Raw genomic sequence first — 115,343 nt, 5'->3', positions numbered from 1 at the left:
TCCAGCCAGACCTCTTCCATGGTGAAAACCAGAACCGGCGCCAGCCACGTGGTCAGGCGATGGAACAGGATATCCAACACCGTCCGCGCAGCACGACGGCGCGGCGTGTCGCCGTCACAATAAAGAGCATCCTTGCGGACGTCGAAGTAGAAGGACGACAGGTCAACCGTGGCAAAGGTGAAGACCGCGCTGAATACGCCCTGGAAATCGAAAGACGCATAGCCCTTGCGAACCTGCTCATCCAGATCGGCCAGCCGGCTGAGCACCCAGCGTTCCAGGCGCGGCATATCTTCGGGCGCAACACGATCGGCCTCGGTGAAATCCGTCAGCGAGCCCAGCATAAACCGCATGGTGTTGCGCAGACGGCGATAGCTGTCAGCAGTGCCTTTCAGGATCTCCGGCCCGATACGCTGATCGGCGGTATAGTCGGTCTGTGCCACCCACAGACGCAGGATATCGGCGCCGTATTGCTTGACGACCTCTTCCGGCACAATCGTGTTGCCCAGCGACTTGGACATCTTGTTGCCCTTGGCATCCAGCGTGAAACCGTGGGTGACGACGTTCCGATATGGCGCGCGGCCCTTGGTGCCGCAGGCTTGCAGCATCGACGAGTGGAACCACCCGCGGTGCTGGTCGGTGCCTTCCATATATACATCGGCGATACCGTCCTTGGTCCCGTCCTCGCGGTCGCGCAGAACAAAGGCGTGGGTCGAACCCGAGTCAAACCACACATCCAGAACGTCAAAGACCTGTTCGTAATCGTCCGGGTTGGCGATGCCGTCTAGGATCTTCTCTTTGAACCCGTCGGTGTACCAGATATCCGCGCCGTCTTTCTCAAACGCCGCCTTGATGCGTGCGTTGAGCTCGGCGTTGCGCAGCAGGTAATCCGCGTCGGTTGGCAAGGCACCTTTCTTGGTGAAACAGGTCAGCGGCACGCCCCAGGCACGCTGGCGCGAGAGAACCCAGTCCGGGCGCGCTTCAATCATCGAATAGAGGCGGTTGCGCCCCGTCTGCGGCGTCCACTTCACCAACTCGTCGATCGAGCGCAGCGCACGTTCGCGGATGGTATCACCCATTTCGCCCATGCCATCGTCCAGCTTACGGTCCACGGATGCGAACCACTGCGGCGTGTTGCGGTAGATGATCGGAGCCTTGGAGCGCCACGAATGCGGATAGCTGTGCTTGATCTTGCCGCGCGCCAGCAGCCCGCCAACCTCGGCCAGCTTGTCGATGACAGCTTTGTTCGCGTCACCCTCACCACCCTTGCGGGACAGGATGTATTTGCCACCAAAGAACGGCAGATCAGCGCGGAACGAACCATCGTCCATCACGTTGTAAGTGATGACCTGCTCCAACATGCCCAAATCGCGGTAGAGTTCGAATTCCTCCATACCATGTGACGGTGCACAGTGGACGAAACCGGTGCCTTCGGTATCGGTCACGAAGTCAGCCGCGCGGAAGTCGCGGATATCGTCCCATTCGCCATTGCCACCTTCGGCACCGGCCAGCGGGTGGGTCAGTTGAACACCTTCAAGCTCGTCGGTGGCGACATCACGTACGCGGGTCCATTGATCGTCGTTCAGACGCGCACGACCCAACACATCTGCGGCCAGATTGTCAGCCAGCAGGAACTTGTCGCCTACATTGGCCCAGCATTCCTCAGGCGCGCCGGTGACTTCGTAGAGACCATAAGAGATGTCTTTGCCATACACGACCGCCTTGTTCGACGGCATGGTCCAGGGAGTGGTGGTCCAGATTACGACGAACGCATCATCCAGATCACCCGCGTTCACGACCTTGAACTTCACCCAGATGGTAAAGCTTTCCTTGTCGTGATACTCGACCTCGGCCTCAGCCAGCGCAGTTTTTTCGATGGGTGACCACATCACGGGTTTCGAGCCCTGATAGAGCGTGCCGTTCATCAGGAACTTCATGAACTCGTCGGCGATCACGGCCTCGGCATGGAAGTCCATGGTGATGTAGGGATCAGGCCAGTTGCCGGTGATGCCCAGACGCTTGAACTCTTCGCGCTGGATGTCGATCCAGCCTTCGGCGAACTTGCGGCATTCCTGACGGAAGTCGACGATGTTCACCTCGTCCTTGTTCTTGCCCTTCTTGCGGTACTGTTCTTCGATCTTCCATTCGATCGGCAGGCCGTGGCAGTCCCAACCGGGCACGTAACGCGCGTCAAAGCCCATCATCTGATGAGAGCGCACGATCATGTCTTTGATCGTCTTGTTTAGTGCGTGGCCGATATGCAGGTGGCCGTTCGCATAGGGGGGGCCGTCGTGCAGAGTAAAGGGTTTGCGCCCCGTTTTCTCGCGCAGGCGGTCATAGACACCGATGGTCTCCCACCGCTCCAGCCATGCGGGTTCGCGTGCAGGCAGGCCCGCGCGCATTGGAAAATCGGTTTTGGGCAGGTTCAGCGTGTCTTTATAGTCAGGCGTTTGGGTCGTGTCGGCGCACATTTTGAGCGTCCTTTGGATGATCTGGTCGTACTAGGATCGAAGCGGTCGGTGCGAATTCTCAAACACCTTTGCCCGGCGTCTCAGAGGGTCAGAGCGCCGGGGATATAATTCGAATAATGATGGCCGTCCGGTCATACATGGCCGCGCTTATAAGACGCCTGCCTTCAATGGTCCAGAGGTTCCGGCCCATGCGGCGAATGGCGCAGCTTGGCCCAGCGATTCAACCATGCCAGACCGGCCAACCCAAGCCCCAGCGCCAGCAGTGAGAACACGCGGATCAGCCCGCCCAGACCGGCAATATCGATCAGAAAGACCTTGGCCACCGCCAGCCCTATCACCACCAACCCCGCCTTGCGCATCACATCCGAACCGCGTGCCAGAGATTGGTAGAACAGCACCGCCCCAACCAGCAGCAGAACAAGGGTATATGTATAAAGCTCGGGCTGCGTGACGCCGTTACCTTCAAACATGCCTGCTGCTCCCTGCCAGACATGGCGGATAGTCAGGCCAAACCACACAGCAATCAACGCACCCGCAATGGCGTAGCTTGCCAGCCTGATCTGCTTTGGCATGTCCTTGATCCGCCAGGCCGAGAATCCAATGGTCAGTGCGGGCACCAGATAGGCAAGGACAAGGGTGTTCAGAACCGGTGGGCCAAGCACCGGGTCGGCGTTGGGGTTCAGAAGCGGGTTTTGGTCGGTCAACGCCAGGGTCAGACGGAACACGCCATGACCGGCAAAGAACGCCGCCAACACGTACCGTGCATAATTCAGCTTGCCACCCAGCCCAAACCTCTGAACCTGAGCGAAGGCCAGCAGCAGCCAGATGACCGCCAGCAGGCCCAGACCCCAATGGCTGTTGTCGGCCCCGCCTTCACCGAAACCTTCAAGCCACCGCAATAGCAACAGGGACAGCAGAATGCCTCCTGTCGCCCAAGCCGCGCTTTCCAGCAACAGTGCTGCAACCGGCCGCTGCAAGGGACGCAACAGCCACCAGCCAGCCACGAAACCCAACGTGGCCGCGCCATAGACCATCGCCATTTCGGGAAGCGGGGCCGCGTTGGCCCAGTCCAGACCCGGATCAAGTACCAAGCGTACGGTGACGGTAAAGACACCGGCCCAGATAAACCAACTCATCTGCGGCAAGGTGAACCTGCGATCCAAGGCTGCTGCTGCGACGACACTGGCCACCAGCGCAATCGTCAGCGCGGCCGAGCTGAGCACAATCACGCAAGCAAAGACCAGACAGGACAGCGCCGACAACGTGGCCAGAGCCGCCCGCATCCGGTCATCGCCATCGGCGCGACCAAAACGTCCGGCCAGAACCACCATAAGAACTGCCAGGACAATCGCGTGCAGGGCCCAAGCGTACGCACCGATAACCGTGGCAGGATGCCAGCCCATTTCCAAAGCGATAGCCAGCGCGGGTGCAAATACTACAGCGCCCCCGGCCCAGATTGCACGATACTGGTTTGCCCTGAATGACCGCCATGCCATCAAAATCGACATGAGCGCGCCCAAAGCAACCAGCACGGTGGCCGCCCTCGGAAAGTCGGCCTCGGGCGTCTCGGCATAAGTGTCAGCGAAGCCGCGCAGAACTGCGCCGTATTCCAGGCCGTGAGAGGCCACAAAAAACACAAGGCCCGTCGCAGGTAGCACGGTCAGATCCTGTAACGCAGGCGCATCCTTGGCCCACAATAGCAGCGCCAGAAGCAGGGCGGACAGCAGGCAGACACCCAACCAGAATTCAGCCGCAGAGTCTGCCCAATGCCAGGACAGGATTGCTGTGCTGGCCGCAATCGCTCCGGCGGCGAGCCGAGTTGGAAACTCGGGCCATGGGCGGGTTCCGGGGGTGCGGATCACCTGAGACATCATGCACCCTGCATGATCGGGCCAAACGCGCCGTACCGGAATGGCCGTTGCCAGCAGTGCCAGCACTGTTGTCGCGACCAGATATCCCGGTTCCGTATTCGGAGCCCCACTTATCAAAAGCAGGTTTGCCGCATAAACCCCGACCAACGTCAGAACCGAAATCCACGCCCAACGCCGCACCGTGTCGATACCCAGCCCCAAAACGGCAACCAAAAGAAAATAGGCATAGAGCCACGAGGGATCGTCAGATGCGCCTCCAACCAGAAAGGGTGCAGCAAAAGCTCCGATCAGTCCAACCGCAGCCAGCAGCGGGCCGTGGAACCACCCCAGAACAAGACCCACAAGCGCGACAACGACCATCCCTGCCAATGCCGTCTCGGCCCCGATCAAGCCATAGAGCTGCCGCGCAGACAGGATTGCCCCAAACAAGGTGACGAGGCCGGCCCCGGAAAAGACCGATGGCAAATAGGCAGTGGCCACCGCTTCGTCATCCCCGAACCTGCGGCGCAGAACCTCGCCCCCGACAATCAAAGCCGAGCCGAAACCAAGCGCGGCGAAAACGCGGGCCGTCGGAGGTAACAATCCATTCTCAACGCCATATTGCACGAGGAAAATTCCGGCCAATGCCAGCGACAGGGCCGAGACCGCATAAAACCAGTTCTCACGCAGCCACGCGCCCAGCGCAGCAAACCTGTCATGGCGAAATACAATTGCAGGCGTAGCGGCGTCGGTGTCTACATCTTCGACGCTTTCGTCTTCCTGTCGCTTTGGCGCGGCCCACGGCCCCAGGCTGTGAACCTGTTCCTCTGCCACAGGTTGCAGCGCAGGTGCATCCTGTTCCGGTTGCAGCGATGCAAGCGCATCGCCAGACGCCAACGTATGAATCTGCGCTTCCAGTTGTTCGACCCGGCGACGCAATCGGGAATGTCCGACCAGAAGGGCAATCAAGGTCACCGGGATGGCCAGAACAACCAGGCCAATAAGAACAAGCAGCGTTTCCAACCGAGTCTCTCCGATCCGTAATTTCGGCCAAGCTATCTTGTGCTGTCGGTCAGCAACAGTCAGGAAAGCCGTGACAAAGTCTAAAGTACCGAAATCGCCGGACGGGCGATCATCAGCCAAAGGATGGTCAAAACCGCCAGAAATGCCGGAACCCCGCAAGCAAACCAGAACCGAAACAAGCGGTAATACTCCGGTGGCAGTTGCGTTTCACGCTCTGCCGCCGTTCGCGCGTAGTCGCGCAACCGGATTTGAACCCAAACCACCGGCAACCAGAACAAGCCCGTCAAAACATAAAGCACCAGAGACAACACGATCCATCCTTCACCCAAATGCCACCCGATCTGCCAGGCAAGCAGAGCTCCGGTCACTGGTTGCAGGATGACGGCGGTCGTGGTGAACAGAAGGTCGGCAAGCACCACGATACCCGCCGTATGGGCGATGACGCGCGGGTCGTTTGTCCGGTGCGCCATCAGCATGAAAAAGGCGATCCCTGCCCCGGTTCCCAGCAGCACACATGCACCGACGACATGCAGCCATCGCAAGATCAGTTCAGGGTCCATCATCGGCTCTCAAACAAGGGCAACGCCACAAGCGACAGAATCATCGCGGGCAGGATTTTCACCAGCGGCCCCAGCGGATCCATCCACAATTCCGGCATCGTGACCGAAGCGGCAATCAGGTAGAATATGGCCACAGTCAACTGCGCCACACAGGCCCGCGCCGCCCATCGGCGCCACAGGATGGCCAGACCAAGTGCTATGTCGATCAGGGACCAGAACACAACGCTGGTCACCGCCAAGGCGGATGACCACCCCGCTTCGACCAGCATACCAGAAGCCGTGGACAAACCCGCCAGCCCAAACAGGCCCGACAGCAACCAGAACAGACTGAGTGTAGCAACGATCAACGGCATCAACAGCGTCATCCGCGGGGTCACCCGACACTCGCGCGCGCAAGGCAGCATGGCGTAGACCTCAGGCATGGATGCAATTCCGTGCCCGGCCACTGCACGATAAGGGCCGGGATCGCCGATCACGCCATCCGCCATGACCGTCATCGCCGTGCTGCGCAGCGGAGACCGCCAACCCAACAAGGCCAAACAGTCCGCAATGGCCGCAACGGCTTTTGTCAGGACAGGCGGCAGGACCAGGTGGAAGCGCGCGGCAGGAAACCCAAGCCACTGTCGCGTGCAGCGCACCACGTCCGACAAACTATGCGGGGTATCCTCGACCAGATCGTAATTACCCTGCGGTAGGCAACCGGCAACGGCAGCAATCACCACGTCACACAGATCGGGCATCCCCATGCATTGAACAGGTGTATCGGGGTAAGCCAGCGGTTGAACAAAAGGAACAGACGCCAGCATTCGAAGCAACGCCGTTCCCCCATAATCCGTTTGCCCGATAACAAGCCCCGGCTTTAGAATCCAAAGTGTTACGCCCGATGCGCGCAAAGCGGCATCTCCGCGTGCCTTGCTGCGCAGGAAATGCGTGCTCGCGTCCGGCTCTGCCCCGATGGCCGAAATCTGAACAACGCTTATGCCACCTGCCGCGCAGGCCCCTGCAAGGGCTGCGACCGCCATATGGTGCACCGCTTCAAGGTTGTCCTGCGCGTTATCCTGCAAAGCCCCTGCGCAATTCACCACGACATCGACGTCGGCCAGCAGGTCCTGCCAATCGTCCTTGTGCAACAGATCGCGCATATCGCCCTGTTTCAGCATAACCCCCGGCAGGACCTTTGCCCCTTGGGCAAGATTGCGCCCCATGCCTTGAACCGTGGCACCTGCGGCCGACAATGCCCGCGTGACGGCGGTGCCGATGAACCCATAAGCACCCAGAACCAATACGTTCTTTCCAGAAAGCTCGTGATCTGCCATCGGCCTTTGCACCTGTTTTGCGCCACTCTACCTATCCGGGAAGTTTTGACCAGTCGCGACCACCGTGCTGCGACATTTATGGATGGAACAGAGACCCGACGAGATACGCGATCAGTGCCGCCAGACCACCGATCAACAGCGTTTCGATACCTGACCGCCACCAGGGCGCCAACGACCACCGGCTTTTGAACGCACCAATCGCAAAGAAGACCCCCATCGTCATCCAGACCGACATCTCAAAAGCGTTCTCCACCGACGCCAAAAACGGCAACAGCGGGATCATCCCGGCCACAAGGAACGCGAAAAACGTGGCCAACGCGGCTTTCATCGGATGTGGGTCGACACTGCCCAGCCCATATTCACCCTCGATCATCAGGTTGACCCAATGTTCGTGGCTCGACGTGATCGCGGCGGTGGCTTCGTTCAGAATTTCCCCTGACAACCCTTTTTGCGACAGAATTTCACGGACCTCCTCGCGCTCGCCGTCGGGGTAGAGTGCGATGTGGCGTTCCTCGATCGCCCGAATGCGCCGTATGTTGTCCAGTTCGGCCTTAGTCCCCGAGTAATTGCCTGCGGCCATTGAAAACCCGTCCGCCAGAACGTTTGCCAAACCAAGTGCCACGATAACAAACGGGGATAGGCCCGCGCCCGCGACACCGGCGACAATGGCAAACGTGGTGACGGAACCATCAATGCCGCCATACACAACGTCGCGCAACACACCGCGCCCGGGCGGAGCGTTGATCCGGTCGGCAATTTCCTGCGGACTGTGACCGTGATCCGTCATGGTTTGCTCCTATTGTTCACTGGCAGAGTGCAGAAGGGTGTGGTCTGACGCTTTGCTCTGGATCAACCCTTGGAGAACAGACCCTGCAAGGCGCGTTTAATGATGCCTCGCGTGGAAGGTTTGTGGCGTTTTGAGAATGGCAGCGGGCGGCAGACCTCCATCGCGGCCACGCCCACTCGGGCGCTGAGCGCACCGTTGACCAGACCTTCTCCGAACCGTCGGGACAATTTGCTGAGAACGGACCCGCCCAGAACAGGTTCCAGCAGATCGTCACCAACGGCCACCGCCCCAGTTGCGACCAGATGCACAAAGACGGCACGGGTCAGACGCCAGCTTCCCAGCGTGCCAGCCCGCCCCCCGTAGATTTCCGCGACGCGGCGGATCATCCGTAGGGACGCGGCCAGAGCCGTTACAACATCCGCCAGTGCCAGAGGGACCAAAGCGGTCACGGTGGCAACCTGCCGTGCTGCGGCCTCAACCTCACGGCTGGCAGCGGCGTCGAGCGGGGTCAACAATTCATCCTCGGCAAGGTTTAAAAGCGCCTCGGCATCGAACTGTTCCCCCATACGCTCGGACAACCGCTCGCGACCCCAGCGGGTATCCTCGCGCCCTTTGTAGAATGCAATGATGCGATGTGTGACCGCACGCGCCTGAGCCAGGTCTTCATCAGCCAATGCAATATCCGCTGCACGGCGCATCCCATCAACACGGGACAACCGCCCCAAAGCCGCGAGCTCGCGTAGCGCGATGATCACCACCACCAGAACCAATGCAGCCAACAATCCGGCAAGGATCCAACCCAGAACGGGCATCCGCGTCACCAGAGAGGTTGCAAAATCCCAGGCGGCCACCGATATGGCGGCCCCGACCACCGAAAGCGCAAGCCCCCAGAACCAGCGCGCAAGGACTGAGGGTTTGCTGGCCGCCAGTCGGGCCGCGCTTTGCATCGCCTGCCCCTGAGGTGGCACAGTATCCGGCACCGGTTTTGCCTGCGCGACATCAGCAGCGGGTTCATCATCGTCAAGATCGATCAAAACCGGACCTTTAGCCATTTGTCGTATCCCTGCTGTGCCAGACAAACCTTATGTCCGGCAGGTTTTCATCGTTTTCTGCCCCATCGCTGCGCGCCACCTCGGCAAAGCCGTTTCGCTCATAGAACCGACAGGCGCGGGAATTATCCTGAAACGAGTACAAGCCCAACCGCCGCTGGCTTGCTTTCGCGTGACCCAGCAATTGCTGACCAATCCCCTGCCCCCGAGCTTGTGCATCCAGATAAAGTGAATGGATTTCACCACCATTCAGCGCCAGAAACCCGACCACGCCCGTCTCTGCCTCGGCCACAGTGACCCAGCCCTGATCAATCATCCGGCCGCAAAAGGCGATGGTTTCAGCACAGCTGTGCAATTTGGGCATCCAGTCGTTTTCCAAAGCGAAATCGTGCAGGATCGTACCGATTGTACCGGCATCTGTGGTGCGTGCGGGGCGCAGTGTCGCGATCACAATCTGTCTCCGATCAGAAACTGCGCTGCACGATCCAGTCGAATATGCGGGGGGCCGTCACCAGGTTTCAGGGTTAGTTTTGCCGGCGCAAAGGCCATGAACCCATAATCTTCGTTCAACCAGCTCTCCGCCCCATTTCGCGCCGGACCCAACAGATGCGTTGGATCCTCGGGCAATTGTCCAGGATAAAAAGCAGCCTGTTTGCCGCTGTCCAACAAAGTGCCACGCACGCATGGCAGATCGGTTCCGCCATGGCTGCGTATCTCTTCGGTCGTTGCACGCAGCGAGGCCAGAGACAGGGCCGCAGTCCGGGCCCCGGCGAAATTCGCACGATCGCGTGCCTCGCGCGTCAAAGCTTCGATAATCGCGGTCAGGCGGGGATGCTGCGTGTGGTGCAGGTGGTCCGCTTTTGTCGCAGCAAACAGGATGCGTTCGACTTTTTTACCCAGCAAAAGCTGGCTCAGCCATGCGTTCCGGCCCGGACGAAAAGCCGACAGGATATCAGCCATCGCGCGGCGCATATCTTCAACGGCCTGAGGACCTTTGTGAATTGCGCCCAGCGCGTCAACCAGAACCACCTGCCGGTCAATCCGCGAGAAGTGATCCCGAAAAAACGGTTTCACGACCTGAGATTTATAAGCTTCGAACCGCCGTTCCATCTCGCGCTGAAGGGTCCTGCGCCGCGACGGGCCAGTGATTGCCAACGGTGCAAATGTCAGAACCGGAGATCCCGCCAGATCACCCGGCAACAGGAAACGTCCGGGGGTACAGTCGTAAAACCCGGCATCGCGCGCTGCGTTGAGGTAGGCGGTGAACGACGCGGCCAGAGCTTGTGCGGCAGGTTCGTCGTGCTCTACCGACGGGTCTGTATCTTGGACCAGCGCCAGATACGCGGCAGCCTCGGCGCGGGTCTTAATCCGTGCCAGTGTTTCCTGAGACCAGTCTGCGTAAGACTTGTCCAGCAAGGCCAGGTCCAGCAGCCATTCACCGGGGTAGTCGACAATATCCAGATGGACCGTGCGCGGCCCTTGCAACCCGGCAAGCAGCCCGGCGGGACGGGCTTTGAAGGACAAGCGCAATTCAGATACCGCGCGCGTGCTGTCTGGCCAGTGCGGTGTCGGTCCCGTCAGGGCGGACAGGTGCGATTCAAAATCAAACCGGGGCACAGTGTCATCCGGTTGGGGTTGCAGAAAGGCGGCATTGATTCGCCCCTCCTGCTGCGCAACCAGCCCGGTCATACGGCCCCGATCCAGCAGATTGGCAACCAACGAAGTGATGAATACTGTTTTACCGGACCGCGCCAGCCCGGTGACACCCAAACGGATGACCGGCTCGAAAAATGTCTCGGACACGCTGTCGCCGATACTTTCGACGCCACGTGCAAGACTGTCTGCCAGTGAAGAGATGACCAATCCGCCGCCCCGCAATTTTCCTTTTACCCAAGATAGGTAGCGGTCGCGACACATACCAGCGCTTTCGCCCCCTTGCCCGATCCTGCGCTGCGCTGTACCAGCGGCACATGCCCAGATATGCGTTGAAAGTTGAATACCAGGGGGAACCGTTTGCCGGATGGCAGCGGCAAAAGGATCAACCATCTGTACAAGGCGCCATCGAACAGGCCCTGTCCCGTATTCAGCCGGGCGACCACACAATTGCCGCAGCGGGGCGCACGGACGCCGGTGTTCACGCCCTGGGGCAGGTTGCCCACTGCGACATGGCAAAGGAATGGGACCCGTTCCGCCTGTCTGAGGCGCTGAACTATCACCTCAAGCCTCTCCCAGTGGCCATCGTAAAGGCCGCCCCCGTGACCGAGGATTGGCACGCGCGGTTTTCGGCGGTTGAACGGCAATATCTGTTCCGCATCCTGATGCGCCGGGCACCCGCAACCCACGACCGGGGACAGGTCTGGCAGATTAGCCACCAGCTGGATGCCGACGCCATGCAGGAAGGGGCAAACAAGCTGCTGGGCCGGCATGATTTCACCACGTTCAGGTCGTCGATCTGTCAGGCGGCCAGCCCGGTCAAAACCCTGGATGAACTGCGCGTTGAACGGGTCGCAGGCTTTTCCGGCCCCGAGGTTCATTTCCACGTGCGCGCCCGGTCGTTCCTGCACAATCAGGTGCGCAGCTTCGTTGGCACTCTGGAACGCGTCGGGGCCGGAGCATGGACCCCGGAAGATGTGCGTGAGGCTTTGGAGGCCGCCGACCGCGCTGCCTGCGGGCCGGTATGTCCGCCGCACGGACTGTATCTGGCGCGGGTCGGATACCCGGAACCGGTGTTCGACTGATCTAAACCGCGCGCAGAAGCAACCCGCCTGCAATCACCGAAATGACAAGTCCCGCCACCAGTTCGATGGAGGGTGCCAAAACCGACGCAAAGCGCGTGGCCGAAGCCGAAGCCAGCAGCCCGCCGCGCAGGCCAAAAGACGTCCATCCGACCAGCGTAGTCACAGTCGCCGTGCCAAGCGACATGGCGAAAGCACCCGCGATCCCCACCATGGCGATGCCCATTTGCCACGTCAGGATCAGTACGAACAAGGCACCGGTACAAGGCCGCGCAGCTATGCCTGCGATCAAGATCAGGGCTTCGCGCAACGTGCCCACATTTGCGACCTCGTCCGCGGTTGGACCATGACGATGACCGCACTCCGCGCAGGCTCCGTCATCATGATGGTGCTGATGGGCGTGATCGCAAGGGACATGCTTTTTTCGTTGTCGTGCGAAATTGCGCACAGCCCGAACAACCAACCATAGCCCAATCAACGCAATGGCTCCGTAGCTGATCGGAGCCATGACCTGTTCGGTCGCCCCAACAAGGCTTTCGCGGGACATCTGAAAGACCAGCACCCCCGCGTAGACCAGCACAACCGCCGTCACCGCCTGACCAAGACTGGACAATACGCTGATCGCGGACAACCGCCAGAAGGCGACGCGCCGACCCAGCCCGTAGCCGCCGATCAAAACCTTCCCGTGGCCCGGGCCCACAGCATGAAAGAATCCGTAGGCGAAACAGACAGTCAGAAGCGTGGCCACCGCCTGAGGCTGTTCCGCGCGCGCTGCACGCAAGGACCGTGCGATCTGGTTCTGAAAGTCCCGCTGCTCTCCGGCTGCCCAACCTGCCAGACTGTCAAACCCACCACTGCCCCAGAACCAAAGCAGCAAACCAAAGGCCAGAGCGACCGGAACAATCAGGAAACGGGACATGAAATGAGGACCTCAGTCGCAAAGCTCTCACCAACCAAGGGAATATCGTTTTCCTCCAGGTCGTAATCCGCGTCCAGTGTCAACAGAAACGCCTGCATCTGTGCAAGCTGCCCGTCTATGTCAGGGTCGTTACGATCCATCTGGCAAGAATCCGGGCCCGTCACGGTTACAGGGCGCGTTATCTCATAGGCCGTATAGAAGGACTCATCAAATGCCTTGGCGGAAAGCCCTGTGGCAAGTATCGCTTCGTCTTCGACCGCCCGCAAATGGGTGGTTACAATCCGCCCGTCTTCCGTTGTCGCGCTGGGCTGTATCGGGCGGGACAGAGCCACCGGTGTTCCGTCTTTAGTGAGCACGAGGTCGCCGTTATATCCCTCGACCCATTGCATATCGAACCCGCTCAGACGTTTTTCTTCGCTTTCGGTCAGAATACCGTCAGCATCCTGATCCAGATTCATGTCTTCCAGAACAAGCAGAGAGTAAAATTCGTCATATGCCCACGTCACCCGGATATGGGTCAGGTGACCGGCCTCATCCACGATGAACTCCAGCCCGGTGTCGATAAAGACATGCGGGTGGGATAGTGCCGGGATCGGCAGGCAACAGGTCATGACGGTGAAGAGCCAGCGCATATGCGCAAGATAGGTCTGACGGGACACGACGACAACGGCCTTTACACACGCCTGCGGAAACTGGCCGACTTTCAGACTGGCGGGAACAGAACCAGTGTTTGTAGGGCCGTCCCTACAGGACCCTGCGTATCAAAAAGCACCGACTGAGACATGCCGATGCCCGTAGGTTGCCAATGTGAAACCGAACTGGACGCCAGCCAATCTGACACCGGTTCGCGGTGGATATTCACGGTCAGATCGGTGTTCATGAACCCCATCTCCGACGTCGGAGCATTCCACGAGATACCATTGCCGCAATCCGCCAACGGGCACAGTGCCTGAATGGGCGACTGATCTTCGCCGCTCAACAGCTTTGGGGTGCGCATCCAGACCGTTTTGGGTCCGGCACCCTGTTTGCCGTCTATGGGATAAAGGATGTCACTGTAGTGGGCAAACCCCTTCAATTCGTGACGAATCTCGCCGATTGGAAAAGGACCTTCTACTGCGTCTTCCAACTGTGGCGCGCTGGTTTCGACGTTTGCCACCGCGCCCAGATCGCGTCGCGCCAGATGCATGGTGGTGGCCGTGGCGCAGAGTGTGTCATCCAGGTCGTGCACCGTAACCCGTGTGGTCGCCAACGTCTTAGTATGACGCGTGGATTCTGCGGCAACCCGCAACCCGGCCAAGGGCAGAGGGCGCAACAGGTCAACTGTCAGGCGGGTCAGCATCTTTTCGGGGCCAACCTCGGTTTCCGCCGCCCGCACTATCAACCCGCTTACCGGCCCTGCGTGGCAATGATCGGCAGACCATGGACCGCGTGCAGGATCATTTCCGACAAACGCCCCATCCTCGCGCTGACAGAAATAAGTCTGATCCGTGAAGTCGAGCCCTGCCATCAGTCCCCTCTGGTCATTCGTTGCGTGGTGTGCCTCGGCTCACTCATCCCGGTAACCGGTTGCGAAGTAACGTGGTTTCCCTTGCGCGAGGTGAGTGGTATCTTCACGAAACTGTCCTTTTCGGGTTTTGAAACCGGGCTGTACTTTTAGGCACGAGGATGGCTTAACAGACCTGATCCTGTCCACCGCTGTGACGGGACGTCACCACATCACATCCAAGTGGGGTCGCATATGGCGTTGTTGATTGAAACCGGGTTGTCGGACTGGATTGGGGATGAGGAAATCGCCGCCACATTACAGGCCTTGGCGCCCGGTGCAGACATCCGCACACCCGGAACGCTGGGCGACCCCAACGACATTACGATGCTTGCGGTGGTCAGCATGCAAAGCAATCACCCGGCGAAGTTGCCCAACCTGAAACTGGTTCAGAAGCTGGGGGCCGGGGTTGAGACCATAGTTGGCCATCCGGACCTGCCTCCGCATATCCGAGTGGCACGTTTGAAGCCAGACGCGCCTGCTCAGGGCATTGCCGAATGGTTTTTGGCCTATATTCTGCGCGCTCAGCGCCATATGGTTTTTCACGAGGCATCCCAGAGTCGCGCTGAATGGTTGCCGCGCGCGCCTATCTTCACACCTGATACGGTTGTGGGCGTTCTGGGTCTGGGCCATATAGGGGCCCGCACTGCCCGCATGTTACATGCCGTCGGGTTTCAGGTCATGGGCTGGAGCCGCTCACCAAAGTCCATCGATGGTGTCACCTGCCTGCATGGGCAAGACGCGCTGCCTCGGCTATTGGGGCAATGTGATCACGTCTGTGCCATCCTTCCTTCGACGCCGCAAACCGCGGGTTTGTTTGACGCACAGACGCTGGCCGCGATGAAGCCGGGCAGTCAGTTTCTGAACGCCGGACGCGGAAACCTGATTGACGAGGCGGCGCTGATCGCGGCGCTGGATAACGGCTCACCGGGCCATGCCGTGTTGGACGTCACGTCACAGGAACCGCTGCCAAAAGACAGCCCCTTGTGGCGGCACCCTTCTGTGACGATCACACCGCATGTCTCGGGCTGGTATCTGGGTGATGCACTGTCGGATGTGGCCGAGAACTACCACAGGCTCAGGTCCGGCGATCCCCTGTTGCACGAAGTCAGCCGGGATCTGGGGTACTGATAACCAAGTCAGATATCAGGGCGTCAGGATCCAGTTTCCGTTACCGTCATTGCACCGGCGAGTCCTGATCTCGCGGCTTTGATCGCTACCTTCCGGCTGGATGACATGCTGAAGGCCGACGCAGTTGCCCTGAACGTTTTGCACCCGGACCGTTCCTTTCGAGCCGGTCTCGTCGTTTTGCCAGGACCGTTCCTGCCCTACAGAAGGCGTGCCATTGTTCAAAAGCGCATTCGAGGTTTCACTGACCACTTCAAAGTCTGCCGGGGACAGCCCCATCTCAGCTATGATTCGGGAGAGTGACTTGGCGCCGGCGGAACCGGTCATCAATAGGGCGCCACACGCGGCAATGACGGGTAAAAACTGGGCTTTCATTGTGGCCTCACAGAACTGAAATCATTTACGACCAAGGATATACCTCTGTTTCAGCAGGGCCAAGCCCCAGGGTGCCGACCTTCAAAATATCCCGAACAAACCTATCGCGCGTCAGGACCTAATAGCGCCGCGCCTTTGTCCCCATAGTGCCATTCAAACGATCCCGAGGCACACAAATGACCCATCCGACCTACTTCGCCCCGACCGGCGGCCACCCCGGCCAGAACCAGTTGCTAACCGACCGCGCCATGTTCACAGACGCGTATGCGGTCATTCCCAAAGGTACGATGCGCGACATTGTCACCAGCTATCTGCCGTTCTGGGAAGGAACACGCCTGTGGGTTCTTTCACGCCCGCTCAGCGGATTTGCCGAAACGTTCTCGCAATACATCATGGAAGTGCAGCCCGGCGGCGGCAGCGATCAGCCAGAGACAGACGCGCAAGCTCAGGCAGTGCTTTTTGTCGTCGAAGGAACAGTCACTTTGACGCTGAACTCGGAAAACCATGTGTTAGAGACAGGCGGATACGCCTATATCCCCGCCGGCAGCGACTGGACATTGCGGAACACTGGCCAGACGGCAACCCGGTTCCACTGGGTCCGCAAAGCCTATGAGGCCGTTCCCGGGTTGTCCGCGCCAGACCCGATCATCACCAACGAACGCGATGTGACGCCTGTCGAAATGCCGGGCACCGAAGGCCGATGGTCCACCACGCGGTTCGCAGACCCGCAGGACCTGCGCCATGACATGCATGTGAACATCGTCAATTTCGAACCAGGCGGGGTCATTCCCTTCGCCGAAACCCATGTGATGGAACACGGGCTTTATGTTCTGGAAGGGAAAGCGGTTTATCGCCTCAATCAGGACTGGGTCGAAGTTGAGGCCGGAGATTACATGTGGCTGCGCGCCTTTTGCCCGCAAGCCTGTTACGCAGGGGGGCCGGGCCGGTTCAGGTATCTGCTTTACAAGGACGTCAACCGGCATATGCCCCTGTCCCTGTCGCGCCGCTAAACGCTGGGCTGGCTGGAAATCGCAGTGATCTTTTGCCCCGGGGCTTCACACAAGGGTCGGAATTTGCTGAAATCCAGGTAACATCTTGTTTTGAGCATTGGAGATTTGTCCATGAAACTGCGCCTTGCCCAGATAGCCGTTGCCGCACTCTCTACCTCTGCAATCCTGCACACAGCACCCGCCATTGCGGGGGAAGAGACCAAATCCGTCTTCGTCATGAGCCGCAACTGGGCTGTGACACAGGTCGCAGACGAACCGGTCATTTATCGCGCCACACGCGACAACAACAACCTGAACCCGTTCGGCCCGCCCCCACGCCTTCGCACGACGCAAGCTATTGCTGCCATTCAACAAGCGACGGGCTGCAAGGTGATCTTCAACAGCATGTACCAGAATATCTCGGGTCAGTTCTTTTCTCAGGTCAGGTGCAAGTAAGCTGTTGCTGATCAGGCATTGAGATCGACCCGACGCCCTGCCATAGCTTGCGCATGAAACTCGCGATAAACGGATTCGGCCGCATTGGCCGCACGATCCTGCGGCAGGTTCTGGCCCTGCCCGAAGGGTCGGATATCGAGCTGGTGCTGATCAATGACATCGCGCCGCTGGAGACCTGTGCTTACCTGTTCAAATACGACAGCACCTTCGGCCCCTATCCCGGCGATGTGTCACAGGGCGATGCTACGCTGATCGTGGATGGACGCTCTGTTCCTATGACCCACAGTGCCGATCTGACACGCGTTGACTTGTCTGGCGTAGACGTAATGCTGGATTGTACTGGGGTCGCGCGCACATCCGACGTGGCGCGTCGCGGGTTATCTGCGGGCGCCAGCAAGGTCCTGATCTCGGGCCCTTCGCCTGCGGCCGACTTAACCGTCGTTCTGGGGGCGAACGAAGATCAGTTGGGCAGCGCCCGGATCGTATCGAACGCCTCCTGCACAACAAATGGGCTGGCACCACTGGTCAAAGTGTTGGACCACATTGGCGGTGTTTTGTCAGGCCATATGACAACTATCCATTGCTATACCAACAGCCAGCCCATGGTTGACGCCCCGCGCGGCGACCTTGCCCGGTCGCGGGCCGGTGCGCTGTCCATGGTTCCGACAACGTCCAGCGCCACACACCTGATCGACGTGGTCCTTCCACATCTGGCCGGGCGCATCTCGGGCGCCGCAGTTCGCGTCCCGACAGCCAGCGTTTCGGCGGTCGACCTCGTGGTCACGTTGGAACGCGGCATGAGGGCCGAGGATTTTGATCACGCTTTGCGTCAGGCTGTTGTCGCGTCACCGGTTTTGGGTTGGACAGATATGCCGCTGGTCTCGTCCGATCTGCGGGCGCGCCCGGAATCGCTTGTCATCGCCGGGCCGGAAACCCGCATGGTCGGTGAAAATCAGGTGCGCGTTTTCGGCTGGTACGACAACGAATGGGGCTTTTCGGCCCGCATGCTGGACGTGGCCCGCCTGATGGCCGCGCCGTGACCGGACTTACCTTCGTACTCAGCGTCGGGTCGGTGTCTATGGTTTAGGCCCCGCGACAGGGTTTTCTGTAACACGGACCACCTTACTGATCCGTTCAATCATGAAATCCATGAACAGGCGTGCCTTTGGATCCTGATGGCGCCGATGCGTGTATAGGCAGGCCATCTGAACTGAAACAGGCGGAGTTTCCGTCGCAACCGGTACGAGGCGGCCTGATTTCAGATGCTCGGCCACCTCGAAAACCGGCTTCATTGCAATGCCTTGACCGGACAACGCCCAATCCGTCAGTACATCCCCATCATCACATTCAAACCGCCCGGACACGGCAAAACGTTTCGGACCATCGGGCGTTATCAGCATCCACTGAAACTCGGTCGCACCCGGAAAGCGCAGATTAAGGCATTCATGCTTGTCGGCAATCAGGTCAGCCCCGGTCTTAGGCATACCGCGCCGCGCCACATAGTCCGGCGCAGTACACAGCACACGCTGGCAGTCGGCAATCTTGCGAATACGCAACGTGCTATCCTCGGGCTGGCCGATAAAAAACGCCAGATCCAGACCTTCCGTGGTCAGGTCAACCGAGCGATCCGTCAGGCGCAAACGGACATCAATCTCGGGGTATTCCGCAAGAAACTCAGGCACATGCGGAGCAAGCAATCGTCGCCCCACCCCCAGTGGAGACGCCACGAACAACGACCCGCGCGGTGCCTCGGTCAGATGTGTGACCTGAGCCTCGGCCTCGTCCACAGCATCCAAGACCGCCACCGCACCGGGATAGAATGCCTTTCCCTGCTCTGTTGGGGACAGGTTGCGCGTGGTGCGCTGGAATAGGCGCACACCCAGATGGTCTTCAAGCTGCGATATTCGCGCTGATGTCACCGCTGGCGAAATCCTCAGATCTCGCCCGGCCGCAGACATGCTGCCCAGATCGTAAACCCTGACAAAGGTTCGGATGTTGTCGAGATAGGACATTTTTTCGGTTTTTTTGATACCAAATGACAATATATTGGGAATACCGAAGAACCACCCGTTTGCCTAGTGAATTACATAGGGCAGAGGCCAAGGACCGGCCCGGACATTGGTTGTATACTGTTGGCTTTGGCCCCGGACTGCGGCAATTCCGGTCTGCCAATCGAGGTGCGGCAAAGCGATTGTGTCAGCAAAAGCCGGGACAATTCGGCCAAAATGACCCGATCCCGCGTTTATCCCTTTTCCCAATGGCATTCAGATGTTCTAACCTGACACTATAAGACCGTGCATGACACGGTAGCTGAGATTTGGAACTGGGACAGTTGGGGCAATTCATGCAAGGGCGCACGCTGCGAGGCCGTTTGAAGTGCTGGCTGAGTGCCATTGTCTTGGCACTGATCCCGACCACTCTGATGGCGCTGGAAACTTCTCTGACGGCGCCGGGCGCATCCAAGGAACTGGTTGAACGCCTGAAAAAGACATCATCGGTGACAACAGCGGAAGAGCGGGGTCTGGATACGCCACTTGAGATTCTGTCTGCCGCTTTGTCGGATTACCGCACGCTTGTGCAGATCTTGTATGACGAAGGGTATTTCAGCCCGGTTGTCAGTATCAAGCTTGACGGGCAGGAAGCCGCTGAGTTGAGCTCTTTGACAGTGCCAGCACAGATCAACAGGGCCGCAATTACCGTTGAAACCGGACCAAGCTTCAAATTCGGCACGGCCATTGTTCAGCCGCTGGCGTCTGGCACCGTGCTGCCCGAAGGTTTCGCCCCCGGCAAGTTGGCAACGACCGGAGCCATTCAAAAAGCAGGCTCGGACGGTGTGCAGGGGTGGCGGAATGCGGGCCATGCAAAAGCGAAAATTGAGGATCAGACCATTATCGCCCGCCACGCGCAGGCCCGTCTGGATGCGCAGATTGATCTGGACCCGGGGCGCAGGTTGACGTTTGGCAGAATGTTCATCAAGGGCGACACGGATGTACGCCACCGGTCCATCGAAAAAATCGCCGGTTTCCCAAGCGGAGAAGTTTACTCACCAGAAAAAATCCAGAAGGTTGGAACACGTTTACGCCGCACCGGCACGTTCAACGTCGTGTCATTGCAGGAACATGAGACAGCAAACCCCGACGGTACGCTGGATTTCGACGCCACATTCGAAGACCTGCCAAAGCGTCAGCTGACCTTTGGGCTCGAGCTGGCCTCGCGCGACGGTGTCGATGTGACCGCGACCTGGATGCATCGCAACATGTTCAAACGCGCGGAACGCCTGCGGTTTGAAGCCGCTATACGAAATATCGGTGGTTCCGAAGATCTTGATGGGCGGATCGGATTGCGCCTGGATCAGCCCGATCGTCTGGGTCCGGACGACAATACTTTCTGGAACGCGTTGCTTGAGCGCCGCAACACCGAAAACTACAATGTTTCGGTTGCGTCTGTGGCATATGGTGCGCGCCGCACATTCTCTGACACGCTGTATGCCGAAGCCTCGGCTGGATTACAGTGGTCAGATGCTGACGACGCCTATGGAAATGGCCGAAAGTTTAGGTACTTTATCCTGCCCTTCCGCTCGGAATGGGATGAGCGCGACAGCAAAGTCAGCGCCACGCGCGGCTTTTATCTGGATACCGAAGTCATGCCTTTCGTTGGCTTTTCCGGCACCGATACGGGCATTCGCCTGTTTGTCGACGGGCGGGTCTATACCAGCCTTGGAACCGGCGGCAGGGTGGTGCTGGCCGGGCGGGCGCAGCTTGGATCGGTCATTGGCCCACCTGCGAGTGGCGTTACACCTGACTTTCTGTTCTTTTCCGGTGGCGCGGGAACCGTGCGCGGGCAACCCTATGAAAGCCTTGGCATCCCTGTCGGAACCGGTGTCGCAGGCGGCAAGTCCTTTCTTGGACTTTCCGGCGAGATCCGGGGCAAGGTGACAGATTCGCTGTCGTTGGTCGGGTTTTACGACTACGGTGTCGTCGATACCTCTTCCTTTATAGGAAGTGGCGCGGAAGATCATGCAGGTGCCGGTATCGGCGTAAGATATGATCTGGGCGGTTTCGGACCCCTGCGGTTTGACCTAGCCTTCCCGGTAAGCGGTCCCACCGGGGACGGGCTACAATTCTATATCGGGATAGGACAGGCGTTTTGAGACGGTACCTTTCATATCCTCTGCTGATCGCCGCGCTGGCAATCGTGCCTGTGGCCGGACATCCGCAGGAGGACGAAGGCGGCAGCATGATCGAGCGGCTCCTACAGGACACACTGTCGGGCGACGATCAGAACGTCACCGTCAAAGGCCTGCAAGGCGCGCTGAGTTCACGCGCCACCATTGCCGAGATCACGGTGGCCGATGATGAAGGAGTCTGGCTGACCATTCGGGGAGCGGAACTGGATTGGAACCGGTTGGCGCTGATCCGCGGGCGGTTTTCGGTCAACGCGCTGACCGCACAGGAAATCGACGTGGCCCGTGCGCCGGGCACCACGACCAAGGACACGCCGTCCCCTTCTGCCGAGACCCAGGCTTTTCAACTGCCTGAACTGCCTGTGGCCATCGAAATCGGCGAAATCCGTATTGGCGAGCTAGCATTGGGCAAACCTTTGATCGGTGTCGCGGCGGAACTGGCCGTCAATGGCAACCTGTCGCTGGCCGACGGCACGTTGGACACCAAACTGGACATCACCCGACTGGATCGGGCCGGTGATGAAATCTCTTTGGCTGCGGGTTTTAGGAACACTGACAGCCAGATCGATCTTGACCTTCAGGTCACCGAAGCCGCGGGGGGTCTGATCTCGACCGCGCTAAAAATGCCGGACAGCCCTCCGATCGGATTGACCGCGAAAGGGTCCGGGCCGGTGACGGATTTTACGGCCGATATCGGCCTGAGCAGTGATGGGCAGCCACGGGTGACCGGGCAGGTTCGGTTGCGTTCTGCCCCAACAGCCGCGGCTAGCGCGGAGGAGGGCATCGCCTTTACCGCAGATCTGGGCGGTGACCTGACGCCCTTTGTCGCTGAGAATATGGATACATTTTTCGGCCCCAAAACGCGGTTGATCGTGGATGGGCGAACCCTACCTGAAGGAGCGTTGGATATCAGTGATCTGGAACTCAGTTCTCAGGCACTGAACCTGAAAGGGGCGTTGCAACTGGCGCCGGGCGGTCGGCTGCAACTGGCGGCCCTGCAAGGACGCATTACGCCGCCAGAGGGGCAAAGCGTCGTCCTTCCGTTGTCAGGTGGCGACACATCGATCGAGGCTGCTCAGGTCTCAGCATTATTTGATGAGAAAAACGGCAACCTCTGGGATCTGAGCCTGACCGCAAACGCCATAAAATCCGATACCCTGAACCTGCAACGCGCGCAGATTACGGCGCAAGGGACCTTGGAACAGGGTGACGTTTTGCGGATCGACGGTGATTTGCAGGCTGCTTTGGACGGTATCGACCTGACTGGCGATGCCCTGAACACCGCCGTTGGCGACCGCATTACGCTGGACGGTATGTTCCAATATGGCAGGGATCAGACCCTGAACCTGTCAGGGGTCGAGATCGTCGGCTCGGACTATGAACTGGGCGTTGATGCCGAGATCAGCGGCTTGTCCAGTGGTTTGGCCGTCAATGGTGCTGCGACGTTGCAGGCGACCGATCTGTCGCGGTTTTCGGGTCTGGCGCAGCTGGAACTGGGCGGTCAGGCCTCTGCCCGGCTCTCGGGTCAGGGCTCTCCGCTTGAAGGCAGTTTCGATGGCAAGCTTGAGGTCGAAGGGCGCGATCTTTCCACAGGGCGCGACGACATTGACCCGGTGATAAGGGGCAACACAACAATCATGCTGGACGCCAAACGCGGAGCGGATGGCGTAACGATCCGGGATTTTACGCTGATCGGCGACGCTCTGCGCGCGCAGGCGGATGGCACGGTTACCACCCCTGACGGCAACGTGACGATTGATGGGCAAGCAACAGTCAACGCGCAGGACCTTTCCGTGTTCTCGGGCCTCGCCAAACGTGAACTCGGCGGTGCGGTACAGGCGAAACTGGACGGCAAAGGCACTGTTCAGACGCTCGAATTTGATGGCACCGCCAGCGTGATGAGCCGGGATATCAAAACGGGCCTACCTGAGATTGACCCGCTGCTAGTCGGCCGGACCGAGATCACGTTCGATGGCGCGCTGAGCCAGAAGCAGATTGAAATCCGCGACGCGGTGATCAAAGGTTCAGCCCTTGTGGCAAGCGCCGCAGCAACAATTGACGATCCGACGGATGCACTGGCTGTGGACGGGCAGGTCAGTCTGAACATCCCGGACCTGTCACCCTTTTCAACTCTTGCCGGGCGAGATCTTGCAGGTTCGATCATCGCGGACGTCGCAGGCAAAGGTACGGTTGGCAGCAAGGCATTTGACGTCAAAGGCAACTTGGCTGCTGATGACATCAAATCCGGCATCAATGCGGTTGACAACCTGATCCAGGGGCGAACGAACCTGACGGTGGATGCGGTGAATGACGAGGCCGGTCTGAATATTCGCACATTCCAGCTGATCGGCACCGCCCTTTCTGCGGATGCATCCGGCAAACTGGACCGCGATGCTGGCGGACTGACCTTTACCGCTGCGCTGGATGATTTGGGGCGGCTGTCGAAAACACTCTCCGGGCCTCTGAAACTGGACGGCAACGTCGCTCCGACACAATCCGGGCTGGAAGGGTCAGCTCATCTGCTGGGGCCAGAGAGTTCCTATGCCAAAGTGGCCGGTACGGTGGACACAAATGGATCCGCCGACCTGGACTTTGATGCCAAGTTCAACCGCATCGAAAGGTTTGTGCCAGAGTTTCCCGGCACCCTTACCGCTGCGGGGAATGCAAAGCGGGACAGTGGCGTTTGGACCATCGACGCCAAGGCGCAAGGTCCCGCAGACATCGTCAGCACGGTTGCAGGCACCTTTGATGAAACCAGCAGCAATGCAGATATTTCAGCGAAGGGTGGCGTAAACCTGGGGATAGCAAACGTCTTCATCACGCCTAACAAGATTGAAGGGTCCGCACGTTTTGATCTGGCCCTCAAGGGCCCGGCTGATCTGGCGTCCCTAAGCGGGTCGATTACCACTTCGGGAACATCCCTTGCACTTCCCGGTGCAGGCCAGACCATCACCGGGATCAACGGACAGGTGGATCTGGCGCAAAGCCGTGCAACCATCTCGCTGAACGGTGGTGTGCGGGCCGGTGGTGGCTTTACCGTCAATGGACCTGTCGATCTGACGCCCCCGTTCAACGCGCAGATCGCGACAACAATCAACAGCCTCGTCCTGACCGATCGGCTCTTATACGAGACGACTTTGAACGGTCAGATTGCGATGACCGGCGCCCTAGCCGGGAACAGTTCGCTGGCCGGGCAGATCACCTTTGGTGAGACCAATATCAACCTCGCTGCGGCTTCGGGGGCTGTAGGTGCCGCACCGATCCCTGAGATACAGCATGTCAACGAAAGCGGAGCCAGTTTCATCACGCGTGAGCGTGCAGGTCTGGTAGCCACCGAAGACAAGGGGCAACGCACGTCCAGAATAGCGCTAGACATCAACTTGCTGGCACCCAAAGCCGTGTTCGTAAGGGGGCGCGGTGTAAATGCCGAACTGGGCGGCCGGATCTCCATTGGTGGTACGACGACCTCGGTGGTCCCGTCAGGTCAGATTGAATTGATCCGCGGTAATTTCGATATTCTGGGCCGCAGGCTGGCCCTGACCAAGGGCATCGTGACCCTACAGGGTGACTTGACGCCTTATATCGAGTTTGAATCCTCTGCCAGCACCTCGGACGGCACCGCGACCATCGAAATCGCAGGGCCACTGGATTCACCCGAGGTTAACGTGTTTTCCGATCCCGAGCGTCCGGCTGAAGAGGCGCTGGCGATGCTGCTCTTTGGGAACAGGTTCTCGGAAATCTCACCGTTCCTGATTGCGCAGATGGCCGCATCGCTGGCGCAACTCAGCGGTGCTGGCGGGGACGCGACCAAGGGATTACGCGACTCTACCGGTGTTGATACGATTGATGTTGGTGCGTCAGAGGGTGGCGCGGGCCGACTGGGTGCCGGGGCCTATCTGGGTGAAAACCTCTACACCGACTTTACCGTCAATACCGAAGGCAATACCGAGGTGAACCTGAACCTTGATGTAACCGACAATTTCTCGGTCAAGGGCACGGTTGACGGTCGTGGCGAAACGGGCATCGGAGTGTTCTTTTCAAAGGACTATTAGGATCGCGTCCGACCCCAGCAAACTATTTCCGGCGAATTCCTATCGGTTGGCCGATCTGCGAAGCCGGTTCCAGAGACTTGTGATCCTCCACCATTTGCGCAAGACGCGCCGCTGCCCAATCCGGGTAGGGTGTGGATCGCCCGGTGCTGTGGCTGACATTCATGAAAAGCGCCTCTTGCGTCGCACAAATCTCGTCAGTTTCTGCCAAAAGCATCTGGGCGAAATAATGTCCTCTCTTGCTGTCAGCATCCAGCATACGGAACCTGAAATAAAACGATGAACTGTCTTTGACCTCCTGCACGAAATGCAGATGAGACTGCAGGATGTAAGGCCCCTGCCCCAACGCCTTGACCTGCACCTCGCCCAACCCGAGATGGTCAACCATCAGCTTTTCCAACGCCATGTCAAAGGCGACACCGTAAAACCCGACATTCATATGGCCGTTATAGTCGATCCATTCGGGCCGTACTTCAAAGCCGCGAATTTCCACCGGCGCGGCATACGGGCCATCATGCCCGCCAGGAGGTGTCGAAGTCGGCTGCATCTGGCCCCCTTTACTGTGCCTTTTCCTCGTCAAATATAGCCACGGCCCGGACAAATCCGGCAGAGGCCCCTTTTATCTTGAAGGGGAAACAGGAAATCTCGAACCCGGTGGGCGGCAAATCTTCCAGATTGGTCAGCTTTTCCAAGTGGCAATACCCGATATCCATCGACGCGCGGTGTCCTTCCCAGATAATAGATGGATCTCGGGTCTCAGCGTATTCCTGAGCGGTGAGCGGAAACGGGGCATCCCAGCTCCAGGCGTCGGTGCCGGTGACACGCACGCCACGTTCCGTCAGATAAAGCGTCGCCTCGCGCCCCATTCCACATCCTTTGACCAGATAGTCCGGCGCGCCATAACGTGTCCCTGCCGCAGTGTTGACTACGACGATATCCAGCGGGCAAAGCTCGTGGCCGATGCGCTTCAATTCGGCTTCGACATCTGCGGCGGTAACAACATACCCATCCTCGAAGTGTCGAAAGTCCAGCTTGACGCCAGGGTTCATGCACCATTCCAACGGCACTTCGTCGATGGTTATCGCCCGTTCACCTTTGTTCATCGTGGAATGATGGTGATACGGCGCATCCAGATGCGTGCCGTTGTGGGTCGCGATCTGCAACCGTTCGATGGCCCACCCTTCACCGTTCGGCAGGTCTTGCCGTTCCAGACCCGGAAAGAAAGATATGACCTGTTCTGCCGTCTGATCATGGGTCAGATATTCGATTTGCGGCAACATGATTGGCGGGTCAGACACGATCCCGGTTTCCAACGGAACGGACAGATCGACGAAACGACGGGCCATTAGCAACTCCTCCACCATATTCCCGGACAGGGTTGGTTGAGCGCAAGCGCCTGTCAAGAATAGAAAAAGGCGACCCGTCTGGCCGCCTTCTTTGCTTGATATGTATTGGGTTTACTCAGCCGCAACTGCGCCTTCGATCTTCTCGACGCGAATGGCCGAGAATTTGAACTCGGGGATTTTGCCATAAGGGTCGATGGCTGAGTTTGTCAGGATGTTCGCCGCCGCCTCAACATAGGCAAACGGGATGAACACCATATCCTCGGCAATCGCCCGGTCCGCGCGGACCATGATCTCAATCGAACCACGGCGTGTGGTCAGGCGGATCATGTCGCCCGGCTCGATGCCCATCAGCTTGAGCGTACGTGGATTCATCGAACAGTTCGCCTCGGGCTCCACCGCGTCAAGAACGTTGGACCGGCGGGTCATTGAGCCGGTGTGCCAATGTTCCAGCTGACGGCCAGTGGTGGCGATCATCGGGTATTCCTCGTCCGGGGCCTCATCCGGCGGAATGACGCTGGCGGGGGTGAACTTCGCCTTACCGCCCGAGCGGGGGAAACCATCCCCGAACACGATGGCCTGACCCGGGTCGGTTTCGCTGAGCGACGGGTAGGTAATCGTCTCGGTCTCCAGACGCTCCCACGTGATGTTGTCAAGCGATGCCATGGTCAGTTTCATCTCGGCAAAGACCTGAGAGACATCGGTGTAATCCCAGTTCAGCCCGATGCGCTGTGCCAGCTCGACCGTGATCTTCCAATCTTCGCGCGCTTCTCCCGGGGGGGTAACGGCAGGCCGTACACGCTGTACCTGACGGTTGGTGTTCGACACCGTACCGTTCTTTTCATAGAGCGCCGAGGCAGGCAGGATGATATCGGCATAGTTCGCCGTCTCGGTCAGGAAGATGTCCTGCACGATCATCAGATCCAGTTTGGCCAGCGCCGCGCGGGCGTGGTTCACATCCGGGTCGGACATGGCCGGGTTTTCACCCTGAATATACATGCCCTTGATGTTTCCCGCATAGGCCTGATCGATGATTTCGGTCACCGTCAGACCCTTCTCGTTCGAGAAGTCATCCGAATGCCAGACATCATTGAACCTGGCGCGAACGCCGTCGTCAGTCACCGATTGATAGTCCGGCAGGAACATCGGGATCAGGCCCGCATCCGATGCACCTTGCACGTTGTTTTGCCCCCGCAGCGGGTGCAGCCCAGCGCCGGGTTTACCGACATTGCCCGTCATCAGGGCCAGCGAAATCAGGCAGCGCGAGTTGTCGGTGCCGTGGATGTGCTGGCTGACGCCCATGCCCCAGAAGATCAGGCCAGCTTTGGCCTGCGCAAAGGTACGCGCGACACGGCGCAGCTGATCCGGTTCAATACCACAGATCGGTGCCATCGCTTCGGGCGTGAAGGCGCGCAGGTGCTCTTTCTCGGCCTCCCAGTTCTCGGTCCAGCGGTGGATGTACTGGCTGTCATACAACTCTTCCTCGACGATCACGTTCATGATCGCGTTGAGCATCGAGACATCGGCCCCCGGACGGAACTGCAGCATTTCATCCGCGAACTTGCGCATACCAACGCCGCGGGGGTCCATTACGATCAGCTTGCCGCCACGCTTGGCGAACTGCTTGAAATAGGTCGCCGCGACAGGGTGGTTCTCGATCGGGTTCGAACCGATGATGATCGCCACATCGGCGTTTTCGATCTCGTTAAAGGTCGCCGTCACCGCGCCCGAACCCACATTCTCGATCAGCGCCGCAACGGACGAAGCGTGGCACAGACGGGTGCAGTGATCGACGTTGTTGTGCTTGAAGCCCTGACGGATGAACTTCTGGAACAGATACGCCTCTTCGTTGGTACACTTCGCCGAACCGAAGCCCGCAACCGAACGTGGGTCTTCGGCGCGCAGGGTCATCAGCTTGGTCGCGGCCAAGTCCATCGCCTCTTCCCAGGTCGCCTCGCGGAAATGGGTCGACAGGTTGCCCGGATCAACGTTCAGCCCCTTGGCGGGCGCATCCTCGCGCCGGATCAGCGGTTTGGTCAGGCGGTGCGGGTGGTGGATGTAGTCAAAGCCAAAGCGACCTTTGACGCACAAACGACCTTCGTTTGCGGGGCCGTTGATGCCCTCGACATACTTCACCTTGCCGTCCTTGACCTTCAGCGACACTTTGCAGCCCACACCGCAGAACGGGCAGACGCTTTCGGTTTCGCTATCATAATCCTTACTGTCCCCCTGCTGCTGGTCGTCCAGCACGGTGGCAGGCATCAGCGCACCGGTGGGGCAGGCCTGAACACATTCACCGCAAGCAACACAGGAGGAGGTACCCATCGGATCATTCTGGTCGAACACCACCTGCGCGGTATGACCGCGACCAGCCATGCCAATCACGTCATTCACCTGCACTTCGCGGCAGGCCCGAACACAAAGGTTGCAGTTGATACACGCATCCAGATTGACACGCATCGCCACATGGCTGTCATCCAGAAGCGGGATTTTCTCGGCCTCTTTCGCAGGAAAACGGCTGTCGCTGACATCGTTCAGCTTGGCCATGTCCCAGAAGTGGCTCGATTTGTCGTGCGCTTCCTCGGGCTGGTCGGCCACCAACAGTTCCATCACCATGGCGCGCGATTTTTCGGCGCGGTCGGTGTCGGTCTTGACCACCATCCCATCGGCCGCCGGGCGGATGCACGAGGCGACCAGCGTGCGCTCGCCCTCCACCTCGACCATGCAGGCGCGGCAGTTGCCATCGGGGCGGTATCCCGGTGCAGGCTTGTGGCACAGATGCGGGATCACCAGGCCCCGGCCATTAGCCGCTTCCCAGATCGTGGTGCCCGCGGGCACGGTGACGTCATCGCCGTTCAGGTTGAAGGTGACGGTCTTGGTTGGGCTTGCGTCAAGCATGGCTCTGTCTCCCTCAGATTTCGTCAGCGAAATGTTTCATAACCAAGCGGATCGGATTCGGGGCCGCCTGCCCCAGACCGCAGATCGAGGCATCGCTCATGACCTGGCACAAATCTTCCAACAGATCGGTGTCCCACTTGTCGGCCTGCATCAGCTTGACCGCCTTTTCGCAGCCTGCCCGGCAGGGGGTGCACTGGCCACAGCTTTCATCCTCGAAGAACCGCAGCATGTTAAGCGCGGCATCGCGGGCGGTGTCCTGATCGGACAGAACCACAACGGCGGCAGACCCGATGAAAGTGCCAAGCGGCTGAAGCGTGTCGAAGTCGAGCGGGACGTCGTCAATGCTCGAGGGGAGAAGACCAGACGACGGCCCGCCCGGTTGATACGCCTTGAACACATGGCCATCTGCCATGCCGCCGGCGGCATCAATCACATCAAGAATGGTCGAACCTGCGGGCAGCAGGTAAACGCCCGGCTTCGCCACACGCCCCGAGACCGAATAGCTGCGCAGGCCCTTGCGGCCGTTCTTTTCAACAGAGTTCAGAACCTGCGGCCCTTCGCGGCAGATTTTTGAGACCCAATACAGCGTCTCGACATTGTGCACCAAAGTCGGACGGTTAAAGACCCCAACCTGCGCCACGAACGGAGGACGGTGGCGTGGCAGGCCCTTCTTGCCCTCGATCGATTCGATCATCGCGGATTCTTCACCGCAGATATAGGCACCGGCTCCCCGGCGCAGGTCGATGTAACCCTTTGCGACGATACCGGCATTTTCCAATGCCGCAATCTCACGGCGCAGAATTTCCAGCACTGCCGGGTATTCGTCGCGCATGTAGATGAAGCAGGTCTCGGCCTCGACTGCCCAGGCGGCGATCAGCATACCTTCGAGGAAGACATGCGGCGTGCGCTCCAGATAATAGCGGTCTTTGAATGTTCCGGGCTCACCCTCGTCGCCGTTTACCGCCAGATAGCGCGGACCTTCGTTCATACGAACAAAGCCCCATTTTTTACCCGACGGGAAGCCAGCGCCACCCAGACCACGCAGACCCGAGGACAGGACGTCTTCTTGCACCTGTTCCCAATCACCACCGTCGCGCAGCTCTTTAAGCTTAGCGTAACCGCCTTCGGCCTCATAGGCCGTGAAGGTCTCATAGTCGGGCAGATGCGCATGGGTGTCCCCTGCTGCAATCGCCGACTGCACCTTTTCGAGGCTCGCATGGTCAATGTGATTGTGGCCAATCTCCAATACCGGAGCGGTATCGCAACGCCCCATGCAGGGCGCGCGAACAACGCGAACTTCGGCAGGGTCCAAACCATCTTCCAGCGCCTTCTGCAACTGCTGGGCACCAGCCATTTCGCAAGAGAGGGAATCACAAACCCGGATGGTCAACACCGGAGGTGGCGTCTCGCCTTCTTTCACCACATCGAAATGGGCATAAAAAGTCGCGGTTTCGTAGATCTCGGCCTGACCGATCCGCATCTCGACGGCCAATGCCGCGATATGGTCGGCGCTGATATGACCGTGTTCGTCCTGAATCAAATGCAGGAATTCGATCAACAGATCACGGCGGCGCGGGCGATCGCCCAGCAGGCGTGTGATTTCAGCCTGCGCCTCATCCGTGAACTGACGGCCCTTGGGTGTGTGCCGCCCCTTGCCTTTACCTGACTTCCAGACGCCCTTGGGTGTGCCTGATGGCTTGGTATCTAATGGTGCCATGATGCCCTCCGATTGAGGTTCCGTCTCTCATCAGGCAAACATATCGTCAAATCGCTTTTGGCAATCGCACGATAACGACACCTTATCACCGCAAAGAGGTCACCACATCCCGCAAAGCCTTGACCGTCGGCAACTCGGGGTCGCGGCTGAGGGTCGCCAGACAAATCGGTTTGCTGACAACAGGTTCGATCAGCGGCAACACTTTCGTTCCCTTCAAATCGCCCAGCGCACGTACCAGAACCCGAGGAACAACCGTCGCCGCCAGCCCCTCCCGCACCATGACCATTGACGCCGTGAAACCGCTGGTTTCGGCAACGATATCGGGGTGCAGCCCCTGTTCGGCAAACACCCGGTCCAGAATACGCCGGTTCTGCATCTGCGGCTCCAAAAGGCTGAGCGGAAATTCTGCGACCTGCGCCCACGGAATCGGGCCGCTCTGGTCCGTCAGATGCGTGGGCACCAACAACACATAGGTTTCCTCGTAAAGAGGCTGAACCTGCCGGAAGTCCGTGCCGATGCTGTCACCATAAGTCACCCCGGCATCAAGGCTGCCTTCGTCCAGCCGGTGCTGAATTGCGGTGGCAGACATGGTTTCAATGCGTGTGACGATACGAGGATGCGCGTCACGCAGCCTTTTGACCAACCGTCCCGTGAAGGCGATTGCGGTCGGGATCACGCCGAGGATCAGTGTGCCCGTAATCTCTCCCTTGGCGGCCAGTACCTGCTGTTCCAGCGCCTTGGTGTCGTCCAGAATACGCCGCGCCCGCTGGACGATCATCTCGCCCTCTTCGGTCAGCCCTTGAAAGCGGTTGGCGCGACGGACGATTGAGACACCTAACCGGTCCTCAAGATTGCGGATGCGCATCGAAAACGCGGGCTGAGAAATCCCGCATTCCTCGGCTGCTTTGGCAAAATGCCGATGCCGCGCCAATGCGCTGAGCAGTTGCAGGTCGCGGATTTCGATCAAGGAAAGCTCCAATGCTGCGGATAAGGCAGGATACCCCGCTCACCCGACAGGAACAGCCCAATTGATCAGGTATTAAACAAAAAGTGCATCACATCGCCGTCCTTGACGATATAGCCCTTACCCTCTGCCCGCATTTTACCCGCCTCTTTCGCGCCCTGCTCGCCATTGGCAGTGACATAGTCGTCATAGGCGATGGTCTCGGCGCGGATAAAACCCTTTTCGAAATCGCCATGGATCACACCTGCTGCTTGCGGTGCAGCGGTGCCGGTGCGGATGGTCCAGGCGCGGGCCTCTTTCGGGCCGACCGTGAAATAGGTTTCCAGCTTCAGCAGATCGTAACCGGCGCGGATCAGACGGTCGAGGCCGGGCTCTTCCAGACCCATCTCCTCAAGGAACATCTGGGCTTCGTCCTCATCCAGCAGGCTTATTTCTTCTTCGATCTTGGCACTGATGATGACATGAGCATTGCCCTGCGCGGCGGCCATTTCGGCCACGCGGGCAGAGAATTCGTTGCCTTGTGCCGCGTCTTCCTCGGACACGTTGCAGACGTAGAGAACCGGTTTGGTTGTTAGCAGTTGCAACATCTTCCACGCCTTGGCGTCCTCGTCGCTGACTTCGACCAGCCGTGCGGGCTTGCCGCTTTCCAGCATGGCCTGCGCCTCGGCCAACAGGCGATCTTGCTGTTGCGCCTCTTTGTCGTTGCCCTTCAGCTTGCGCACCAGATTGGCCCGGCGCTTTTCGATGCTTTCCAAATCGGCCAGCATCAGTTCGGTTTCAATAGTTTCAGCGTCCGCAACCGGATCAACACGCCCGTCGACATGTGTCACGTCACCGTCTTCGAAACAGCGCAGCACATGTGCAATCGCATCCGTTTCGCGAATATTCGCCAGAAACTGGTTGCCCAGCCCTTCGCCCTTTGACGCGCCTTTCACCAGACCCGCGATATCCACAAAAGTCATCCGCGTCGGGATAATCTGTTTTGAGGACGCAATCGCCGCCAGCCTGTCGAGGCGGGCGTCGGGAACCGCAACATCCCCGACATTGGGCTCAATGGTGCAGAACGGGAAGTTCGCGGCCTGCGCAGCTGCGGTTTTGGTCAGCGCATTGAACAGGGTCGACTTGCCGACATTCGGCAGACCCACGATTCCCATTTTAAAGCCCATCACGGCCTCCTGCATAGAATACGATCGCAGCTTCTATGCAGGTCCGCCTGAATGCGCAAGGGATTGCTGGTGGCACCGTTGCCGAGTCCATTTCGCCACATCACAAAATCGTTTGAAAATTGTGTTCTTGCCGAAATTGAAAAACAACTCCTACGATTACCAGTTATTAGCGCACGATGACATTTTTTTGGCGGACACTGATGAAACACCTTTTTCTTGCAACCATGCTGGCGGCAACGGCCTGCGCGTCAGCCCAGGCTCAAACCGTTGTTTTTGGTGCCGGATACGCGGACTATTCTGAAGACACGTCCGAAGATCAGGGCCTGATCTCGATCGAATACCACCACACGCCATTTCATCAGGCAACGCGGTTTCGCGCCGGTTGGGGTGCAACCCTAACTGTAGATGAAGATGGTGACACGCATATCGGCGCGGGTTTGATCGGGCAGTATGCGCTGAGTGATCACTGGTTCTTGGAAGGCAGTGTTATGCCCGGCTACTATAATGCCAGCAACGACCTGAATGATCTTGGGGGCGATTTTCAGATTCGCAGCCTTTTGGGTCTTGGCTATAACCTGAACAATGGCAACAGCGTGTCTGTCGCGCTAACCCATAAATCCAACGCCAGTACCAATGACGAGAACCCGGGCGTGAATGCCCTGCTGGTACGCTATCATCTGGGCTTCTGATCCATTCCTGTCTGGGCGGGATTGATTTTCGGTCAAAGTTTCTGCACATCAGGTCGAAACCCGAGTGCAAGGACATCCGATGACCCGTATCGACGCCAAGTTCGCCGCCCTGAAAGCCGAAGGTAAAAAAGCCTTTGTCGCCTATGTCATGGCCGGAGATCCCGACTATGACACTTCGCTTGAAGTGGTCAAAGGCTTGCCTGGTGCTGGCGTGGATGTTATCGAGCTGGGCCTGCCCTTTACTGACCCGATGGCCGACGGCCCGACAATTCAGGCCGCGGGCCAACGTGCGCTTGAGCAGGGCATGACCTTGCAACGCACATTGGATCTGGCACGAACCTTTCGGGAAACGGACGATACAACCCCTATTGTCCTGATGGGGTATTACAACCCGATCTACAGCCGGGGTGTCGATGCGTTTCTGGCCGATGCAAAAGCAGCTGGTATTGACGGGTTGATCGTGGTGGACCTTCCCCCCGAGGAGGACGCAGAACTCTGCCTGCCCGCGCAAGCGGCGGGTCTGAATTTTATTCGCCTGGCAACCCCAACCACGGATGACAAACGTCTGCCACGTGTTCTGCAAAACACTTCGGGCTTTGTTTATTATGTCTCGATCACCGGGATCACTGGCGCAGCCGAGGCAGAAGCAACAGATGTTGGCCCCGAGGTTGCCCGCATCAAGGCCGCGACCGATCTGCCGGTAATCGTGGGGTTCGGGATCAACACGCCCGAAAAATCGCGCAATATTGCCTCGGTGTCGGACGGCGCGGTGGTCGGGTCAGCGATCGTCAGCCAGATCGGCGCTGGTAAACCTGTGACCGACGTGCTGACCTTTGTGAAATCTCTTTCGGATGGCGCGCACAGCGCCTGATTTCGCAGCCAACATACGAGAATTGTGACCCGTCGCGGATACCGCGGCGGGTTTTTCGCGTCCCTTCACTGTGACGTCAAGACATTGCAGCCTTTGGAATGAATTGGTAAAGAAAACTAACCAATGAACGCGGAGCCCTGTTTTCATGCCTGTGATCACCAATATCGAAGACCTCAAACGCATATATGAACGCCGCGTGCCCCGTATGTTCTATGACTACGCCGAAAGCGGCAGCTGGACGGAACAGACTTTTCGCGAAAACACGACCGATTTTGAAAAAATACGCCTTCGCCAAAGGGTTGCGGTCGACATGTCCGGTCGGTCGACATCTTCGCAAATGATTGGCAAAGACGTTTCAATGCCTGTTGCGCTGGCCCCGGTCGGGTTGACGGGGATGCAACATGCAGACGGAGAGATGAAGGCCGCCAAAGCCGCCGAGGAATTTGGTGTGCCCTTTACGCTGTCCACCATGTCCATCAACTCGATCGAAGATGTGGCCGGATATACCAACAAACCATTCTGGTTCCAGCTTTATACGATGAAGGACACGGACTACATCAACCGCCTGATCCAGCGAGCAAAAGATGCGAAATGTTCCGCACTGGTAATCACGCTCGACCTGCAAATTCTGGGACAGCGGCACAAGGACCTGAAAAACGGTCTGTCGGCCCCGCCCAAACTGACGGCAAAAACCATTGCCAACCTGATGACCAAATGGGCTTGGGGCATTGAAATGCTGCGGGCCCAGCGGCGCGAGTTCGGCAATATCGTGGGGCATGTGCATGGTATTTCGGACGCGTCTTCATTGGGGGCCTGGACCGCAGAACAGTTTGACCCCAGCCTCGACTGGTCGAAGGTTGAAAAACTGATGGAGCAATGGGGCGGGAAAGTGATCCTTAAGGGCATCCTTGATGCGGATGACGCAAGGATGGCCGCCAAGCTGGGTGCCGATGCCATTGTCGTGTCAAACCATGGTGGGCGTCAACTTGACGGCGCGCTAAGCTCAATTCGTGTCCTGCCCGAGATCATGGATGCAGTTGGGGGCGATATCGAGGTGCATCTGGACAGCGGTATCCGATCCGGACAAGACGTGCTCAAAGCCTTAGCGCTTGGGGCCAAAGGGACCTATGTTGGCCGCGCGTTTGTGTATGGTCTGGGTGCCATGGGTCAGAAAGGTGTCACCACGGCGCTTGAGCTGATCCAGAGGGAGCTTGATACGACAATGGCGCTTTGTGGTGAGAAAAACGTGGCTGCGTTGGGGCGTCACAATCTGCTGATACCTGAAAACTTCGGGGGCCGCTGGCAAGCGTAACCGGTCAATCAGGGGGCTCTGCCCCCGACGCCCGTTCCGGGCGCCTCCCCCGGGATATTTTTGGTCAGATGAAGCTGGGGATCCTTCAATCGTCCACCCGATAATACTCCAGGACAGGCGATAGAACCCAGCCGAACGGCATGGCAAGAAATACCTCTTTCCAAATCGGGTGAATCAAGCTAAGGACGCGGCTTCACGCGGGTATACAGCCTTGGAGGATGCCCGCCCTAACATTGGAGAATATATCATGGCTGGTGAGATTCCTGATCTCGTAGCTCTGGAACGGACGGGGACAGGCAAGGGCGCCGCTCGTCAAGCACGCCGCGACGGCATGGTTCCGGGCATCGTATTTGGTGGCGACAAAGAACCGTTGCCAATCCAGATCCCGTTCAACGTCTTGTTCAAGCGCCTGAAAGCGGGCCGGTTCAAGTCGACCTTGTGGAACCTCAAGGTTGAAGGTCACGATGACGTTCGCGTCATCTGCCGAGATGTTCAGCGTGATGTCGTCAAAGATCTGCCGACCCATCTGGACCTGATGCGGCTGCGCCGGACTACCAAGATCGCATTGTTCATTCCTGTTGAGTTCGTCAACGAAGAAGCAGCTCCCGGCATCAAAAAGGGTGGCGTTCTGACCGTTGTCCGCCCGGAAGTCGAACTGATGTGCACCGCCGGTGACATTCCTGAAAAGATCACCGTTGATCTGACCGGTCTGAACATCAATGACGTTGTGACCATTTCGTCGGTTGAACTGCCTGAGGGCACCAAACCAACCATCGACCGTGACTTTGTGATTGCCAACATCTCGGCGCCGACTGGTCTGTCCACCAGCGACGACGATGAAGATGGTGAAGTTGCAGCCGATGAAGTCGAAGTTGTCGGAAAAGAAGAAGAATAAGTCTGGAACAGTGTTTCCGACTTTGAAGCGGGGCTCGGGTGAGCCCCGTTTTTTTTTGCGGGTCCAATAATCAGGCCTGACTGGATTTCCTGACGATTTCCGGGCATGAAATGGCTTTGGAGCTACAGAGGCAAAACGGAAACATGAAGCTGTTTGTTGGATTGGGAAACCCGGGCCAGAAATATGCCCGGAACCGGCACAATATCGGGTTCATGGCCCTGGACCGGATCGCAGAAGATCATGGGTTTGGCCCCTGGAAGTCGAAGTTTCAGGGCGAGATCTCGGAAGGGCGGCTTGGCACTGAGAAAGTCCTTTTGTTGAAACCGCAGACCTACATGAACCGTTCGGGTCAATCCGTGGGTGAGGCGATGCGGTTTTACAAGCTGGAGTCCACCGACATTGTTGTATTTCATGACGAATTGGACCTTGCCCCGGGCAAATTGCGCGTCAAGGCAGGAGGAGGGCACGCCGGACATAACGGTCTGCGCTCGATCCATGAGCATATCGGGGCGGCTTATGACCGTGTTCGCTTGGGAATCGGGCATCCGGGCCGCAAGGAAATGGTTTCGGGATTTGTGCTCAATGATTTCGCGAAATCCGAAACCAGTTGGCTGGACGACGTTCTTCGGGGTGTTTCGGACGGGGCACCCTTCCTGGCACAGGACGAAGGCGGCAAGTTCATGAATGCAGTTGCTTTGCGCACTGCCCCGCCGCGATCATCAAAAACCGCTGCACCTAAAGCCGACACACCTTCAACGCCCGCACCCGACACCGAGGATGACGACCGGTCTGCCATGCAGAAGCTTTTGGACAAATTCAGGTAGCACCCCGGCCTCTTTCCGTTACGTAGAGGTTGCAGAATGCAACCTCCCGCGTTCCAATACCGGCCAACTAGGGAGGCAATGCGATGAAATCCATTTTGAAGTGGGTGCTGCGCATCGTACTGGCGTTGGTTCTGGCCGCCACTGCCGTCGGGCTGTGGAAGCGCGAAGAGTTGCAGCGCCTTTTGGCCGTGAACTCGTTATTTTCGGAAGAGAAGATCGTTCACAATTTCTCGCACATGGACGAGGCTTTTCTGACCGTGAACCTGCCGCGTGGCGACGCGCCAACCTGGGACCTGCCTTATGGCGAAGGATTCGACTTGCCGGAAGGAACCGACAGTTGGATCGATGAACGCGCGGTCACGTCGTTGCTGGTTATGCAGAACGGCAAAGTCAGGTTCGAGGAATATTATCTTGGCACCGGGCCGGATGACCGGAGGATTTCCTGGTCGGTCGCCAAAAGCTATCTTTCGGCGCTTTTCGGTATCCTTTTGCAAGAGGGTGCAATCGGGTCGTTGGATGACCCGGTTGTCAAATATGCGCCAAAACTGAAAGACAGCGCGTATGAAACCGCGTCGATCCGCAACGTGCTGAACATGGCAAGCGGCGTGACGTTTGATGAAGATTATCTCGACCCAAATTCCGACATCAATCGGATGGGGCGTGTGGTTGCGCTGGGTGGTGAGCTGGACGATTTCGCAGCCTCACTGCAGGACAGCTTTGCGACACCGGGTGAAACCTGGCAATACGTGTCGATCGACACCCATGTTCTGGGTATGGTTATACGCGGTGCGACCGGGCGGAACGTGGCAGACCTTCTGACGGAAAAGATTCTTCAGCCGTTGGGACTGGAGCGGGACGGATACTACATCACTGATGGTGCAGGGGTCGCTTTTGTTTTGGGGGGCCTCAACTTTATTACGCGTGATTTCGCCCGGTTTGGACAAATGATCCTGCAGGACGGCATCGCGAATGGAAAACAACTGGTTCCTGCCGAATGGATTTTCAAAGCCACCCAACCCAGTGCACCCACCGCACAAGGAGAGATCGGGTACGGGTATCAATGGTGGATTCCCCGCGGCGCGCATGAAGGAGAGTTTCTGGCCCGCGGTGTCTATGGGCAATACATCTATTTCAACCAGCCCAGGGGTGTTCTGATTGTGTCCACCGGTGCAGACAGGCTGTTCCGTGAGCCGGGTGTAAATGACCTGAATATCGAAATGTTCCGCAAGATTGCGGAAAGTCTGTAAGATGTCTTTATGCAGAAACAAGAAAGTATCAATGTACTGGGTGGCGTTCTGGCCCCTTGCTCTCGCGACCCTTTGACAGGGTTTTTCCGGGATGGCGCCTGCAATACCTGCCCCGAGGATCAGGGCAGTCATACCGTCTGCGCCGTGATGACGGCCGAGTTTCTGGCATTCTCAAAATATGTCGGCAATGATCTGAGCACGGCACGACCCGAATTCGACTTTCCAGGCCTTCACCCCGGCGACAGCTGGTGTTTATGCGCCAGCCGGTTTTTGCAAGCTCATGACGAAGGATGTGCACCGCAGGTTCATCTGGAGGCGACACATCAACGCGCGCTTGAGATCGTACCGCTCGACATTTTGCTTCAAAATAAGGCGAAGACCTGAAGGCCCACCAAAGGGGCGCACGGCTGATTCAGAATGCCATTTGCCAGATCAGGCTGACACTGTAGTTTTCAAAACCGCTTTCGCCGATACCATCATAGAACAGGTTTGCGGCCAGAAGGCTGTTGTTCTCCAGCCGGTAATCAAATCCCAGATCGGCACGGGCGCGGGCGGTGTCGCCAATGGGTGTCAAGCCAGGAACAGTGCCTGTGCCGGATGTTGTGCTCCAAATACCAGACAGACCACCGGTCAGCATCATCTGACCGCGCGACACCTGGATTGGGTGACTGAAATCCATACCCAGCCGTGCAGTGGTCAGGCTGAAATCCTGGTGTGGGATCAGGTTGCCCAGACTATCGGTATAAGCCTCCTGATCGTCGCTGGCATAGCTAACATCCAGCAACGGCATAAGCGTCAGGTCACCGCGCTTGAACTCTCCGGTTACGCGCGACTGGATCAGCCAGCGTTCACTATCGAAACTGTCGGTATAGGTGCCCAGTGGAGAAATGTCGTTATCAGCCTGACCGTACAGAACACGCCCTTCGAAAAACACTGGCTGATTGGGCAGTTTGGCGACGACATAAGGTCCGACCAGCCACCCTGTGCCATCCACGCTGGCCGGGCCGTTTTCGGTTTCGGCATAATCGATCTGCAGCATGGCGCCGATCAGAAGGTTCGAGTTCACCCAGCCATGCGCCCCCACCACGGCCAAGGCATAAGAACTGTCGTAATCGTTTTGCGAGCTCCAGTTCCCGGACAGATTGAACCAGACCGGGTGGGTTGGATCACTTGCAAATTTCAGATACCCCGATCCTTGCGTCACCGACGAGTCCAGCGCACCTGATCCCGATTGCTGAAGAAACTGCGTCAGCTCTGGCTGATTGGTCACGAGGCTGTTGGCCCGGGCATTTTGAAAGGCCTGCACCAGTCGTTGTGTGTCCGTCACCCCCTGTTGTGTGCTGACCCTGTTGGACGCAAGGTTCAGGTTCCCGGCGGCATCAGAAAAAACGCCTGCGGGAATAAACAGCTCAACTGTACCGTTACTTTGCGCAGTCAGCGTTGCGACATAATTGGTTCCGGACCCAGTCAGGCTGGCGGACGCATTGGTGACCGACAAGTCGCCCACCGTGAAATCTGTGCTGGGTTCACTAAGTGTGATCACCGCTTGGAACGTACCGTTGCCGATTGTTGTCAGTGCACCGATTGAGGCCGTCGGCTGCGTCGTGTCGGCCAGTGTCCGTGTGTTGATAATCTGAGTATTCGTGACACCCGACAGCGCGATCTCATAAAGGTAAAGCGGCCCGCCAACGGTTTCGCGCGCGGTGAACATGACCCCAAGATAGCCATCAGCGGCGTAAGTTGAGTCCGCTCCGTTCTGGCTGAGTATCGTCGCGCCAATATATCCAAGATTGGCCAATCCTGCTGGCGTAATAGCAGGTTGAGTCAAAACACCATTGTTGAAATAGAACGATCCTCCCGGGCCTTCTCCCGAGCCGCCCAACGACATGAACGCTGTCGCAGTGCCTTGTAGATTAGAAAAGAAAATCTGCCCGCCGTTGGGTGTTGCGACTGTCTGGGACGGAAACGAAGGGTTGCCAAACGCCAGACCCTCTTTGACGCTTCCCATCAAAAGCGCGGAAACCAAAAGACCCAGGCACGACAGCCTCGTAATTGCGGACCAAACCATATTACCTCCTACAGCACCGCGTGGGTGCCAAACACCAGAGTGCCTGGGGTTAAAATCGCATCCCAAGCAGCGTCATCCTTGCCCCATCTTCGCAGAGACATCCCCAGAACCGACCGCAAATCGCCGGTTAATGAGAAGTTAATTCAATTGGAAGACGCTGTATAGAACGCGGCAGGAATCAACTGGGGCGTGCGGAACACGTCGTGTTGTTGGAACAAGCGGGTTTTGACCTGGACCAACTCTCAAACGGCTTGAAACACCCAATATTTACAGTGTCGTCGCGCGGAGAAGGAAACCTGAGGCAGGCTGCGCTGGAAAATTACCTGCAAAGACAGAAAGGACATAGTCACTGACAGTCCAGCAATTTTGCAACAGTACGGCACCGCTTGCTACACTGATCTCCAATTGGAAACCTTTGGGCACAGGTTGAACGGGGTAATATCGCTTGTGGACGATTCTTTGACCGGGCTCCGTCGGGTCCAAAAAGATCGCCTGCGAGGGCCAACATACGGTGACCAAACCGGATGCCACACCAGGGCAGGAACAACAATCCGTCTGCGCCCGTTAAAACACCAATTAGATCCGAAGGCCATTTCGGAGCAGCATTACAATCAAGGGTGGACCGAAGGGTGTTCCGGCAGCTTGATTGGTCGAGATTGTAAACCGGGGCATGTGGCCCCGGTGTGAAATCAACCGGCCGTGCGGCCTTCGGTGTCAGACATGTCGAAGTTCAGGTATTTTGCGACGGTCTGAACATCCTTGTCACCGCGTCCACACATGTTCATGCAGATCAGGTGGTCCTTGGGCAACTCGGGCGCGATCTTCATGACATGCGCCAGAGCGTGGCTGGGTTCCAGCGCCGGAATGATACCCTCAGTGGCACAGCACAGCTGGAATGCCTCAAGCGCTTCCTTGTCGGTAATCGAGACGTAAGTCGCGCGACCAACCTCATGCAACCAGGAATGTTCGGGCCCGATACCCGGATAGTCCAGACCGGCCGAGATCGAATAGCCTTCCAGAATCTGCCCGTCATCATCCTGCAGCAGATAGGTGCGGTTGCCATGCAGAACGCCCGGACGACCGCCTGTCAGCGAGGCGCAATGCTCCATCTTTTCGTTTACACCTTTACCGCCGGCTTCAACGCCGATGATATTGACGTCCTTGTCATCAAGGAATGGGTAGAACAAGCCCATCGCGTTCGAGCCGCCGCCGATTGCCGCAATGATCGTGTCGGGCAGACGGCCTTCGGCCTTCATCATCTGCTCTTTCGCTTCCTTGCCAATGATCGACTGGAAATCACGCACCATCGCCGGGTATGGGTGCGGACCGGCCACTGTGCCGATGCAGTAGAACGTATCGCGCACATTGGTCACCCAGTCACGCAGCGCGTCATTCATCGCGTCCTTCAGCGTACCGCGACCCGAGGTCACAGGGATCACCTCGGCCCCCAGCAGGCGCATACGAAACACGTTCGGGGCCTGACGTTGCACGTCATGGGCACCCATATAGACGATGCATTTCAAACCAAATTTCGCGCAGACCGTGGCTGTGGCCACACCGTGCTGCCCTGCCCCGGTCTCGGCGATGATCCGGGTCTTGCCCATGCGTCGCGCCAGAATGATCTGGCCCAGCACGTTGTTGATCTTGTGTGCGCCGGTGTGGTTCAGCTCATCACGTTTCAGATAGATCTTCGCCCCGCCCAGATGCTCGGTCAGGCGTTCCGCGAAATACAGAGGTGAGGGGCGGCCCACATAGTTGGCCCACAGATCATCCATCTCGGCCCAGAAGGTCGGATCATCCTTGGCTTTGTTGTATTCCTCTTCCAGTGACAGGATCAGCGGCATTAGCGTTTCGCTGACAAAACGCCCGCCGAAGATGCCAAAGCGCCCTTGCTCGTCAGGGCCGGACATGAAGGAATTGAAAAGATCGTTGGCCATGGGTGTCTCCCTCGTCGTACCTGACTGTCATAGGTGGTCGTCGCGGGATTTGCCATGGCAAAACGCACCATGTCGCCCCCTGGCAGCGGCAAACAAAATCAGCGTGTCGCGTCGATAAATGCCTGTATCAGTCCAGCGTCCTTCACGCCCGGCGCGCTTTCAACACCCGACGCCACATCGACTTGCCGCGCACCCGTCATGCGGATCGCCTCAGCGACATTGTCTGGGTTCAGACCACCGGACAACATCCACGGCCTGCGCCAATACTTGCGACCTGCCAGCAGCCGCCAGTCAAAAGGAAGACCGTTGCCGCCGGGAAGTTCCGAATTCTTCGGCGGCTTTGCATCGATCAGAAGCTGGTCTGCAACTTCGGAATACAGATCAATCGCAGCCAAATCCTCGGCCTCGGCCACACCGATCGCCTTAATGACGGGCAGGCCATAGCGCTGCTTGATCTCTGCCACACGCTCGGGGCTCTCTCCGCCGTGAAGCTGCAACATATCCAGCGGAACCCCCGCGACAATCTCATCAAGCTGCGCGTCCGAGAAATTCACGGCCAGAGCGACCTTGGCGACGCCGACTGGTACTTCGGCGGCCAACGCCGCGGCTTGCGGTATCGGTGCGTAACGGGGCGATTTGGGAAAGAAGTTGAATCCGACGTAGCGCGCACCGGCTGCAACGGCTGCGCGCACATGTTCTGAGGCGGTCAAACCGCAGATTTTAACGGACACATCGGTAGACATAAGCCTCAGCTGGCCTCATCAAGCAGGGCCAGAACATCATCCTTACCCTCGTTCTGCTTTTTCTTGAGCTTCTTGACCTCGCGTTCAAGCTTGCGGACCTCGCCCTTTTTCACGGTCGCATCGCGGCGGTGTTTGTGTTCCCGCAGCCATTCCCACATGAAACCGATGATCAAACCGGCGACAACGCCACCCAGAACGACCAGAAAAAGCGGTAAAGAGGTACTGACGTTAAAGCCCAGAAGCTCGGCCAGAGCATCGGGCATCAGTTTCAGTTCAACAGACTGAACATTCGCCAGGGACACGGAAATCAGAACGATCCCGAGAGTCCCAAGAAAAGCATATCGAAGGTAACGCATCATGAGGTCAGGCTTTACCGTTCAAACGATCCCTGAGCAACTTACCAGTTTTGAAAAATGGCACACATTTTTCCTCGACCTGAACGGTTTCACCGGTACGGGGGTTGCGCCCAACGCGGGCATCCCGCTTTTTCACCGAAAACGCGCCAAAGCCACGCAGTTCGACCCGGTCGCCGCGCGCCATGGCATCGGTGACTTCTTCGAACACGGTGTTCACAATCCGCTCGACATCACGCTGATAGAGATGCGGGTTTTCGTCAGCGATTTTCTGAATCAGTTCTGAACGGATCATTCGTGATACCCTCCCAGGCAGCCGGTGTGACAGGTCTACTGTTTTGACAGTATAGGAAAAAACCCAGATCGGGGGAACGGATACTCTGCGTGTTGAGGCTTTATTTTGCCATATTCTCACGCGAAATTTTGCCCGACAGGCCGATTTACACACTTCAAGCGCGAACATTATCGAGTTTAAGCAGCGTGTTTGGAACATGTTGATTCGCAACAAAAACGGCCCCGCACTTCCATGCGAGGCCGTAAATCATGCTTGGGATGCGCCCCGGGCTTAGTCGCCCGACTTCAGCGCTGCACCCAGAATGTCGCCCAGCGACGCGCCCGAGTCGGAAGAACCGTACTGTTCCACGGCTTCTTTCTCTTCTGCGATCTCGCGTGCCTTGATCGACAGACCCAGACGACGGGTCTTGCTGTCGACGTTGGTTACGCGGACATCAACCTTGTCACCGACCGAGAAACGCTCGGGGCGCTGTTCGGAACGGTCACGCGACAGGTCGGAACGACGGATGAACGACTTCATGCCTTCGTACTCGACCTCGATGCCGCCATCTTCGATTGCAGTCACTTCGACAGTGATGACCGAGCCACGCTTCACGCCGCCAACGGCTTCTGCGAACTTGTCACCGCCCAGAGCTTTGATCGACAACGAGATACGCTCTTTCTCGACATCCACTTCCGAGACAACGGCCGAAACCATGTCGCCCTTGCGGTAGTTCTGGATCGCATCCTCGCCACGCTCGTCCCAGGACAGGTCCGACAGGTGAACCATGCCGTCGATGTCTCCTTCGAGACCGATGAACAGACCGAATTCGGTGATGTTCTTGACTTCGCCTTCGACTTCGGTGCCCTCGGGGTGGGTTTCTGCAAACACTTCCCATGGGTTGCGCTGAGTCTGCTTCAGGCCCAGAGACACGCGGCGCTTGGCACCGTCGATTTCCAGAACCATGACGTCGACTTCCTGGCTGGTCGAGACGATCTTGCCGGGGTGGACGTTTTTCTTGGTCCAGGACATCTCGGACACGTGCACCAGACCTTCGACACCGGCTTCCAGTTCGACGAATGCGCCGTAGTCGGTGATGTTGGTGACGCGACCCTGATGGACCGAGCCCAGCGGGTACTTGGCAGCAACCAGATCCCACGGATCTTCCTGAAGCTGCTTCATGCCCAGGCTGATGCGGTGGGTGTCTTTGTTGATCTTGATGACCTGAACCTTGATGGTTTCACCGATCGTCAGGATCTCGGACGGGTGGTTCACACGACGCCATGCCATGTCAGTGACGTGCAGCAGGCCATCAACACCGCCCAGGTCAACGAATGCACCGTATTCGGTGATGTTCTTGACCACGCCCTCGACGTTCTGACCTTCGGTCAGGTTGCCGATGACTTCGGCGCGCTGCTCGGCACGCGATTCTTCCAAGATTGCGCGGCGCGACACAACGATGTTGCCACGGCGGCGGTCCATTTTCAGAATCTGGAACGGCTGCTTCAGACCCATCAGCGGGCCTGCGTCGCGTACGGGGCGTACGTCAACCTGCGAACCGGGCAGGAATGCAACTGCGCCCCCCAGATCGACGGTGAAGCCACCTTTGACGCGACCAAAGATAGCGCCTTCGACGCGCTGGTCGTCGGCGTATGCTTTTTCCAGACGGTCCCATGCCTCTTCACGGCGGGCCATCTCGCGCGAGATGACGGCTTCGCCACGGGCGTTTTCTGCGGCACGCAGGTAAACTTCGACCTCGTCGCCGACAGCGATTTCAGGGGCTTCGCCGGGATTTGCGAATTCTTTCAGATCAACGCGGCCTTCCATTTTATAGCCTACGTCGATGATGGCTTGACCGGCTTCAATCGCCAGAATCTTGCCTTTGACAACAGAACCCTCTTCGGGCGTGTCCATTTCGAAGCTTTCATTCAGGAGGGCTTCGAATTCCTCCATGGATGCGTTAGCCATGTGGCGTTCATTTCCTTTACAATACGTTTTTGCTGGCCGAGCGGTTGTCTCCGCCGGTCTTGTTTCATGATGCCGTCTGGCGTGACCCGGTGCGCCCCTGAGCAAACAAACACAAAGGGCCGAGGTAACCCGGCCCTGCTCAGAAACGTCATCCGGACGTTGACCGCCCTTGTATCGACAGCGCGCGTATAGGCTGAATCTTGAACCGGTGCAAGTGCAAAGCCTATGGTGCGCGGCAGCGCGCGCAGGAACTCCAGCCTAACGCTGATCCCCAATGCGATATGGCAATCTGAACGATAGCGGGTTCTGACTGAACAAGTCTGCATGGTCTGCGGCAGGTTCTTGTCAAAAGGAATCCTGGTTCCGGGAACCGAACCACGCGGCTGAGCCTCAGCTTGCGACGCAAAGGTGACATGTCTCAACGTTCCGCGCTTCACCCAGCGCCCAGCTTCCTACGTCTCGGGATGGATGGTGGAGATTTGGAGATTGAACGCTAGCCATTCGCCTGTTTGTACGATCTGCAAGATCTGGCGACGTATCTAAGATTAAACGTTCCGCATCCTTTCCCTAACTTTGCCTTATCGGTCGACAAAACGGTCGACCCGAAACCAGAACCAAAGGGAAAATATTATGAAATTTCTCATCTTTGCCGCCATGGCGACTGCAATTGCCCTGTCCACCCCAGCCTTTGCCGCTGACAAAATCAACGTGTCCAACGGTCTTTCAGCCGCCGGTGCGCCGCTGGCCGCGCATGGGGTTGATCTGGTTGCATTGGTCAATGATGGCAACCCGGTCGAAGGCTTCGCCACTCATTCGTCAACTTATGACGGAGCCTCCTATTATTTCACGTCCGCCGCGAACCGTGAAGCGTTCGAGGCAAACCCTGCCGCATACCTGCCGCAGCACGGTGGCTTCTGTTCGTTCGGCGTATCAGTCGGCAAGAAGTTTGACGGTGACCCGGATCAATACCTTGTCGCAGACGGAAAATTGTTTCTGTTCCTGAACGCGGAAACCCGGGCAGCCTTTTTGAAGGACGTTGTCACCACCGCAAAAACGGCGGATGACCAATGGGTGAATATCAAAAGCGTCGCCGTGGGCGAGCTGTAAGACCTGACCCGTTTGCCCGCGGCGTTAACGCGTCGCGGGCAGTTTTGCGTTGATCACCTCAAGGGCTTTGGCCAACGCCGCCTCGATACTCAGATCGGTGGTGTCCAACTGCACGGCATCCTCAGCGGGTTTCATCGGAGCGGTGCTGCGCTCAGCATCCCGCGCGTCCCGTTCTCTGACGTCCGCCAGAACCTGTTCACGGGTTACGTCAGCGCCTATTGCACTAAGCTCCAGGAAGCGCCGCTCGGCGCGCACTTCTGCACTGGCTGTTACAAACAGCTTCACTTCGGCATCTGGACAAATCACCGTGCCAATATCACGACCGTCCAGAACGGCCCCACCTGCCCTGCGGGAAAAGGCGCGCTGAAAATCGACCAAGGCAGCGCGAACCTCTGGAAGAACCGCCACTTTGGAAGCTGCCTGCGCAACGTCGGCCGTGCGCAGGTCGCCCTTCTCAAGCTCCTCTGCGGTCAGAGACTGCGCGGCTTCAATCGCGCTTTCCCCCTCAAGCGTACGCCTTCCGACAGCGCGATACAGCAAACCCGTGTCCAGATGAGCAAAGCCGAAATGCGCCGCCACGGCCTTTGATATCGTGCCCTTGCCCGCAGCCGCTGGTCCGTCAATGGCAACAGTGAAACTCAAGTGCGCTCTACCTTTGCACCCAGCGACTCCATCAGTGGTTCAAAGATCGGGAACGACGTCGCGATCGGGCCGCCGTCATCCACACTCACGGGGCTCTGTGCCCCCATACCCATCACCATGAACGACATGGCGATGCGGTGATCCAGAAAGCTCTCGCAGGTGCCTCCTCCCGGAACGTTGCCGATGCCCAGCCCTTCAACCGACCACCAGTCATCACCTTCGGCAACAGTCACCCCGTTGGCGCGCAGGCCACGCGCCATGGCGTCAATCCGGTCGCTTTCCTTCACGCGCAGCTCTTTCACGCCGCCCATCATCGTTGTGCCTGTGGCATTTGCAGCCACTACCGACAGAACCGGGTATTCATCGATCATTGAGGCGGCACGCTCGGAAGGAACGTCGATGCCTTTCATGTCGGGCGAGTACTTGGCGCGCAAATCGGCGACTGGCTCGCCCCCCTCTTCGCGTTCGTTTTCATAGGTCAGATCAGCGCCCATCTCGCGCAAGGTCGTAAAGAGGCCCGCGCGTGTGGGGTTCAAACCGATCCCAGGCACCAAAACATCGGATCCAGGTGTGATCAACGCCGCGCAAACCGGAAAAGCCGCACTGGACGGATCGCGCGGTACAGCGATGACCTGCGGCTTCAGTTCCGGGCGACCGGTCAAAGTGATAACTCGGCCCTCATCGGTATCCTCGACGGTGATCTCGGCACCAAATCCAGCCAGCATCCGTTCGGAATGGTCACGCGTGGCCTCTTTCTCGATCACAACGGTCTTTCCGGGAGCATTCAGACCCGCCAGCAGAACGGCGGATTTCACCTGCGCCGACGGCACAGGAACTTCGTATCGCACGGGGGTCGGGTCCGCCGCGCCAACGATCGTCATCGGCAAGCGCCCGCCGGATCGCCCAACCGATTCTGCCCCAAACAGGGCCAGAGGATCAGTTACCCGCGCCATGGGGCGTTTGTTCAGGCTGGCATCACCGGTAAATGTCGCAGTGATCGGAGAGGTCGCCATCGCCCCCATGATCAGCCGCACGCCGGTTCCCGAGTTACCACAGTCGATCACCTGACCCGGTTCGGCGAAGCCACCGACACCCACGCCTTGCACTGTCCATTCCCCGTTTCCGTGATCTGTGACCTCGGCACCGAAGGCACGCATCGCCTTGGCGGTATCCAGAACGTCTTCGCCCTCCAGCAAGCCCGAAATCCGGGTTTCACCCACGGCCATTGCGCCAAGGATCAGCGACCGGTGCGAAATCGACTTGTCGCCGGGCACCTCTGCCATGCCGGTCAGCGGGCCGCAGGGATGCGAGGTCATCGGGATGGGCGTGCCGTGTCCGGACATGAGGGCTCCTTTTGCGCTATCAGTGCTCAAGCCGATTAGCGAATTGACGCCCGTTGGTCCAGCGGCAATCAGCCTTTGCGTCGGAAGGTCAGGTAATGAGGTGTCCGACCCTCGCGCAGCGCCTTCTGCTCGTATCGCGTGGAGATCCAGTCGTTCCACGGTTCGCGCCAGTCCGAAGGGCGTTCGGCCAGCCATTCAAACCCGGCGCGCGGAACCTCTTCCAATGTCTGACGCACGTAATCGGGAATGTCAGTAGCAACCCGGAAGATCGCCCCGGGTTTCAGCACCTTTGCCAATGGCTCAAGATGTTCCTGGGTTACAAATCGACGGCGATGATGCCGCGTTTTGGGCCATGGATCGGGATAGAGAAGGAACGCGCGCGAAATGCTCGCCTCTGGCAGCACGTCGAACAGATCGCGCGCATCGCCAGGGTGCACGGCGAGGTTTTCAACACCTGCCTGACGGATTTTGCCCAGCAGCATGGCAACACCGTTGATGTAAGGCTCGGCCCCGATGATGCCAATGTCAGGATTGTTTTGCGCCTGGTGCACCAGATGCTCACCACCGCCAAAGCCGACTTCCAACCAGACCGGTTTACCGCCGTACAGGCCATCCAGGTCCAGCGGCTTGCGTTCAGGGTTGGTGTCCCAGTCCACAGCGCCGGGTGACAAGGCGGCCAGATCTTCGTTCAGATAGGTCTTTTGACTGGGCTTCAGGGTCTTGCCCTTGAAGCGGCCATAAAAGTTTCTGCGCGGGCGTTGTGGGGTCTCGGTGCTCATGGCGGTGGCCATACTGCGCAGCGGAGTACGTTGCAAGAGCGTGCACCGCCCCAAAGAAAAAGCGCGCCCCTGAAGGCGCGCTTTGGATTTTTCAGATCAAACTGCTGATTTCAGCGCGTCGACCAGATCAGTGCGTTCCCAGCTAAAACCGCCATCCGCATCCGGTTCGCGGCCAAAGTGCCCGTAAGCCGCTGTACGCTGGTAGATCGGCTTGTTCAGCTGAAGGTGCTGACGAATGCCGCGGGGTGTCAGATCCATGATCTGACCAACTGCTTTTTCGATCGCCGCATCTGCAACCTGACCCGTGCCATGCGTGTCTGCATAGATCGACAGCGGCTTCGATACGCCAATGGCATAGCTCAACTGAATGGTGCAGCGCTCGGCCATACCGGCGGCTACGACGTTTTTCGCCAGGTAGCGCGCGGCATAGGCCGCCGAACGGTCAACCTTGGTCGGGTCTTTGCCCGAGAAAGCACCGCCACCATGCGGGGCTGCGCCACCATAGGTATCCACGATGATCTTACGACCGGTCAATCCCGCGTCGCCATCCGGCCCGCCAATAACGAATTTGCCGGTCGGGTTGACGTGCCATTCGGTATCAGCCGACAGCCAGCCTTCGGGCAGAGTTTCACGGATATAGGGTTCAACGATGGCGCGGATATCATCCGATGTCAGCGCCTCATCCAGATGCTGCGTCGACAGAACGATCGAGCTGACGCCGACCGGTTTGCCGTTTTGATAAACGACAGACAACTGAGATTTCGCATCCGGCCCCAGTGCAGGCTCGGCGCCGTTCTTGCGCACTTCGGCCAGACGCCGCAGGATTGCGTGCGAATACTGGATCGGCGCAGGCATAAGAGCAGGCGTTTCTGTTGTGGCAAAGCCAAACATGATGCCCTGGTCGCCAGCGCCTTCGTCCTTGTTGTCCGCAGCATCCACGCCCTGCGCGATATGGGCGGATTGTTCGTGCAGAAGGTTCGTCACCTCGACTGTTTCGTGGTGGAACTTGTCCTGCTCATATCCGATGTCTTTCACGCACTCGCGCGCAATTTCGTCGATGCGGCCCATGTAGTCATGCAGTTTGTCCTTGTCCGACAGACCAACTTCGCCACCGATAACGATGCGGTTGGTCGTGGCAAAGGTTTCGCAGGCCACGCGCGCCTCAGGCTCTTCGTTTAGAAATGCATCAAGGACAGCATCCGAGATACGGTCACAGACCTTATCCGGGTGCCCTTCAGAAACGGATTCCGAAGTAAAAGTATAGTTCTGTCGGGACATAAATGTGCTCCATTAAGGTTTCTCCGCCACGCCAGGAAGCCGTTGTGGCAGACCACAGACGCATACGCTTGCCCAAAGTTGGGGTCAATCTCTAATTGCCCGGTTGCCGCGGGTACCAAACAGCGCCATCGCCAGAATAAACAGTAAGACAACAACGATCGGACTGTCCCCGATACGTGCATAAGTCGTGCGACGGTGTGGTTGCGGCAACGCGGCGTCCACATATCCTGCCTCACCCAGAGCCAACGACGCAGTCACCCGACCCAATGGGTCAATCATGGCCGATACACCGGTATTGGCCGAACGGATCATCGGCAAGCCCTGCTCAATTGCCCTCATCCGGGCTTGCACCAGGTGTTGAAACGGTCCCGACCGCGTACCAAACCACGCGTCATTTGTGATCTGCAATAAGAAGTCAGCCCGACCCGGCGCACCATTCACATCTTGCGGGAAAATGGCTTCGTAGCAAATCAGGGGCAATGCGTTTCCAAGCTTGCCGAGGTCCAACAGGGCGGGGCCCGGCCCCGCGCTGAACCCGTGCCCGGTTGTGGCCGCCAGACCACTGACCCCGAAACGCCCCATCAGGTCACCCAAGGGGACGTATTCACCGAAAGGCGCCAAGTGGTGTTTGTCATACAACCCTGCCTGACGCCCGGTTTCATCCAGATAGACCAGCGAGTTGAAGATTCTCGGGCCTTCTGCGCGCTGAATCCCCAATATCACCGGCACACCCTGCGCGGCATCCGCAACAGTTGACAGAAACGGTTGTGCGCTAGCCAACCAAGCTGGAACTGCGGTCTCGGGCCAGACAATCAGGTCGGGTCTGGGAAAAGCCGCGGTATATTCAACCTGACGCGCGAAAAACAAAGGCGCATATGCCGGATCCCATTTTTGGTGCTGAGGGGCATTAGGCTGGACCACGCGAACCAGATGCGAACCGTCCTGAACGACGGGTCGCGTCGACCCATAAGTAATCGCCAGCGCGGCCATCGCGGATGTAAAACCCAGGGTCCGCGCCAAACCGTTCAAGGGTTTATCCTGCGCCAATGCCGCGCCAATTGGGAATGTTGCGGCAAAGGTCAGCGCGTTCAACCCATTTGGCCCAACCAGAGACAGCACCTGAGCCACCGGTGTATCCACCCAGATCTGCGCGACGCCAGCCCATGGAAAGCCGGTCATCACATATCCACGCGCCACCTCGGCCAGGGACAAGACTGCAACTAGTAATATGCCCTGACGAATGGGCGTGGCACCAATTTTTCGCGACAGGCCAAAGGCGGCAGCCCAGAACAAGGCCAGTCCGCCCGCTAAGAACACCAACGCAAACGGGGCCATCCAGGCATGGCGTTCAGCATCCACCTGAAACGGCTCAATGATCCAGCCAAGGGCATGGGCAAAATAGCCGGTCGCGAAGGCCCAGCCGACCCATGCCGCCCGGCTTCGGGTTTCGCTGGCAAGGAAAATTGGCACAATCAGGACCAGAGCCAAAACGGTTGCGCCCCAAAACAGATGAGGCGCCTGACCAAACGCACCTGCCCCGCCAAGGGTGGCAGCGACCAACAATCTCAACGATAATGGCCAGCCCCGTATTGGGGTCATGCAGCAACGTCCGGCAGCATGACGCGCAGCCGTTTGATACGGCGTGGATCGGCTTCGATCACTTCGAATTCCGGGCCCTCTGGGTGAATGACAACCTCACCCCGCGCCGGAACGCGGCCGGAGAGCATAAAGACAAGCCCGCCCAGAGTATCGATTTCCTCTTCGTCGACGTCTTCATGACTGGTCAGAGACCGGCCAATCTCGGCCTCGAAATCTTCGAGCGGCACACGCGCCTGTACCACATAGCATCCGGGCTTTTCCTGCACCCAAAGCTGGTCTTCATCCGCATCGTGCTCGTCAGCGATTTCACCCACGACCTGCTCGATCAGGTCTTCGATCGTCAGCAGACCATCAACGCCGCCATATTCATCAATCACCAATGCCATGTGACGCCGCTCGGTTTGCATCTTGGTCAACAAGACGCCGATTGGCATGGATGGTGGCACGAACAATAGCGTCCGCAGCATAGAAGTCAGATCAAACTTTTTACCCCCACCGTTGAAACCGTGGGTCAGAGCAAAATCCTTGAGGTGAACAAAACCAAGCGGTGTATCCAAGGTTCCCTCATAGACTGGAATCCTCGACATACCACTGCTTCGGAAAACGTCCGCCAGTTCATCTTTTGTGATCGTCGAAGGTACCGAGACGATTTCAGCGGTAGGGATGGCAACATCCTCAACGCGCATCCGGCGCAGGTTAATCATCCCGCGTGGCTGCGCCACAGCCGCGTTTTGTCCGTTCACCGTCTGGTCCGGTTGAGTATCATCGCTCGAAAACACTTCGAGGATACGAGAAAACAAACCGGTTTTCTCTTCCGTTTCAGTACTGCTGTCCTGAGGTTGCGCGCTTTGCGCCGCCCTAGAACTGCCTTCTATTTCGCCCATTACCTTGTTCCAACTGATCGGGTCTTGAACCCACATTATACCTTATATGGGTCATCAATACCCAATTTGCCAAGTATCTTGACCTCAATCCCTTCCATCAAGGTGGCATCGGGGTCACGAATGTGATCATAACCCAGCAAATGCAACGTTCCGTGAACAAGCAAATGGGTCACGTGATCACTCATTGCCTTGTTGGCTTCGGCCGCCTCTCGGGCGCAGGTGTCATAGGAAATCGCAACATCGCCCAGAACAATCTCGCCGGTAAAGTCCGGTTCTGGCAGGCGTGGTGATTGCCCTGGCTCGTCCGGAGCCAGGTTTTCCGCAGGCCAGCTCAGCACATTGGTGGGCGTCGGTTTGCCGCGAAATTCTGCGTTCAGTTCTGAAATCCGCGCATCGTTGCACCCCAGAATACTGACTTCGCACAGCTCCGGGGCCAAACCGCAATGGGTCAGAACGGCGTTAATCGCCTTTTGTGACAAGACCTCAAGATCTTGCCACCTTTCGTCTTCGAAAATGAGATCCAGGGTCATCTTACCGCACAACAGCCTCGTTAACGGGCTATGTGCTCACGTGGTTTCACGGCCCGCATCGGCCTCATACGCCTCGATGATTGCAGCGACAAGCGGGTGGCGCACCACATCTTTCGAAGTGAAGTAGTTGAAACTAATATTCGGGATCGTTTTCAACAACCTCTCGGCGTCCGCCAGACCCGATTGAACGCCACGCGGCAAATCGACCTGTGACCGGTCACCGGTGATGACCATGCGGCTTCCTTCGCCCAGACGGGTCAGAAACATCTTCATCTGCATCGTGGTGGCGTTTTGCGCTTCGTCCAGAACCACAAATGCGTTGGCCAGCGTACGACCGCGCATAAAGGCCAGCGGAGCGATTTCGATTCGTTTCTCTTCGATCAGCTTGGCCAACTGTTTTCCGGGCAGAAAATCGTTCAGCGCGTCATAAAGCGGCTGCATGTAAGGGTCGACCTTGTCCTTCATGTCGCCTGGCAGATAGCCCAGTTTCTCGCCCGCCTCGACCGCCGGACGGCTCAGGATGATTCGATCCACATGTCCGCCGATGAACATCGAAACACCGACCGCCACCGCCAGATAGGTCTTACCCGTCCCCGCCGGGCCAATTCCAAAGGCCAGCTCATTGTTGAACAGTGACTGGACATAGGCTTTCTGGGCGTCGGTGCGCGGCTCAACCAGCTTCTTGCGGGTCTTGATCTCGACAGAACCGCCCTTGAACATCTCAAGCTGATCGCCATCGCGGCTTCCGGTTCCCTGCTCCGAAACACCCATCCGCAACTCGCGATCGACGTCTGCGGCCTCAACCTCGCGCCCACCTTCAAGCCGTGTATACAGCGATTGAAGCACTTCAACCGCCTGTTTCTGAGCATCTTCATCGCCCATAACAACCAACTGATTGCCGCGACGTACAATCTGGACCGAAAGCTTGGTTTCGATCTCGGCCAGATTGCGGTCATATTCACCGCACAGGTCAATCAGCAATCGGTTGTCTGGAAATTCTACGAACGCCTCGTGTTGGGGCATTTCATCTTGCGGTGGGGTCAGGGCACCGATGGCCAATCCGCTCTCCTGTCTTGGCTGTTCACCCCGAGCGTAGACAACAAATCTTGGTAGGCGCAAGCCACAGTTTCAAAAATAAACGCTGAGATGTCATAACAGCCGATTTAACGGTGATCGGTTGCCGATTGGGCGAACATCAGAAGGTATAGTTCAGCCCGAATCTCAAGCCGCTGTATTTTGGTGTGGACTTTGTGGAAAAGCCAGAACTGAACTGGACGTTTTTTGATTGGAATTGGACATATTCATATTCGCCCGTAATCGACCAATTGTCGGACAACTTATGCTCGGCCCCTATGCTTGCCGAATAACCGTTCCGCCGATCTGACGCCGAGAAATTCTGAACCGTCGGGCCCAATGCCAAGCTGTTGGTTGTTTCCACATCGCCCCACAGATATCCGACACTGAAGAAATACAGAATTCGTCCGCTGCGGTTTGTCAGACCATTACGAAATCGGACTGCCAGAACATCCGAAATCTCTGTTCCGCCTTGCACATTGACGCCGCCGATCCGCCTGCTGACAGTGTCGTCCAGGGAACCGAATTCATACCCGACTTCAAAGCCATAGACATAGTCGCGCCCACCGCTAGCAGGTAAAATACCACGCCACCCCCCCCGGAGCCCACCGTATGTCCCCGACAAGTCCTGATCACCGATATCAAACTGCCTGCTGGGCGTTGTCAGGCCAAACCGATCATCCCCGCCGGACCCATACCCGCCTGTAAGTCCCAAGTAAAAAGCGCTGACATCGGTGCTGAATCTTTCCGGGCCTACCACTTCCGGATCGGTTACCTCACCTTTCAAATCTCCGGCCATGGATGCGCCGGCAATCAATGTAACAGCGGCAGTTAGCGTCAGAGTTTTAAACCTGCTCAGGTTCCCAAAGCTCTTGATAGTCGTCACTCGTACCTCCCTCATCCCGTTTTCCGGGACCGGCATATTGCCGATTTGCAGACGCAAATCCTTGCGCCCAAAAAAACCATGGCTCCTCTCGGAGCATAGTTCCAAGCAATAAATCAAGGGTAAATTTTGGAAACAAACACCAACTATGGTGTCCGGGAGGTGTTTACACCGACCTACAACAACTCACCGGCCAGAGAATTCGCCCCCGACTCAGTGATCCGGACTTCTCTCAAGTCACCCGTGGCGATCTCTGGTCCTTTTACGTGCACCGAATGCAAATATTCGGACTTTCCAACCATCTGCCCGGACAAGCGACCCGGTTTTTCGAAAAGAACGCGGACAGTGCGTCCGACCATACCGTCCTGAATCTCTCGCTGATGGCGCGTGATCAAGGCCTGAAGCCGCTGCAACCGTTCATCTGCCGCAGCCGGATCAACCTGCAACCGTTCAGCTGCCGGGGTTCCCGGACGTGTGGAGTATTTGAAGGAATAGGCATAGCCGTATTTGACCTCTTCGACCAAATCCATCGTGGCCCGAAAATCATCTTCGGTCTCTTCTGGGAAACCAACAATGAAGTCCCCCGACATCACGATATCAGGACGCGCCGCACGAATGCGTTCGACCAGCCGCAGATAGCTTTCTGCCGTATGGCTACGGTTCATCCGCTTGAGGATACGGTCCGAACCCGACTGAACCGGCAGGTGCAGATAAGGCATCAGCTTGTCACAGGTGCCATGCGCCTCGATCAGGTCGTCGGCCATGTCGTTTGGGTGCGAGGTGGTAAAGCGGATGCGTTCCAGCCCGTCGACCTTGTTCAGTTCCCAGATCAAACCAGCAAGCGTCATGTCACCATTCGCCCCGGCACCGTGATAGGCGTTGACGTTTTGGCCCAGCAACGTGATCTCGCGTACCCCGCGTTCGACCAGATCATGGGCTTCGCGGATGATGCGATCGGCTGGGCGGCTGACTTCAGCACCGCGTGTATAAGGAACCACGCAGAAGGCGCAGAATTTATCGCAGCCCTCCTGAACAGTCAAAAACGCCGTCGGTCCGCGCTTGGCCTTGGGGCGGTTTTTCAGTTTTTCGAACTTGTCCTCTTCGGGGAAATCCGTGTCCAGCGCCTTTTCGCCCGCTCGGGTCTTTGCCTCCATCTCGGGTAGGCGGTGATAGCTTTGCGGACCGACCACCAGATCAACCAAAGGCTGGCGGCGCATGATCTCTTCGCCTTCCGCCTGAGCGACACAGCCCGCCACGCCGATTTTCAGATCAGGCTTCTCGGCCTTCAGACCCTTGAAGCGCCCCAGTTCGGAATACACTTTCTCTGCCGCTTTCTCACGGATGTGGCAGGTGTTCAGCAGGATCATATCCGCATCTTCGGGGGTCTGGGTTTCAACGTAGCCCTGCCCGCCCAGCGCCTCGGACATGCGTTCGCTGTCATAGACATTCATCTGACAGCCATAGGTCTTGATAAACAGCTTCTTCGGTTCGGACATGAGACGGGCCTTTGCATTCGCTGGACCGGCGTCGTCTATATTCTTCGAACGCCGCTTGCAATGCGGGCGCAATTACCCGAATTTGGCGGAACTTTCCAGCAAGACAAAACTGAAAACAGCCGATGCAATACGATTCCCTCGACCATTTTCTGAAAGCCGGGCAGCCCGCAATGGCGCAATGCCCCGTTGCGATGGTCTTTGCCGAGGATGAGGTCGAGTTGGAAAGTACTCTGCATCACCATCTGAAACTTGGGTTCAAATCCGTTATCGCCTTCATGCCTCAGGAGTTCCGACTGGAGCCCGCGTTGATCGACCGCGTGCATCGGGTCACGTTGAAATGCGTTCCCCGAACGATGGTTTTCGATACCCTGAACAGAATAATTCAGGCCGCACCCGGCATCTGGATGTATTACTGCTATAACGCCGAGTACCTGTTCTTTCCGTTCTGCGAAACGCGCAGCATTGGCGAAATGCTGGCCTTTCACAGCGAAGAACGCCGCAATGCTATGCTGAGCTACGTCATCGACCTTTATGCCGAGGACCTGACCGCTTTTCCCAACGGTGTCGCCCCCGAACAGGCTTTGTTCGACAAAACGGGTTACTATGCCCAATCACGCCGCGACCCTGACGGCCAACCGCTGGACCGCCAGGTGGACCTGTCGGGTGGCTTGCGCTGGCGGTTCGAGGATCACATTCCCTATGAACGCCGTCGCATCGACCGCATCGCCCTGTTAAAGGCGCAAAAGGGCCTGATCCTGAAATCGGACCACACGTTCAATGAGCCGGAATACAATACCTATTCCTGCCCATGGCATCACAACATGACCGCGGCTATTTGTTCCTTCCGCGCCGCGAAGGCGCTCAAAACAAATGCCGGGTCGACTTTTGACATTCCGAATTTTAGCTGGCGCAACTCTGTGCCTTTTGAATGGCACTCGCGGCAGCTGCTGGATCTGGGCCTGATCGAATCAGGCCAATGGTTCTGAAGCGTCTCAGCGCTGAAACAGGACCGGAAACCAGTCTTCGCGAAGACGCTGCCCCGGTGTCATGCCATGGCCGGGAAAAGGTGGAGAGGTTCTGCCTGGACGCTCTACATACCGTGCGTCATCGCCGACTAACCGCAGAGAAAAGGCGCGGCGACGGCTATCCGAGTGGTTACCCCGCGCACCGTGAAGGGTGCGATAATTGAAGGCAACGGCGTCACCGGGGTCCATTTCGAATTCAACGACTTTCATGCCCTCGGCATCTGGGTCCGGCACGGGGATGTACTGCCCTTCATCGGGGAAAAAACCTTCCTCTGAAACCCAGCGGGTTGGCAGCACCTCTTTCTCCCACCGGTGAGAACCTGCGACACAGCGCAACGTCGCCTGCCTGACGGGATCCAGCGGAGACCAGAAGCTGATGGTTTGCTGACCTTCAACGAAGTAATATGGGCCATCCTGATGCCAGGGCGTGGCCATGGATGTCCCGGGCTCTTTTACCAATACGTGGTCGTGAAACACCTGAACACTTTTCGACTGCATCAGGTCCGCTGCGACCTCGGCCGCGGGCGAGTTTTCGATCACCTCACGGAACTGTGGGATGCGGGTCCAGTTGCAGTAATCGTCAAAGAACAGACCCGTTTGACCCTCTTTCTTGTTTTCTGATGCATACGGGCCAGGCTCTACCATATTCGCGGCCACACCCTTCCGCAGTTGATCCACATAGTCTGCAAACAGCCCTTTGATCAGAACGACGCCATCATCCTGATAAGTTATGATCATTTCTTGAGTAACAAGCGGGTGAGGCATCCGGGTCTCCATTCGTTTTCCAATCTTTTGCGTTGAAGATGTGTTCTATTCAAATCATATCTTTCGAAGTTATAATTAACTTCATGTTATATATTTCACTGCGTCAGTACGAATATGTTTGCGCGGTCGGGCGCCACGGCAGCCTGTCCGCAGCCGCACAATACCTGAATGTTTCGCAACCAGCCCTGTCTACAGCCCTGACGCGTGTCGAAGCACATTTGGGTCACCCTCTGTTCATCCGCCGCCGAGGTTCAGCCATGGCGCTGACGCCTCAGGGGCGAAAATTCATCGATCAGGCTGAGGTCCTGCTGAAAGACGCAGCCCAAATCGAGGCATCAGAAACTCCGTCGCCGGGCACGACACGTCTAAGACTGGGGTGTTTTACGGACCTCGCGCCCTTCCTGCTGGCACCCGCCCTGCACCATCTGCGCGATGCTTTTCCAAACATCGCAATCACATACTTTGCTGCGTCCTTTGAAGGGCTGCTGAACAGATTGATTGATGGCCAGATCGATATTGCTATCACCTATGAGCTGACAATGGATGCCGGGTTCACACGAACAAAACTGTTCGACAGTCGACCAAAGGCCCTAATGCCACCGGATCATCTGTTGGCGACAGCGGGCATGGTCTCACTGGCTGACTTGGCTGCTCACCCGTTGATCCTGTCAACAGAAGGCTGGTCAGCCCAACACATCCTCAGTCTCTTCCGGCGCAACGGCCTGCACCCGACTGTCGCGCATAGGGCGGCGTCGATTGAGATCCAGCGCAGTCTTGCCGCCCATGGCGAAGGGATCGGGATCAGTTATACCAGCCCGCTCAGCCCGGTCAGTTATGACAATAAACGTCTTGTCAGTGTTCCGATCAGCAATCAGGACGCAACTGAATCGGTTGTACTTGCGCGCCACGGAACAGGGCCCGCTGACGCAACGATTGATCAGATTGAACGTTTGTTGTTGGCGAGTTTGAAAGGCGGTATTGGCGCTACTTTTTGCGCAGGCGAATGACAACGTCGACCGAGGCAATCTCGACCCCTTCGGGCGCTTCGGGCAGGCGCTGGATCACCAATTGGTCCGATGGCGCGTCACTCAGGCGCGCCTCATCCTCCCAATAAAAATGAGGGTGATCATGCGTATTCGTGTCGAAGTAGCTTTTTGACCCGTCCACGGTGATTTCCTGCAGAACGCCAGCGTCGCAAAACGCGCGCAGGGTATTGTAAACCGTCGCCAGTGAAACAGCGTCGCCATTCGCCTTGGCCGATTCAAACAGGCTCTCGGCGGTGACGTGACGATGCCGGCCATCGCCCACCAGAAGCTCGGCCAACGCCACACGTTGACGCGTCGGACGCAGGCCGGCGTTCACCAGCCAACCCGTTGCTATATCGCCGCTCTGCGGTGTCATTGATCCGATACCCATAGTTACTTCCATTATATATAGGAGCGCATGGTTGGCAATTTCAAATGAAATTCATTCGCAAAGAACGCGGCATACACAACATGATGTGGCCGCTGCTCTTGCAGGACCTTGCAAACGGGTGCTAGACGAGGCCAGATATAACGAACGGACCCACGGCAGGAGAGGCGGCAAGAATGGCCCAGTTCCCAAGCAGTTTTGACAAAGACGATCTGCTGAAATGCGCCCGCGGCGAATTATTTGGCCCCGGCAATGCACAATTGCCCGCCCCGCCAATGCTGATGATGGACCGGATTACCGACATCTCGGAAGACGGTGGCCTGCACGGCAAGGGCCATGTGCTGGCCGAGTTCGATATCACCCCTGAACTTTGGTTCTTTGACTGCCATTTTCCCGGCAACCCAATTATGCCGGGCTGCCTGGGCCTTGACGGTCTATGGCAGCTGACCGGTTTCAACCTTGGTTGGCGCGGATGGCAAGGGCGCGGCATGGCCGTCGGCGTGGGCGAAGTGAAACTGACCGGTATGGTTCGTCCAGACCGCAATATGCTAACGTATAAAATCGATTTCAAGAAAGCGATTCAGACACGTCGCCTGACCATGGGTGTGGCAGATGGAATCGTCGAAGCCGATGGCGAGATGATCTATGATGTCAAAGATATGAAGGTCGTTTTGTCCGAGGCCTGAGCCTGACCGACCCGAAATAAGGAGTGCGCACATGCGTCGAGTAGTCGTCACCGGTCTGGGGGTAGTATCTTCGATCGGGAATAATGCACAAGAGGTTCTGGCCTCGCTCAAAGCAGGCAAGTCCGGGATCGAAGCCAGCGAACAGATGGCGGAACACGGATTTCGCAGTCAGATCGCGGGAACGCTCAAGATTGACGTGGCTGAACACGTGGACAAACGCACCCTACGCTTCATGGGTCCGGGCGCGGCTTACGCTCATATCGCCATGTCTCAGGCCATTGCAGATTCCGGTCTGACCGAGGATCAGGTGGTCAACCCGCGCACAGGTCTGGTGGCTGGGTCTGGCGGCCCGTCGACAAGCGCGATGCTGACCGCGCATCAGACGGTTCTGAGTACCGGTGCAACCAAGCGGATCGGGCCGTTCGCTGTGCCGAAATGCATGTGCTCGACAATCTCGGCAAACCTGGCGACCGCGTTCAAGATCAAGGGTATCAACTATTCGATCACCTCGGCCTGCTCGACTTCGCTGCATTGCATCGGCAACGCGGCCGAACAGATCATGCTGGGTAAACAGGACGTCATGTTTGCTGGCGGCGGCGAAGAACTGGACTGGACGCTTTCGTGCCTGTTCGATGCGATGGGCGCGATGTCGTCGAAATACAATGACACGCCCGACAAAGCCTCGCGCGCGTTTGACGAAAACCGTGACGGGTTTGTGATTTCCGGTGGCGGCGGCATCCTCGTTCTGGAAGAGCTGGAGCACGCGCTGGCCCGCGGCGCAAAGATTTATGCCGAAGTCACCGGCTATGCTGCTACCTCGGATGGCCACGACATGGTGGCCCCTTCGGGTGAAGGCGGTGAGCGCGCGATGCGGCTGGCGCTGGCCACATTGCTCGAAGGTCGCAAAGTCGGCTATATCAATGCACATGGAACCTCGACCCCTGTCGGTGACGTAGGCGAAGTAGAGGCTGTGCGCCGCATCTTCGGTGAAGGCAATGTGCCACCGATTTCTTCGACCAAATCGATGACTGGCCACGCGCAAGGCGCGGCAGGAGCGCTTGAGGCGATCTTCTGCCTGCTCATGCTGGACAATGATTTCATCACGCCGTCGATCAATGTCGACACACTCGCCCAAGGCATCTTGCCCGGTGAAATTGCAACTGAAGTGGTTGAAAACGCAGGACTGGACAGTGTTATGACCAACAGCTTCGGCTTTGGCGGCACCAACGGGTCCATGATTCTGTCTAAGTATAACGGGTGAAAGTGATGTCGGATCTTCTCAAAGGTAAGCGCGGCCTGATCATGGGCGTGGCCAATGACCGCTCAATCGCGTGGGGCATTGCCAAGGCCATGCACGAGGCAGGCGCAGAACTGGCCTTCACCTATCAGGGCGAGGCTTTCGGCAAACGGCTGGAACCTCTCGCTCAAAGTCTGGGCAGCGATTTCATGGTGGATGCCGATGTGACCGACGACGAGGCACTGGACCGCGCCTTTGGTGAACTGGCCCAGCGTTGGCCCACCATCGACTTTGTTGTTCATGCCATTGCGTATTCGGATAAATCCGAGCTGACAGGTCGGTTTCTGAATACCACGCGGGCGAACTTCAAACACTCGATGGACGTGTCGGCCTATTCCTTTATCGAGGTGGCACGCCGCGCCTATCCGATGATGAAGGACAATGGGGGTTCGCTGCTGACGCTGACCTATCAGGGATCAAACCGGGTGGTACCGAACTACAACGTCATGGGTGTTGCCAAGGCGGCGCTGGAATCGGCGACCCGTTATCTGGCCAATGACCTTGGCCCGGATGGTATCCGCGTGAACGCAATCTCACCGGGACCGATGAAAACCCTTGCCGGTGCCGCCATTGGCGGGGCGCGCAGGACATATAAGTTCTGCGATCAGAATGCGCCGATGCGTTCGAATGCCACTCTGGAAGCTGTTGGCGGGACCGCAGTTTACCTGACATCTGATGCGGGAGCCTGCACGTCCGGAGAAATCATCCGCGTTGACGGTGGTTTCCACGTTCTGGGCATGCCGCAACCCGATTTCATGTGACCATATCTTTCCCTGCCGCCGCCAAGATTTCACCATCTTTCGGCGGCAGGACTTCGATATGAGCAAGCTAGATCAAATCATTGCAAACAACGCACGATCAGTGCAAAGCCGGAAAAAGTCCGGTTTCCTCAGCCAGCGGGCCAGAGTGTTGCTGCTCGCGCTGACATCATTGCTGCTGGTGTTTGTCTTTTTCACCCAGCCACAGGTGCGCGCAGCTGTTGAAGCTTTGATCGGCTGAAGTCCGGGCGGGCGTTCCAACCCGAACTATGTCTCAATTGATCGAGACGACTTCAATCTCAAACACCAGATCCTGACCGGCCAACGGATGGTTTCCATCTAGGGTCACAGTCGCTTCGTTGGCGTCCACAACTGTCACAGGTACGGCCTGACCGTCCGGTGTCTGCATCTGCAGTTGAGTGCCCGGATCCAGCGGAATATCCTCGGGAATACCCTCGCGGGGGATTTCCTGACGCATCGCAGGGTTGATCGGGCCGTAGGCGTCGGTACAGGCAATCTCGACCCGTTTCTTGTCACCTGCGGACAAACCAGGCATGGCACTGTCCAGACCGGGAATGATCTGGCCCGATCCTACCACGAACTCCAACGGATCGCGCCCATCCGAACTGTCAAAAACTTTGCCATCCAACAATGTCCCTGTGTAATGGATGCGAATCGTGTCACCTTGCTTGATTTCGGTCATAGTGGCCTCCGGCCGTTTTTAGGGGTTAAGCGGCCAACCCTAGAGATTGACACAAAGTTGTAAACCCTTGGCCCTTTCCCCCCATTCCGTGTTGTGCCAACCTGCGCGCAATCAAAGGAGGGTCATATGGCAATCACGACCTGCGTGTTCGACGCCTACGGAACGCTGTTTGATGTTGCGGCCGCCGCCCGGCAGGCAGCAGGCGAGCCGGGGTTCGAAGCCCTGAAAGACAAATGGCCCGAGGTCGCAGGGCATTGGCGCCTGAAGCAATTGCAATACACATGGCTGCGTGCTGTGGCGGATGCCCATGCGGATTTTTGGGATGTCACGCAGGACGGGCTGGACTGGGCGCTGGAAGCTGCCGGCCTTCAGGGCAACCCAGAATTGCGCCAACGCCTGCTGGATCTTTATTGGGAGTTACAGGCCTATCCCGAAGTTCCTGTCATGCTGAAAGCCCTCAAGGATGGCGGGATGCAGACTGCCATCCTGTCCAACGGATCACCGCCCATGCTGGACGGCGCTGTTCAGTCCGCCGGGATCGGCGATGTGCTGGATGACGTGCTCTCGGTCGAAAGCGTTGGGGTCTTCAAGCCCCATTCCCGTGTCTATGATCTGGTTCAGAACAGGTTTGACTGCGCCCGTGACGAGGTCTTGTTCGTCAGTTCAAACGGCTGGGATGCCGCAGGGGCCAGCGGTTATGGTTTTGTCACCGCCTGGGTCAATCGGATCGGGGAACCAATGGACCGGCTGCCGTGGACGCCAGCGCATGTACTGTCTGACTTGACCACCATTCCCAAACTGGCTGGTCTTTAATGCCGGACTTTACGACTTCGGACGGCAAGCGCATCTATTTCGAAGACCATGGATCGGGCACGCCGCTTTTGTGTCTGGCCGGATTGACCAGAAACAGCCGGGATTTCTCGTATTTTGCACCACATGCCACTGAGCTGCGCATGATTGCTATGGATTACAGGGGGCGCGGTCGCTCGGACTACGACCCCGATTTCATGAACTACAACGTCTTTCGTGAATCCCATGACGCGATTGAACTGCTGGATGTACTGGGCATCGAAAAAGCGGCCATTCTGGGCACCTCGCGGGGCGGACTGATTGCCATGGCATTGGCGGCAAGCCACCCCGAACGTTTGGCCGGTGTGATTCTGAACGATGTGGGGCCGGTCATCGAGACGTCAGGCATCGCCAAGATCATGGCCTACGTGGGCGCACAACCCACCGCGAAAACCTATGACGAAGCTGCTGCTGCCCTGAAACATGTGATGGAGCCGCAATTCCCCGGAGTTCCCCTGGAGATCTGGCGCAAACAGGCCGAAATTCAATACAAACAACAAGGGGACAGGCTGGCGCTGCGCTATGACCCGGCCCTGCGCAAAGCGCTTCTGGAACAGGCCGCGAGCGGTGCCATACCCGATTACTGGTTGTTTTTTGAAGCGCTGCGCAACATTCCCTGCGCCGCGATCAGGGGCGCGAACTCGGACATTCTGAGCGCAGAAACACTGGCTGAGATGCACCGGCGGCATCCCGGTCTGATCTCGACCGATGTGCCGGACCGCGGGCATGTTCCGTTCTTGAATGAGCCTCAATCTCTGGATGTCATCAAAAAGGTATTGAAGAACGCTGCATGAGCACAATTGAAATGATCGAAGCCGCGGCCAAACGGCTTAAGGGACATGTCCGCGAGACACCAATTCTGTCGTCGCCATTTCTTGACGCGATCGCCGGGCGCCGAATTTGGGTCAAGCCGGAATGCCTGCAACATACGGGCAGTTTCAAGTTTCGGGGGGCTTGGTCTGCCATATCCGCGCTGGACGAAGACATACGCCAGCGCGGCGTGATTGCCTATTCCTCGGGCAACCACGCGCAGGGCGTTGCGATGGCGGCGTCGAAACATGGAATTGCTTCGGTCATTGTCATGCCGTCGGACGCGCCGCACCTGAAAATCGAAAACACCCGCGCGCTTGGGGGTGAAGTTGTTCTTTACGACCGCGCAAACGAAAGCCGCGAAGAGATCGGGGAAACCATCGCCGCCGAACGCGGGCTAACCCTGATCCGGCCATATGACGAGCCTCAGGTGATTGCGGGACAAGGTGCCACCGGCTTGGAAATCGCCAGACAGGCAGCGGAACTTGGGGTTTCTCAGGCGGATGTTCTGGTCTGTTGTGGTGGTGGCGGCCTCACCTCTGGCATTGCGCTGGCACTTGAAAAACACGCCCCCGACCTAAGGGTACGCCCGTGCGAACCAGAAGGGTTCGATGACGTAAAACGATCACTGGCAAAGGGACGGATTCAGAACAACAACGCGGCATCAGGCAATATTTGCGATGCCATCCTGACACCGCAACCCGGCGACATCACCTTTCCCATCCTCAACCGTCTTTGCGGGCCCGGTATTTCGGTCACCGAAGACGAGGCGCTGCGGGCCATGGCACTTGCTTTCCTGCGCCTCAAGATCGTGCTGGAGCCCGGCGGCGCAGTTGCATTGGCCTCGGCCCTGTTCCGGGGCGACGAGATTGAGGGCGACGACGTGATCGTGGTCACTTCGGGCGGTAACGTCGATCCGGATGTTTTTGCCAGGGCGTTGGAATTCCTGACCTGACAGGCACCCCAAACCTGTGCAAATTGCACCTGGAACGCCGGGGCTGCAAGGACCTGAGTCATGATGATCGCTGATCTGGGCGACGTGAAACTGAATTACCGTGTTGATGGTGCGGCGGATGGCGCGCCACTGGTTTTTGCCAACTCATTAGGAACAAACCTGCACCTGTGGGACGCCGTGTTACCGCACTTGCCCAAGGGGTTGCGCATCATCCGGTATGACAAACGCGGACATGGGCAATCCTCGGTTCCACCGGCGCCTTATTCTATGGGCGCCCTGATCCGCGATGCCGAGGCGCTGCTGGATCACCTGAAGGTTCGCGACTGCGTTTTTGTCGGCCTGTCCATTGGCGGGATGATTGCACAGGGACTGGCCGTCAAACGTATGGATCAGATACGTGCGCTGGTTCTGTCGAACACCGCTGCCAAAATCGCCACACCCGCAGTCTGGCAGGATCGGATCGACGCCATACGTCGCGGTGGGATCGAAGCACTAGCGGACGCCACAATGGAACGCTGGTTTTCTCGTGATTTCCGCGCGGCGCAAGACCACCTGCCATGGCGCGACATGATGATCAGCCAACCGCTTGACGGGTATCTGGGCTGTTGCGCCGCCATCGCCGGGACCGACTTCTATACACCCACAAGCGGCCTGCGCCTGCCTACACTTGGCATCGCCGGAAGCGCGGACGGCTCGACCCCGCCCGATCTGGTGCGCGAAACTGTTGACCTGATCCCCGGATCGCGGTTCGAACTGACTTGCAGAGCTGGCCATTTGCCCTGTGTCGAGAAACCCGCAGAATACGCAGCAATCCTAACCCGGTTTCTGACCGATATCGGGCATATCTGAAGGAGAACAGCAATGGCGTCTTTCCTGTTGGTCCACGGCTCTTGCCACGGAGCCTGGTGCTGGCGCGATCTGATCCCTGCGCTTGAGGCTTTGGGACACTCTGCCCGGGCCATCGACATGCCCAGCCATGGTGCGGATCCAACGCCGGTGTCCGAGGTTACACTGGACAGTTGCCGCGATGCCGTTCTGAACGCCTGCACGCCCGATACGATTGTCGTGGGTCACTCGTGGGGCGGCTATCCGATCAGCGCCGCCGCCGAGGCTCGGCCGGACGCCATGCGCGCCCTGATCTTTCTGTGCGCCTACGTGCCTCACGATGGGCTTTCGTTGGCAGATATGCGCAGGCGCGGGCCACGGCAAACCATAGCTCACGCAGTGGAAAAATCCGCAGACGGTCTGTCTTACACCGTGTCGGTGGATGCCATTCCCAGGCTGTTCTATCACGATTGTCCGGACGATATTCTGCCTTACGCCTATGCGCGCCTGTGCCCACAGGCCATTCTCCCCCAGGAAACACCACTGCCGGTCGGCACGAATTTCAACGATGTACCCAAGGCCTATGTCCGCACCACGGATGACCAAACAATCCCCACGGAGTATCAGGCGGACATGTGCGCGTTCATCCCGAAGGAACTGCGACGAACCATCGACAGTTCGCATTCTCCGTTTTTCTCGCATCCACAGGAACTGGCCGGATTGCTAAGCGAATTGGCAAGCAAATTCGGGTGATACCGCAGATTGTACGTAAAACTCTGTCTTCCCACATTCGGTGACTGTGCCTAGGGTGCCACGAACAGATCACCTGCCCGAGTCCCATGCGCCTGCCATCACTCTTCATCCTCAGCATCGTCATGATCGACGCAATGGGCATTGGTCTGGTGATGCCAATCATGCCGCAACTGATTGTAGACGTGCAGGGCAGCTCACTTGCCAATGCGGCGATTTGGGGCGGAGTGCTGAGTACCGCTTTTGCGGCGATGCAGTTCGTCTTTGGTCCAATCCTTGGAAACCTGTCCGACGCCTATGGTCGCAGAACCGTGCTACTGGTGTCGCTGTTCGTCATGGCGCTTGATTATATGGTTATGGCCGTGGCCGGCAGTATCTGGCTGTTGCTGGCCGGTCGTATTGTCGGCGGTATAACCGCAGCCACACATTCCACCGCTGCCGCGTTCATGGCGGATATCTCCGATCCCAAGGACAAGGCCGCGAACTTTGGCCTGTTGGGTGCGGCCTTTGGCGTGGGTTTTGTCCTTGGCCCGGTGATCGGCGGGTTGCTCAGCGAATATGGAACCCGTGCCCCGTTCTGGGCTGCGGCAGGACTGGTGGCACTGATCTTTGCCGTAGGCTGTTTCGTGATGCCTGAAACCGTGACCGACAATACCCGGCGCGCCTTCAACTTGCGCCGCGCCAACCCGGTGAATTCGCTGCGCGCCATTGCTGCACTGCCCGGTATCCGGCCTATGCTGTGGGTCTACTTTCTGTATTCGGTCTCAATCTACGTCTACCCCGCTATCTGGTCCTTTTTCACCACCGAGCGGTTCGGCTGGTCCCCTCAGATGATCGGCCTGTCACTGGGCGTCTATGGGATCGGCATGGCCGTTGTGCAAGGCGGTCTGATCCGCCCCGCAATCCGATTGTGCGGCGAGCGGGGCGCCATCATCTACGGGATGGGTTTTGAAATCCTCAGCTTCGCAATTCTGGCCTTTCTGACCAACGGGTTCATTGCGCTTTTGTTCATCCCAATCACCGCAATCGGGGCAATCACCACACCGGCACTTCAGGCAATGATGTCCAAAGCGACACCGGATTCGCAACAGGGAGAGTTGCAGGGCGTGCTGACCGCGCTCCACGCGCTTTCGATGGTCATTTCGCCCTTGGTCATGACCAGCGTATTTGCGCAATTCATTCGCCCTGACACACCGCTGTACTTGCCGGGTGCTCCGTTCCTGCTGGCGCTGGCGCTGATGCTGGCCGGGTTTGTGCTGTTTCGCCGGTCCCCGCCTGTTGTGGCTTAACAACGACACACACATGACGGTTTCCGCCTTGCGATCAACGCTTTCCCACGCCACCGTGGGGCCAACGGGAATGAGGGAAAACATGCAAACAATCAAAGCTGCAGTCTGCCGAGCATTCAGCGAACCCCTGGTTATCGAAGAGGTTCAGCTGGCCCCCCCCGGCACGGGCGAAGTCGAAGTGACGCTGGATGCAGTGGCCATCTGCCATTCAGACATATCCTATGCCGAAGGTGCCTGGGGTGGCTTTCTGCCCGCCGTCTATGGCCACGAAGCCGCAGGTGTGATCTCGTCAGTTGGAGAGGCCGCCGGAGACTTCAGGATTGGCGAGCCCGTGGTTGTAACCCTGATTCGCGCGTGCGGGTCCTGCCCCACCTGTGCCGGAGGGCACCCGACAAATTGCGAAACTCCGTACGACACCGTCAAAGGCCCGCTGAAAACGGCTGAGGGCGAACCGCTGGAGCAGGCCATGGCCTGCGGCGCTTTTGCCGAAAAGGTCGTGGTGAGCCATCGGCAGATCGTCAGGATACCCGAAAGCCTGCCCAAAGACCTGGCCAGCCTTCTGTCTTGCGGGGTGATCACCGGGGTCGGTGCTGCGGTCAACGCCGCCAATTTGCGTCCGGGTCAGGATGTCGTGGTCATCGGCGCGGGTGGTGTTGGCCTGAACGCCATTCAGGGCGCACGAATCGCCGGTGCACGACGGATCGTGGCCGTCGACATGACAGAAGAAAAACTGGAAATCGCAAAGGAATTCGGCGCGACCCATGGCGTATTGGCCAGCCTGAAAGAGCCCTGGAAAGCAGCGTATAAAGCCCTTGACGGGCGCGGGGCCGATGCGGTTCTGATTACGGTCGGCGCAATCGCCGCCTATGATCAGGCCCCGCGCTATCTTGGCCGCGGCGGCAAGGCCATCATGATCGGAATGCCGCATTCGGGCGGCATGGCCAGCTATGAACCGGTTGTTCTGGCAGCCCTGGGTCAGGGTGTTGTCGGCTCGAAAATGGGTGATGTGGTTATTCAGCGGGACATCCCCTGGATGATCGACCTCTACGAGCAAGGTCGGTTGAAACTGGACGAGTTGATCTCGGGCCGCTGGTCGCTGGATCAGATCAACGAGGCCATTGCCGATACCAAAACCGGATCTGCAAAGCGCAACGTGATCCTGTTCGACAGAACCTGATCCCCCGGCTCGGAGAAACTGAGATGAAACTGCAGGATCTCGACATCATCGTCACCGCCCCACCCGCTCCGGGTTGGGGGGGGCGATACTGGATATTGGTTAAGCTGACGACTGACACCGGCATCACCGGTTGGGGCGAATGCTATGCCTCGTCCGTCGGACCCGAGGCGATGCGCCACGTCATTCGGGATGTGTTCGAACGGCACATGCTGGGCGAGAACCCCGAAAACATCGAGCTTATGTTCCGTCGCGCCTATTCCAGCGGCTTCACGCAGCGCCCCGACCTGACGGTGATGGGCGCATTCTCGGGGTTGGAGATCGCCTGTTGGGATATTCTGGGCAAGGCTCGCGACCGCCCGGTTTACGCTCTGTTGGGCGGCAAGGTGAACGAACGAATTCGCTCCTATACCTACCTCTACCCTTTGCCGCATCACAATCTGACTGACTTCTGGACCTCTCCCGAACAAGCGGGTGAAACAGCTGCCGAAATGGTGCGGCACGGCTATACCGCGGTGAAATTCGACCCGGCGGGCCCTTATACAATCCGTGGCGGCCACATGCCCGCGATGAGTGACATTTCCATGTCCGTCGCCTTTTGCAAGGCAATTCGCGAAGCGGTAGGGGACAAGGCTGACCTGCTGTTTGGCACACACGGTCAGTTCAACACGGCCGGGGCCATCCGGCTGGGGCAGGCGCTGGAACCGTACCAGCCCCTATGGTTCGAAGAACCCACGCCACCCGATATGATCGAAGACATGGCCCGTGTCGCCCGCAACGTCCGTATCCCCATCGCCACCGGAGAGCGCATGACAACCAAGGCCGAGTTCGGAGCCGTTCTGCGCGCCGGGGCTGCGGAAATCCTGCAACCGGCGCTGGGGCGTGCCGGCGGAATCTGGGAGATGAAGAAAGTCGCCGCCATAGCAGAGATATTCAACGCTCAGATGGCACCGCATCTTTATGCGGGTCCGGTGGAATGGGCCGCCAATATCCACCTGGCCGCGTCGATCCCGAACCTGCTGCTGCTGGAAACCATTGAAACACCGTTCCACAATCAGCTTATCAAAGGGTCCATTCAGGTCGAGGACGGCTTTGTGATCGCTCCGACAGGTCCGGGACTTGGGATCGATGTCGACGAAGACCTGGCCCGCGCGCACCCGTATGAAGGTCGTGGCTTGCATCTGCAAATGCAGGAAGAGCCCTGCGATTACGTTAACGGCAATGCTTTTCAGGGCGGTGCCCCTGCAACCGAGGGGTGACAACACAGACGTGTTTGAGGCATATTAACCCAAGATTAACGGAACAACGGTCAAAACGTGACACTCCTAGAAACCGAACCTCAGGCACACACCTCGGACACACCATCTGAAATGAAAGAAAATGCAGCCCGCGCGGCTGCATTTCTCAAGACACTGGCGCATGAAGGGCGCCTGATGATCCTGTGCCACCTCGGGAGTGGTGAGAAATCGGTAGGCCAGCTTGAGGATTTGCTGCAATTGCGGCAAGCCGCCGTCAGCCAAATGCTGGCCCGTCTGCGGGAGGAAGGATTTGTCACCACCCGAAGAGATGGCAAAACGATCTATTATTCGCTGCGCGATGGGAATGCAGCGCAGATGATCGGTCTGCTGTACGATCTGTTTTGTGAGCCTGTCAACTGATCACTCCTAATTGGACACGTAACCGGCGATCACCTGCATCAGCTTGAACGCGGTTGCCGCATCGTTTTCCACAACGGCCAGGAACTCTTCCTCACCGATCCGAAGACAGGATAGGTTTGTTTCGGCCACCATGCTCAGCGCGCGTGGTTCTTTGCGGATCAGACCAAGCTCACCCACCAATGCGCCCGGCCCCACGGTGGTGATCAACTGGTCGGGGCCATCTTCCTGCGGCAGGTACAGGCCGGCCTCGCCCTCCAGCACCACGTAAGCGCCATCGGTCGGCTGATCATCTTTCAGGAAAACCACCTGACCGGGCTTGGCATCGAACCATTGCGCGCCAAAAGCCAGAAGGCGCAATTGCCTCCGGTCCAGCCCCGAAAACAAGGGGGTCTGCTCCAGCGCGCGAAGTTTCCGCGCCAGATCTGCTGAAGATGCGCTGTCTTTTCCCACGTCCACCGGTCCTCCGTCCGAGACGACACGACCTTGCCGGATTTCCACGAACATGTCGAATACGTCCGGGTTTTCGAACTGGTCATTGAGGTAGAACACCGTGGCATCCGGCAACAACTCGCGCAGCTTCTTGTAGACCGACACCTGCGTTTTCATGTCGTAACTGGCCAATGCCTGCTCCAGGATCAGGATATCCGGCTTCTTGATTGTCGCGCGGGTAAACGCCAGCGGTTCGGCAAAAACCGCCGGAAGGCTCTGCCCACCCAAAGCAACCGGAATATCATAAATCAGCTCGACCACCAAAGGACGCGCGCCGTTCTCCTCCAACACGTCCACAATGACCTTGCGGGCCTCATCCGATCGCGCGCCACCTATCTGGCTGACCTTGCCGAACAGCGCGTTTTCCATGACCGTCAATCCAGGCGCGAAATCTTCCGGGTCCAGCGGAACAAAAGCGTCCTTGAGACTTTCCAACAGCTTGTCCGAATGACTCTGCCTCAGTTCCAGAATGCGATCCTTCAGCTCATCCGTGAACGCCGGGCCAATCTGTTCAGCCGAGACGACGAAAGGCACGGCCAACATACTGGCCAGCTGTTCGTCATCCAGCCCTGACGTTCCCTCTCTGCGGGTCTGTTCAACCAGCTCCACGGCTGCCTCATAGGTCTTTGCATCAAGACCCAGCTTGCGGAACAACGGATGGTCGGTTCCGTCGAACCCGAAGATCTGGCGCAGCATCTCGATCACGTCACGCGTCAGGGCGATCAACGTCTCATCCAGCCCCAACTCTCGCAACTGCATGAGGAAAACCTTCTGCCGGGCAAGCAAAGCCTGCGTCACCGGCACGCGAGGCGTCGCAAAAAGTAGGTTTTCTGCAACAGGCAGCGCCGGGTTGTAAGCATTCCGGTCGAAAATCAGCGCCTGCTGCTCAAGACCCGCGTCATGGACCGCCTGCCGCACAAGCGGGCGCAGCTCGACCAGTTTCTTTGCCAGTTCGCAGTGTTCGGTCGCAACAAAGCTCTGTTCAGCGCCACGCCGAAACAGGGCAGCCCCGGACCCCATTCCATCAATCAGTTGCAACCACCAATCGCGCAACGCCGTCGCGTCTTCAAACCCGGCCAGCGCCGGGTCAAGCCATTCCACCCTGAACGGATCCATGCTGTTTCCAGCCCGCAAGGTCTCGGCAAAATCTGGGTCATCTGTGGATTCGGCCAAGGGTTTGAACCGCATCGGCATCATCACGTTGTCACCCAACGTTCCCTGAAACATGACCGGGCGGGACGTTGCATACCCGATACGTGCGGCCACTACGCCCTGATGCAGGTCTGCCAGGTTCAGATCCCCAACCTGAACCGTGCCGGCAGCGGGCAAAATCTCGCGGGTCAGCAGCTCACCCATGGCGCGCCGGTCCTCTTCGCTGGGTGCGGCAATGCCAATCGTCTTGCCAGCGGGAAAAGTAAGATTCAGATCATCCAGCACCTGATTGCCGTCCATGTCACGAACCGAGACGTGCTTTAGCGCTATATCACCGCTCAGGTGGGGGCGCTCTGCTGGTTCGCCCTCGAACAGCGCTTCGTCCTTCAATCCGGCTGGATCGAAGCGGTCAACGACGATATCCCAGCGCAACGACATGTCCTGGGTTTGGTTGTAATAGGTCAGCAGCTCTTTCCAGGGTGAGCTCAGATCCTTATACGCCGCCAGCGCCGCAACCAATGCCCCCAGCGAAACCGAACCCTGCAACACCAGAAGGCCACCGATCAGGTAGAACATGAATGGTGTCAGCTGCGAGATGAAGTTGTTTATGAACTTCATAAAGAACTTCTTCTGGTAAATCTCAAAGCGGATCGCGAAAAGCCGCCCCAACTGATCGGAGATCATAGCCCGGCGATAGCGCCAGCCGCCATTGCTGCGGAGGGTTGACGCACCTGCCGCGTTTTCGCCGATCTGGGCAGCCAACGTCCGAACTTCCTGAATACGCTTCTTGTTCAACAGGTTGATCTGACGCTGCAATTTAGGGATTAACCAGGCCTGCACCGGGATCAGGGCGACTGCGGCCAGCCCGAACCAAAAGCTTTGCAAGAACAGGAAAGAAAGGATGGTGATCATCTGACCGGCTTGCAGAACCGGCTGGCTGATCGCATCGCCCATCAGCCCGCCCATTGGTTCGCTTTCAGCCGTGATCATCGAGACCATTTCGCCCTGGCTGACCCGTTCGAAATAGGGTTGCGGAAAAAGAAGCGCGCGGCTGACCAGCTGATACCGAAACCGTCGCAGCATGCGTTCGCTCAGCACACCCTTCATGGTGTTGATGCGCATTTTCATCAGCCCGTGCGCCAACACGGCAGCAAGGAAAGCAAAGCACAAGATGATCAGGAAATTCGTCTGTGAAAGCGTATAGCCCCAGACATCCACTTCGGCCGTTGTCGAACCGATTGCGTCGTTGATGATACGCTTGGGCAGTTCCAGCGTAAGATAGAGCAACGGAAACAACGTCGCCGTCACAGCCAGCAGGATCAGCTGATCGCGTTTGGAGTATTTCCAAATAAAGCGGAAAATCGTGCGTTCTATGGAACCTGCCCCTACTGCTGGCCGATAACACGGCCCGGATGCCGCGCGCCCAAATTCAACGGTTTGAATTTACTGCCATACTGACACGTTATGCAAATTTTTTCCCACCTGAGAATTTTCTTTATCTTATGTGAACTAGTTCATTTACGCATGGCCGTGTTATTGCCTAAAGTCAGTTTAGAACGATATCGGGAGGGTTCTTTTGACTGCCAGTATTGGCGCAGTGTTACTTATGCTTTGCCTTTTTCAGGTCAAGCACATGTTCGCTGACTACTACCTCCAAACACCGAAAATGCTCTCTGGCCGAGGCGAGTATTTTCACTTGGGACGCGCGCAGCACGCAGCAGTACATGTTGCGGGCTCTGTCATCGTGTTTGCCGCGTTTGGCGCTCCGGTATTGTTCATCCTGATTGTCGGACTGCTTGAATGGGTCATTCATTTCAATATCGATTTCTTGAAAGCTAGCTATTCAGACAAGAAACAGCTTGAGCCGACGCAGGCCGCGTTCTGGCGTGCAGCTGGGTTAGACCAGTGCCTGCACAACCTGACTTATGTGGCGATGGTCTGGGCCTGGGTGATTTTCGCGGCAACGTAGCTCGTACCAGGATATGCCGTCCGATGCGCAGCCCAGAAGCTATGCGCCTATCCCTCGGCCGGTCATAGCGAGGCAAGCTGTTAACCTGCCCCACTCGACTTTGATCGATGCCAAAACCCGACTAGCCCAGAACCGAAAAACTGCTTTCCTCATTGATCGGGCGCTTGCGTGAGTAAAAGCCCACGTCGATGGTCCGTTTGATATAAGGCAGTTCGAATTGCAGCGGTTCCGCGTCGTGATCCGCTCCGCCTTCGCAATATGCGATCAGGGCTGCCATCATCTTACCCGCAATCGGTGCATTCTTATATTGGTTCCCGCTGGAACCGCATGCCATGTAAAACCCTGGCAGGCTGGATTTGTCATAGATCGGAATCCAGTCGGTTGAGGCGTCGTAAAGGTCAACCACACCACGCGTTTTCGATGGGATGCCAAGGGAAGGCACGCGCTGCGCATATCGCATGGCCTGTGTGGTCCATTGATCCGTGAACTCGCGGTTGTAGTTGACGTCATCCTCGCACCATTGATGCGGATCACACTCCGGATCCTCTGATCCCACAAGGATGTGGTTGCCGTGTTCCGGGCGGCAGTAGCAGGCAATGTCGCTGTCCGAGACGATGGTTCCGTCGTTTTCAAAGTCGAACCCTTCCGGGGCAGGGACATGCACGACCTCTTGCCGCAGGGGGCGGGTTTTGATGGTCATGTCATCCAGAACTCCGGCCATCTTGTTGATGATGGACGAACCAGGTCCTGCCACATTGACCACAACCTTCGCATGGATTTCCTCGCCCGAGGCCAACTTGACGCCGGAAACGCGCCCGCCCTCGGTCAGGATTTCCGTGACTTCAGCGCTGGTGCGCACCTCGGCCCCGTGCTGTTTGGCAGCATCCATCAGGTTTTGCGCCGACAAGGCCGGGTCGGTGACGTACCCCGCCTGAGGCCAGTACACTCCACCCGACATCTTTCGCCCGTTGGGCTGGCCGAATTCCGGGTCATCCATACGGCGTGCCGGGGCAAAGCTGTCCAGCGAATAAACCGGCAGGCGTTCAACCACTTTATCCCCCGACCATTCTTCGAACGGGCAATCCAGTTCTGATGAATTGCGCATGTGCTTTTCCAGCATCCCGTTCGCCTCGGTCTTCATAACCAGGCAGCCGGTTTCCCTGAACTGAGCCAGATTGGCCCCTTCCGGCAGTCCAAGATAGTCAGCCCAGTCGCGCCAGTAATGATAGCCTTCCCAGGCAAACGCCGTTCCATCGAAGGTGGAATAATGCATCCGGATGATCGCGCAGGACCCGGCGGTTGAACCGTGTCCAACCTGTGCGTTGCGATCTAGAGACAGGGTTTTCCAACCCGCCTTGGACATTTCGAACGCGATGGCCGCGCCGATCACGCCGGTACCAATGATGATTGCGTCTGGTTGACTCATTTCGGGTCTCCTTTCCAGTAGCGCCGGGAATATGCGCTGAATTCTTCAACTTCTTCGGGTTTCGGTTCGACGCCCGTAAAGGCGTATAGGTAATGCGGCACCATCGAGATCCGCGTCTCGAAGGGTTCGTTCAATTGTGCAAGGTCATATCCGATCTGCATGTAATACAGCACGCGCGCACGCGTTTCGGACTCGATCTCGGAATAGCCGTATCTGGCGAACATCGCGTGCAAAGCCTCAAGCCGCCGTGTGTCTGACTGGTCCAGCGCACGGCGTACTTTGCCCGATTTACGCGCCCAGTCGCGCACGGCAAAATCCAACGCGGTGTCAAACAAATCCGTATTGACCACACAACGATGCACGTTGCAGACCGCGCCCGTTATCGTGTCGGCTGGTGCTTCGGCCTGTTTTACAAGCGCAACCGTATTGGTCGCCTGCCACCGCGCCAGCAGTGCATCCAAAAGTTCCTGTCTGGACTTGAAGTACCAGTAGAAGGATGAACGTGACACGGCCATCCGCTCGGCCAGGTTAAGAACCTTGATCTGGTCCACCCCGTCCGAAATCAGCACGTCCATCGCCACGTTCAGCCAGTCGTCGCGGGTGACCTTGATATTGCCGATCAGGGGCTCGGCCTCGGGATCATCGCGGTGAAGGATAGGTTTGTTGTTCATTCAACTCTCCGGTGGCGCCCCACCCTCTGCGGTGCGGCGTGCGATAAAGTCCTGCAAGGCACCAAAACGATCATTGTCTATGGCGGGGGCCTTGAAATCGTTCAGGATACCCTGCCAAACCCCCGTTGCACGGTGGTTGGCATCCGTCGATCCTCGCTCGGTCCATGTGCCGAAATTGGCGTAGTCATGGACATGCGGTTGATAGAACTCGGTGGTGTAGCGCTCCATCGTCTGGGGGCAGGCAAAGAAATGACCGCCGGGCGCGACCTCACGCAAGGCGGTGTCAAAGCCGATCTCGGCGAACCCCGCCTGCGCGCCTGCGCAAAGCTCGGCCACCATGTTCAGCACCTCGGCATCACAGACCAACTTTTCGAAGGATACGGTCAATCCCCCTTCCAGCCAGCCCGCTGAATGAATGATCACAGTCGCGCCGGCCATCAGGCAACCCCAAAGGCCAAACTGGTTTTCATTCGCCGCCTGCACGTCGTTGCTGTTTGACGCCGACCCTGCCGCCGACCTCCAGGGCAAGCCAAGGTGACGCGCCAGTTGGCCTGCGGCAAGTGACGCCTGAAAATGCGAAGGCGTCCCGAATGCAGGCGCGCCGGATTTCATGTCCACATTGCTGGTGAACGTGCCATAACAGACCGGAGCGCCCGGTCTGGCCAGCTGCGTCAAGGTCAGCGCGGCAAGCGCCTCGGCATGGGACAGGGTGATTGCCCCGGCCACGGTGATCGGCGCCATCGCCCCCATCAGAGTGAACGGAGTGATGATCGACATCTGACCGTGGCGCGCAAAGTCGATCAGCCCTTGCGCCATGGGAATATCCAACGTGCGCGGGCTGTTTGTGTTGATGATCGTGTAACAATGCGCATTGCCCCGGAACTCATCATCCGACAGACCGCGCGCCGTGGACAGCATCTCAAAGCAATCCATGACCTGCGGCGTGCCGCGCGAGAAGAGGAACGGAAACTTGTCGGTCAGTTCCATCTGCGCCTGTGTCGTGAAGTAGTGGCGCAAATGCGTCGGTACATCCTGAGGTTCAACCTGAGGCGAGATCATCTGGAACACATCGAAATGATGGGTGAGCTTTAGAAACTCCAGATAATCCTGACTGGTCGCCGGGCGACGGCCACGCTCAAGATCGGTTGCGTTCGGCGCGCCTGCCCCCGGTTGAAAAACCAGCGAACCCAGTTCCAGAGTGAAATCCCGATGCCGCGAACCGGCGCGACAAGCGATAGATTTGGGGGCCGAGGCAACGGCAGCCTCAACCATCTCGCGCCCGACAAAGACCATTTCACTGCCTTCATCCACACGCGCGCCACCCTGCTTGAACAGCTTGCGCGCTTCGGGAAGCAGGGTCTTTACACCCAACTCCTCGAGCGTACGCAACGCTGTCTCGTGCATGTCCGCGATCCGGTCAGCCGGGAACACCTCCATCAAAGGGAAAGGGTTCCTGAGCTGGCGATAGTTAACATCGCGGCTGGGCTGCGGGGCAGCCGCGCCCCCTCGCCTTCGGCGTCGTCGGTCCGGAGCCGTCATGATCAGCCCCGCATCGCTTTGCCCTGAGGGTCGTAGGGCGACGGTGCAATTACCCGCGCCGGACATTCCACCCCTACGACATGGACAGACAGTTCCGTACCCGGGTCCACCTTGTCACGGTCAATCAAGGCCATTGCCAACGACTTGCCGGTATAGTGCCCGTAACCGCCTGAGGTCACAAAACCCACGCGTTCACCATTGGCCCAGACCGGCTCATACCCGCTGGCATCGGCGTCCAACGCATCGATTTCCAGTGTCACCTGCACCTGCGCCGGGCCATTGCCATCCCGTTCGGCCAGAGCGGCCTTCTTGCCGATGAAATCCTTGTCCCAGTCGATCCAGCGATCCATGCCGGTCATGCCGGGTGTGTAAGCCTGCGTGAACTCTGCCGACCAGATGCCAAAGCTTTTCTCAAGCCGGGTTGATAGCATCGCATTGAAACCGCACTCGCGGATACCCTCTTCTGCGCCGGCTTCCAGCAAAATGCGGCGCAGCTTGATGTGATCGCCATAGCGGCAGTTGATTTCATACCCTTTTTCGCCGGTCACCGACATACGAGCCACGCGGGCACGGACGAGACCGATGTCGAAATCACCGCAGCCCATGAATTTCAGACCCGAGATATCCTGTTCGGCCAATTTTTCGACCACCGCCTGCGATTTTGGTCCGACCACGGCGAACCCGCAATACTCCTCTCCCAGGTCGCGGACAGTGACCCCATCCATCATATGATCGTTGAACCATCGCATATGCCAGGCGCGAAGGTAATAGCTGCCCATGATCCACCAGCGGCCATCGCCCCAGTTCAACACGGTCAGATCGCCTTTGAGCCGCCCGTCCTCGCCCAGCATCGGCGCCAGTTTGGCACGTCCCGGGGCGGGCAGTTTCGACGCCATAACGTTATCCAGCCAAGCCTCGGCATTTGGGCCCGAAACCTCAAAGCGGGAAAAACCCGTGATATCCATCAGACCCACGCCCTCACGGATGGTCCTGCATTCAGCGGCCACAATGTCGTGCGCGTTCGAACGTTTGAGTGTTGGCGTTTCCTCGAACCCTTTGGGCGCGAAATACAGCGGCACCTCCAGATCCCAGCTGACACCCCATTTGCATCCGGCCTCGGTCATCGCGTCATGCGCCGGAGCCATCTTCAACGGGCGACCCGCAGGCAATTGCTCGTTCGGGTAGGTCATCACGAAGCGGCGCGAATAGAACTGGCCAGTGGTTTCACGAATATACCGCTTGTTCTGTGCGAAATCACCATAGCGCGCCACATCCATCGGCCAGGCGTCCGCTTCGGGCTCACCATGGATCATCCATTCGGCCAGTGTTTTGCCAACGCCACCACCTTGCAGGAACCCGGCCATCACCGCGCAGGCGGTCCAATAGCCGCGCTTGCCCGGAACCGGACCGACCAGCGGGTTACCGTCCGGCGAGAACGTGAACGCACCATTGACCCATGTCTTGATGCCCACGTTCTGGATTGACGGATACCGCTCAAAGCCCAATGTCAGTTCGTTCTCGATCCGGTCAAGCTGTTCCTGAAACAGTTCCTCGCCATAGTTCCACGGCGCGCCATCCATCGCCCAGTGTTCGTGATCGACCTCGTAGATCCCCACCAGAACGCCCTTCTGGTCCTGCCGCATATAGGTGAATCCTTCGAGGTCCACAGTCATCGGCATCTCGAAATCCGCCTGCGCCACTTCGGGCACAGTGTCTGTGATCAGATAGTGGTGCTTCAACGGTGAGACTGGCAACTCTACCCCGGCCATACGCCCAACCTGCTTGGCCCAGAGCCCGGCCGCGTTGACCACATGTTCACAGGTGATCGTGCCCTTATCGGTCACAACCTGCCAACCATCATCTGTCTGGATCAGCTCTTCGACCTTGGTTTCCTCGTAATATTCGGCACCACGTTTTCTGGCCGCAGTCGCATAAGCCTGAACAGTGCCTGTCGTATCGATATACCCTTCGCGATCCGCCCACATCGCGCCCAAAACACCGTCGGTTGACATGATTGGGCAGCGTCTCTGTGCCTCTTGCGGGGTCAGCAGCTCGCAATCATCAATGCCGATTGACTGGAAGATGCGGTAATTGGCCTGCAACCACTCCCAGCGTTCAGGCGTACCGGCCAGCGTCAGACCACCGGTCATGTGCAAACCGATATTCTGGCCCGATTCTTTTTCGATCTCACTCAGTAGGTCAATTGTGTAGGCCTGCAACGAGGCCATGTTCGGATCCGCGTTCAGGGCATGGATGCCGCCCGCTGCGTGCCATGACGATCCCGATGCCAGCCGCCGCCGCTCCAGCATGACCACATCGGACCAGCCGAATTTGGCCAGATGATACAGAACCGAGGCACCAACGACGCCCCCACCAATGACCACTACGCGATATTGGGATTTCATCCCGACCTCCCTGAACAGAATCTGGGAAGACGCTAGTGGCACTGTTCAGTTCTGTCTAGACAATTCTGTACAGTGCGGAATGCGAGAACTCTGCCGCATGCTTTGAATACCTAAAGCTGCGCGCTTGGGCGGGCTTTCACGCTTTCAAACCAGACCTGCGTTCTTGTATTTCCTTCCGGTATCCGCGTCTTGATGACGCGCGCGAAATCGACAAAAACAAAAGTGGATATATCCGCCAGAGTGAATACATCGCCCGCAACATACGCGCTTTGCTTCAGCCGCGCCTCCAGCAGTTCAAAAAACGACGCAACCCGCTCGCGCCCACGCTGCGCCAGCTCAGGGATCTGCGCATGGTTAACAGGGCCGGGAATGGCACGGTCTTTGAACGCCGGATGGCTGTTGCGCAAAGCCTCAGCGATGGGTGCACCGCCCTGCTGCTCGGCAATTGCGTTCCACATCAAGACCAACCCTTTTTCATCAGCGGTACGGCCCATTAAGGACGGCTCGGGGAAACGCGCTTCAAGATACGCGGCGATGCCAAGATTTTCGGTCAGGACTGCGCCTTCATCCGTTACCAGAACCGGGATTGTGGCCCGGGGGTTCACTGCACGAAACTCAGTGCTCAACTGCGCGCCCTCAGCAATCGAGATTTCGTGCGTTTCGATGTCCAACCCTTTTTCCGCGATAAACATACGGGCACGGCGCGGGTTTGGGGCCGTAGAGCAATCGTAGAATATCATGCAGGCCCCTTCTCTCTGGTCAACGCCGATAGATGAAACAGCGCCCTTCGACGGCACCCTCGGGCAACGGCATTTCCTCCAGCGCCTCGAAATACATCCGGTCACTTGAAACCATTAATCCACCCGGTGCCAGCAAGGGCTCGATCAACGGGGAAACAAGCCGCGCAAAGATGTCGTTCTTTTCGCGATTATGCCCCCCAAGGTCTGCATGAATCAGGCTTGCTGTCGGTCCAAACCTGTCGACCGCCGCTGGCAGCGTCTCGCGCACATCCCCCAAGATCACCCGATCCTCGGGCGGGGTTGAATCAGGGTGCGAAGCCACCGCGCGTTCGAACACAAAGACAGGGCGTCCATCGATATGCTGCACAAGATGATGATAGGTGCGCCCATTGCCCAACCCCAGTTCAAACACCGGGCCAGCCATGCCTGCCGTTTGCGCAATCGCGTGATCCAGGCAGGCGCGCTGCGACACCATACGATCGATAAACAAGTCCAGACGGCTTTGATTCTCGGACACTGGCAAATATCTCCTTGATACCAATCGAAAGCATAGGTGCCCCCGACGCCGCCTTAGATGACAAATTCTCAAGACTTTGTGTAGCGACGAAGCCCAAAGTTTCACATTTTCGCGACATTTCAGCCCAAGAACGGGTTTGACTAGACAGGCGGAACCGCGCGACACTGACGAAAAAATCACGGGGAGTTGAAACGACCGATGTCACCAAGCGGCCAAACGGTTGGAAAGCCTGCATGAGCGCGTTGTTGTCTGTCAGAGACCTCAGCATCGGCTTTGGTGCGGGAAGTTCCGTGGTCACGGATGTGAATTTCGATGTCAAACCAGGAGAAACCTTGGCGCTGGTCGGTGAATCGGGATCGGGTAAAACCATCACGTGCCGGGCCGTCTTGCGGATTCTGCCGCGAACGGCGCAGATACGCAGCGGCACGATAACTTTGAATGATTCCAAAGGTACATGTAACCTGACAGCGGTCAGCGAACGAGAAATGCGCGGCATTCGTGGCAATCGCGTTTCGATGATCTTTCAGGAACCCATGCGATCGCTGTCACCTCTGCACAAGATTGGGAATCAGGTCAGTGAAGTCCTGTGGCTCCATCGTGGGCTTTCCGAGTTCGAGGCGCGCAAAAAGGTCCTGACACAGTTCGAGCGCGTGGGCTTTCCAGATCCGCAGCGTGCCTATGACTCCTACCCGTTCGAGCTGTCGGGCGGAATGCGCCAACGCGCCATGATTGCGATGGCAATGGTATCCAAACCCGAACTGCTGATCGCGGATGAGCCAACCACCGCGCTGGATGTGACCACGCAAGCGCAGGTTCTGGGACTGATCAAGGAATTGCAGCGCGAGACCGGCATGGCGCTTATTCTGGTGACCCATGATCTGGGCGTGGTTGCCAACATGGCCGAACAGGTTGTGGTCATGCACAAGGGCCGCATTATGGAGGCTGGCCCGGCCGCACCAATCCTGACCTCCCCCGCACATCCATATACCAAACAACTGTTTGATGCTGCACCGGAAATTCCAGATCAGGATGCTGTGGGTATACCGATGCCGGACGACGATCTGATCCTTCAGATGAAGGGTGTCTCCAAAACCTACACGATGCGGTCCAGCAAAGGGTGGCAGGCCGACAAGGAAATCTATGCGTGCAAAGGGGTCGATCTGAATTTGGCACGCGGCAAGACGCTGGCCATTGTCGGTGAAAGCGGATCAGGTAAAACAACAGCCGCGCGGATCGCATTGGGTGCGGAACTGCCCGATCCCGGTGGAGAAGTCCTGTTTCGCACCGTGCCGAATGCCGATCCCATCACAGTGCACAACATGACCCGCGCTCAGCGTACGGCGTTTCAGCGCAATGCGCAGATGGTGTTTCAGGATCCCTACAGCTCGCTCAGCCCGCGGATGCGCATTCAGGACGCGATGACCGAGCCGCTGGAAATTCACCGTATCGGAACAACGGCCGAGCAGCGCGACAAGGCCGCCGAGATGTTGCAACGCGTCGGCCTGACAGCCGACATGCTGAAACGCTATCCACACGCCTTTTCGGGGGGCCAGCGGCAACGTCTGTCGATAGCCCGCGCCATGATGCTCGACCCGCAGCTCATCGTGTGTGACGAACCCACCTCAGCGCTGGACGTATCGGTACAAGAGCAGATTCTGACCCTGTTGGAAAACCTGCAGGACAGCCTGAACCTGTCCTATCTGTTCATCTCGCACGATCTGGCTGTGGTCGCGCGGATCGCCGACGAAGTTGCCGTGATGCGTCGCGGCCTGATCGTCGAGCAAGCACCACCCGAAACTCTTTTCTACAATCCGCGCCACCCTTACACCAAAGCGCTGATTGCCGCTCAACCCGAACCCGACATCAATCGCCCGATCGACCTGCAAGTGGTTTCCTTGGGCGCCGGCGCGCCGGACAGTTGGGATGAAGCCTTTCGTTTCTCGGACACCGTGATACCCTCACTGGTGGAATTGGAACCGGGCCATAAGGTACGTTGCCATGTTTAAGACCACTCGCCCCCTGATCCTGGCCGCTTCGCTGGCGCTCATCGGGATGCTGCCCGCCACGGCTGAGACGATCCCGACGCCGCAGGAAAGCGCGTTCTGGAACGCGGAAGTAGAAGCGGGCAATCTGCGACCCGTTCAAGAGCGCCTGCCAGCGGACCCGCTGATTGTAGATCTGGCAGCAAAAAGTCGCGAGTTCGGCAAACAGGGCGGCACCCTGCGCACCATGATCACGCGGTCCAAAGATATCCGCCAGATGGTTGTCTATGGCTATGCCCGGCTGGTCGGATTCGACCAGAACTACGAGATTATCCCCGATTTGCTGGCGTCGTTTGAAAACGAAGACGGCCGCAAGTTCACCCTGAAACTGCGCGAAGGGCACAAATGGTCAGACGGTTCTCCGTTTACGTCGGAAGATTTCCGCTATTGGTGGGAAGATGTTGCCAACAACAAATTGCTCAGCCCGTCAGGCCCGCCGGATTTTCTGATTGTCGAAGGCAAATCACCCACCGTTACCTTCCCGGATGAAACCACGGTGATTTTCGAATGGGAAGACCCTAACCCGGGTTTTCTACAATCGCTGGCTCAGGCACGACCGCCCTTTATCTATCGCCCAGCAGCTTTCCTGAAACGATATCACGAGAAATATGCCGACCCCGAGGAACTTGCCTTTCTGGTCGACGATGCCCGCGTCAAAAGCTGGGCCGCGCTGCACAACAAGCTCGACAACCTGTACAAGTTTGACAATCACGAATTGCCCACGTTGCAACCGTGGCTGAACGCAAGTTCCGGCAAGAAAATCCGCCACAATTTCGTACGTAACCCCTATTACCACCGTATCGACAGCAAAGGGGTTCAACTGCCCTATATCGATGTGGTCGAGATGGAGATCGTTGCCCCCGGTCTGGTCGCTGCCAAAACCAATGCAGGGGAAAGCGACCTGCAAGGCAGGGGTCTGGATTTCCGCGACGCTTCCATCCTGAAAAAAGGCGAAGCGCAAGGCGGCTACAAGACATTGCTGTGGAAAACCGGCGTTGCATCGCAAATCGCGATCTATCCGAACCTCAATTTCGAGGATGACGTCTGGCGCGATGTGTTGCGTGACGTCCGTGTGCGGCGCGCCTTGTCCCTTGCCATCGACCGCGAGACAATCAACCAGGCTTTGTATTTCAAGCTTGCGCATCCCGGCGCAATGTCGGTTCTGCCTGCCTCGCCCTTTTATGATGAGAAGAATGCCACCGCATGGGCCCAGTACGATGTCGGCCAGGCCAATGCGTTGTTGGATGAAGTCGGCCTGACCCAGCGCGACAAGAACGGTATCCGCCTGCTACCGGACGGGCGCCCAATGGAGCTGGTGATCGAAACCGCTGGCGAGCGGCAAGAGGTTGAAAACGCCCTTCAGATCGTTACTGACACCTGGCGCGAGATCGGGGTCAAGCTGGTCATGCGCCCGTTGGATCGCGATATCCTGCGCAACCGGGTGTTTGCCGGCAACTCGATGGCATCGGTCTGGTATGGATGGGATGACGGTATCCCACAAGCGCACACGTCCCCGGCGTATCTTGCACCAACCGATCAGGTCTTCCTGGCCTGGCCGAAATGGGGCCAGTTTTACCAGACAGGTGGTGAAGCCGGGGAAGCCCCCGACATGCCCGAGGCAGAACGACTGATGCAACTGGCCCACGACTGGGAGGTCGCAACTACCGATGACGAACGCAAGGAAGTCTGGACTGAGATGCTGAGAATCCACGCCGACCAGCTTTTTGCCATCGGTATCCTGAACGGAGCACCCCAACCCATTGTCGTGTCGAACCGTCTGCGCAATGTGCCGGAACAGGCCATGTGGGCATGGGAGCCCGGTGCGCATTTCGGCGTTCACCGCCCGGACGAGTTCTTTTTCGCCGACTAAGCAGGAGCAGCTAAATGGTCATGCTGCGCTATGCGGTGTATCGCTTTTTCACGATGCTGCTGACATTGTTGGTAGTCTCGGTCCTGATTTTCATAATCATCAACCTGCCGCCCGGTGATTACCTGAGTAACCAGATTGCCGAGCTTCAGGCCTCGGGCCAGTCAGCAGGTGTCGCCAAGGCCGAGTTTCTGCGCGCCGAGTACGCTCTGGATCGCCCGATGTGGGAACAGTACCTGATCTGGGTGGGCTTCTGGCCGGGACCGCACGGGTTTTCCGGTCTGATCCAAGGCAATTACGGTTGGTCCTTTGAGTTCGACCGGCCTGTATCTGAAATTGTGGGCGACACGCTTTGGCTGACGGTCGTCGTCAATCTGGCCGCCATCCTGTTTGTATATGCCGTTGCCCTTCCATTAGGTGTTATTGCAGCGGCGCGATCACGGACATGGATTGATTACACCTCGGCTTTTGTGGGTTATCTGGGGCTAGCGACACCCAACTTTTTGTTGGCCCTGATCCTGTTCTACTACGGGCATCGGTATTTCAACCTGCCTATCGGCGGCCTGATGGATCCGCAATTCGAAGGTCAGCCGCTGAGTTGGGACAAGATGAAATCCATTCTCATCCACCTGATCGTTCCGACTTTTGTCATCGGAACCTCGGGCGCATCGGCGATGATGCAGCGCCTGCGGGCAAATATGCTCGATGAACTGGGGAAACCCTATGTGGAAACAGCCATTGCCAAGGGTATGGCCCCATCGCGGATGCTGGCGAAATATCCGCTGCGCGTGGCATTCAACCCGTTCGTTGCGGATATCGGTAACCTTCTGCCATCTATGGTGTCGGGATCGGTTCTGGTGTCAGTCGTTCTGGGCTTGCAAACCATCGGGCCGACTTTGCTGACAGCACTGAAAACGCAGGACCAATTCCTGTCCGCGTTTATCCTGATGTTTGTCGCGCTGCTGACACTTATCGGCACGATGATCTCGGATATCCTGCTTGTCATGCTGGATCCCCGCATACGATATGAGGGGCGCGAAGCATGACCGATACTCCTGACAACCGCTACGTCGATGACGCGCCCTTTGATCCGCAGGCGTCGATACAGCAACTGGAACGCGCCGATCTGGATGCCCCCAACTGGGTGTTGGTCTGGCGCAAGTTCCGCACGCATAAGCTGGGTCTGATCTCGGGCATTTTCCTGCTAATGTGCTACCTGATGCTGCCATTTGCAGGCTTCATCGCGCCTTATGGCCCGAATGACCGGAACGGAGAGCATCTGTATGCGCCACCGCAATCGGTGAACTGGTTTTACGAAGGCGCTTTTATCGGCCCCCATGTTTTTCCAATCGTCGCCGAGGCGGATCTGGAAACCTTCCAGTGGAAGTTCGTCCCTGACACTGACGACCCGCGCCCGATCCGGTTCTTCTGTGAAGGGTCCGAATATCGACTTGCGGGTCTTATCAAGACAGACAGGCATCTTTTCTGCGCGCCGGATGGTGCCACCTTGTTCCTCTGGGGGTCCGACAGGCTGGGTCGCGATATCTTCAGCCGCATCCTCTATGGGGCGCAGCTGTCGCTGACCGTGGGGCTGATCGGTATTTCGGTATCATTCTTTCTGGGTATCCTGTTCGGTTCGATGGCCGGCTATTTCGGTGGCCGCATCGACTGGGTCATCAACCGGGTCATCGAAATCCTGCGTTCACTGCCGGAACTGCCGCTGTGGCTCGCACTGTCTGCCGCCGTGCCATCGAACTGGAGCCCGGTTGCCGTATTCTTCATCATTTCGATCATCCTCGGCATCCTCGACTGGCCAGGACTGGCGCGTTCAGTTCGTGCAAAGTTCCTGTCACTACGCGAGGAAGAATATGTACGGGCCGCAGAAATGATGGGCGCAAGCTCGGGCCGGGTGATCCGTAAGCACTTGTTGCCGAATTTCATGTCTCATTTGATTGCATCAGCCACCCTGTCGATCCCGGCAATGATCCTTGGGGAAACGGCGCTTAGCTTTCTTGGCCTGGGCCTTCGTGCACCAGCGGTCAGCTGGGGGGTGATGCTGAATGACGCGCAAAACCTCGCATCGATCGAGATCTACCCCTGGACGGCAATCCCGATGCTGCCGATTATCGTGATCGTACTGGCCTTCAACTTCCTGGGTGACGGGTTGCGCGACAGCCTTGATCCTTATCAGCAATGAGCCTTCTTGCCACCCTTCCCGCCGCCGACCGATATCGCAAGGTCGGCACAGGCGCTCTGCCAAGTGCTTTTGCCGTCTCCGAACTGGCGACGGCCAGCTTTGCAGCCGTTGGGCAAGAGATGGCCCGCTTTATGCGGGCGCTGAACCTGACCCAAAACGCCCCCGAGATCGCCATCGACCACCGGCTGGCATCGTTGTGGTTCAGCTATTCCTTCAAGCCCGATGGCTGGGAAATGCCAAACCTTTGGGATGCGGTCGCGGGGGACTACAGGGCCTCAGATGGCTGGATCAGGCTGCACACCAACCTTCTGCGCCATCGCGCAGCAGCGATGAAGGTTCTCGGCACCCCGCCAGAGCGTGAAGCTGTGGCAAAAGCCGTCAGAACCCGGGCCATATCCGATTTGGAAACCGATATTGTGGCCGAAGGCGGCGTGGCCGCTGCCATGCGCAGCCGGACCGAGTGGCTTGAACATCCGCAGGGCCGCGCTGTATCGCGCGACCCGTTGATTGGCTGGCAAGGCCCCCGGTACGTCAAGCTGCGGGAGAGACCGCAGGCAACCCCTGCAAGACCTCTTGCCGGGCTGCGGGTTCTTGACCTTACACGCGTTCTGGCAGGTCCGGTATCCACCCGCACATTGGCCGGTTTCGGGGCCGAGGTTCTGCGGATCGATCCGCCCGGTTGGGACGAACCCGGTGTGATCCCCGACATTTCACTTGGAAAACACTGCGCCTATCTCGATCTGAAATCGACCAATGGCATGGAACGGCTGCAAGAACTTCTGCCCCAAGCGGATGTATTCGTGCACGGGTACCGGCCCGGCGCTTTGGACGCGCTTGGCCTGACCCGCGCCAAGCGCGATGAACTGGCACCGAACAGGGTCGAGGTGACGCTGAATGCCTATGGCTGGCAAGGCCCCTGGTCGACTCGACGCGGGTTTGACAGCCTTGTCCAGATGAGCGCGGGAATTGCGCATGCGGGCATGGGATGGGCTGACGCAGACAAACCGACGCCGTTGCCTGTTCAGGCTTTGGACCACGCAACCGGCTACCTGATGGCCGCCGCCGTCCTTTCCGCATTGGCCGAGGCTGCGTCGGGCAATTCCATCATGCATGCGCATCTGTCCCTTGCCCGCACCGCCGAGCTATTGGCGGTTCTCGGCAAAGACGACGTCGAAGCCGAGCCCATTATTCCGATGCCCACGGATTACTCGCCTGTGACAGAAGCCTCGGGCTGGGGACCGGGGCACCGTCTCAAACCAGCGCTTAGCCTCGGTGACGCTGTGCTGCAATGGGATTTACCGGCGTCGAAACTGGGCACATCCGAACCGGTCTGGCCCTTCGTTTCCTAGTGACCCAGCTCTTTCGGTGGCACCTCATCCGAGGCGCAATTCAAAGCGACGGAAGGCCTTGCTATCGGTCGTCACCGCCCGGTCCGATATCGTCCAGATAATCCTCGTCGATCGCGGCCTGAACAGCCCCCGTCACGGCTTCACGCTGTTTCGGCGTCAGGTCTTCCGCTTCCTTGCCATCCGCCAATCTTACAGTGACCTCGCGATGTGCAAACTTGATCCCTTCGCGCGCGAACAGCTCGCGAATGTCCTGATAGACCTTCTTGCGTACCAGCCATTGATCACCCGGTTTCGTCATGAACTTGACCCGGATAATCATCGCCGAATCCTGCATCTCGATCACGCCCTGCGACTTTAGCGGCTGGATGAAATTGTCTCCGATTACAGGATCGGTCAACAACTCCTGTCCCAGTTTCTTGATCAGTTTGCGGACCTTCTCGACATCGGTGTCATAGGTCACGCGCAGCGGCAGCTTCATAATCACCCAATCGCGCGAGTAGTTGGTCAGCACTTTGATCTCACCAAAGGGAATGGTGTTCAGCGCACCCAGATGGTGGCGCAGTTGCATGGACCTGACCGAGATTTTCTCGACCGTGCCTTTCACATCCCCAATGTCGATATATTCTCCTTTCCGGAACGCATCATCCAACAAGAAGAATGCGCCGGAAAAAATGTCGCGCACCAGCGTTTGTGACCCGAACCCCACGGCCAAACCAACCACACCGGCACCCGCAAACAGCGGGCTGACGTTAATACCCAGTTCCATCAGGACTATCAGAACGATTGTAACCACGACAACGGCCAGAATTGCGCCCCGGAAAAGCGGCAACAACGTTGCCAGACGGCTTTGCCCGCCTTCGCCACCTTCGTCGCCTAGTTCAACCTCGGTGCCATCGTCGGATTCTTCAGCGATTTTGCTGTCGATCCAAATCCGAAAGAAGTGAAACAGGATGTACCCGATGAACAGGACAACCATCACATCCAGCGCACGTTCAACCGGCAGATCCTCGCTCCAGTCTGCGTTCGGATACCATATCACGACAAGCGCATAAGCCCCGAGCACGAAAGCCAGAATTCCGGCTACCCGGCGGGCCAGGTCTTCATAAGTCAGAAGATGCTGCTTCGGTTGTTCGGGCTCGGATATTTCCGTCGCCACGACCCCTTCATCCGCTGCGGCGGCTTCCCCGTTTATTTCGCTAATCATGCGCGAGCGGTCAAAATATCGCTCCAGCAGATAGTTCATTGCACCATAGGCCACGACCACGGACATGAAGATCATGTAGCTGCTTGCAATCAGCGGCAGCGGCGTCGGATGCTCCAGCGCCAGATCAACAGCCAGACGGAACCAGCTGAACACGACATAGATGATCAATGCCGGTGCCCAGCCAAAAGACACAAACCGCAACAGCCATGACACCTGTTCGGATGCCCGCCCACCCCGGATCGCATTCGAGATTGCACGGGCGTTGAACAGGATCATCAGTATATTGCCCAGCGCGCCCAGCATCGTCAGACCGCCATACACCATGGCGTAGACGTTGTAATTCAGTCCAAAATCCGCGACCCAGGTAGAAAACAGAACGACCGAAATGTCATAGGTCGCCAGCACGGACGCCCAAATATACAGCCTGCGCGCATTCTTGTCCGAAAAGGGCGGTAATCGATATTGGCTCAGATAAGGTGACAGGACCATGCGCCAAAGGTCCGACACCGTGCGCGACAGGAAAAAGGCCGTAAAGATGGCCGTGATCGTGAACTGGACCGAGATATCCTCGGCCTCGCCGAAGATCAGGTACCCAACGATCAAAGCCATGATCATGGCAAAGATCGTGGCACCGATCCCCATCAGGAACCGGAACAGCAGGAACGGCATCTTTTCCCGATACCCCTGCGGGTCGTCCTTGATCCGCGCCACCACCCAGCGGCGCGCGAACCGCTTCCCGTATATCTCGATCGACAGCCACCGCCCAAGTAACAGGAACAGGATATTCCAGCCCAACACCTCGACATAGGTCTGAATTCGGCCATCCGGGCTGGTCTGGCGCAGGATGTATTGTACTTCAAAAATAGAATAGGGCAGCGCCTCGAGCCTGGATTGCATCGACTCACGAAACTTCGAGAACCGCTCTTGCGCCTTCATCAGCTGTGAGCCGTCACCCATCGGGTTGCTCGAATCGCTGGCCGCGCCCCCCGAACCTGCATCCTTGCCACCTGTCGTTGTCACAACCTGACCGGCACTGTCGATGACAATGAGACTCGCGCCCGCATCGCTGGCCGCGCGGATTGCAGCGGCCAGATCACTTTCCTTGTCGGCCTCAGACGAACTGCCCGACCCTGAGGGATATCCGGGAATCAAGGATGACTGCGCCAATGCACCATTAGGAACGCCCAGAACAATGGCCCACAACGCAAAGAACAATACGGCCAGAAAATCATTTCTCATCGGGTCTTGCATCCAGTTTTCCTGATGTTGGTCAGATTACAGAAGCATTTCAGGCAGTTCAAACACTCGCATCAAACCGTCTCGATATCGTGTTAGGACGTGTTCTTGGCGCACTCTGATGTCTGCAGGTGTTTTCAATCTTTCGAAAATTGAATATGACCAAGCAAAAGTTTCAGGTTCGCCCCGACTGTCATCATCGGGTTTTTTTGGCGACCTTGCCTGGCGGTGGCGCGATATGTCGCGAAACAGTCAATACGCTGTTGCCAAATCGCAATGCTTGAAACATTTGCAAGTACGCAAATCCGCCTTTGGCAAGCGTGGCATTGAAATATACGGTAACGCTTGCGAACGCGCGGATTTCGCTCTGGGATCAAGAAGACGGGCAACACTATGAGCCTTGGCACAACCAATTCTAAACCGGACCGCGCGCCGCGTATCCTGTTTTACAGCCACGACACGTTCGGTCTGGGGCATTTGCGCCGGTCCCGTGCCTTGGCTGCGGCAATCACACAAGCGGACCCAAGCGCTTCGGCACTGATCCTGACGGGCTCGCCCGTGGCCGGGCGTTTTACCTTTCCGCGCCGCGTTGACCATGTGCGCCTGCCCGGTGTGACCAAGCGTGCGGACGGCTCGTATGCCGCGCGCACAATCGGAATGGGGATCGACGAAGTTACCGAATTGCGTGCGGGATTGATCCAGACCGCGGTTCAGCAATTCGACCCCGACGTGTTGGTCGTCGACAAGGAACCGACAGGGTTCCGGGGTGAGCTGCTGCCAACACTGAAATACCTCGAACGCCATTGCGGAACGAAACTGGTTTTGGGCCTGCGTGATGTGCTGGACGAACCCGAAGTGCTGGCCGCCGAATGGGCGCGCAAAGAAGCCATCGAGGCGACCGAGCGGTTCTATCATGAAATCTGGGTTTACGGATCGCAATCGATCTATGATCCGACGCAAGGCTTGCCGTTGAGTGCGTCAGCGCGATCCCGCATTCACTGGACGGGATATCTGCGCCGCGATCTCGGCCCGGTCGGTGAACCGCCTCAGCAACCTTATATCCTGATCACACCCGGTGGCGGTGGCGATGGCAAGGCACTGGTCAACCTCGTGCTATCTGCCTATGAGAAAGACCCAGACCTGTCGCCGCGTGCTGTGCTGGTCTATGGCCCATTCCTGTCGGGTGAATTGCGCAACGATTTCGAAGCACGGGTTGCCGCATTGAATGGTCGTGTAACTGCGGTTGGATTTGAATCGCAGATCGAAACACTGTTTGCCGGGGCCGAAGGCGTGGTCTGCATGGGCGGCTACAACACGTTTTGCGAGGTCCTGTCCTTCGACAAACGGGCCGTCATCGTTCCACGCACCACACCCCGTCTGGAACAGTGGATACGGGCCTCACGCGCAGAAGAGCTGGGGCTGGTCAAGATGCTGGACGAACAACGCGACAGCCTGACACCCGACGCAATGATCCGTGCCATCCGCAACCTGCCGTACCAATCAGTGCCGTCGCAGGCCATCCAAAGCGGATTGCTGGATGGTTTGGACTATGTCACCGACCGCATTGACAGCCTGCTGACACGGGAACAGAAACGAGCCACTGGATGAACTCGGCCTCTCCCAATCTGGCGGTTGTGGTCAAAGGCTGGCCGCGACTGTCCGAAACATTTATCGCGCAGGAACTTGTTGCCTTGCAGGAAGCCGGACACCGACTTGACATCTGGTCTCTGCGCCATCCAACCGACACCAAACGTCACCCTTTGCACGACCGCTTCTCGGGGCAGGTTCGCTATCTTCCAGAATACCTGCATGAAGAGCCACAGCGGGTGTGGGCGGCCCGCACTGCCGCCCAAGACCTGCCCGGCTATGCCGAAGCCTACAAGATCTGGCGGCACGACCTGCGCCGAGACCCGACGCCGAACCGCATCCGCCGGTTCGGGCAAGCATGTGTTCTGGCCGCCGAGTTACCCGCCCAGACGCAGGGGCTCTATGCCCATTTCATGCACACCCCCTCGTCGGTCGCCCGATATGCGGCCATCATGCGCGGTCTGCCATGGAGCTTTTCTGCCCATGCCAAGGATATCTGGACCTCACCGGATTGGGAAAAGCGTGAAAAGCTGCAGGCCGCAACGTATGGGGCCGCTTTCGGGGCCACCTGCACGGCAATCGGCGCGGAACACCTGCGCAGCCTAGCTGATGACCCCAACCGCGTGGACCTTATCTATCACGGTCTGGACCTGTCGCGCTTCCCCGATCCACCAAAACGCAGGATACGCGCCGCTGGCGATCCGTTTCACATGATTTCCGTTGGACGACTGGTTGAAAAGAAGGGCTTTGACCGTCTTATTGCGGCCTTCACACTGCTGCCGGAAAACCTGAACTGGCATTGGACCCACATTGGCGGCGGGGGTCTTGGGGACACTCTGCACACACAGGCGCGCGCTGCTGGTATCGCGAACCGCATCACCTGGAGGGGGGCCTGCGATCAGCCGGAGGTGATCGAAGCCATGCGCAGGGCCGACCTGTTTGTCCTGCCCAGCCGTATTGCTGCGGACGGGGATCGTGACGGATTGCCGAACGTGTTGATGGAGGCCGCGTCCCAGCTATTGCCGATCCTGTCGACACCGGTTTCGGCAATCCCGGAATTCATCCAATCCGGAACGCATGGCGTATTGTCTGATGACGACCCGGCTGCATTGGCTTCGGCCATTTCAGCTCTGGCCGCTGATCCGGAAACGGCAGCAACTATGGCGCGTGCAGCCTATGACCGTCTGATTGCAGATTTTCGAATGGACCCTGGTATTGCACGGCTGTCGGCACGGCTGAAAACCCTGAGCATGGAAGACGCGTAATGGCGCGGGTTGCGTTTTATGCGCCAATGAAATCCCCCGGCAGCCAGAAACCCTCAGGCGACCGCGAAATGGCGCGAAACCTGATGCTCGCCTTGGCGGCGCAAGGGGATAAGGTCGAACTGGCCTCGGACCTGCGCATCTATGACAAGAACGGGGACCGGGACCTACAGCAAACCCTTGTTCGCGCGGCTGAGATTGAAGCACAGCGGCTGAACGCCGAGTTGCCCTTTGATGCAGATCTTTGGGTGACTTATCACAATTACTACAAAGCACCCGACCTGCTTGGCCCCAAGATCTGCCAAGCGCGCGGCATTCCGTATGTGCAACTGGAAAGCACGCGCGCATCAAGCAGGCTGAACGGGCCGTGGGCCGATTTCGCCCAAGCGGCGCATCAGGCGTGTGATGCAGCGGATATCATTTTCTACCACACAGCCAATGACCTGATTACGTTGGAACGGGACCGTTTTGGCAAGCAGGCACTGGTTGAATTGCCGCCATTTCTGCCTGAAACCGTGTTGCCTGTGGCAACGACCGGGGACGGCCCCATGCTGACTGTCGGAATGATGCGGCATGGGGACAAGCTGGCATCCTACCGGATTTTGGCAGAAGCCCTTTCGCACCTGACATGTGACTGGAACCTGAACATCGCGGGGGACGGACCGGCGCGGCCGGATGTTGAAGCGTTGATGGTGCCGTTCGGAAGCCGGGTGCACTTTCTGGGCCAGCTCGACCGGGCGGCCTTGCAGAAAATCTACCAACGCGCATCCCTGCTTGTCTGGCCGGGCGTGAACGAAGCCTATGGGATGGTCTATCTCGAGGCGCAGGCGACAGGCCTGCCCGTGATCGCACAGGACCGTCCCGGCGTTCGGGATGTGCTGGCACCTGCGGTTTACCCATCGGTTGATGCTGGGGCCAAAGGGCTTGCCGATCACATGCAAAACCTGCTGGAGGATACCGCGCAGCGCCGTGCGCTTGGGGCGAATGCGCGCAGCTATGTGGCACGGCGCCATCTTATGCCTCAGGCGACCGAGCGATTGTGGGCGCATCTACGGCCCTTGTTGAAGGATGTATCATGACCCGTCTTGCACTGCTTCGCCACGGGCATACCCACTGGAACCGCGCAGGGCGCATTCAGGGGCGCAGTGATATTCCACTGGATGACGACGCGCGGTCTGAACTGGCCGGGTATCGCTTGCCTGACCCATGGGCCGCCGCTGATATCTGGTCCAGCCCGTTGCTGCGCGCCAGTGAAACGGCGCGGATCGTGTCTGGGCGCGCCCCGAAAACCTCGGACGCGCTGACCGAAATGAATTGGGGCGACTGGGAGGGGCTTCGAGGCGTCGACCTGATCGCCGATGAAACCAGCGGGTATCGCCATATCGAAGACTGGAGCTGGGATTTTCGCCCGCCTCACGGTGAAAGCCCTGCCGAGGTTTGGACCAGGCTGCGCCCCTGGGTGTCCGGACTGCGAAAGGATACAGTCGCGGTCTGCCATATTGGCATCATGCGGGTCATTCTCGCCCAGGCGTGGGGTTGGGATTTTGATGGTCCCGCCCCCTTCAAGATCAAGCGCAATCGGCTGTATATCGTTGATATGGACACAATGACCGCAGACCCGGACCCCGTTCGCCTGATCAAACATGGGCCGATGCCATGAAGGTGATGATCGTTGTCACGCACCTTTTGGGAACAGGGCATCTAAGCCGGGCCCTGACGTTGGGCCGGGCGTTCCGGGATGACGGCCACCAAGTCATGGTCGTCTCGGGCGGGATGCCTGCGCCTCAACTGGACAGCAGCGGGCTAACCCTGTTCGGTTTGCCGCCGCTCAGATCAGATGGAACCAATTTCACCCGGCTTCTGACTGAAAGCGGCGTCGAGGCTGACGCGGATTATCAGCGCGCGCGTGTGACAGCCATGGTGCAGGCGGTAAACAGCTTTCAGCCGCAAATCCTGATAACCGAGCTTTACCCCTTTGGTCGCCGGTCGCTGGCAGCGGAATTCGACGCGGCCCTGAATGCGGCACGGGCCCTGCCTCAGCCTCCGGTCATCCTGGGATCGATCCGGGATATTCTGGCCCCTCCTTCCAAACCTGCCAAGGCCCAGCGGACAGAAGATATCGTCACCCGCTTTTATGACGGCATTCTTGTTCACTCGACCGAAAGTGTCACACCGCTTTCGGTCAGTTGGCCGGTGTCTGACCGATTGGCGGAACGGTTGCATTATACCGGCTTTGTTGCGCCTGAGTTGCCTCAACCGCATCCTGATGCCGTTGGGCAGGGCGAAATCCTTGTCAGTGCCGGCGGCGGTTCTGTGGGGCAACCGATCTTTCGCGCGGCCATCGAGGCCGCCCGCCAGATGCCCAACAGGCGTTGGCGCCTGCTGGTTGGTGGGACGGATGCCAAAGCGAGAATAGCCGCGCTGTCCCAACTGGTCGAAGGAACCTCGGCAATTCTGGAACCCGTGCGCCCGGATTTTCGCCAGATGCTGCCCCATGCGGCGGCATCGGTCAGCATGTGCGGCTACAACACCGCCATGGATATTCTGCAAAGCGGAACACCCACTGTTTTTGTCCCATTCGATGATGGCAAAGAGGTTGAACAGGGGCTGCGTGGGCAAAGCCTGTCGAGTTTGCCAGCCATCGAGGTGCTTCTCAGCCGAACCCTGAGCGGGCAGGCGATGGCGCAGGCCGTAGAGCGCGTCATTTCAGATGGACCCCGCGCACAGCAAGATTTCGGATTTGATGGCGCGGCCCAAACCGTAGAGATCGCCAAACACCTGTTGGAACGGCGTAAATGAACCCGGACTGGTACCCACTTGAGGTCGAACTGACCCATTGGCATGCAGCGGGCCTTTCGTTGCCGCTGTGGTGGCGAGACGATGACGCGATCGACCTGACACCACAGTTGGACCGGCTGTCCGATCTGGCCACGCAGTTGGGCCTGCCGGTACATCTGGCCGTCATTCCACACGCGGCAACCCCTGCGCTGGCTAACTATGTTGCGCGCGGCGAAACTCTCATCCCTGTGGTCCACGGGTGGTCCCACAAGAACCATGCGCCCGCCAGTGAGAAGAAAGCCGAGTTTCGCCTCAACCGTCCGTTGGACGAGGTTGTTGCCGATGCCGCGGCAGGACTGTCACGCCTTGACGCCTTGTTCGGCAACACCCTGCGGCCGATGTTTGTCCCTCCGTGGAACCGCATTGCACCAGAAGTCATCGAACATCTTCCGTCACTGGGATACCGCATTCTTTCCACGGCAACGCCCCGCAGAACGAAAATGGCGGCTGCGGGGCTTGAGCAGGTCAACACACATCTTGACCCGATTGACTGGCGGGGTTCACGCGGTCTGATCTCTCCGGACCGCCTGATCGCTCAGACAGTTAACCTCCTGCGGGACAGGCGCGAAGGCCGCGCAGACAACGCCGAGCCGTTTGGAGTATTGACCCATCACCTGGTCCATGATCAGGACATCTGGGCCTTTACCGAGGCGTTGTTGAAACATCTGCTGGACGGTCCTGCCACACTCTGGGTCGCACCGAAGAACGAATAAGGACATCGTCATGAGCCGACTGGATTCCATGCTACGCCGACTGACGGCCCAACGTGACGGGCTGAACTGGGCAGCCGAACAGATCAGTGACCAAACTGGCGATGTGCTGGATATGGGGCTAGGCAATGGCCGCACCTATGACCACCTGCGAGAGATCCTGCCGAACCGACGGATCTGGGTGATGGATCGTGTGCTGCAATGCCACCCTGACAGCACCCCACCAGCCGAAGATTTCCTGCAAGGCGAAGCTGAACCCATGCTGCGGAAACTGATGGCCGAGGGGCACAAGATCGCGTTGGCGCATTATGATTTCGGACGTGGCATCAAACACGAAGATGTGGCCGAGGCCGCACGCCTCAGCCCGTTGATCGCGCAGGTCATGCAGCCCGGAGGGTTGTTGATATCCGGCCAGCCCCTTGTCGGCTTCAACCAGATCAAAGGGCCCGAGACGATCGCACCGGACCGTTACCTGTTCTATACGGCCTGATTACGCCACGCGGCGACCTCGCGCCCAAACCGAGTTGAGGGCTGGCACACCTGCGCGCATCCGGAAACGGATAACATCGGCGCGGGCATTGGCGCGCAACTCGCCACGATCTTCAAGCCCGGCGGCCTGCGCCGGGGCCAATGTGACGGTCTTCATTCCACGCGCCATATCGCCCCACATTTCGCCCAGCATGACCGCAGACAATAACAAGGCCGACGGCACGTAATCCGAGGACATCACGTCCAGGTGCCCAAGCTCGGCCAATTCTCGGGCTGCAACATTCCCGGAATGAGAGCCACCGCGAACAACGTTTGGCGCGCCCATCATGACCTTGATACCGTGATCATGACACGCTCGCGCGGCTTCCACCGTTGTGGGGAACTCAGCCAGCCGAATGCCGTGACCTGCCGAGATTTTCACCTGATCTTCGGTCGTATCGTCATGACTGGCAAGCACGGCCCCAAATCGGCGCGCGGCCTTGACGGTTTCGACCTCGTGCACATCACCGTTGCGATCCCGTAGGCTTTTCAGCTGAGCCACATGCTGAAAGAACGTATCATCGTCCATGGCATATTTGCCCTTCAGAAAGGATTCCAGCTTGCCCATGTCGCGAAACTGACGCTGGCCGGGGGTGTGATCCATGATGGACACAAGGCCAACCCTGTCCTCGGGTCCAAACTCGTCCAGTTCTTCGATCAGTGTCTCGGAACACACCTCTGCCCGCAAATGCAGGAAATGGCTGATCTTGAGCGCATCCTGCTCGCGCAGATCCCACAACTCCCGCGACAGGCCGCGGGCATATTTTCCGTACCGTCCTGCACCGGAGGGGATTGAACCAACCCGCATCGCATCGAACACACTTGTGATCCCCACGCTGGCCAGTTCCGCGTCATGGGCCAGAATGGCGGCGGCATGGGGCCAATGCACATTGGGGCGCGGCTGAATATGGCGTTCAAGATTATCCGTGTGCAACTCGACAAGACCGGGGCTGACATAGTCGCCTTCGCAATCTATCGCACCTGCAGGAACTGCACGCCCGGTATCAATTTCGATGATGGTGTCACCCACAATTCGAACACAGCCGGTGACGGTTTCATTCGGCAACACAAGCGTGGCATTGGCAAGGATCAAGTCTTCTGTCATCTGAACTTCACGCAATCTGGGGTATTGGAAGGCCACTTAATAGGAGGCCAATGTGACATTCACGCGATACGCGATCTATTTTGCGCCACCCGCCGGGGCGGCCTGGACGAAATTTGCGACCAGTTGGTTGGGCTGGGACATGGCAAAAGGAATGCAGGTCGCGCATCCGATCATGGGTGGCATCGACATTGCCTCCGTCACTGAGGTGCCGCGCAAATACGGGCTGCACGCGACCCTGAAACCGCCGTTCCGGTTGCGCGATAGCCTGACCTTTGATGCATTGCACCAGGCGTGCATTGCGCTGGCTGCGCGCCAGCAGCCCGTCACTCTCGACGGCCTGGAAATTGCCCGCCTTGGCCGGTTTCTGGCGCTGCGCCCGCTGGGTGAAACGCAGGCGCTGAACGCGCTGGCCGCGGCCTGTGTTCGCGACCTCGACCGGTTTCGCGCACCTGCCACTCAGGCCGAACTGGCGCGCCGCCGCACCGCCGGGCTGACCCCCGAACAGGACGACAATCTGATCCAATGGGGCTATCCCTACGTGCTGGACGCGTTTCGATTCCACATCACGCTGAGCGGAAAACTGGACAAACCAACCCTCAGGGCAACCCAAGAAGCACTGCAAACCCATCTGAGCCCTTTGCTGCCACAGCCCTTCCAGATCACTGATCTTGCCCTGGTGGGCGAAGCCGAAGATGGGAGGTTTCACCTGATCCATCACTACGCGCTTTCCGGTTGAAGACAGCGCAGGATTTCGGCGACCGTGTCTTCCAGCGCGCCGGAATTGTCGACTTCGATGACCCGGTTCAGACCATCCGGCAACTTCGCGTTGGCGCGACACAACCGTCGCGCCTGCTCGTCTGCGCTTTCCCGTCCCCGAGCGGACAGACGCCGCGCCAAAACTCCGACATCTGCCGTCAGAGAGATCACGATCAGATCTTCAAACACCTTCTGCGCCTGCAAAAGAATCCCGCGGGAAAGATTGACCAGAACCGCATTCGCTCCCTGACGCTGTCGCAAAATCTCGACCGGGATACCGTAGAACAGTCCGTGCGCAGGCCAGCTGAGGGCAAAAGCGCCTGCCTGTTCCATCTGCTGGAATTCTGCAACCGAAACCCGGTCAAAATCCTCGCCTTCTTCGCCTGCGGGGCGGGTGATCACCCTTCGCACCCGCCGGACGCCAGGCACCTGTGCCTCCAACGCTTCCATGACGCTGTCTTTGCCAACGCCCGAGGGGCCAACAATCGCTATGACAGGGGCAAGTGTCATGCCGCCAGTCCCGGCGTGAAGTCAGCGACATTGACTTCGCGGTCACAGACACGCTCACGGGCATCGAAGTCGTGGAATATCCCGACAATCGCCGCGCCACTCCCTTTTGCCTCTTCAATCAGCGACAACACGGTTTCGCGGTTCTGCGCATCCAGGCTCGCCGTCGGTTCGTCCAACAACATCGCCGGGTAGTCATGGGCAAAGCCACGTGCAATGTTCACCCGCTGCTGTTCGCCGCCCGAAAAGGTTGTAGGGCTCAGGGTCCACAAGCGCTCAGGAATGTTCAGCCGCTTCAGCAACCCGGCTGATTTCTCCAGCGCCTCAATTCTGTCGCAACCCACGGCCAGCAAAGGCTCTGCCACAACGTCCAGCGTCGGCACACGCGGCACGACCCGCAGGAATTGACTGACATAGCCCAGCGTTTCCCGGCGGAGGGTCAAGATCTGGCGCGGCTCGGCTTTTGCCACGTCCAGACCTCCAACCAGCACCTGACCAGAGGCCGCCAGGTAGTTGCCATAAATCACGCGCATCAGCGTGGACTTGCCCGCGCCAGACGCCCCGGTCAAAGCAACGCACTCACCCGGTTCAACCCTCAACGACGCGCCTTCCATCACCGGGATAACAGCACCGCCCTGATTGTGTAGGGTAAAGCTTTTGCTCACATTGATCAGTTCAATCATTGCTTCACCTTTTCCCAAATACTCAAACCTGCAGAACGCTGGACACTAGCAGTTGCGTATAGGCGTGTCGGGGATCATCCAGTACCTGATCGGTCAGCCCGGCCTCAACCACATGACCATCCTTCATCACCATCAACCGGTCGGCCAACAGGCGCACCACAGCAAGATCATGGGTCACGATGATCGCGCTCAGCCCCATTTCACGCACCAAGCCGCGCAAGAGGTCCAGTAATCGCGCCTGAACCGAGACATCCAGCCCCCCGGTCGGTTCGTCCATGAACACCAGTCGCGGGCCAGTCACCAGATTGCGGGCGATCTGCAAACGTTGCTGCATCCCGCCCGAAAACGCGGTGGGCCGGTCATCAACGCGCGCCGCCTCGATCTCGACCCGGCCCAGCCAGTCAATGGCCTTGTCTCGGATGTCACCATAGTGGCGCTCGCCCACGGCCATCAGCCGTTCACCAATATTGCCTCCGGCACTAACTGACATCCGCAGCCCGTCACGCGCATGCTGATGCACAAAGGCCCAGTCGGTACGGCTCAACATCCGGCGTTCGGGCTCCGACATGGTCACCGTATCCACCGGCCCGTTCGCGCGCGTGTCAAAGATCACCTGCCCCGCATCGGGCACCAGATGACCGGCCAAACAATTCAGCAGGGTCGACTTGCCCGAGCCACTTTCACCCACGATCCCCATCACCTCTCCGGGATAGAGATCAAAGCTTACGTCGGCACATCCGATACGGGCACCATAGGTTTTTCTGATATCCTTTACGCTCAGCAACGGTGTCATGTCACTCACCTGGGATCATAGGAAAATTCGACCCGATTGCCGCCCGGCTCCCGGATCATGAAATGGATCTTTGGACCCGCACCAGAGGGTTCCGGCGGAAACTCAACCACGACAGAAGGCCAGTCCCTGACTGCTTCGAATACAGCATTCAGGGCGCTCTCGTCCGGTACCTTGAAGGCCACGTGATGCAGTCCGACATTTGAATGCCGATCAAAACCACGCAGTTTTTCACCTTTTTGCTGCCAAAGCGTGAGCTTCGCCGCCCCATTGGTCACATAGACCGCGGGATAATCCGGATTGCTGCCGAAAATCTCCCAACCCAGTGCATCGACAAAAAACAAGCGCGTGGCGTCAAGATCCGAAACCGTCAGGCCAAGGTGGTCAATTCCAAGAACATCTTCCCGTTTCACGCTGCGTCCTCTCCGGCCAAGCGGCCCACATGGCCGGTCGCGCGGCGCGACCGGCAATAATCGGTGTCCGAACAGACAAACATTCGGTTGCCCGCATCATCCATGATAACTTCATCCAGATAGCTGTCCTCGGCCCCGCACAGGTCACAGGGATGATCGGCCTTGGTGGCCTCGAACGGGTAATCCTCGAAATCGAGGCTCACGACCCTGGTATGTGGCGGCACTGCGTAGATGCGCTGCTCGCGCCCGGCACCGAACAGCTGGATTGCATCCATTTCAAGCTTCGGGTTGTCGAATTTCGGGATCGGGGACGGGTCCATGACATAGCGGCCAGACACTTTCACCGGATAGGCGTAAGCGGTCGAAATCGCTCCGTGCTGGCTGATATCCTCATATAGCTTCACATGCATCAGCCCATATTCTTCAAGGCTGTGCATCTTGCGTGTCTCGGTCTCACGCGGCTCGAGGAAGCGCAGAGGTTCCGGAATCGGCACCTGATAAACGATGATCTGATCTTCGCGCAGCTTTGCCTCAGGGATGCGGTGGCGGGTCTGGATCACCGTCGCCTTCTCGGTTTCCTCGGTCGTTTCAACACCTGCGGTCTTTTCAAAGAACTTGCGGATCGACACCGCGTTGGTCGTGTCATCCGCACCCTGATCGATGACCTTGAGCGTATCCTCAGGCGTCAGCGTCGCAGCCGAGACCTGCACCCCTCCGGTGCCCCAGCCATAAGGCATCGGCATTTCACGGCTGGCAAAGGGCACCTGATACCCAGGAATAGCGAGGCCCTTCAGGATCGCCCTGCGGATCATCCGTTTGGTTTGTTCGTCCAGATAGGCGAAGTTGTAGTCAGACATGGGTCAGCTCCGGCTCATGCGCAGAAGGATCGCACCCGCAAGGGTCAGCGCGGTTGAGGCGACCTTTTTCAGGTCGAGCCTTTCGTTGAGGAAGGTCACGCCGATGATCAGTGCAAAGATGATCGAACACTCGCGCAAGGCAGTGACCAGCGCGATGGGCGCTTGGGTGAAAGCCCAGACAACCAGAACATAGGCGGTGAATGAGGCCGCGCCGCCAAGGACCGCCAACCGCCAAAGGCTGGCTGCCCGCTGCAACAACCCCGGCCGCGCAACCCGCGCCACCAGAGCAAAGCCCAGCGCGTTTGCCGCCGTCAGCGTGCCGAAAAAGCCCAGCGCTGTTCCCGCAATGCGCGCGCCTTGCCCGTCGACGATGGAATAGGCGGCGATGAACAACCCGGTGATCAGCGCCAGCCCGGCAGCAGCCATGTTGAAATTGCCATCCGCGCGCCGCACCAGCGCGATCGAGGCGATCCCGACCGAGATCATTGCCATCGCCCATAGCTCGGCCTGGCTGAACGTCACCCCAAAGAACAGCGCCGTACCGAGCGCAACCAAGAGCGGCGAGGCACCGCGTGCGATCGGGTAGACCTGAGTCAGGTCCCCGATCTTGTAGGCCTGAATCAGAAACAGCTGATAGCCCAGATGCAGCCCGATGCCCGCCAGCAGGTATGGCCAGCACGTCCAATCGAGCGGCTGGGCAAACGGCAGAAGCAGAAGGCCGGACAACCCCTGCCCCATCACTACAGCCGTCATCGCAGCGCTTTTGTCCGACCCACCCTTGACCAACGCGTTCCACGTGGCGTGCAGCAGCGCTGCCAGCATTACCACCAGAAAGACGAGCCCGCTCATTCGGCAGCCTCCTTTGACGTGATCCGCGCGTCAGCCTCGCGGCGCAGTTTGCGGACCAATTCAAGCTCGGACTGGAAATCCACGTAATGCGGCAGTTTGATGTGTTCGAGAAAACCGGTCGCCTGAATGTTGTCCGCGTGGCTCAGAACAAATTCTTCATCCTGCGCAGGCGCGCCCAGATAGTCTTCGCCCAGTTCCTTCCACCGCAGCGCGCGATCAACCAAGGCCATCGCGATGGCTTTTCGTTCGGATTGACCAAAGACCAGACCATAACCGCGCGTGAACTGAGGCGGCTCGGTTTTTGAACCCTTGAACTGGTTCACCGTCTCACACTCGGTCAGTTCGACCTCGCCGATTTCGATGGCAAACCCCAACTCGGGGATGTCCATTTCAACCGCAACCTTACCGATCCGCAATTCACCCACAAACGCGTGGTTGCGCGCGTAACCGCGCTGGGTGGAATAGGCCATGCCCAACACGAAACCCTCATCCCCGCGAGTGAGTGATTGCAGGCGCAACGGGCGACTGGCAGGAAATTCCATCGGTTCGCGCGTCAGGTCGCCGGGTGTGTCATCACTTGCTTCTTCGTCCTGAATGAGGCCCTCGTCCTTCAGGAATTCGGTGATATGCGGCGTCGGTTCCTGCCGTGCAGAACCTTCCGGAGCATTCGGGGCATCACCATCCGCAGCCAATTTGAAATCCAGCAAACGATGCGTATAGTCGAACGTCGGTCCCAGAACCTGCCCACCCGGCGCATCCTTGAACGTGGCCGAGATCCGGCGGTCGCAGGCCATCTCACCCGTTTCGACGGGATTGGAATGGCCAAAACGCGGCAGCGTGGTGCGATAGGCGCGGATCAGAAAGATCGCCTCGATCAGGTCACCCCGCGCCTGCTTGATCGCCAGCGCAGCCAGATCGGGGTCATAAAGCGAGCCTTCCGCCATGACCCGATTCACTGCAAGGCTCAGCTGTTCGCGGATCTGCGCAAGGCTCAGCTCCGCCACATCGGTCGCGCCCCGGCGTTCTTCGGCCAGCCAGGCATGGGCGTTCTCGATGGCTTTTTCGCCCCCTTTGACAGCAACATACATCGCTTAGGCCTCCGACGTGATCTGCGTGCTGCGTGGCAGGGCCGCAACCCTGTCGCCGCAGGTAAAGAAGAAATCGCACCCCAGAGGATAGAGCATCGCATTCCCCTGAAGCGCCGGAATATCCGGCAGAGACAGGCGCGCGGTCTTTTTGATGCCGGGGCCGCTCAGAACGGTACCGCTCTGTTCCAGCCGGTCGCATTCCACTATCAGGGTCGCAGAACGATCCGGGTATTCCGGCGTTCCGATGCGATAGGTGTTGAGCGGCCCCAATGCGTCCCATGTGCCAACGGCAAAATCAGCCTTTGCAGCGGATACGAGCGGGGCGCCCGTGTGAAATTTCAGCCAATTGCGGACTGCTTCGGTATCGGTGCCTCCGGCCAGGTGAACCCTGGTCTCGGGGTCGCACAGCGTCAGCAGCAATGTACCGGCCGCCACGGACAGGGGCGCTGGAGGTTCGCCACCCGACAGGACACGTATGTCGCCCGGGCGTGCCATGACGGTCATCGCAGCGCGGAACGCATGTGCGGCATCGACAGGTGCGTTTTGAAAGCCCCCGGTAAACTGTGTTTGCGCGGCCATCAATCTTCCCCCCGAACCAGCGTGAAAAACTCAACCTTGGTGGCCGCTGCCTTGGCCGCGCGTGTGCTTTTGACCGCCTGCATTTGCTGCTGAAGCGGGTCGAGCAGCCGCGCCTGCACCTCGTCTGCTGCCCCTGTCTGCATCATCGCATCAATCAATGCTGCGGCTTCGGCCTTGGGTTTCGATCTACCCTGAACATAACCGTGACCAACCGTTCCATCCTGCAACACCACAGAACAGCGCGTGACCGTCATTTCGCCCAGATTGAACGGTGCTCCGGTGCCGCCGGTGCGACCACGCACCATCACGCTCCCGACCTCGGGGCGGCGCAGCCAGTCAAAGCTCGGGCGGATCTCAATCCCGTCCCACAAGGTCATCAGGGTGTCGTCAGGTGCACAGGCCAGCAAACCCATCCAATCCCTGCGCGCCCCGGTCGCGATTTCTGTCTGATCTGTCATCAAAGCCTCTTGGCCGGGTTGTCTATATGAACTATACAACTAGACAAATATTAACCTGCGTGTGCGCAACACGCAATCTCCAACTGTGTGAAGATTTGGTGACATGAGCAAAACGCCGATCTGGAAAAGCATTGCCCTGCGCCTGACCTCGGACATTGCCGAAGGGCGGTATCAAACCAGTGACCGCCTGCCGACCGAAGCGCAACTGGCCGCCAAATACGGTGTCAACCGCCACACAGTGCGGCGCGCGTTGGCTGACATGTCGGAACAAGGTCTGGTTCATGCCCGGCGCGGTGCGGGCGTTTTTGTGGCGGCGCGGCCAACCGACTATCCGATTGGCAAAAGGGTTCGATATCACAAGAACGTCTCGGCCAGCGGCAAGATACCGGGAAAGAAAATCCTGGCCCTGACCACACGGGCGGCAGATGAAGCCGAGGCCGAAGCACTGGGTCTGAGCAAAGGGGACCCGGTGCATGTCTATGACGGGTTATCGCTGGCGGATGGGCAGCCCATAGCCGTTTTTCAAAGTGTCTTCCCGGCAGAACGCTTTCCAAACCTGTTACAGGCGCTGACCGAGACCCAGTCAGTAACAAAAGCCCTGCAACGCTGCGGTATCGCGGATTACACCCGCATCACGACACGATTGACCGCGCGCGGCGCGACAGCAACGCAAGCCCTTCACCTGCAACTGTCCGAAGGTGCTCCGGTGCTGTTTTCGATCGGTGTCAACGTGGACCCGGACGGCGCACCCGTCGAATATGGCCGAACCGTCTTTGCTGGTGAGCGTGTCACGCTGACGCTGAACGAACAGTAAACCACAACACCTGCCGCTCGACCTCGACCTCCTGCCGGAGGTCTCATCCCGTTGGGCATGGCGCGAAATCCGGATAAACTGCCTTTGGGCCAGCGTTGTCCCGGCAATCGGATGAACGGTCGTGCAAAAGCTCTGTGACGCTTTTTTCAAACGGTTGCGCCGCACTGAACCGTGCCGTTTTCTTGCCACTCCTAACCCGGTTCAGGGCAACAGGAACGGTTTGGGGTCGGGTGTGCGCAGCCTGCGCTTTTTACCCGCCTCACCCTGGATCAGACGGCGGCGCAGCCAGCCCGAAAACCAATCCATCAGCATCACCATCAGAATGATCAGGATGATGTAGTAGGCGACCTCTTCCCAGTCTTTCTGCGTGATGATTGCCTGCGTCAGCAGCAAGCCAATACCGCCCCCCGTGATTGCACCGATCACCGTCGCACTGCGGGTGTTGGATTCGAGAAAGTACAAAAGCTGGCTCAGCAAAACAGGCGTGACCTGAGGGATAACGCCGAACCGATACCGTTGCGGGGCGTTCGCACCCGTGGACTGCACACCTTCGATCTGCTTCTGATCCACGTTTTCCAACGCTTCCGAGAATATCTTGCCGAATGTCCCGGTGTCCGTCACCAGAATGGCAAGCGCACCGGTCAACGGGCCGGGGCCGAAGGCGCGGGCCAGAACCACAGTCCAGATCAACGCATCCACGCCGCGCACAAAGTCGAATACACGCCGTGTCGCAAAGCGGATGGATCTCATCCGGTTGAAATTGCGCGTCGCAAGAAAGGCCAGTGGCAGGGCTACAATCGCCGCGCCAAACGTGCCCAGAAATGCCATCAGCATCGTCTCAAAGATGGCCCAGGCCACATCCTGATGGCGCCACATCTTGTTGGTCGAGAAATCGTTAAAGATCGCACCCGCCTCGCCCGACGCCGCCAGTCCGGCCAGTTCCGGGAAGGACTTGCCGAAATAAGGGCTGTCCAGCGTGAACCAGAACAGTTCCCAACCTGTGAAATAGCGAAACACCTCGGACCGGTTGCGGGTGACAGTCAAACGACCTGCGTCCGTGGTCACAGACAGCCGGTTTTTAGAGACGTTGATCCACTCCGGAACCTCGCCCTCCGGCAACTCCGCCTGTACACCGGCCGAACGCGTGGGGGTCGCGCGAATGGTGCCATAGCCGGGAATGTCATATTCCACCGTCTGTGCACCGAAACGCACGACATGGCCCTTTTCAAGGTCGATCACAGTTGTCTCGCCCAGTGCCACCCACTCCGGGGCCTGCCCTTCAGGATATGCCCCCTTGCGCTCACCCTCGATGGCGGCTGAGACTTCACCGGTGCGATTATCCCGGGCGATATGCGTTTTGTAGCTATAGCTGTCAGCCACCAGCGTCTTGCCATTTGCCCAGTTTGCGCGCGCCACAAGGCCCGACACGTCAAAAGCAAAGAAGACATAGACCAGATAGACGAAAACCAGAGCAGGCAACCCGAAGTTCACCAACCTCTTGCGGTTGAACAAGCGATCTGCTTCGGCTTTGAGGTCATCAACAGTCAAATTGGTTGCGAAGGTGCTCATGCCAAAGCTCCTTTTTCCGAGCCGTGGGTCAGACGGTCGCGCAGGTAGCCTGACAGCTGGTCGACGACCACGATTGTAACGAACAGAAGAATGAAGATGGCTGCGGCTTCGTCATAACGCCCTTGCCCCCAAGACATGGCATTGCGCAGCTCGTAACCCAAACCGCCCGCCCCAACAAATCCAAGAATGGCCGAGGCACGGATGTTGATCTCGAACCGCAGCAGCGCGTAGCTGACATAGTTCGGCCCGACCTGCGGAATCACCCCCAGATACATCCGCTGTGACCAATTGGCACCCACGGAATGCAGCCCTTCCACCGGTTTCAGCGAGGCGTTCTCGTTCACCTCGGAAAACAGTTTGCCTAGTGCGCCAGCAGTGTGAATCGCGATGGCGATCATCGCGGGAACCGGGCCACCGCCCAGAATGAAGATCAGAACCAACGCAATTACGATCTCGGGAATGGCGCGGCAAATGTCTGATATTCGGCGAAACAACGGGATCAATGACGGCCACAGCGCCATGCCGCGTGTCGACATCAGGGCGAAAAACGTCCCGACAATTGTGCCAACAAGCGTCGCCGCCGCCGCGATGTTGATTGTCTCGACCAGAGCCGGGACGAACGAGACCAGATTGGCTGGCATCTCGGAAATCTTCTCCCCCGCCTCGGACAGAACCTCTGTGGGGTAATCAAGAATACGGTGCCAGCCATCGACAAAACTGCCGGCATTCCGGTTGTCGGCTGTGCGAAACCCTGCCGCCATCAACGACAGGAACAGAATCAGGAGGATGCCGCCATAGACCCGCTTGCGTCGTGTCATCGCTGTATAGTCGTTGCGGATCTGATCGACGGATAAGGACCCTGCAGTAAGGTCTGTCATGGAATGCTCCTGAAGGGAAAACGGGGTCCGGTACATCACCGGACCCCGATCATTGGATTTGCGGTCTTAGTTGGACTTCAGCTTGCGCGCTTCGATGATGACCTCGTAGGCCTCATGCGTAATTGGATCAAAGCTCTTGGCCTCACCCGCAGCCACGCCATAGAAACATTCGCGGTCTTTTTCATCCAGCGTGTTCCACAATTCGGTAACCTGAGCTTTGACATCCTCGGGCAGAGCCTTGCGCAGTACAACCGGACCTTCCGGGATCGGTGCCGATTTCCAGATCTCGACCAGATCGTTCATGTCGACCAGACCAGCATCCACAGCGCGGCGCAGCGCGCCCGACTGATAGCCGTCTTCCCACTCGCCGAGACCATCAGCCCAGGTCACACCGCCATCAACGTCACCGTTGTTCACCGCAACGATGGTCTGCTCGTGACCGCCCGTGAATTTCACCTCAGCAAAATAGTCACCCGATTCCATGGTTGCTCCGGTGGCCTGGGGAATCTCGATCGACGGGATCAGATAACCCGAGGTCGAATTCGGGTCGCCAAAACCAAAAACCTTTCCCTTCATGTCCTCAAGCGAGGTGATGCCGCTGTCCTTGCGTGCAAATCCAACCGAGTAATAGCCGTAGCCGCCATCGGTGTTCACCTTGACCAGTACCGGCTCAACCGCTTCGGGGTCGCTCAGATAGGTTTTGGCATAGCCCGACGCACCCAGCCAGGCGACATCAATCGTGCCGCCCAGCAGCCCCTGAATCACTCCGTTATAGTCGGCAGGGGCAAAAAGTTTGGTCGGAACACCCAACAGTTCCTCGGTGTATTCGCGCAGACACTCGTTTTTGCTCATCCGGTCCTGAGCGTTCTCTCCACCCAGAATGCCGATACGAAACTCGCTGATTTCTTCAGCCATGACCGGTGCGGCCAGTGTTGTGGTTGCGACCAAGGCAGCAATCAGTTTTTTCATCTGTCTCTCTCCAGTTTGATAACCCCGGCCTCTCATCGGGCCGGGCGATGAAAGGGGTTGGGACGGCTCAGATGGTTGCCTCTGCTTCCATCAGCGCCTTTTGCGTGGCATCAAGCGTTTCGATTTCCGTTGATGTCGCTTCTTCCGAAAAGCTGGCATCGGCACCATAGATCTCGCGGGCAACGCCCGTGGTCAGTTGCTCGGGCAGCCCATCGAACACGATGCGCCCGTCGCGCATCCCAACCACGCGGTCGCAATAGCGACGTGCTGTGTCCAGTGTGTGCAGGTTGGCGATGACAGTGCGGCCATCTTCTTCGTGGATGCGGCGCAGCGCCTGCATCACCACCTGTGCGTTCATCGGGTCCAGCGAGGCAATTGGTTCATCCGCCAGAATAATCTTCGGGTCCTGCATCAGAGCCCGCGCAATCGCCACGCGCTGTTGCTGGCCGCCCGACAAGGCCTCGGCCCGTTTCGGAGCGTGTTCCGCAATCCCCAACCGGTCCAGGATGTCGATGGCACGGTGAATTTCATCCATCGGGAACAGGTTGAACATAGCGGCCAGCGTCGAATGACGGTTGAGCGTGCCATGCAGCACGTTCGAAACCACATCCATGCGCGGCACCAGGTTGAACTGTTGGAAAATCATCGCACAATCGGCCTGCCAGGCGCGTTTGTCACGGCCTTTCAGTTGGGTGATGTCCCGGCCTTCAAACAGGATTTCGCCTTCGCTGGCATCCGTCAGGCGGTTAATCATCCGCAGCAGGGTGGACTTGCCCGCGCCCGACCGCCCGATGATCCCGATCATGCATGGCTTGTCCACATCCAGCGTCGCGGCATTCACGGCAACATTGTCACCAAAGCGTTTGGTCAGTTTCTTGATACGCAGCACGTGCCACCCCCAATTCATGTTGGCGGACTGCTACAGATGCCGTTCAACGGATATGTGTCAGCGTAGTGAAAGTTTTGTAACGGCACGACACGTGCGGGGGGTATCCATCGACCCGCCTCACGGGTATACGCATCCGCGACTCTTCAGCTGATACGAGGCCAATATGAGCTTTGACCGCACCATCAAGATCGCGCCGTCCATTCTGTCCGCCGACTTTGCCAATTTCGGGCAAGAAATTCAGGCCATCGAAGCGCAGGGCGCGGATTGGGTCCATGTTGACGTAATGGATGGCCATTTCGTCCCGAACCTGACCTTTGGCCCGCCAGCCGTCAAAGCGTTCCGCCCGCATGTAAAGACGGTCATGGACGTGCACCTGATGATCACGCCGGTCGATCCATACATCCAGGCCTACGCTGATGCAGGCGCCGACATTCTGACCGCGCATGTCGAGGCAGGGGCCCACACCCACCGCACGCTGCAGGCGATCCGCGCCGCAGGCATGAAGGCAGGCGTGGCCCTGAACCCGGGCACCCCGGCTGAGGCGGTCGAACATCTGCTGGACCTCACCGATCTGGTCTGCGTCATGACCGTGAACCCCGGCTTTGGCGGCCAGAAGTTCATCGACATGACTGGCAAGATCCGCAAATTGCGCCAGATGATCGGTGACCGCTCCGTGCATATCGAGATCGACGGCGGTGTTGATCCCCAGACAGCGCCCCTTGTTGCCGCAGCGGGGGCTGATGTGCTGGTGGCCGGGTCTGCCGTGTTCAAAGGCGGATCAGTGGATCGGCCCGAGGTTTACGGCGAGAATATTCGGGCCGTACGGACCGCAGCTGAAGGCGGGTTGGGCTAAGCCGTCCGCGCTCGACAGCGTAGTTTGCTTTATCCGCAAGACTGAATTTTGTTGAACTTATCGGGCGGGACACACCCCGCCTTGATGTTCTTGTTGCGGCCTTCATTTGGATCACAGACGTGCCGGGCTGAAGCCCGGCCTACGGGTAGGTCGACAGTCTTCGATACAAGTACAAACAAAAAGGCCGCCCCTTTATGGAGCGGCCTTCGTTTGTTCACCGATGTGCCGGGCTAAAGCCCGGCCTACGGATTATTCTACGATTTTCGACACGACGCCGGCGCCGACGG

General features: G+C 58.2%; 106 protein-coding genes and 1 riboswitch (1 of these 107 running past the window's edge). Of the genes, 46 read left to right on the top strand and 60 right to left on the bottom strand.

The window, feature by feature from the left end; translation table 11 throughout:
* From ileS to ACR0LL_RS09375, 8 genes are all read right to left on the bottom strand, one after another.
* Nucleotides 1-2,468: the 5' portion of an isoleucine--tRNA ligase gene (gene ileS, locus ACR0LL_RS09410; RefSeq protein ID WP_480586081.1), read on the bottom strand. Its footprint begins 445 nt before the window's first position; only the first 2,468 of its 2,913 coding nucleotides appear in the window; it begins with the start codon at nt 2,466-2,468; its stop codon lies beyond the left edge, outside the window.
* Nucleotides 2,469-2,632: 164 nt separating this feature from the next.
* Nucleotides 2,633-5,341 carry a DUF2339 domain-containing protein gene (locus ACR0LL_RS09405; protein WP_480586079.1) on the bottom strand — a complete coding sequence of 903 codons (2,709 nt, stop codon included), beginning with the start codon at nt 5,339-5,341 and terminating at the stop codon, nt 2,633-2,635.
* 80 nt (nt 5,342-5,421) lie between these two features.
* Nucleotides 5,422-5,901 (bottom strand): DUF2269 family protein, encoded by a 480-nt coding sequence (locus ACR0LL_RS09400; protein ID WP_480586365.1) that lies wholly within the window; start codon nt 5,899-5,901, stop codon nt 5,422-5,424.
* A complete protein-coding gene (locus ACR0LL_RS09395; RefSeq protein WP_480586077.1) occupies nt 5,901-7,217 on the bottom strand; it encodes an SDR family oxidoreductase in 1,317 nt (438 codons plus the stop codon). The genes ACR0LL_RS09400 and ACR0LL_RS09395 overlap by 1 nt, the downstream gene beginning before the upstream one ends.
* A gap of 76 nt (nt 7,218-7,293) precedes the next feature.
* Entirely contained in the window at nt 7,294-8,004 is a 711-nt protein-coding gene (locus tag ACR0LL_RS09390) for a VIT1/CCC1 transporter family protein (protein ID WP_267367744.1), read from the bottom strand.
* 62 nt (nt 8,005-8,066) lie between these two features.
* On the bottom strand, nt 8,067-9,056 hold the full coding sequence (locus tag ACR0LL_RS09385; RefSeq protein ID WP_480586076.1) for a YcjF family protein: 990 nt from the start codon (nt 9,054-9,056) through the stop codon (nt 8,067-8,069).
* Nucleotides 9,049-9,504, bottom strand: coding sequence for an N-acetyltransferase family protein (locus ACR0LL_RS09380; RefSeq protein WP_480483988.1), 456 nt, complete (start codon nt 9,502-9,504; stop codon nt 9,049-9,051). Before ACR0LL_RS09380 ends, ACR0LL_RS09385 begins: the two co-directional genes overlap by 8 nt.
* A complete protein-coding gene (locus tag ACR0LL_RS09375; protein WP_480586074.1) occupies nt 9,501-10,916 on the bottom strand; it encodes a YcjX family GTP-binding protein in 1,416 nt (471 codons plus the stop codon). The genes ACR0LL_RS09380 and ACR0LL_RS09375 overlap by 4 nt, the downstream gene beginning before the upstream one ends.
* Nucleotides 10,917-11,023: 107 nt before the next feature.
* Here ACR0LL_RS09375 and truA point away from each other — a divergent pair, with 107 nt between their 5' ends.
* The gene (truA, locus tag ACR0LL_RS09370) at nt 11,024-11,791 is read left to right on the top strand and encodes a tRNA pseudouridine(38-40) synthase TruA (RefSeq protein ID WP_480586071.1); all 768 of its coding nucleotides are present in this window, start codon (nt 11,024-11,026) and stop codon (nt 11,789-11,791) included.
* Nucleotide 11,792: 1 nt separating this feature from the next.
* Here truA and ACR0LL_RS09365 read toward each other — a convergent pair whose 3' ends face one another.
* From ACR0LL_RS09365 to ACR0LL_RS09355, 3 genes are read right to left on the bottom strand one after another with little or no spacing between them, the layout of a single operon-like run.
* On the bottom strand, nt 11,793-12,707 hold the full coding sequence (locus ACR0LL_RS09365; RefSeq protein WP_480586067.1) for a nickel/cobalt transporter: 915 nt from the start codon (nt 12,705-12,707) through the stop codon (nt 11,793-11,795).
* On the bottom strand, nt 12,692-13,366 hold the full coding sequence (locus tag ACR0LL_RS09360; RefSeq protein WP_480586064.1) for a DUF1007 family protein: 675 nt from the start codon (nt 13,364-13,366) through the stop codon (nt 12,692-12,694). Before ACR0LL_RS09360 ends, ACR0LL_RS09365 begins: the two co-directional genes overlap by 16 nt.
* A gap of 44 nt (nt 13,367-13,410) precedes the next feature.
* Nucleotides 13,411-14,214, bottom strand: coding sequence for a thioesterase family protein (locus tag ACR0LL_RS09355; RefSeq protein ID WP_480586061.1), 804 nt, complete (start codon nt 14,212-14,214; stop codon nt 13,411-13,413).
* A gap of 231 nt (nt 14,215-14,445) precedes the next feature.
* Here ACR0LL_RS09355 and ACR0LL_RS09350 point away from each other — a divergent pair, with 231 nt between their 5' ends.
* A complete protein-coding gene (locus ACR0LL_RS09350; protein WP_480586058.1) occupies nt 14,446-15,381 on the top strand; it encodes a 2-hydroxyacid dehydrogenase in 936 nt (311 codons plus the stop codon).
* 15 nt (nt 15,382-15,396) lie between these two features.
* On the opposite strand, the gene ACR0LL_RS09345 is transcribed toward ACR0LL_RS09350, so the two are convergent.
* Entirely contained in the window at nt 15,397-15,705 is a 309-nt protein-coding gene (locus ACR0LL_RS09345; protein WP_480586055.1) for a hypothetical protein, read from the bottom strand.
* 224 nt (nt 15,706-15,929) lie between these two features.
* On the opposite strand from ACR0LL_RS09345, the gene ACR0LL_RS09340 reads away from it, so the two are divergent.
* From ACR0LL_RS09340 to ACR0LL_RS09330, 3 genes are all read left to right on the top strand, one after another.
* Complete coding sequence (locus tag ACR0LL_RS09340) at nt 15,930-16,763, top strand: bifunctional allantoicase/(S)-ureidoglycine aminohydrolase (protein WP_480586052.1); 834 nt, start codon at nt 15,930-15,932, stop codon at nt 16,761-16,763.
* Nucleotides 16,764-16,874: 111 nt separating this feature from the next.
* Entirely contained in the window at nt 16,875-17,198 is a 324-nt protein-coding gene (locus ACR0LL_RS09335) for a hypothetical protein (RefSeq protein WP_480586050.1), read from the top strand.
* Between the two features lie 53 nt (nt 17,199-17,251).
* On the top strand, nt 17,252-18,238 hold the full coding sequence (locus ACR0LL_RS09330) for a type I glyceraldehyde-3-phosphate dehydrogenase (RefSeq protein ID WP_480586048.1): 987 nt from the start codon (nt 17,252-17,254) through the stop codon (nt 18,236-18,238).
* Between the two features lie 36 nt (nt 18,239-18,274).
* Here the strand turns inward: ACR0LL_RS09330 and ACR0LL_RS09325 are convergent, their stop codons facing one another.
* The gene (locus ACR0LL_RS09325) at nt 18,275-19,210 is read right to left on the bottom strand and encodes a LysR family transcriptional regulator (protein ID WP_480586045.1); all 936 of its coding nucleotides are present in this window, start codon (nt 19,208-19,210) and stop codon (nt 18,275-18,277) included.
* 332 nt (nt 19,211-19,542) lie between these two features.
* Here ACR0LL_RS09325 and ACR0LL_RS09320 point away from each other — a divergent pair, with 332 nt between their 5' ends.
* Together ACR0LL_RS09320 and ACR0LL_RS09315 are read left to right on the top strand one after the other, a co-directional pair.
* A complete protein-coding gene (locus tag ACR0LL_RS09320) occupies nt 19,543-21,348 on the top strand; it encodes an autotransporter assembly complex protein TamA (RefSeq protein WP_480586043.1) in 1,806 nt (601 codons plus the stop codon).
* A complete protein-coding gene (locus tag ACR0LL_RS09315; RefSeq protein WP_480586041.1) occupies nt 21,345-25,433 on the top strand; it encodes a translocation/assembly module TamB domain-containing protein in 4,089 nt (1,362 codons plus the stop codon). The genes ACR0LL_RS09320 and ACR0LL_RS09315 overlap by 4 nt, the downstream gene beginning before the upstream one ends.
* Nucleotides 25,434-25,455: 22 nt before the next feature.
* On the opposite strand, the gene ACR0LL_RS09310 is transcribed toward ACR0LL_RS09315, so the two are convergent.
* From ACR0LL_RS09310 to ychF, 6 genes are all read right to left on the bottom strand, one after another.
* On the bottom strand, nt 25,456-25,977 hold the full coding sequence (locus tag ACR0LL_RS09310) for a thioesterase family protein (RefSeq protein ID WP_480586038.1): 522 nt from the start codon (nt 25,975-25,977) through the stop codon (nt 25,456-25,458).
* Between the two features lie 10 nt (nt 25,978-25,987).
* The gene (locus ACR0LL_RS09305; protein WP_480586035.1) at nt 25,988-26,776 is read right to left on the bottom strand and encodes a cyclase family protein; all 789 of its coding nucleotides are present in this window, start codon (nt 26,774-26,776) and stop codon (nt 25,988-25,990) included.
* 111 nt (nt 26,777-26,887) lie between these two features.
* A complete protein-coding gene (gene fdhF, locus ACR0LL_RS09300) occupies nt 26,888-29,671 on the bottom strand; it encodes a formate dehydrogenase subunit alpha (RefSeq protein WP_480586032.1) in 2,784 nt (927 codons plus the stop codon).
* 13 nt (nt 29,672-29,684) lie between these two features.
* Nucleotides 29,685-31,388: an NAD(P)H-dependent oxidoreductase subunit E gene (locus ACR0LL_RS09295; RefSeq protein WP_480586029.1), complete on the bottom strand. Its 1,704-nt coding sequence runs from the start codon at nt 31,386-31,388 to the stop codon at nt 29,685-29,687.
* An 85-nt stretch (nt 31,389-31,473) separates the two neighbouring features.
* Complete coding sequence (locus ACR0LL_RS09290) at nt 31,474-32,355, bottom strand: LysR family transcriptional regulator (protein ID WP_267365476.1); 882 nt, start codon at nt 32,353-32,355, stop codon at nt 31,474-31,476.
* 65 nt (nt 32,356-32,420) lie between these two features.
* Complete coding sequence (gene ychF / locus ACR0LL_RS09285; RefSeq protein ID WP_480586026.1) at nt 32,421-33,518, bottom strand: redox-regulated ATPase YchF; 1,098 nt, start codon at nt 33,516-33,518, stop codon at nt 32,421-32,423.
* Between the two features lie 200 nt (nt 33,519-33,718).
* On the opposite strand from ychF, the gene ACR0LL_RS09280 reads away from it, so the two are divergent.
* From ACR0LL_RS09280 to ACR0LL_RS09250, 7 genes are all read left to right on the top strand, one after another.
* Nucleotides 33,719-34,207, top strand: coding sequence for an acyloxyacyl hydrolase (locus tag ACR0LL_RS09280; protein ID WP_480586023.1), 489 nt, complete (start codon nt 33,719-33,721; stop codon nt 34,205-34,207).
* Nucleotides 34,208-34,286: 79 nt separating this feature from the next.
* Nucleotides 34,287-35,078 carry a tryptophan synthase subunit alpha gene (gene trpA / locus ACR0LL_RS09275; RefSeq protein WP_480538607.1) on the top strand — a complete coding sequence of 264 codons (792 nt, stop codon included), beginning with the start codon at nt 34,287-34,289 and terminating at the stop codon, nt 35,076-35,078.
* Between the two features lie 145 nt (nt 35,079-35,223).
* Nucleotides 35,224-36,390: an alpha-hydroxy acid oxidase gene (locus ACR0LL_RS09270; protein ID WP_480586019.1), complete on the top strand. Its 1,167-nt coding sequence runs from the start codon at nt 35,224-35,226 to the stop codon at nt 36,388-36,390.
* A 247-nt stretch (nt 36,391-36,637) separates the two neighbouring features.
* Nucleotides 36,638-37,285 carry a 50S ribosomal protein L25/general stress protein Ctc gene (locus ACR0LL_RS09265; protein ID WP_480586017.1) on the top strand — a complete coding sequence of 216 codons (648 nt, stop codon included), beginning with the start codon at nt 36,638-36,640 and terminating at the stop codon, nt 37,283-37,285.
* A 143-nt stretch (nt 37,286-37,428) separates the two neighbouring features.
* On the top strand, nt 37,429-38,109 hold the full coding sequence (gene pth, locus ACR0LL_RS09260; RefSeq protein WP_480586014.1) for an aminoacyl-tRNA hydrolase: 681 nt from the start codon (nt 37,429-37,431) through the stop codon (nt 38,107-38,109).
* An 83-nt stretch (nt 38,110-38,192) separates the two neighbouring features.
* Entirely contained in the window at nt 38,193-39,356 is a 1,164-nt protein-coding gene (locus ACR0LL_RS09255; protein ID WP_480586012.1) for a serine hydrolase domain-containing protein, read from the top strand.
* A 9-nt stretch (nt 39,357-39,365) separates the two neighbouring features.
* Entirely contained in the window at nt 39,366-39,740 is a 375-nt protein-coding gene (locus tag ACR0LL_RS09250; protein ID WP_480586009.1) for a DUF2237 family protein, read from the top strand.
* Between the two features lie 28 nt (nt 39,741-39,768).
* On the opposite strand, the gene ACR0LL_RS09245 is transcribed toward ACR0LL_RS09250, so the two are convergent.
* From ACR0LL_RS09245 to rpsA, 6 genes are all read right to left on the bottom strand, one after another.
* Nucleotides 39,769-41,424: an Ig-like domain-containing protein gene (locus tag ACR0LL_RS09245; protein ID WP_480586007.1), complete on the bottom strand. Its 1,656-nt coding sequence runs from the start codon at nt 41,422-41,424 to the stop codon at nt 39,769-39,771.
* Between the two features lie 689 nt (nt 41,425-42,113).
* A complete protein-coding gene (gene trpB, locus ACR0LL_RS09240; RefSeq protein ID WP_267365446.1) occupies nt 42,114-43,361 on the bottom strand; it encodes a tryptophan synthase subunit beta in 1,248 nt (415 codons plus the stop codon).
* 98 nt (nt 43,362-43,459) lie between these two features.
* Entirely contained in the window at nt 43,460-44,104 is a 645-nt protein-coding gene (locus tag ACR0LL_RS09235; protein ID WP_480484014.1) for a phosphoribosylanthranilate isomerase, read from the bottom strand.
* 5 nt (nt 44,105-44,109) lie between these two features.
* Nucleotides 44,110-44,460: a LapA family protein gene (locus ACR0LL_RS09230; RefSeq protein WP_267365457.1), complete on the bottom strand. Its 351-nt coding sequence runs from the start codon at nt 44,458-44,460 to the stop codon at nt 44,110-44,112.
* A 7-nt stretch (nt 44,461-44,467) separates the two neighbouring features.
* The gene (gene ihfB, locus ACR0LL_RS09225; RefSeq protein ID WP_050603110.1) at nt 44,468-44,752 is read right to left on the bottom strand and encodes an integration host factor subunit beta; all 285 of its coding nucleotides are present in this window, start codon (nt 44,750-44,752) and stop codon (nt 44,468-44,470) included.
* A gap of 270 nt (nt 44,753-45,022) precedes the next feature.
* Nucleotides 45,023-46,699 (bottom strand): 30S ribosomal protein S1, encoded by a 1,677-nt coding sequence (gene rpsA / locus ACR0LL_RS09220; RefSeq protein WP_480586004.1) that lies wholly within the window; start codon nt 46,697-46,699, stop codon nt 45,023-45,025.
* Nucleotides 46,700-47,329: 630 nt separating this feature from the next.
* Between rpsA and ACR0LL_RS09215 the strand changes: the two genes are divergently transcribed.
* Nucleotides 47,330-47,806, top strand: coding sequence for a YHS domain-containing (seleno)protein (locus tag ACR0LL_RS09215; RefSeq protein ID WP_480586002.1), 477 nt, complete (start codon nt 47,330-47,332; stop codon nt 47,804-47,806).
* A 24-nt stretch (nt 47,807-47,830) separates the two neighbouring features.
* Here the strand turns inward: ACR0LL_RS09215 and ACR0LL_RS09210 are convergent, their stop codons facing one another.
* The 10 genes from ACR0LL_RS09210 to miaB all read right to left on the bottom strand — a co-directional run bounded on the left by ACR0LL_RS09210 (nt 47,831) and on the right by miaB (nt 58,314).
* Nucleotides 47,831-48,448: a (d)CMP kinase gene (locus ACR0LL_RS09210; RefSeq protein WP_480586000.1), complete on the bottom strand. Its 618-nt coding sequence runs from the start codon at nt 48,446-48,448 to the stop codon at nt 47,831-47,833.
* A complete protein-coding gene (aroA, locus tag ACR0LL_RS09205; protein ID WP_480585997.1) occupies nt 48,445-49,791 on the bottom strand; it encodes a 3-phosphoshikimate 1-carboxyvinyltransferase in 1,347 nt (448 codons plus the stop codon). Before aroA ends, ACR0LL_RS09210 begins: the two co-directional genes overlap by 4 nt.
* Before the next feature lie 68 nt (nt 49,792-49,859).
* A complete protein-coding gene (trmB, locus tag ACR0LL_RS09200; RefSeq protein WP_480585994.1) occupies nt 49,860-50,570 on the bottom strand; it encodes a tRNA (guanosine(46)-N7)-methyltransferase TrmB in 711 nt (236 codons plus the stop codon).
* 96 nt (nt 50,571-50,666) lie between these two features.
* On the bottom strand, nt 50,667-51,848 hold the full coding sequence (gene metK, locus ACR0LL_RS09195) for a methionine adenosyltransferase (protein ID WP_480585991.1): 1,182 nt from the start codon (nt 51,846-51,848) through the stop codon (nt 50,667-50,669).
* A 5-nt stretch (nt 51,849-51,853) separates the two neighbouring features.
* Nucleotides 51,854-51,902: riboswitch (SAM-SAH riboswitch) on the bottom strand.
* A 30-nt stretch (nt 51,903-51,932) separates the two neighbouring features.
* Nucleotides 51,933-53,447 carry an apolipoprotein N-acyltransferase gene (gene lnt, locus ACR0LL_RS09190; RefSeq protein WP_480585988.1) on the bottom strand — a complete coding sequence of 505 codons (1,515 nt, stop codon included), beginning with the start codon at nt 53,445-53,447 and terminating at the stop codon, nt 51,933-51,935.
* On the bottom strand, nt 53,444-54,331 hold the full coding sequence (locus tag ACR0LL_RS09185) for a hemolysin family protein (RefSeq protein ID WP_267366995.1): 888 nt from the start codon (nt 54,329-54,331) through the stop codon (nt 53,444-53,446). The genes lnt and ACR0LL_RS09185 overlap by 4 nt, the downstream gene beginning before the upstream one ends.
* A 35-nt stretch (nt 54,332-54,366) precedes the next feature.
* Nucleotides 54,367-54,861, bottom strand: coding sequence for an rRNA maturation RNase YbeY (gene ybeY / locus ACR0LL_RS09180; RefSeq protein ID WP_480585985.1), 495 nt, complete (start codon nt 54,859-54,861; stop codon nt 54,367-54,369).
* A 36-nt stretch (nt 54,862-54,897) separates the two neighbouring features.
* Nucleotides 54,898-55,920 (bottom strand): PhoH family protein, encoded by a 1,023-nt coding sequence (locus tag ACR0LL_RS09175; protein WP_209505382.1) that lies wholly within the window; start codon nt 55,918-55,920, stop codon nt 54,898-54,900.
* A gap of 136 nt (nt 55,921-56,056) precedes the next feature.
* Complete coding sequence (locus ACR0LL_RS09170; protein WP_480585982.1) at nt 56,057-56,821, bottom strand: outer membrane protein; 765 nt, start codon at nt 56,819-56,821, stop codon at nt 56,057-56,059.
* 173 nt (nt 56,822-56,994) lie between these two features.
* Entirely contained in the window at nt 56,995-58,314 is a 1,320-nt protein-coding gene (gene miaB, locus ACR0LL_RS09165; protein ID WP_480585979.1) for a tRNA (N6-isopentenyl adenosine(37)-C2)-methylthiotransferase MiaB, read from the bottom strand.
* A 122-nt stretch (nt 58,315-58,436) separates the two neighbouring features.
* Here miaB and ACR0LL_RS09160 point away from each other — a divergent pair, with 122 nt between their 5' ends.
* Entirely contained in the window at nt 58,437-59,300 is an 864-nt protein-coding gene (locus tag ACR0LL_RS09160; RefSeq protein WP_480585976.1) for a hypothetical protein, read from the top strand.
* A 6-nt stretch (nt 59,301-59,306) separates the two neighbouring features.
* Here the strand turns inward: ACR0LL_RS09160 and ACR0LL_RS09155 are convergent, their stop codons facing one another.
* On the bottom strand, nt 59,307-60,104 hold the full coding sequence (locus ACR0LL_RS09155) for a phytanoyl-CoA dioxygenase family protein (RefSeq protein WP_480585974.1): 798 nt from the start codon (nt 60,102-60,104) through the stop codon (nt 59,307-59,309).
* 83 nt (nt 60,105-60,187) lie between these two features.
* Here ACR0LL_RS09155 and ACR0LL_RS09150 point away from each other — a divergent pair, with 83 nt between their 5' ends.
* A complete protein-coding gene (locus ACR0LL_RS09150; RefSeq protein WP_480585972.1) occupies nt 60,188-61,111 on the top strand; it encodes a LysR family transcriptional regulator in 924 nt (307 codons plus the stop codon).
* Here the strand turns inward: ACR0LL_RS09150 and irrA are convergent.
* Nucleotides 61,089-61,505, bottom strand: a complete 417-nt coding sequence (gene irrA / locus ACR0LL_RS09145) for an iron response transcriptional regulator IrrA (RefSeq protein ID WP_267366106.1) — start codon at nt 61,503-61,505, stop codon at nt 61,089-61,091. The two genes, ACR0LL_RS09150 and irrA, sit on opposite strands and share 23 nt — an antisense overlap.
* A 188-nt stretch (nt 61,506-61,693) precedes the next feature.
* On the opposite strand from irrA, the gene fabA reads away from it, so the two are divergent.
* From fabA to ACR0LL_RS09125, 4 genes are read left to right on the top strand one after another with little or no spacing between them, the layout of a single operon-like run.
* A complete protein-coding gene (gene fabA / locus ACR0LL_RS09140) occupies nt 61,694-62,203 on the top strand; it encodes a bifunctional 3-hydroxydecanoyl-ACP dehydratase/trans-2-decenoyl-ACP isomerase (protein WP_480585969.1) in 510 nt (169 codons plus the stop codon).
* Nucleotides 62,204-62,234: 31 nt separating this feature from the next.
* Nucleotides 62,235-63,464 carry a beta-ketoacyl-ACP synthase I gene (gene fabB, locus ACR0LL_RS09135; RefSeq protein ID WP_480585966.1) on the top strand — a complete coding sequence of 410 codons (1,230 nt, stop codon included), beginning with the start codon at nt 62,235-62,237 and terminating at the stop codon, nt 63,462-63,464.
* Nucleotides 63,465-63,469: 5 nt separating this feature from the next.
* Nucleotides 63,470-64,261 carry an enoyl-ACP reductase FabI gene (locus tag ACR0LL_RS09130; RefSeq protein WP_480585963.1) on the top strand — a complete coding sequence of 264 codons (792 nt, stop codon included), beginning with the start codon at nt 63,470-63,472 and terminating at the stop codon, nt 64,259-64,261.
* A 58-nt stretch (nt 64,262-64,319) separates the two neighbouring features.
* The gene (locus ACR0LL_RS09125) at nt 64,320-64,499 is read left to right on the top strand and encodes a hypothetical protein (protein ID WP_267366102.1); all 180 of its coding nucleotides are present in this window, start codon (nt 64,320-64,322) and stop codon (nt 64,497-64,499) included.
* A gap of 33 nt (nt 64,500-64,532) precedes the next feature.
* Here ACR0LL_RS09125 and ACR0LL_RS09120 read toward each other — a convergent pair whose 3' ends face one another.
* A complete protein-coding gene (locus ACR0LL_RS09120; RefSeq protein WP_267366103.1) occupies nt 64,533-64,961 on the bottom strand; it encodes an FKBP-type peptidyl-prolyl cis-trans isomerase in 429 nt (142 codons plus the stop codon).
* Between the two features lie 126 nt (nt 64,962-65,087).
* Between ACR0LL_RS09120 and ACR0LL_RS09115 the strand changes: the two genes are divergently transcribed.
* From ACR0LL_RS09115 to ACR0LL_RS09075, 9 genes are all read left to right on the top strand, one after another.
* The gene (locus ACR0LL_RS09115; RefSeq protein WP_480585960.1) at nt 65,088-65,774 is read left to right on the top strand and encodes a haloacid dehalogenase type II; all 687 of its coding nucleotides are present in this window, start codon (nt 65,088-65,090) and stop codon (nt 65,772-65,774) included.
* Complete coding sequence (locus ACR0LL_RS09110) at nt 65,774-66,604, top strand: alpha/beta fold hydrolase (RefSeq protein ID WP_480585958.1); 831 nt, start codon at nt 65,774-65,776, stop codon at nt 66,602-66,604. Before ACR0LL_RS09115 ends, ACR0LL_RS09110 begins: the two co-directional genes overlap by 1 nt.
* On the top strand, nt 66,601-67,575 hold the full coding sequence (locus ACR0LL_RS09105) for a threonine ammonia-lyase (RefSeq protein WP_480585955.1): 975 nt from the start codon (nt 66,601-66,603) through the stop codon (nt 67,573-67,575). Before ACR0LL_RS09110 ends, ACR0LL_RS09105 begins: the two co-directional genes overlap by 4 nt.
* 60 nt (nt 67,576-67,635) lie before the next feature.
* Nucleotides 67,636-68,424 carry a 3-oxoadipate enol-lactonase gene (pcaD, locus tag ACR0LL_RS09100; RefSeq protein ID WP_480585952.1) on the top strand — a complete coding sequence of 263 codons (789 nt, stop codon included), beginning with the start codon at nt 67,636-67,638 and terminating at the stop codon, nt 68,422-68,424.
* 12 nt (nt 68,425-68,436) lie between these two features.
* Nucleotides 68,437-69,153, top strand: coding sequence for an alpha/beta fold hydrolase (locus ACR0LL_RS09095; RefSeq protein ID WP_480585949.1), 717 nt, complete (start codon nt 68,437-68,439; stop codon nt 69,151-69,153).
* 86 nt (nt 69,154-69,239) lie between these two features.
* Nucleotides 69,240-70,439 carry a TCR/Tet family MFS transporter gene (locus ACR0LL_RS09090; RefSeq protein WP_480585947.1) on the top strand — a complete coding sequence of 400 codons (1,200 nt, stop codon included), beginning with the start codon at nt 69,240-69,242 and terminating at the stop codon, nt 70,437-70,439.
* An 82-nt stretch (nt 70,440-70,521) separates the two neighbouring features.
* Entirely contained in the window at nt 70,522-71,616 is a 1,095-nt protein-coding gene (locus ACR0LL_RS09085) for a Zn-dependent alcohol dehydrogenase (RefSeq protein WP_480585945.1), read from the top strand.
* 23 nt (nt 71,617-71,639) lie between these two features.
* A complete protein-coding gene (locus ACR0LL_RS09080) occupies nt 71,640-72,872 on the top strand; it encodes a mandelate racemase/muconate lactonizing enzyme family protein (protein ID WP_480585943.1) in 1,233 nt (410 codons plus the stop codon).
* Nucleotides 72,873-72,983: 111 nt separating this feature from the next.
* A complete protein-coding gene (locus tag ACR0LL_RS09075) occupies nt 72,984-73,271 on the top strand; it encodes an ArsR/SmtB family transcription factor (protein ID WP_480585940.1) in 288 nt (95 codons plus the stop codon).
* Nucleotides 73,272-73,277: 6 nt separating this feature from the next.
* On the opposite strand, the gene ACR0LL_RS09070 is transcribed toward ACR0LL_RS09075, so the two are convergent.
* Nucleotides 73,278-76,274, bottom strand: a complete 2,997-nt coding sequence (locus ACR0LL_RS09070; RefSeq protein ID WP_480586362.1) for a cyclic nucleotide-binding domain-containing protein — start codon at nt 76,272-76,274, stop codon at nt 73,278-73,280.
* A gap of 244 nt (nt 76,275-76,518) precedes the next feature.
* Here ACR0LL_RS09070 and ACR0LL_RS09065 point away from each other — a divergent pair, with 244 nt between their 5' ends.
* Nucleotides 76,519-76,881, top strand: a complete 363-nt coding sequence (locus ACR0LL_RS09065) for a DUF3307 domain-containing protein (RefSeq protein WP_480586359.1) — start codon at nt 76,519-76,521, stop codon at nt 76,879-76,881.
* A 121-nt stretch (nt 76,882-77,002) separates the two neighbouring features.
* Here ACR0LL_RS09065 and ACR0LL_RS09060 read toward each other — a convergent pair whose 3' ends face one another.
* From ACR0LL_RS09060 to ACR0LL_RS09035, 6 genes are all read right to left on the bottom strand, one after another.
* Entirely contained in the window at nt 77,003-78,307 is a 1,305-nt protein-coding gene (locus ACR0LL_RS09060; protein ID WP_480585937.1) for an NAD(P)/FAD-dependent oxidoreductase, read from the bottom strand.
* Entirely contained in the window at nt 78,304-78,978 is a 675-nt protein-coding gene (locus ACR0LL_RS09055) for a TetR/AcrR family transcriptional regulator (protein WP_480585935.1), read from the bottom strand. Before ACR0LL_RS09055 ends, ACR0LL_RS09060 begins: the two co-directional genes overlap by 4 nt.
* Nucleotides 78,979-80,517 (bottom strand): trimethylamine methyltransferase family protein, encoded by a 1,539-nt coding sequence (locus ACR0LL_RS09050; RefSeq protein ID WP_480585933.1) that lies wholly within the window; start codon nt 80,515-80,517, stop codon nt 78,979-78,981.
* 2 nt (nt 80,518-80,519) lie between these two features.
* The gene (locus tag ACR0LL_RS09045) at nt 80,520-82,922 is read right to left on the bottom strand and encodes a GcvT family protein (protein ID WP_480585930.1); all 2,403 of its coding nucleotides are present in this window, start codon (nt 82,920-82,922) and stop codon (nt 80,520-80,522) included.
* Nucleotides 82,923-83,032: 110 nt separating this feature from the next.
* Complete coding sequence (locus ACR0LL_RS09040; protein WP_480585927.1) at nt 83,033-83,662, bottom strand: glutathione S-transferase family protein; 630 nt, start codon at nt 83,660-83,662, stop codon at nt 83,033-83,035.
* Between the two features lie 19 nt (nt 83,663-83,681).
* Nucleotides 83,682-84,179 (bottom strand): class I SAM-dependent methyltransferase, encoded by a 498-nt coding sequence (locus ACR0LL_RS09035; RefSeq protein WP_480585924.1) that lies wholly within the window; start codon nt 84,177-84,179, stop codon nt 83,682-83,684.
* Between the two features lie 233 nt (nt 84,180-84,412).
* On the opposite strand from ACR0LL_RS09035, the gene ACR0LL_RS09030 reads away from it, so the two are divergent.
* The 5 genes from ACR0LL_RS09030 to ACR0LL_RS09010 are packed head-to-tail and all read left to right on the top strand — an operon-like array spanning nt 84,413 to nt 91,634.
* Nucleotides 84,413-86,185, top strand: a complete 1,773-nt coding sequence (locus ACR0LL_RS09030; protein ID WP_480585922.1) for an ABC transporter ATP-binding protein — start codon at nt 84,413-84,415, stop codon at nt 86,183-86,185.
* Complete coding sequence (locus ACR0LL_RS09025; RefSeq protein WP_480585920.1) at nt 86,178-88,091, top strand: ABC transporter substrate-binding protein; 1,914 nt, start codon at nt 86,178-86,180, stop codon at nt 88,089-88,091. The genes ACR0LL_RS09030 and ACR0LL_RS09025 overlap by 8 nt, the downstream gene beginning before the upstream one ends.
* Before the next feature lie 14 nt (nt 88,092-88,105).
* Nucleotides 88,106-89,134 carry an ABC transporter permease gene (locus ACR0LL_RS09020; RefSeq protein ID WP_480484048.1) on the top strand — a complete coding sequence of 343 codons (1,029 nt, stop codon included), beginning with the start codon at nt 88,106-88,108 and terminating at the stop codon, nt 89,132-89,134.
* Nucleotides 89,131-90,285 (top strand): ABC transporter permease, encoded by a 1,155-nt coding sequence (locus ACR0LL_RS09015; protein ID WP_480484049.1) that lies wholly within the window; start codon nt 89,131-89,133, stop codon nt 90,283-90,285. The genes ACR0LL_RS09020 and ACR0LL_RS09015 overlap by 4 nt, the downstream gene beginning before the upstream one ends.
* Nucleotides 90,282-91,634 (top strand): CoA transferase, encoded by a 1,353-nt coding sequence (locus ACR0LL_RS09010; RefSeq protein ID WP_480585919.1) that lies wholly within the window; start codon nt 90,282-90,284, stop codon nt 91,632-91,634. The genes ACR0LL_RS09015 and ACR0LL_RS09010 overlap by 4 nt, the downstream gene beginning before the upstream one ends.
* A 61-nt stretch (nt 91,635-91,695) precedes the next feature.
* Here the strand turns inward: ACR0LL_RS09010 and ACR0LL_RS09005 are convergent, their stop codons facing one another.
* Nucleotides 91,696-94,077: a mechanosensitive ion channel domain-containing protein gene (locus ACR0LL_RS09005; RefSeq protein WP_480585917.1), complete on the bottom strand. Its 2,382-nt coding sequence runs from the start codon at nt 94,075-94,077 to the stop codon at nt 91,696-91,698.
* 390 nt (nt 94,078-94,467) lie between these two features.
* Here ACR0LL_RS09005 and ACR0LL_RS09000 point away from each other — a divergent pair, with 390 nt between their 5' ends.
* From ACR0LL_RS09000 to ACR0LL_RS08970, 7 genes are read left to right on the top strand one after another with little or no spacing between them, the layout of a single operon-like run.
* Entirely contained in the window at nt 94,468-95,682 is a 1,215-nt protein-coding gene (locus tag ACR0LL_RS09000; RefSeq protein ID WP_480585914.1) for a glycosyltransferase family protein, read from the top strand.
* Entirely contained in the window at nt 95,679-96,926 is a 1,248-nt protein-coding gene (locus tag ACR0LL_RS08995) for a glycosyltransferase family 4 protein (RefSeq protein ID WP_480585912.1), read from the top strand. Before ACR0LL_RS09000 ends, ACR0LL_RS08995 begins: the two co-directional genes overlap by 4 nt.
* Nucleotides 96,926-98,002, top strand: coding sequence for a glycosyltransferase family 4 protein (locus ACR0LL_RS08990; RefSeq protein ID WP_480585909.1), 1,077 nt, complete (start codon nt 96,926-96,928; stop codon nt 98,000-98,002). The genes ACR0LL_RS08995 and ACR0LL_RS08990 overlap by 1 nt, the downstream gene beginning before the upstream one ends.
* A complete protein-coding gene (locus ACR0LL_RS08985) occupies nt 97,999-98,583 on the top strand; it encodes a histidine phosphatase family protein (protein WP_480585906.1) in 585 nt (194 codons plus the stop codon). Before ACR0LL_RS08990 ends, ACR0LL_RS08985 begins: the two co-directional genes overlap by 4 nt.
* Nucleotides 98,580-99,722, top strand: coding sequence for a glycosyltransferase family protein (locus tag ACR0LL_RS08980; RefSeq protein WP_480585903.1), 1,143 nt, complete (start codon nt 98,580-98,582; stop codon nt 99,720-99,722). Before ACR0LL_RS08985 ends, ACR0LL_RS08980 begins: the two co-directional genes overlap by 4 nt.
* Entirely contained in the window at nt 99,719-100,474 is a 756-nt protein-coding gene (locus ACR0LL_RS08975) for a polysaccharide deacetylase family protein (RefSeq protein WP_480585901.1), read from the top strand. The genes ACR0LL_RS08980 and ACR0LL_RS08975 overlap by 4 nt, the downstream gene beginning before the upstream one ends.
* Nucleotides 100,475-100,484: 10 nt before the next feature.
* Nucleotides 100,485-100,961 (top strand): class I SAM-dependent methyltransferase, encoded by a 477-nt coding sequence (locus ACR0LL_RS08970; protein WP_480484057.1) that lies wholly within the window; start codon nt 100,485-100,487, stop codon nt 100,959-100,961.
* On the opposite strand, the gene ACR0LL_RS08965 is transcribed toward ACR0LL_RS08970, so the two are convergent.
* On the bottom strand, nt 100,962-102,104 hold the full coding sequence (locus ACR0LL_RS08965) for an alpha-D-ribose 1-methylphosphonate 5-triphosphate diphosphatase (RefSeq protein WP_480585898.1): 1,143 nt from the start codon (nt 102,102-102,104) through the stop codon (nt 100,962-100,964).
* 52 nt (nt 102,105-102,156) lie between these two features.
* On the opposite strand from ACR0LL_RS08965, the gene ACR0LL_RS08960 reads away from it, so the two are divergent.
* Nucleotides 102,157-102,840, top strand: a complete 684-nt coding sequence (locus ACR0LL_RS08960) for a DUF1045 domain-containing protein (protein WP_480585894.1) — start codon at nt 102,157-102,159, stop codon at nt 102,838-102,840.
* Here the strand turns inward: ACR0LL_RS08960 and phnN are convergent.
* From phnN to phnG, 9 genes are read right to left on the bottom strand one after another with little or no spacing between them, the layout of a single operon-like run.
* Entirely contained in the window at nt 102,822-103,370 is a 549-nt protein-coding gene (gene phnN / locus ACR0LL_RS08955) for a phosphonate metabolism protein/1,5-bisphosphokinase (PRPP-forming) PhnN (RefSeq protein ID WP_480585891.1), read from the bottom strand. The genes ACR0LL_RS08960 and phnN overlap by 19 nt on opposite strands.
* Entirely contained in the window at nt 103,367-104,050 is a 684-nt protein-coding gene (gene phnL / locus ACR0LL_RS08950; protein WP_480585888.1) for a phosphonate C-P lyase system protein PhnL, read from the bottom strand. The genes phnN and phnL overlap by 4 nt, the downstream gene beginning before the upstream one ends.
* Nucleotides 104,051-104,072: 22 nt before the next feature.
* Entirely contained in the window at nt 104,073-104,843 is a 771-nt protein-coding gene (gene phnK / locus ACR0LL_RS08945; protein WP_480585885.1) for a phosphonate C-P lyase system protein PhnK, read from the bottom strand.
* 5 nt (nt 104,844-104,848) lie between these two features.
* Nucleotides 104,849-105,253 (bottom strand): VOC family protein, encoded by a 405-nt coding sequence (locus ACR0LL_RS08940; RefSeq protein ID WP_480554568.1) that lies wholly within the window; start codon nt 105,251-105,253, stop codon nt 104,849-104,851.
* Nucleotides 105,250-106,110 (bottom strand): alpha-D-ribose 1-methylphosphonate 5-phosphate C-P-lyase PhnJ, encoded by an 861-nt coding sequence (locus ACR0LL_RS08935; protein ID WP_480554569.1) that lies wholly within the window; start codon nt 106,108-106,110, stop codon nt 105,250-105,252. Before ACR0LL_RS08935 ends, ACR0LL_RS08940 begins: the two co-directional genes overlap by 4 nt.
* A gap of 3 nt (nt 106,111-106,113) precedes the next feature.
* Nucleotides 106,114-106,959 carry an EamA family transporter gene (locus ACR0LL_RS08930; RefSeq protein WP_480585882.1) on the bottom strand — a complete coding sequence of 282 codons (846 nt, stop codon included), beginning with the start codon at nt 106,957-106,959 and terminating at the stop codon, nt 106,114-106,116.
* Nucleotides 106,956-108,047, bottom strand: a complete 1,092-nt coding sequence (locus ACR0LL_RS08925) for a carbon-phosphorus lyase complex subunit (RefSeq protein ID WP_480585879.1) — start codon at nt 108,045-108,047, stop codon at nt 106,956-106,958. Before ACR0LL_RS08925 ends, ACR0LL_RS08930 begins: the two co-directional genes overlap by 4 nt.
* Nucleotides 108,048-108,050: 3 nt before the next feature.
* The gene (gene phnH, locus ACR0LL_RS08920; RefSeq protein WP_480585876.1) at nt 108,051-108,626 is read right to left on the bottom strand and encodes a phosphonate C-P lyase system protein PhnH; all 576 of its coding nucleotides are present in this window, start codon (nt 108,624-108,626) and stop codon (nt 108,051-108,053) included.
* Nucleotides 108,626-109,084 carry a phosphonate C-P lyase system protein PhnG gene (gene phnG, locus ACR0LL_RS08915; protein WP_480585873.1) on the bottom strand — a complete coding sequence of 153 codons (459 nt, stop codon included), beginning with the start codon at nt 109,082-109,084 and terminating at the stop codon, nt 108,626-108,628. Before phnG ends, phnH begins: the two co-directional genes overlap by 1 nt.
* A 103-nt stretch (nt 109,085-109,187) precedes the next feature.
* Between phnG and phnF the strand changes: the two genes are divergently transcribed.
* A complete protein-coding gene (gene phnF / locus ACR0LL_RS08910) occupies nt 109,188-109,898 on the top strand; it encodes a phosphonate metabolism transcriptional regulator PhnF (protein WP_480585870.1) in 711 nt (236 codons plus the stop codon).
* Nucleotides 109,899-110,099: 201 nt separating this feature from the next.
* Here the strand turns inward: phnF and phnE (ACR0LL_RS08905) are convergent, their stop codons facing one another.
* The 4 genes from phnE (ACR0LL_RS08905) to phnC form a co-directional block, all read right to left on the bottom strand.
* On the bottom strand, nt 110,100-111,467 hold the full coding sequence (gene phnE / locus ACR0LL_RS08905) for a phosphonate ABC transporter, permease protein PhnE (protein WP_480585867.1): 1,368 nt from the start codon (nt 111,465-111,467) through the stop codon (nt 110,100-110,102).
* Nucleotides 111,464-112,345, bottom strand: coding sequence for a phosphonate ABC transporter, permease protein PhnE (phnE, locus tag ACR0LL_RS08900; protein ID WP_480585864.1), 882 nt, complete (start codon nt 112,343-112,345; stop codon nt 111,464-111,466). Before phnE (ACR0LL_RS08900) ends, phnE (ACR0LL_RS08905) begins: the two co-directional genes overlap by 4 nt.
* 66 nt (nt 112,346-112,411) lie before the next feature.
* On the bottom strand, nt 112,412-113,314 hold the full coding sequence (gene phnD / locus ACR0LL_RS08895) for a phosphonate ABC transporter substrate-binding protein (protein WP_267365714.1): 903 nt from the start codon (nt 113,312-113,314) through the stop codon (nt 112,412-112,414).
* Nucleotides 113,315-113,381: 67 nt separating this feature from the next.
* Nucleotides 113,382-114,203, bottom strand: a complete 822-nt coding sequence (phnC, locus tag ACR0LL_RS08890) for a phosphonate ABC transporter ATP-binding protein (protein WP_480585861.1) — start codon at nt 114,201-114,203, stop codon at nt 113,382-113,384.
* 163 nt (nt 114,204-114,366) lie between these two features.
* Between phnC and rpe the strand changes: the two genes are divergently transcribed.
* The gene (rpe, locus tag ACR0LL_RS08885; protein ID WP_480585858.1) at nt 114,367-115,056 is read left to right on the top strand and encodes a ribulose-phosphate 3-epimerase; all 690 of its coding nucleotides are present in this window, start codon (nt 114,367-114,369) and stop codon (nt 115,054-115,056) included.
* Nucleotides 115,057-115,343: the final 287 nt, after the last annotated feature.

It is taken from the genome of Ruegeria sp. AI2 (assembly GCF_056541275.1).
The sequence above is the reverse complement of the archived record's forward strand: the minus strand, read 5'-3'. Positions and strand labels throughout refer to the sequence as shown.

What these genes read in the sequence shown, in the direction of transcription:
- ACR0LL_RS09400 (WP_480586365.1), bottom strand. Translation starts at nt 5,901, where the DNA reads ATGGACCCTGAACTGATCTTGCGATGGCTGCATGTCGTCGGTGCATGT.
- ACR0LL_RS09395 (WP_480586077.1), bottom strand. Translation starts at nt 7,217, where the DNA reads ATGGCAGATCACGAGCTTTCTGGAAAGAACGTATTGGTTCTGGGTGCT.
- ACR0LL_RS09390 (WP_267367744.1), bottom strand. Translation starts at nt 8,004, where the DNA reads ATGACGGATCACGGTCACAGTCCGCAGGAAATTGCCGACCGGATCAAC.
- ACR0LL_RS09385 (WP_480586076.1), bottom strand. Translation starts at nt 9,056, where the DNA reads ATGGCTAAAGGTCCGGTTTTGATCGATCTTGACGATGATGAACCCGCT.
- truA (WP_480586071.1), top strand. Translation starts at nt 11,024, where the DNA reads ATGCCCAGATATGCGTTGAAAGTTGAATACCAGGGGGAACCGTTTGCC.
- ACR0LL_RS09365 (WP_480586067.1), bottom strand. Translation starts at nt 12,707, where the DNA reads ATGTCCCGTTTCCTGATTGTTCCGGTCGCTCTGGCCTTTGGTTTGCTG.
- ACR0LL_RS09355 (WP_480586061.1), bottom strand. Translation starts at nt 14,214, where the DNA reads ATGGCAGGGCTCGACTTCACGGATCAGACTTATTTCTGTCAGCGCGAG.
- ACR0LL_RS09350 (WP_480586058.1), top strand. Translation starts at nt 14,446, where the DNA reads ATGGCGTTGTTGATTGAAACCGGGTTGTCGGACTGGATTGGGGATGAG.
- ACR0LL_RS09345 (WP_480586055.1), bottom strand. Translation starts at nt 15,705, where the DNA reads ATGACCGGTTCCGCCGGCGCCAAGTCACTCTCCCGAATCATAGCTGAG.
- ACR0LL_RS09340 (WP_480586052.1), top strand. Translation starts at nt 15,930, where the DNA reads ATGACCCATCCGACCTACTTCGCCCCGACCGGCGGCCACCCCGGCCAG.
- ACR0LL_RS09335 (WP_480586050.1), top strand. Translation starts at nt 16,875, where the DNA reads ATGAAACTGCGCCTTGCCCAGATAGCCGTTGCCGCACTCTCTACCTCT.
- ACR0LL_RS09330 (WP_480586048.1), top strand. Translation starts at nt 17,252, where the DNA reads ATGAAACTCGCGATAAACGGATTCGGCCGCATTGGCCGCACGATCCTG.
- ACR0LL_RS09325 (WP_480586045.1), bottom strand. Translation starts at nt 19,210, where the DNA reads ATGTCCTATCTCGACAACATCCGAACCTTTGTCAGGGTTTACGATCTG.
- ACR0LL_RS09320 (WP_480586043.1), top strand. Translation starts at nt 19,543, where the DNA reads ATGCAAGGGCGCACGCTGCGAGGCCGTTTGAAGTGCTGGCTGAGTGCC.
- ACR0LL_RS09310 (WP_480586038.1), bottom strand. Translation starts at nt 25,977, where the DNA reads ATGCAGCCGACTTCGACACCTCCTGGCGGGCATGATGGCCCGTATGCC.
- ACR0LL_RS09305 (WP_480586035.1), bottom strand. Translation starts at nt 26,776, where the DNA reads ATGGCCCGTCGTTTCGTCGATCTGTCCGTTCCGTTGGAAACCGGGATC.
- fdhF (WP_480586032.1), bottom strand. Translation starts at nt 29,671, where the DNA reads ATGCTTGACGCAAGCCCAACCAAGACCGTCACCTTCAACCTGAACGGC.
- ACR0LL_RS09295 (WP_480586029.1), bottom strand. Translation starts at nt 31,388, where the DNA reads ATGGCACCATTAGATACCAAGCCATCAGGCACACCCAAGGGCGTCTGG.
- ychF (WP_480586026.1), bottom strand. Translation starts at nt 33,518, where the DNA reads ATGGGCTTTAAAATGGGAATCGTGGGTCTGCCGAATGTCGGCAAGTCG.
- ACR0LL_RS09280 (WP_480586023.1), top strand. Translation starts at nt 33,719, where the DNA reads ATGAAACACCTTTTTCTTGCAACCATGCTGGCGGCAACGGCCTGCGCG.
- trpA (WP_480538607.1), top strand. Translation starts at nt 34,287, where the DNA reads ATGACCCGTATCGACGCCAAGTTCGCCGCCCTGAAAGCCGAAGGTAAA.
- ACR0LL_RS09270 (WP_480586019.1), top strand. Translation starts at nt 35,224, where the DNA reads ATGCCTGTGATCACCAATATCGAAGACCTCAAACGCATATATGAACGC.
- ACR0LL_RS09265 (WP_480586017.1), top strand. Translation starts at nt 36,638, where the DNA reads ATGGCTGGTGAGATTCCTGATCTCGTAGCTCTGGAACGGACGGGGACA.
- pth (WP_480586014.1), top strand. Translation starts at nt 37,429, where the DNA reads ATGAAGCTGTTTGTTGGATTGGGAAACCCGGGCCAGAAATATGCCCGG.
- ACR0LL_RS09255 (WP_480586012.1), top strand. Translation starts at nt 38,193, where the DNA reads ATGAAATCCATTTTGAAGTGGGTGCTGCGCATCGTACTGGCGTTGGTT.
- ACR0LL_RS09250 (WP_480586009.1), top strand. Translation starts at nt 39,366, where the DNA reads ATGCAGAAACAAGAAAGTATCAATGTACTGGGTGGCGTTCTGGCCCCT.
- ACR0LL_RS09245 (WP_480586007.1), bottom strand. Translation starts at nt 41,424, where the DNA reads ATGGTTTGGTCCGCAATTACGAGGCTGTCGTGCCTGGGTCTTTTGGTT.
- trpB (WP_267365446.1), bottom strand. Translation starts at nt 43,361, where the DNA reads ATGGCCAACGATCTTTTCAATTCCTTCATGTCCGGCCCTGACGAGCAA.
- ACR0LL_RS09235 (WP_480484014.1), bottom strand. Translation starts at nt 44,104, where the DNA reads ATGTCTACCGATGTGTCCGTTAAAATCTGCGGTTTGACCGCCTCAGAA.
- ACR0LL_RS09230 (WP_267365457.1), bottom strand. Translation starts at nt 44,460, where the DNA reads ATGCGTTACCTTCGATATGCTTTTCTTGGGACTCTCGGGATCGTTCTG.
- ihfB (WP_050603110.1), bottom strand. Translation starts at nt 44,752, where the DNA reads ATGATCCGTTCAGAACTGATTCAGAAAATCGCTGACGAAAACCCGCAT.
- rpsA (WP_480586004.1), bottom strand. Translation starts at nt 46,699, where the DNA reads ATGGCTAACGCATCCATGGAGGAATTCGAAGCCCTCCTGAATGAAAGC.
- ACR0LL_RS09215 (WP_480586002.1), top strand. Translation starts at nt 47,330, where the DNA reads ATGAAATTTCTCATCTTTGCCGCCATGGCGACTGCAATTGCCCTGTCC.
- aroA (WP_480585997.1), bottom strand. Translation starts at nt 49,791, where the DNA reads ATGTCCGGACACGGCACGCCCATCCCGATGACCTCGCATCCCTGCGGC.
- trmB (WP_480585994.1), bottom strand. Translation starts at nt 50,570, where the DNA reads ATGAGCACCGAGACCCCACAACGCCCGCGCAGAAACTTTTATGGCCGC.
- metK (WP_480585991.1), bottom strand. Translation starts at nt 51,848, where the DNA reads ATGTCCCGACAGAACTATACTTTTACTTCGGAATCCGTTTCTGAAGGG.
- lnt (WP_480585988.1), bottom strand. Translation starts at nt 53,447, where the DNA reads ATGACCCCAATACGGGGCTGGCCATTATCGTTGAGATTGTTGGTCGCT.
- ACR0LL_RS09185 (WP_267366995.1), bottom strand. Translation starts at nt 54,331, where the DNA reads ATGGGCGAAATAGAAGGCAGTTCTAGGGCGGCGCAAAGCGCGCAACCT.
- ybeY (WP_480585985.1), bottom strand. Translation starts at nt 54,861, where the DNA reads ATGACCCTGGATCTCATTTTCGAAGACGAAAGGTGGCAAGATCTTGAG.
- miaB (WP_480585979.1), bottom strand. Translation starts at nt 58,314, where the DNA reads ATGTCCGAACCGAAGAAGCTGTTTATCAAGACCTATGGCTGTCAGATG.
- ACR0LL_RS09160 (WP_480585976.1), top strand. Translation starts at nt 58,437, where the DNA reads ATGCAATACGATTCCCTCGACCATTTTCTGAAAGCCGGGCAGCCCGCA.
- ACR0LL_RS09155 (WP_480585974.1), bottom strand. Translation starts at nt 60,104, where the DNA reads ATGCCTCACCCGCTTGTTACTCAAGAAATGATCATAACTTATCAGGAT.
- ACR0LL_RS09150 (WP_480585972.1), top strand. Translation starts at nt 60,188, where the DNA reads ATGTTATATATTTCACTGCGTCAGTACGAATATGTTTGCGCGGTCGGG.
- irrA (WP_267366106.1), bottom strand. Translation starts at nt 61,505, where the DNA reads ATGACACCGCAGAGCGGCGATATAGCAACGGGTTGGCTGGTGAACGCC.
- fabA (WP_480585969.1), top strand. Translation starts at nt 61,694, where the DNA reads ATGGCCCAGTTCCCAAGCAGTTTTGACAAAGACGATCTGCTGAAATGC.
- fabB (WP_480585966.1), top strand. Translation starts at nt 62,235, where the DNA reads ATGCGTCGAGTAGTCGTCACCGGTCTGGGGGTAGTATCTTCGATCGGG.
- ACR0LL_RS09130 (WP_480585963.1), top strand. Translation starts at nt 63,470, where the DNA reads ATGTCGGATCTTCTCAAAGGTAAGCGCGGCCTGATCATGGGCGTGGCC.
- ACR0LL_RS09125 (WP_267366102.1), top strand. Translation starts at nt 64,320, where the DNA reads ATGAGCAAGCTAGATCAAATCATTGCAAACAACGCACGATCAGTGCAA.
- ACR0LL_RS09120 (WP_267366103.1), bottom strand. Translation starts at nt 64,961, where the DNA reads ATGACCGAAATCAAGCAAGGTGACACGATTCGCATCCATTACACAGGG.
- ACR0LL_RS09115 (WP_480585960.1), top strand. Translation starts at nt 65,088, where the DNA reads ATGGCAATCACGACCTGCGTGTTCGACGCCTACGGAACGCTGTTTGAT.
- ACR0LL_RS09110 (WP_480585958.1), top strand. Translation starts at nt 65,774, where the DNA reads ATGCCGGACTTTACGACTTCGGACGGCAAGCGCATCTATTTCGAAGAC.
- ACR0LL_RS09105 (WP_480585955.1), top strand. Translation starts at nt 66,601, where the DNA reads ATGAGCACAATTGAAATGATCGAAGCCGCGGCCAAACGGCTTAAGGGA.
- pcaD (WP_480585952.1), top strand. Translation starts at nt 67,636, where the DNA reads ATGATGATCGCTGATCTGGGCGACGTGAAACTGAATTACCGTGTTGAT.
- ACR0LL_RS09095 (WP_480585949.1), top strand. Translation starts at nt 68,437, where the DNA reads ATGGCGTCTTTCCTGTTGGTCCACGGCTCTTGCCACGGAGCCTGGTGC.
- ACR0LL_RS09090 (WP_480585947.1), top strand. Translation starts at nt 69,240, where the DNA reads ATGCGCCTGCCATCACTCTTCATCCTCAGCATCGTCATGATCGACGCA.
- ACR0LL_RS09085 (WP_480585945.1), top strand. Translation starts at nt 70,522, where the DNA reads ATGCAAACAATCAAAGCTGCAGTCTGCCGAGCATTCAGCGAACCCCTG.
- ACR0LL_RS09080 (WP_480585943.1), top strand. Translation starts at nt 71,640, where the DNA reads ATGAAACTGCAGGATCTCGACATCATCGTCACCGCCCCACCCGCTCCG.
- ACR0LL_RS09075 (WP_480585940.1), top strand. Translation starts at nt 72,984, where the DNA reads ATGAAAGAAAATGCAGCCCGCGCGGCTGCATTTCTCAAGACACTGGCG.
- ACR0LL_RS09065 (WP_480586359.1), top strand. Translation starts at nt 76,519, where the DNA reads ATGCTTTGCCTTTTTCAGGTCAAGCACATGTTCGCTGACTACTACCTC.
- ACR0LL_RS09060 (WP_480585937.1), bottom strand. Translation starts at nt 78,307, where the DNA reads ATGAGTCAACCAGACGCAATCATCATTGGTACCGGCGTGATCGGCGCG.
- ACR0LL_RS09055 (WP_480585935.1), bottom strand. Translation starts at nt 78,978, where the DNA reads ATGAACAACAAACCTATCCTTCACCGCGATGATCCCGAGGCCGAGCCC.
- ACR0LL_RS09050 (WP_480585933.1), bottom strand. Translation starts at nt 80,517, where the DNA reads ATGACGGCTCCGGACCGACGACGCCGAAGGCGAGGGGGCGCGGCTGCC.
- ACR0LL_RS09045 (WP_480585930.1), bottom strand. Translation starts at nt 82,922, where the DNA reads ATGAAATCCCAATATCGCGTAGTGGTCATTGGTGGGGGCGTCGTTGGT.
- ACR0LL_RS09040 (WP_480585927.1), bottom strand. Translation starts at nt 83,662, where the DNA reads ATGATATTCTACGATTGCTCTACGGCCCCAAACCCGCGCCGTGCCCGT.
- ACR0LL_RS09030 (WP_480585922.1), top strand. Translation starts at nt 84,413, where the DNA reads ATGAGCGCGTTGTTGTCTGTCAGAGACCTCAGCATCGGCTTTGGTGCG.
- ACR0LL_RS09025 (WP_480585920.1), top strand. Translation starts at nt 86,178, where the DNA reads ATGTTTAAGACCACTCGCCCCCTGATCCTGGCCGCTTCGCTGGCGCTC.
- ACR0LL_RS09020 (WP_480484048.1), top strand. Translation starts at nt 88,106, where the DNA reads ATGGTCATGCTGCGCTATGCGGTGTATCGCTTTTTCACGATGCTGCTG.
- ACR0LL_RS09015 (WP_480484049.1), top strand. Translation starts at nt 89,131, where the DNA reads ATGACCGATACTCCTGACAACCGCTACGTCGATGACGCGCCCTTTGAT.
- ACR0LL_RS09010 (WP_480585919.1), top strand. Translation starts at nt 90,282, where the DNA reads ATGAGCCTTCTTGCCACCCTTCCCGCCGCCGACCGATATCGCAAGGTC.
- ACR0LL_RS09005 (WP_480585917.1), bottom strand. Translation starts at nt 94,077, where the DNA reads ATGAGAAATGATTTTCTGGCCGTATTGTTCTTTGCGTTGTGGGCCATT.
- ACR0LL_RS09000 (WP_480585914.1), top strand. Translation starts at nt 94,468, where the DNA reads ATGAGCCTTGGCACAACCAATTCTAAACCGGACCGCGCGCCGCGTATC.
- ACR0LL_RS08995 (WP_480585912.1), top strand. Translation starts at nt 95,679, where the DNA reads ATGAACTCGGCCTCTCCCAATCTGGCGGTTGTGGTCAAAGGCTGGCCG.
- ACR0LL_RS08990 (WP_480585909.1), top strand. Translation starts at nt 96,926, where the DNA reads ATGGCGCGGGTTGCGTTTTATGCGCCAATGAAATCCCCCGGCAGCCAG.
- ACR0LL_RS08985 (WP_480585906.1), top strand. Translation starts at nt 97,999, where the DNA reads ATGACCCGTCTTGCACTGCTTCGCCACGGGCATACCCACTGGAACCGC.
- ACR0LL_RS08980 (WP_480585903.1), top strand. Translation starts at nt 98,580, where the DNA reads ATGAAGGTGATGATCGTTGTCACGCACCTTTTGGGAACAGGGCATCTA.
- ACR0LL_RS08975 (WP_480585901.1), top strand. Translation starts at nt 99,719, where the DNA reads ATGAACCCGGACTGGTACCCACTTGAGGTCGAACTGACCCATTGGCAT.
- ACR0LL_RS08970 (WP_480484057.1), top strand. Translation starts at nt 100,485, where the DNA reads ATGAGCCGACTGGATTCCATGCTACGCCGACTGACGGCCCAACGTGAC.
- ACR0LL_RS08965 (WP_480585898.1), bottom strand. Translation starts at nt 102,104, where the DNA reads ATGACAGAAGACTTGATCCTTGCCAATGCCACGCTTGTGTTGCCGAAT.
- phnN (WP_480585891.1), bottom strand. Translation starts at nt 103,370, where the DNA reads ATGACACTTGCCCCTGTCATAGCGATTGTTGGCCCCTCGGGCGTTGGC.
- phnL (WP_480585888.1), bottom strand. Translation starts at nt 104,050, where the DNA reads ATGATTGAACTGATCAATGTGAGCAAAAGCTTTACCCTACACAATCAG.
- phnK (WP_480585885.1), bottom strand. Translation starts at nt 104,843, where the DNA reads ATGACACCGTTGCTGAGCGTAAAGGATATCAGAAAAACCTATGGTGCC.
- ACR0LL_RS08935 (WP_480554569.1), bottom strand. Translation starts at nt 106,110, where the DNA reads ATGTCTGACTACAACTTCGCCTATCTGGACGAACAAACCAAACGGATG.
- ACR0LL_RS08930 (WP_480585882.1), bottom strand. Translation starts at nt 106,959, where the DNA reads ATGAGCGGGCTCGTCTTTCTGGTGGTAATGCTGGCAGCGCTGCTGCAC.
- ACR0LL_RS08925 (WP_480585879.1), bottom strand. Translation starts at nt 108,047, where the DNA reads ATGTATGTTGCTGTCAAAGGGGGCGAAAAAGCCATCGAGAACGCCCAT.
- phnH (WP_480585876.1), bottom strand. Translation starts at nt 108,626, where the DNA reads ATGGCCGCGCAAACACAGTTTACCGGGGGCTTTCAAAACGCACCTGTC.
- phnG (WP_480585873.1), bottom strand. Translation starts at nt 109,084, where the DNA reads ATGACAGATCAGACAGAAATCGCGACCGGGGCGCGCAGGGATTGGATG.
- phnF (WP_480585870.1), top strand. Translation starts at nt 109,188, where the DNA reads ATGAGCAAAACGCCGATCTGGAAAAGCATTGCCCTGCGCCTGACCTCG.
- phnE (WP_480585867.1), bottom strand. Translation starts at nt 111,467, where the DNA reads ATGAGCACCTTCGCAACCAATTTGACTGTTGATGACCTCAAAGCCGAA.
- phnE (WP_480585864.1), bottom strand. Translation starts at nt 112,345, where the DNA reads ATGACAGACCTTACTGCAGGGTCCTTATCCGTCGATCAGATCCGCAAC.
- phnD (WP_267365714.1), bottom strand. Translation starts at nt 113,314, where the DNA reads ATGAAAAAACTGATTGCTGCCTTGGTCGCAACCACAACACTGGCCGCA.
- rpe (WP_480585858.1), top strand. Translation starts at nt 114,367, where the DNA reads ATGAGCTTTGACCGCACCATCAAGATCGCGCCGTCCATTCTGTCCGCC.